At 60.9% G+C, this 115,343-nt stretch carries 101 protein-coding genes and 1 pseudogene (2 of these 102 only partly in view); 56 read left to right on the top strand and 46 right to left on the bottom strand.

Annotation, left to right across the window (positions count from 1 at the left end; all coding sequences use genetic code 11):
* From V9L13_RS04250 to V9L13_RS04240, 3 genes are all read left to right on the top strand, one after another.
* On the top strand, positions 1-340 hold the 3' portion of the coding sequence (locus V9L13_RS04250; protein ID WP_103485036.1) for a hypothetical protein. The gene continues 35 nt to the left of window position 1, outside the view; the window shows 340 of its 375 coding nt (coding positions 36-375); its start codon lies off the left edge, out of view; its stop codon occupies positions 338-340.
* Entirely contained in the window at positions 337-534 is a 198-nt protein-coding gene (locus V9L13_RS04245) for a helix-turn-helix transcriptional regulator (RefSeq protein ID WP_003224191.1), read from the top strand. The genes V9L13_RS04250 and V9L13_RS04245 overlap by 4 nt, the downstream gene beginning before the upstream one ends.
* Positions 535-863: 329 nt before the next feature.
* The gene (locus V9L13_RS04240; protein ID WP_338801591.1) at positions 864-3,074 is read left to right on the top strand and encodes an LTA synthase family protein; all 2,211 of its coding nucleotides are present in this window, start codon (positions 864-866) and stop codon (positions 3,072-3,074) included.
* A 127-nt stretch (positions 3,075-3,201) separates the two neighbouring features.
* Here V9L13_RS04240 and V9L13_RS04235 read toward each other — a convergent pair whose 3' ends face one another.
* Complete coding sequence (locus V9L13_RS04235) at positions 3,202-5,238, bottom strand: TonB-dependent receptor (RefSeq protein WP_338801590.1); 2,037 nt, start codon at positions 5,236-5,238, stop codon at positions 3,202-3,204.
* 336 nt (positions 5,239-5,574) lie between these two features.
* On the opposite strand from V9L13_RS04235, the gene katG reads away from it, so the two are divergent.
* Positions 5,575-7,845 carry a catalase/peroxidase HPI gene (katG, locus tag V9L13_RS04230; RefSeq protein ID WP_338801589.1) on the top strand — a complete coding sequence of 757 codons (2,271 nt, stop codon included), beginning with the start codon at positions 5,575-5,577 and terminating at the stop codon, positions 7,843-7,845.
* Between the two features lie 230 nt (positions 7,846-8,075).
* On the opposite strand, the gene pepN is transcribed toward katG, so the two are convergent.
* Genes pepN through V9L13_RS04200 form a run of 6 tightly spaced genes read right to left on the bottom strand, consistent with a single transcriptional unit; the run spans position 8,076 to position 14,592 of the window.
* A complete protein-coding gene (pepN, locus tag V9L13_RS04225) occupies positions 8,076-10,733 on the bottom strand; it encodes an aminopeptidase N (protein WP_338801588.1) in 2,658 nt (885 codons plus the stop codon).
* Between the two features lie 10 nt (positions 10,734-10,743).
* On the bottom strand, positions 10,744-11,574 hold the full coding sequence (locus tag V9L13_RS04220; RefSeq protein ID WP_338801587.1) for a DUF2797 domain-containing protein: 831 nt from the start codon (positions 11,572-11,574) through the stop codon (positions 10,744-10,746).
* Positions 11,571-11,831 carry a DUF1315 family protein gene (locus V9L13_RS04215; protein ID WP_003224178.1) on the bottom strand — a complete coding sequence of 87 codons (261 nt, stop codon included), beginning with the start codon at positions 11,829-11,831 and terminating at the stop codon, positions 11,571-11,573. The genes V9L13_RS04220 and V9L13_RS04215 overlap by 4 nt, the downstream gene beginning before the upstream one ends.
* A 33-nt stretch (positions 11,832-11,864) precedes the next feature.
* Entirely contained in the window at positions 11,865-12,734 is an 870-nt protein-coding gene (locus V9L13_RS04210; protein WP_338801586.1) for a rhomboid family intramembrane serine protease, read from the bottom strand.
* A complete protein-coding gene (locus tag V9L13_RS04205; protein WP_338801585.1) occupies positions 12,731-13,702 on the bottom strand; it encodes a metallophosphoesterase in 972 nt (323 codons plus the stop codon). The genes V9L13_RS04210 and V9L13_RS04205 overlap by 4 nt, the downstream gene beginning before the upstream one ends.
* Positions 13,702-14,592: an NAD(+) kinase gene (locus tag V9L13_RS04200; RefSeq protein WP_003224174.1), complete on the bottom strand. Its 891-nt coding sequence runs from the start codon at positions 14,590-14,592 to the stop codon at positions 13,702-13,704. Before V9L13_RS04200 ends, V9L13_RS04205 begins: the two co-directional genes overlap by 1 nt.
* 115 nt (positions 14,593-14,707) lie before the next feature.
* Here V9L13_RS04200 and V9L13_RS04195 point away from each other — a divergent pair, with 115 nt between their 5' ends.
* Positions 14,708-15,658 carry a DUF1853 family protein gene (locus tag V9L13_RS04195; RefSeq protein ID WP_338801584.1) on the top strand — a complete coding sequence of 317 codons (951 nt, stop codon included), beginning with the start codon at positions 14,708-14,710 and terminating at the stop codon, positions 15,656-15,658.
* 129 nt (positions 15,659-15,787) lie between these two features.
* On the opposite strand, the gene V9L13_RS04190 is transcribed toward V9L13_RS04195, so the two are convergent.
* Together V9L13_RS04190 and V9L13_RS04185 are read right to left on the bottom strand one after the other, a co-directional pair.
* A complete protein-coding gene (locus tag V9L13_RS04190) occupies positions 15,788-17,071 on the bottom strand; it encodes an arsenic transporter (protein WP_338801583.1) in 1,284 nt (427 codons plus the stop codon).
* Between the two features lie 160 nt (positions 17,072-17,231).
* The gene (locus V9L13_RS04185; RefSeq protein WP_003224170.1) at positions 17,232-17,789 is read right to left on the bottom strand and encodes an NAD(P)H-dependent oxidoreductase; all 558 of its coding nucleotides are present in this window, start codon (positions 17,787-17,789) and stop codon (positions 17,232-17,234) included.
* A gap of 183 nt (positions 17,790-17,972) precedes the next feature.
* On the opposite strand from V9L13_RS04185, the gene V9L13_RS04180 reads away from it, so the two are divergent.
* Together V9L13_RS04180 and V9L13_RS04175 are read left to right on the top strand one after the other, a co-directional pair.
* Positions 17,973-18,209 carry a hypothetical protein gene (locus V9L13_RS04180; RefSeq protein ID WP_003224168.1) on the top strand — a complete coding sequence of 79 codons (237 nt, stop codon included), beginning with the start codon at positions 17,973-17,975 and terminating at the stop codon, positions 18,207-18,209.
* Between the two features lie 85 nt (positions 18,210-18,294).
* Positions 18,295-19,188 (top strand): LysR substrate-binding domain-containing protein, encoded by an 894-nt coding sequence (locus V9L13_RS04175; protein ID WP_338801581.1) that lies wholly within the window; start codon positions 18,295-18,297, stop codon positions 19,186-19,188.
* Here the strand turns inward: V9L13_RS04175 and V9L13_RS04170 are convergent.
* From V9L13_RS04170 to V9L13_RS04150, 5 genes are all read right to left on the bottom strand, one after another.
* Entirely contained in the window at positions 19,154-19,768 is a 615-nt protein-coding gene (locus tag V9L13_RS04170; protein ID WP_338801580.1) for a GNAT family N-acetyltransferase, read from the bottom strand. The two genes, V9L13_RS04175 and V9L13_RS04170, sit on opposite strands and share 35 nt — an antisense overlap.
* A 14-nt stretch (positions 19,769-19,782) precedes the next feature.
* Positions 19,783-22,038: an Orn/Lys/Arg decarboxylase N-terminal domain-containing protein gene (locus tag V9L13_RS04165; protein WP_003224166.1), complete on the bottom strand. Its 2,256-nt coding sequence runs from the start codon at positions 22,036-22,038 to the stop codon at positions 19,783-19,785.
* Positions 22,039-22,234: 196 nt separating this feature from the next.
* Positions 22,235-22,993: a DNA polymerase III subunit epsilon gene (dnaQ, locus tag V9L13_RS04160; RefSeq protein WP_007965849.1), complete on the bottom strand. Its 759-nt coding sequence runs from the start codon at positions 22,991-22,993 to the stop codon at positions 22,235-22,237.
* Between the two features lie 211 nt (positions 22,994-23,204).
* The gene (gene rnhA / locus V9L13_RS04155) at positions 23,205-23,666 is read right to left on the bottom strand and encodes a ribonuclease HI (protein WP_003224162.1); all 462 of its coding nucleotides are present in this window, start codon (positions 23,664-23,666) and stop codon (positions 23,205-23,207) included.
* A gap of 91 nt (positions 23,667-23,757) precedes the next feature.
* Positions 23,758-24,516, bottom strand: coding sequence for a methyltransferase domain-containing protein (locus V9L13_RS04150; protein WP_003224159.1), 759 nt, complete (start codon positions 24,514-24,516; stop codon positions 23,758-23,760).
* Positions 24,517-24,582: 66 nt separating this feature from the next.
* Between V9L13_RS04150 and gloB the strand changes: the two genes are divergently transcribed.
* The 8 genes from gloB to fabI all read left to right on the top strand — a co-directional run bounded on the left by gloB (position 24,583) and on the right by fabI (position 35,354).
* Entirely contained in the window at positions 24,583-25,350 is a 768-nt protein-coding gene (gene gloB, locus V9L13_RS04145; protein ID WP_103485056.1) for a hydroxyacylglutathione hydrolase, read from the top strand.
* Positions 25,351-25,449: 99 nt separating this feature from the next.
* Positions 25,450-26,916: a LysM peptidoglycan-binding domain-containing protein gene (locus tag V9L13_RS04140; protein WP_003224155.1), complete on the top strand. Its 1,467-nt coding sequence runs from the start codon at positions 25,450-25,452 to the stop codon at positions 26,914-26,916.
* Between the two features lie 242 nt (positions 26,917-27,158).
* On the top strand, positions 27,159-28,991 hold the full coding sequence (locus tag V9L13_RS04135; RefSeq protein ID WP_338801579.1) for an extracellular solute-binding protein: 1,833 nt from the start codon (positions 27,159-27,161) through the stop codon (positions 28,989-28,991).
* Complete coding sequence (locus V9L13_RS04130; protein WP_338801578.1) at positions 28,988-30,829, top strand: extracellular solute-binding protein; 1,842 nt, start codon at positions 28,988-28,990, stop codon at positions 30,827-30,829. Before V9L13_RS04135 ends, V9L13_RS04130 begins: the two co-directional genes overlap by 4 nt.
* Positions 30,830-30,833: 4 nt before the next feature.
* Positions 30,834-31,907: a microcin C ABC transporter permease YejB gene (locus tag V9L13_RS04125; protein WP_003224148.1), complete on the top strand. Its 1,074-nt coding sequence runs from the start codon at positions 30,834-30,836 to the stop codon at positions 31,905-31,907.
* A gap of 1 nt (position 31,908) precedes the next feature.
* Positions 31,909-32,928, top strand: a complete 1,020-nt coding sequence (locus V9L13_RS04120; RefSeq protein ID WP_003224146.1) for an ABC transporter permease — start codon at positions 31,909-31,911, stop codon at positions 32,926-32,928.
* A gap of 1 nt (position 32,929) precedes the next feature.
* On the top strand, positions 32,930-34,540 hold the full coding sequence (locus V9L13_RS04115) for an ABC transporter ATP-binding protein (RefSeq protein ID WP_103485053.1): 1,611 nt from the start codon (positions 32,930-32,932) through the stop codon (positions 34,538-34,540).
* A gap of 19 nt (positions 34,541-34,559) precedes the next feature.
* Positions 34,560-35,354: an enoyl-ACP reductase FabI gene (fabI, locus tag V9L13_RS04110; protein WP_003202751.1), complete on the top strand. Its 795-nt coding sequence runs from the start codon at positions 34,560-34,562 to the stop codon at positions 35,352-35,354.
* A 166-nt stretch (positions 35,355-35,520) separates the two neighbouring features.
* On the opposite strand, the gene V9L13_RS04105 is transcribed toward fabI, so the two are convergent.
* Entirely contained in the window at positions 35,521-36,375 is an 855-nt protein-coding gene (locus tag V9L13_RS04105) for a LysR family transcriptional regulator (protein ID WP_338801573.1), read from the bottom strand.
* Positions 36,376-36,484: 109 nt separating this feature from the next.
* Here V9L13_RS04105 and V9L13_RS04100 point away from each other — a divergent pair, with 109 nt between their 5' ends.
* Positions 36,485-36,910 (top strand): VOC family protein, encoded by a 426-nt coding sequence (locus V9L13_RS04100; protein WP_103522343.1) that lies wholly within the window; start codon positions 36,485-36,487, stop codon positions 36,908-36,910.
* A gap of 364 nt (positions 36,911-37,274) precedes the next feature.
* Here the strand turns inward: V9L13_RS04100 and V9L13_RS04095 are convergent, their stop codons facing one another.
* The 4 genes from V9L13_RS04095 to V9L13_RS04080 form a co-directional block, all read right to left on the bottom strand.
* Positions 37,275-38,240 (bottom strand): sensor domain-containing diguanylate cyclase, encoded by a 966-nt coding sequence (locus V9L13_RS04095; protein WP_338801572.1) that lies wholly within the window; start codon positions 38,238-38,240, stop codon positions 37,275-37,277.
* Between the two features lie 62 nt (positions 38,241-38,302).
* Complete coding sequence (locus tag V9L13_RS04090) at positions 38,303-38,881, bottom strand: hypothetical protein (protein ID WP_338801570.1); 579 nt, start codon at positions 38,879-38,881, stop codon at positions 38,303-38,305.
* A gap of 1 nt (position 38,882) precedes the next feature.
* A complete protein-coding gene (locus tag V9L13_RS04085; RefSeq protein WP_338801569.1) occupies positions 38,883-41,045 on the bottom strand; it encodes a xanthine dehydrogenase family protein molybdopterin-binding subunit in 2,163 nt (720 codons plus the stop codon).
* A gap of 20 nt (positions 41,046-41,065) precedes the next feature.
* Entirely contained in the window at positions 41,066-41,521 is a 456-nt protein-coding gene (locus tag V9L13_RS04080; protein WP_003224136.1) for a (2Fe-2S)-binding protein, read from the bottom strand.
* Positions 41,522-41,771: 250 nt separating this feature from the next.
* Here V9L13_RS04080 and V9L13_RS04075 point away from each other — a divergent pair, with 250 nt between their 5' ends.
* Positions 41,772-42,602, top strand: coding sequence for an alpha/beta hydrolase (locus tag V9L13_RS04075; protein WP_338801568.1), 831 nt, complete (start codon positions 41,772-41,774; stop codon positions 42,600-42,602).
* A 284-nt stretch (positions 42,603-42,886) separates the two neighbouring features.
* Here the strand turns inward: V9L13_RS04075 and V9L13_RS04070 are convergent, their stop codons facing one another.
* Positions 42,887-43,279 carry a GFA family protein gene (locus V9L13_RS04070; RefSeq protein WP_338801567.1) on the bottom strand — a complete coding sequence of 131 codons (393 nt, stop codon included), beginning with the start codon at positions 43,277-43,279 and terminating at the stop codon, positions 42,887-42,889.
* A 93-nt stretch (positions 43,280-43,372) separates the two neighbouring features.
* Between V9L13_RS04070 and V9L13_RS04065 the strand changes: the two genes are divergently transcribed.
* From V9L13_RS04065 to V9L13_RS04050, 4 genes are all read left to right on the top strand, one after another.
* Positions 43,373-44,047: a class I SAM-dependent methyltransferase gene (locus V9L13_RS04065; RefSeq protein WP_338801566.1), complete on the top strand. Its 675-nt coding sequence runs from the start codon at positions 43,373-43,375 to the stop codon at positions 44,045-44,047.
* 191 nt (positions 44,048-44,238) lie between these two features.
* The gene (locus V9L13_RS04060) at positions 44,239-44,742 is read left to right on the top strand and encodes a VOC family protein (protein WP_003224132.1); all 504 of its coding nucleotides are present in this window, start codon (positions 44,239-44,241) and stop codon (positions 44,740-44,742) included.
* 35 nt (positions 44,743-44,777) lie between these two features.
* Positions 44,778-45,611: an AraC family transcriptional regulator gene (locus V9L13_RS04055; protein WP_338801565.1), complete on the top strand. Its 834-nt coding sequence runs from the start codon at positions 44,778-44,780 to the stop codon at positions 45,609-45,611.
* Positions 45,612-45,671: 60 nt separating this feature from the next.
* Positions 45,672-46,430 carry a DJ-1/PfpI family protein gene (locus tag V9L13_RS04050; RefSeq protein WP_338801564.1) on the top strand — a complete coding sequence of 253 codons (759 nt, stop codon included), beginning with the start codon at positions 45,672-45,674 and terminating at the stop codon, positions 46,428-46,430.
* 12 nt (positions 46,431-46,442) lie between these two features.
* Here V9L13_RS04050 and V9L13_RS04045 read toward each other — a convergent pair whose 3' ends face one another.
* Complete coding sequence (locus V9L13_RS04045; RefSeq protein ID WP_338801563.1) at positions 46,443-47,030, bottom strand: LysE family translocator; 588 nt, start codon at positions 47,028-47,030, stop codon at positions 46,443-46,445.
* Between the two features lie 222 nt (positions 47,031-47,252).
* Between V9L13_RS04045 and V9L13_RS04040 the strand changes: the two genes are divergently transcribed.
* Together V9L13_RS04040 and V9L13_RS04035 are read left to right on the top strand one after the other, a co-directional pair.
* On the top strand, positions 47,253-47,663 hold the full coding sequence (locus V9L13_RS04040; protein WP_338801562.1) for a hypothetical protein: 411 nt from the start codon (positions 47,253-47,255) through the stop codon (positions 47,661-47,663).
* Positions 47,660-50,935 (top strand): hypothetical protein, encoded by a 3,276-nt coding sequence (locus tag V9L13_RS04035; protein WP_338801561.1) that lies wholly within the window; start codon positions 47,660-47,662, stop codon positions 50,933-50,935. The genes V9L13_RS04040 and V9L13_RS04035 overlap by 4 nt, the downstream gene beginning before the upstream one ends.
* A gap of 42 nt (positions 50,936-50,977) precedes the next feature.
* Here the strand turns inward: V9L13_RS04035 and V9L13_RS04030 are convergent, their stop codons facing one another.
* Positions 50,978-53,224, bottom strand: a complete 2,247-nt coding sequence (locus V9L13_RS04030) for an ATP-binding protein (RefSeq protein ID WP_338801560.1) — start codon at positions 53,222-53,224, stop codon at positions 50,978-50,980.
* On the bottom strand, positions 53,221-53,835 hold the full coding sequence (locus tag V9L13_RS04025; protein ID WP_338801559.1) for a biliverdin-producing heme oxygenase: 615 nt from the start codon (positions 53,833-53,835) through the stop codon (positions 53,221-53,223). Before V9L13_RS04025 ends, V9L13_RS04030 begins: the two co-directional genes overlap by 4 nt.
* Before the next feature lie 276 nt (positions 53,836-54,111).
* Here V9L13_RS04025 and V9L13_RS04020 point away from each other — a divergent pair, with 276 nt between their 5' ends.
* Entirely contained in the window at positions 54,112-54,732 is a 621-nt protein-coding gene (locus tag V9L13_RS04020; RefSeq protein WP_338801558.1) for a LysE family translocator, read from the top strand.
* Here the strand turns inward: V9L13_RS04020 and V9L13_RS04015 are convergent.
* A complete protein-coding gene (locus tag V9L13_RS04015) occupies positions 54,729-55,142 on the bottom strand; it encodes a VOC family protein (RefSeq protein WP_338801557.1) in 414 nt (137 codons plus the stop codon). The genes V9L13_RS04020 and V9L13_RS04015 overlap by 4 nt on opposite strands.
* Positions 55,143-55,250: 108 nt before the next feature.
* Here V9L13_RS04015 and V9L13_RS04010 point away from each other — a divergent pair, with 108 nt between their 5' ends.
* The 3 genes from V9L13_RS04010 to V9L13_RS04000 are packed head-to-tail and all read left to right on the top strand — an operon-like array spanning position 55,251 to position 57,793.
* Positions 55,251-56,333, top strand: a complete 1,083-nt coding sequence (locus V9L13_RS04010) for a trifunctional transcriptional activator/DNA repair protein Ada/methylated-DNA--[protein]-cysteine S-methyltransferase (RefSeq protein WP_338801556.1) — start codon at positions 55,251-55,253, stop codon at positions 56,331-56,333.
* A 31-nt stretch (positions 56,334-56,364) separates the two neighbouring features.
* Positions 56,365-57,162 carry an isocitrate lyase/phosphoenolpyruvate mutase family protein gene (locus tag V9L13_RS04005; RefSeq protein ID WP_003224110.1) on the top strand — a complete coding sequence of 266 codons (798 nt, stop codon included), beginning with the start codon at positions 56,365-56,367 and terminating at the stop codon, positions 57,160-57,162.
* Between the two features lies 1 nt (position 57,163).
* Positions 57,164-57,793: a DNA-3-methyladenine glycosylase gene (locus tag V9L13_RS04000; protein WP_338801555.1), complete on the top strand. Its 630-nt coding sequence runs from the start codon at positions 57,164-57,166 to the stop codon at positions 57,791-57,793.
* A gap of 172 nt (positions 57,794-57,965) precedes the next feature.
* Here the strand turns inward: V9L13_RS04000 and V9L13_RS03995 are convergent, their stop codons facing one another.
* The 3 genes from V9L13_RS03995 to V9L13_RS03985 form a co-directional block, all read right to left on the bottom strand.
* A complete protein-coding gene (locus V9L13_RS03995) occupies positions 57,966-59,063 on the bottom strand; it encodes an extracellular solute-binding protein (RefSeq protein ID WP_338801554.1) in 1,098 nt (365 codons plus the stop codon).
* 2 nt (positions 59,064-59,065) lie between these two features.
* Positions 59,066-60,187, bottom strand: a complete 1,122-nt coding sequence (gene aguA, locus V9L13_RS03990) for an agmatine deiminase (RefSeq protein WP_003224105.1) — start codon at positions 60,185-60,187, stop codon at positions 59,066-59,068.
* Positions 60,188-60,286: 99 nt separating this feature from the next.
* Positions 60,287-61,171, bottom strand: coding sequence for a LysR substrate-binding domain-containing protein (locus V9L13_RS03985; RefSeq protein ID WP_338801553.1), 885 nt, complete (start codon positions 61,169-61,171; stop codon positions 60,287-60,289).
* Positions 61,172-61,402: 231 nt separating this feature from the next.
* Here V9L13_RS03985 and V9L13_RS03980 point away from each other — a divergent pair, with 231 nt between their 5' ends.
* Entirely contained in the window at positions 61,403-61,891 is a 489-nt protein-coding gene (locus tag V9L13_RS03980; RefSeq protein ID WP_338801552.1) for a GFA family protein, read from the top strand.
* 124 nt (positions 61,892-62,015) lie between these two features.
* Here the strand turns inward: V9L13_RS03980 and V9L13_RS03975 are convergent, their stop codons facing one another.
* The 3 genes from V9L13_RS03975 to miaE form a co-directional block, all read right to left on the bottom strand.
* On the bottom strand, positions 62,016-63,302 hold the full coding sequence (locus V9L13_RS03975; RefSeq protein ID WP_338801551.1) for an ATP-binding protein: 1,287 nt from the start codon (positions 63,300-63,302) through the stop codon (positions 62,016-62,018).
* Entirely contained in the window at positions 63,303-64,010 is a 708-nt protein-coding gene (locus tag V9L13_RS03970; RefSeq protein WP_045122404.1) for a response regulator, read from the bottom strand.
* 147 nt (positions 64,011-64,157) lie between these two features.
* A complete protein-coding gene (miaE, locus tag V9L13_RS03965) occupies positions 64,158-64,766 on the bottom strand; it encodes a tRNA isopentenyl-2-thiomethyl-A-37 hydroxylase MiaE (RefSeq protein WP_003224098.1) in 609 nt (202 codons plus the stop codon).
* A gap of 159 nt (positions 64,767-64,925) precedes the next feature.
* Here miaE and V9L13_RS03960 point away from each other — a divergent pair, with 159 nt between their 5' ends.
* Positions 64,926-65,789, top strand: coding sequence for a universal stress protein (locus V9L13_RS03960; protein WP_338801550.1), 864 nt, complete (start codon positions 64,926-64,928; stop codon positions 65,787-65,789).
* A 111-nt stretch (positions 65,790-65,900) separates the two neighbouring features.
* Here the strand turns inward: V9L13_RS03960 and V9L13_RS03955 are convergent, their stop codons facing one another.
* Positions 65,901-66,371 carry a DUF1289 domain-containing protein gene (locus V9L13_RS03955; RefSeq protein WP_003224096.1) on the bottom strand — a complete coding sequence of 157 codons (471 nt, stop codon included), beginning with the start codon at positions 66,369-66,371 and terminating at the stop codon, positions 65,901-65,903.
* 467 nt (positions 66,372-66,838) lie between these two features.
* On the opposite strand from V9L13_RS03955, the gene acnB reads away from it, so the two are divergent.
* A complete protein-coding gene (gene acnB, locus V9L13_RS03950; RefSeq protein WP_225138908.1) occupies positions 66,839-69,448 on the top strand; it encodes a bifunctional aconitate hydratase 2/2-methylisocitrate dehydratase in 2,610 nt (869 codons plus the stop codon).
* 73 nt (positions 69,449-69,521) lie between these two features.
* On the opposite strand, the gene V9L13_RS03945 is transcribed toward acnB, so the two are convergent.
* The 4 genes from V9L13_RS03945 to V9L13_RS03930 form a co-directional block, all read right to left on the bottom strand.
* Positions 69,522-71,168, bottom strand: coding sequence for a SulP family inorganic anion transporter (locus V9L13_RS03945; protein ID WP_338801549.1), 1,647 nt, complete (start codon positions 71,166-71,168; stop codon positions 69,522-69,524).
* A gap of 81 nt (positions 71,169-71,249) precedes the next feature.
* The gene (locus V9L13_RS03940) at positions 71,250-72,530 is read right to left on the bottom strand and encodes an HAAAP family serine/threonine permease (RefSeq protein ID WP_103521732.1); all 1,281 of its coding nucleotides are present in this window, start codon (positions 72,528-72,530) and stop codon (positions 71,250-71,252) included.
* 253 nt (positions 72,531-72,783) lie between these two features.
* Entirely contained in the window at positions 72,784-72,954 is a 171-nt protein-coding gene (locus tag V9L13_RS03935) for a hypothetical protein (protein ID WP_338801548.1), read from the bottom strand.
* Positions 72,955-73,006: 52 nt separating this feature from the next.
* Positions 73,007-73,201: a hypothetical protein gene (locus tag V9L13_RS03930; protein WP_103484404.1), complete on the bottom strand. Its 195-nt coding sequence runs from the start codon at positions 73,199-73,201 to the stop codon at positions 73,007-73,009.
* Between the two features lie 229 nt (positions 73,202-73,430).
* On the opposite strand from V9L13_RS03930, the gene V9L13_RS03925 reads away from it, so the two are divergent.
* The 4 genes and pseudogenes from V9L13_RS03925 (at position 73,431) to V9L13_RS03910 (ending at position 76,050) form a co-directional block, all read left to right on the top strand.
* Positions 73,431-73,814: a tautomerase family protein gene (locus tag V9L13_RS03925; protein ID WP_338801547.1), complete on the top strand. Its 384-nt coding sequence runs from the start codon at positions 73,431-73,433 to the stop codon at positions 73,812-73,814.
* 220 nt (positions 73,815-74,034) lie between these two features.
* Positions 74,035-74,559, top strand: a complete 525-nt coding sequence (locus V9L13_RS03920) for a cysteine hydrolase family protein (protein WP_338801546.1) — start codon at positions 74,035-74,037, stop codon at positions 74,557-74,559.
* 48 nt (positions 74,560-74,607) lie between these two features.
* A pseudogene (locus V9L13_RS03915) lies at positions 74,608-74,910 on the top strand (hypothetical protein); the annotation flags it as partial.
* A 171-nt stretch (positions 74,911-75,081) separates the two neighbouring features.
* Positions 75,082-76,050, top strand: a complete 969-nt coding sequence (locus V9L13_RS03910; RefSeq protein ID WP_338801545.1) for a 2-hydroxyacid dehydrogenase — start codon at positions 75,082-75,084, stop codon at positions 76,048-76,050.
* On the opposite strand, the gene tssA is transcribed toward V9L13_RS03910, so the two are convergent.
* From tssA to V9L13_RS03885, 5 genes are read right to left on the bottom strand one after another with little or no spacing between them, the layout of a single operon-like run.
* The gene (gene tssA, locus V9L13_RS03905) at positions 76,047-77,129 is read right to left on the bottom strand and encodes a type VI secretion system protein TssA (RefSeq protein ID WP_338801543.1); all 1,083 of its coding nucleotides are present in this window, start codon (positions 77,127-77,129) and stop codon (positions 76,047-76,049) included. The genes V9L13_RS03910 and tssA overlap by 4 nt on opposite strands.
* Positions 77,126-80,947 carry a type VI secretion protein IcmF/TssM N-terminal domain-containing protein gene (locus tag V9L13_RS03900; RefSeq protein ID WP_338801542.1) on the bottom strand — a complete coding sequence of 1,274 codons (3,822 nt, stop codon included), beginning with the start codon at positions 80,945-80,947 and terminating at the stop codon, positions 77,126-77,128. Before V9L13_RS03900 ends, tssA begins: the two co-directional genes overlap by 4 nt.
* Complete coding sequence (locus V9L13_RS03895; RefSeq protein ID WP_103521738.1) at positions 80,944-81,720, bottom strand: DotU/TssL family secretion system protein; 777 nt, start codon at positions 81,718-81,720, stop codon at positions 80,944-80,946. Before V9L13_RS03895 ends, V9L13_RS03900 begins: the two co-directional genes overlap by 4 nt.
* An 18-nt stretch (positions 81,721-81,738) precedes the next feature.
* Positions 81,739-83,070: a type VI secretion system baseplate subunit TssK gene (tssK, locus tag V9L13_RS03890; RefSeq protein WP_338801541.1), complete on the bottom strand. Its 1,332-nt coding sequence runs from the start codon at positions 83,068-83,070 to the stop codon at positions 81,739-81,741.
* 46 nt (positions 83,071-83,116) lie between these two features.
* The gene (locus V9L13_RS03885; protein ID WP_003224076.1) at positions 83,117-83,563 is read right to left on the bottom strand and encodes a hypothetical protein; all 447 of its coding nucleotides are present in this window, start codon (positions 83,561-83,563) and stop codon (positions 83,117-83,119) included.
* Between the two features lie 227 nt (positions 83,564-83,790).
* On the opposite strand from V9L13_RS03885, the gene tssB reads away from it, so the two are divergent.
* From tssB to V9L13_RS03825, 12 genes are all read left to right on the top strand, one after another.
* Positions 83,791-84,333: a type VI secretion system contractile sheath small subunit gene (tssB, locus tag V9L13_RS03880; RefSeq protein ID WP_003224075.1), complete on the top strand. Its 543-nt coding sequence runs from the start codon at positions 83,791-83,793 to the stop codon at positions 84,331-84,333.
* 29 nt (positions 84,334-84,362) lie between these two features.
* Positions 84,363-85,847, top strand: a complete 1,485-nt coding sequence (gene tssC, locus V9L13_RS03875) for a type VI secretion system contractile sheath large subunit (RefSeq protein ID WP_003224074.1) — start codon at positions 84,363-84,365, stop codon at positions 85,845-85,847.
* A gap of 92 nt (positions 85,848-85,939) precedes the next feature.
* Positions 85,940-86,437, top strand: a complete 498-nt coding sequence (locus tag V9L13_RS03870) for an Hcp family type VI secretion system effector (protein ID WP_003224073.1) — start codon at positions 85,940-85,942, stop codon at positions 86,435-86,437.
* A gap of 15 nt (positions 86,438-86,452) precedes the next feature.
* The gene (gene tssE / locus V9L13_RS03865; protein ID WP_045122401.1) at positions 86,453-86,896 is read left to right on the top strand and encodes a type VI secretion system baseplate subunit TssE; all 444 of its coding nucleotides are present in this window, start codon (positions 86,453-86,455) and stop codon (positions 86,894-86,896) included.
* Entirely contained in the window at positions 86,880-88,673 is a 1,794-nt protein-coding gene (gene tssF, locus V9L13_RS03860) for a type VI secretion system baseplate subunit TssF (RefSeq protein ID WP_338801540.1), read from the top strand. Before tssE ends, tssF begins: the two co-directional genes overlap by 17 nt.
* Complete coding sequence (gene tssG, locus V9L13_RS03855) at positions 88,637-89,662, top strand: type VI secretion system baseplate subunit TssG (RefSeq protein ID WP_338801539.1); 1,026 nt, start codon at positions 88,637-88,639, stop codon at positions 89,660-89,662. Before tssF ends, tssG begins: the two co-directional genes overlap by 37 nt.
* Position 89,663: 1 nt before the next feature.
* Positions 89,664-92,204: a type VI secretion system ATPase TssH gene (gene tssH / locus V9L13_RS03850; protein WP_338801538.1), complete on the top strand. Its 2,541-nt coding sequence runs from the start codon at positions 89,664-89,666 to the stop codon at positions 92,202-92,204.
* A gap of 58 nt (positions 92,205-92,262) precedes the next feature.
* Complete coding sequence (locus V9L13_RS03845) at positions 92,263-92,835, top strand: hypothetical protein (protein WP_003224062.1); 573 nt, start codon at positions 92,263-92,265, stop codon at positions 92,833-92,835.
* 129 nt (positions 92,836-92,964) lie between these two features.
* Positions 92,965-93,600, top strand: coding sequence for a hypothetical protein (locus V9L13_RS03840; RefSeq protein WP_338801536.1), 636 nt, complete (start codon positions 92,965-92,967; stop codon positions 93,598-93,600).
* Positions 93,601-93,659: 59 nt separating this feature from the next.
* Entirely contained in the window at positions 93,660-94,175 is a 516-nt protein-coding gene (locus tag V9L13_RS03835; RefSeq protein ID WP_003224057.1) for a hypothetical protein, read from the top strand.
* Positions 94,176-94,224: 49 nt separating this feature from the next.
* Entirely contained in the window at positions 94,225-96,234 is a 2,010-nt protein-coding gene (tssI, locus tag V9L13_RS03830) for a type VI secretion system tip protein TssI/VgrG (protein WP_338801535.1), read from the top strand.
* A gap of 12 nt (positions 96,235-96,246) precedes the next feature.
* Positions 96,247-96,789 (top strand): toxin-antitoxin system YwqK family antitoxin, encoded by a 543-nt coding sequence (locus V9L13_RS03825; protein WP_338801533.1) that lies wholly within the window; start codon positions 96,247-96,249, stop codon positions 96,787-96,789.
* A gap of 144 nt (positions 96,790-96,933) precedes the next feature.
* Here the strand turns inward: V9L13_RS03825 and V9L13_RS03820 are convergent, their stop codons facing one another.
* Positions 96,934-97,329: a DUF4280 domain-containing protein gene (locus V9L13_RS03820; protein ID WP_003224052.1), complete on the bottom strand. Its 396-nt coding sequence runs from the start codon at positions 97,327-97,329 to the stop codon at positions 96,934-96,936.
* A 190-nt stretch (positions 97,330-97,519) separates the two neighbouring features.
* On the opposite strand from V9L13_RS03820, the gene V9L13_RS03815 reads away from it, so the two are divergent.
* Positions 97,520-98,587 carry a phosphotransferase family protein gene (locus tag V9L13_RS03815; protein ID WP_338801532.1) on the top strand — a complete coding sequence of 356 codons (1,068 nt, stop codon included), beginning with the start codon at positions 97,520-97,522 and terminating at the stop codon, positions 98,585-98,587.
* Positions 98,588-98,609: 22 nt separating this feature from the next.
* Positions 98,610-99,377, top strand: coding sequence for an SDR family oxidoreductase (locus tag V9L13_RS03810; RefSeq protein WP_338801531.1), 768 nt, complete (start codon positions 98,610-98,612; stop codon positions 99,375-99,377).
* A 1,153-nt stretch (positions 99,378-100,530) separates the two neighbouring features.
* On the opposite strand, the gene V9L13_RS03805 is transcribed toward V9L13_RS03810, so the two are convergent.
* From V9L13_RS03805 to V9L13_RS03785, 5 genes are all read right to left on the bottom strand, one after another.
* The gene (locus tag V9L13_RS03805) at positions 100,531-100,788 is read right to left on the bottom strand and encodes a DUF1652 domain-containing protein (RefSeq protein ID WP_123588182.1); all 258 of its coding nucleotides are present in this window, start codon (positions 100,786-100,788) and stop codon (positions 100,531-100,533) included.
* 134 nt (positions 100,789-100,922) lie between these two features.
* A complete protein-coding gene (locus V9L13_RS03800) occupies positions 100,923-102,419 on the bottom strand; it encodes a helix-turn-helix transcriptional regulator (protein WP_338801530.1) in 1,497 nt (498 codons plus the stop codon).
* Between the two features lie 188 nt (positions 102,420-102,607).
* Entirely contained in the window at positions 102,608-103,501 is an 894-nt protein-coding gene (locus tag V9L13_RS03795; protein WP_338801529.1) for a LysR substrate-binding domain-containing protein, read from the bottom strand.
* A 5-nt stretch (positions 103,502-103,506) separates the two neighbouring features.
* Complete coding sequence (locus V9L13_RS03790) at positions 103,507-105,720, bottom strand: molybdopterin cofactor-binding domain-containing protein (protein WP_338801528.1); 2,214 nt, start codon at positions 105,718-105,720, stop codon at positions 103,507-103,509.
* Positions 105,720-106,184 (bottom strand): (2Fe-2S)-binding protein, encoded by a 465-nt coding sequence (locus V9L13_RS03785; protein ID WP_338801527.1) that lies wholly within the window; start codon positions 106,182-106,184, stop codon positions 105,720-105,722. The genes V9L13_RS03790 and V9L13_RS03785 overlap by 1 nt, the downstream gene beginning before the upstream one ends.
* A gap of 118 nt (positions 106,185-106,302) precedes the next feature.
* Here V9L13_RS03785 and V9L13_RS03780 point away from each other — a divergent pair, with 118 nt between their 5' ends.
* The 8 genes from V9L13_RS03780 to V9L13_RS03745 form a co-directional block, all read left to right on the top strand.
* Positions 106,303-107,193 (top strand): LysR substrate-binding domain-containing protein, encoded by an 891-nt coding sequence (locus tag V9L13_RS03780; RefSeq protein WP_045122397.1) that lies wholly within the window; start codon positions 106,303-106,305, stop codon positions 107,191-107,193.
* Between the two features lie 695 nt (positions 107,194-107,888).
* Positions 107,889-108,818, top strand: coding sequence for an amidohydrolase family protein (locus tag V9L13_RS03775; protein WP_201137938.1), 930 nt, complete (start codon positions 107,889-107,891; stop codon positions 108,816-108,818).
* A gap of 4 nt (positions 108,819-108,822) precedes the next feature.
* Positions 108,823-109,728 carry an amidohydrolase family protein gene (locus tag V9L13_RS03770; RefSeq protein WP_003224037.1) on the top strand — a complete coding sequence of 302 codons (906 nt, stop codon included), beginning with the start codon at positions 108,823-108,825 and terminating at the stop codon, positions 109,726-109,728.
* Positions 109,729-110,006: 278 nt separating this feature from the next.
* The gene (locus V9L13_RS03765; RefSeq protein WP_338801526.1) at positions 110,007-111,392 is read left to right on the top strand and encodes a UbiD family decarboxylase; all 1,386 of its coding nucleotides are present in this window, start codon (positions 110,007-110,009) and stop codon (positions 111,390-111,392) included.
* Complete coding sequence (locus tag V9L13_RS03760) at positions 111,389-112,033, top strand: UbiX family flavin prenyltransferase (RefSeq protein WP_338801525.1); 645 nt, start codon at positions 111,389-111,391, stop codon at positions 112,031-112,033. Before V9L13_RS03765 ends, V9L13_RS03760 begins: the two co-directional genes overlap by 4 nt.
* Positions 112,034-112,135: 102 nt before the next feature.
* Positions 112,136-113,179 carry a GTP-binding protein gene (locus tag V9L13_RS03755; protein WP_338801524.1) on the top strand — a complete coding sequence of 348 codons (1,044 nt, stop codon included), beginning with the start codon at positions 112,136-112,138 and terminating at the stop codon, positions 113,177-113,179.
* A gap of 243 nt (positions 113,180-113,422) precedes the next feature.
* Positions 113,423-114,778: a nucleobase:cation symporter-2 family protein gene (locus V9L13_RS03750; RefSeq protein ID WP_003224032.1), complete on the top strand. Its 1,356-nt coding sequence runs from the start codon at positions 113,423-113,425 to the stop codon at positions 114,776-114,778.
* 13 nt (positions 114,779-114,791) lie between these two features.
* Positions 114,792-115,343 carry the beginning of an amidohydrolase family protein gene (locus V9L13_RS03745; protein WP_338801523.1) on the top strand. The gene runs 837 nt beyond the window's last position, so only the first 552 of its 1,389 coding nucleotides appear in the window; its start codon is at positions 114,792-114,794; the stop codon falls past the right edge of the window.

The raw sequence follows: 115,343 nt of genomic DNA, 5'->3' as shown, positions 1-115,343 counted from the left end.
GATCCTCTATATGCTGGTGTTGATGGCCTCAGTGATCGCTACGCAATACCTGACGGATGCCAACATGATTCTGCGTTCAGCCGTCGCGCTGACACCGATTATCCCGGCAGGATTGATGTGCTGGAGCATCGTGCGCAACATGCGGCGCATGGACGAAATGCATCTGCGTATACAGTTCGAAGCGCTGGGATTTGCCTTCGCCGCCTCGGCGCTGCTGACCTTCAGTTACGGTTTTCTGGAAAACGTCGGCGCCCCACACATACCGTGGACTTGCGTGTGGCCCGTGATGGGCGCCATGTGGATTCTCGGCCTGCAAATCGCGCGACGTCGCTACCAATGAAAAATCGCCTCAAGGCACTCCGCGCCGAGCGCAACTGGTCGCAGGTCGATCTGGCTGAACGCCTCAAGGTGTCGCGCCAGACGATCAACGCCATCGAAAACGAGCGTTATGACCCTAGCCTGCCACTGGCGTTTCAGATTGCCCGGGCGTTCGAGTTACCGATTGAAAGCATCTTCGACGACGGTTTGAACTGAGCGCCGAATTGGCTGACGGTGGGCGATGCCTCAGAGTTGTCAGCTGTCGGCATCGCCATGCGCTTCTTCGATTCCAGCTGCCGTCGTGGTGTGGCTTTCATACAGTGCTAGCGACTTCCTTAAACAGCCTGAAACAATAAATCTGCCGTCGACAGCAGCGCGCCCATTCGCCGCTATCGGGCTGACACGAACGCCGGTCATGGCTTCAGGCCCTTTACCGCGCTTGCGAGAGCAGATCAGCCGCGTGTTTAAAAGGGCGATCAGACAGCCCACCCTTGGTATCATCGCGCACACTTTTATGACGGTTTGATGGCTGGAAGGTCTTTTTTGTGAGCGTTCTTTTGCGTTGGTTGCGGCAACCGCATGCCCGCCTGTTTTCCTTGATTCTGCTGGTGCTGATCGTGCCGGTGTGCCTGCGCGCAGTGTTGGGCTGGTCGTCGCCGCTGGGCTATTTGTCCGACCTGGCCATTGGCAGTTTGTTGGTGGTGTCGCTGCATCGTCGCGCGTGGTGGCTGGCGTTGCCGTTGCTGCTGTTCTGGGGGTTGCTGGCGGTGGCGACGGCCGAATTGGTCAGTGCTGTCGGCCGGCTGCCGAATCCTACCGACCTGCATTACCTGATTGACCCGCAGTTCGTGGAAAACTCCACCGGTGGCGGTTTCGCCCACCCGGCGTTGGGCGTTGCCCTGCTGCTGGCGCTGCTGCTCTGGTTGCTGACGCGTTTCGCCAATCGCGCGCAACCCGCTGCTGCCCTGCCCCGTGCCGTGTGGGTCGCACCGGCGCTGCTGTTCGCCGCGCATTGGGCCATGCAAAACCAGTGGCCGAGCGAAGAAGACCCATGGCGCATGTACAACCTGCCGCATCAATTGCTCGCCGCGCAAGTGGCCGATCTGCAGTTGCAGGCCGAGGAATGGCTGGACGGTGACGTCGAACCCGCCGCGCCACAGATGGCCGGGCTGACCGATCTGGATCTCAATGGCCACAAGCTGCTGGCCGCGCCGGGTCTGGCGCGCAATGTGCTGATCATCGCCCTGGAAGGCATTCCCGGCGCTTACATCCGCGCCAATCGCGAGGCCATCGGCAGTCATTATCAGGAAGACCTGATGCCCAATCTCAGCCGCTGGGCCGAGCGCGGCATGAACACCCCGGATTACGTGCTGCATACGCACCAGACCATTCGCGGCCTGTACGCCATGCTCTGTGGCGATTACGACAAGCTCAACAACGGCACGCCCAAAGGCGTTGAAATGCTCACCCAGCAGGAGCGCAATCAGGCCTGCCTGCCGGCGCAACTGCGGCAGAACGGCTTCAGCACCCACTATCTGCAAGGCGCCGGTCTGCGTTTCATGGCCAAAGACAAGATCATGCCGCACATCGGTTTCGATGCGACCCATGGTCTGGAATGGTTCACCAACGCCAACTATCTGGAATTCCCGTGGGGCAAGGATGACAAGGCGTTCTTCGAAGGCGCGCTGGACTACGTTGGCCAACTGAAGAAGCAGAAGCAACCGTGGATGCTCACCCTGTTGACCGTCGGCACCCACCAGCCCTACTCCGCACCGGAAGAATATCTGGCGCGTTACGAAACGCCGAAGCAGGCCGCTGTCGGTTACCTCGATGATGCACTGGAGCAGTTCCTAAGCGGTCTCGAACGCCAGGGCGTGCTCAAGGACACGCTGGTGGTGATCACCTCGGACGAATCCCACGGCATTGACGGCGTGCGTCTGGCGTCGTCGTGGGGCTTCAACCTGACGCTGGCGCCTGAGCATGAGCAACTGCCGCGACTGAATGCCGGGGTGTACGGTCATGTCGATCTGAGCGCGTCGATCCTCGACTATTTCGATCTGCCGGTGCCGTCGGCGCTGAGCGGCCGTTCGCTGTTTCGCGATTACGACAGCGGGCGCGAAATCATGTCCTACACCAACGGCAAACTGCGCTACCACAACGGCCAGGGAATCTTTTCCGAGTGCGACATGCCGCGCCGTTGTCGCTACTACGAAAGCGCCGGTTTCATTGCCGAGCGCGCCACCTTCAAGGGTACCGAAAGCAGCCAGCAGGCCCGCCAGATAGCCGCGCGGGCCATGGCGCTGGACCTGTCGCTGCTGCGCACCCCGCTCAATCAACGTTACCAGTTCGGCAGCAACAACGTGATCCCGCTGCAGGCGCAGATCAACGATGACTGGGCCGACAACCTGATCGGTGCGCAATACCTGGAAATGCCCAAGGGCTCGCACACCCGCGTGCGCCTGACCGTGCGCTCGGTGGATCCGCAGCAGGCGGCGTATATTCAGCTCAAGGCCAAGGAGTTCGAACAGGACGTGCAACTGGGGCTGCCGACCGAGATGGTTGCCACGGCCGATCAGCCGCTGGAGATGGATTTCAGCTTCGACAACCCGCAACCGCGCAAGGCCTTTTCGTTCCACTTGCTGGGCTATGGACTGGGTGCGGTCGAGGTCACGGACTTCAGCGTGATTACCGAGTTGCCGGGGCAGGAAGATCCGCTGGATGCGCTGCCGGATGATGACACTGCGCAATCGAGCTGATGCCCCCCGTGTAGGAGCTGCCGCAGGCTGCGATCTTTTGATTTTGTTTTTTCAAGATCAAGATCAAGATCAATAGATCGCAGCCTGCGGCAGCTCCTACAGGGGGAAGTGTTAACAGGTCAACTAATCAGAACGTCGTACGCAACCCCACCTGAATGCTGCGCCCTTCTGCCGGTGCAATATCGCGCAGGATCGAACTGGCGTAACGCACGGTCTGGTTGGTCAGGTTCTCGGCGTCGACAAAGGCCAGCCATTTGCTCTGGCCGACATCGAAGTGATACCCCACATTCGCCCCCAGCGTGGTGTAGCCATCGGTGCTGCTTTCGTTGGTCGGCACACGATGCTGCGAGCTGGCATGTTCGATATCGATCCGCGCCTGCCAGCGATCCAGTTCCCACAGCAAACCGCTGTTCAAGCGCAGCGGCGCAATGCGCGGCAGATCCTGACCGTTGTCGAGATTCTTGGCGCGGGTGTAATCGCCCGACAGCTCCAGCGCGAACTTGCCGTAGGCATTTTCGCCAAGCGTCCAGCGATCCTGCGCCTCGATGCCGCTGAAACGTGCACGCACGCCCGAGTAGGTGTATTCGGGAATCCCGCCGGCGTCCTCTTCGCCTTCGTCATTCAGTGTGCGGCCAGTGCCGAGCAAGCCGATGTAGTTGGAGAAGTGGCTGTAGAACACGCCGACACTGCCCTTGTGCGTGCCGTTGTCAAAGCGTAATGCGAGGTCGCTGGACACGGCTTTTTCTTTCGACAGCCCGGCATCGCCGACTTCATAGGTGCCGGTCGCGACATGGGCGCCGTTGGCGTACAGCTCATAGAAGGTCGGTGCACGCTCGGTGTAGCCGAGTGTCGCGGCGACCGACCAGATCGGCGTCAGCGTGTAGACCGCGCCGGACGACAGGCTGCCGGCGGTGAAACGGTTGGAGCGGTCGGCGTTGGCAAAGCGCTCGTTGCCTTTGGCGTCCGGGTCGACCGTGGTGTGTTCGAGTCGGCCGCCGAGGGTGAACAGCAGACGCTCGGTGGCTTGCAACTCTTCCAGAATGAACAGTGCGCCAGCGTCGGTATCGGTGTGCGGCACAAAGGCCTCTTCGCCCAGCGCTGAGAATTCGTTGCGGCTGACCTGGGCGCCGATCACCCCGTTGAACGGTCCCAGCGGCTGATGCCGGGCCTCGACCCGTGCTTCGTAACCCTTGTTCTTGAACGTGGTACCAACCTCGCCGCCCTCGATTTCCCGATGCTGGTAATCGGTGTAGCCGGCGTCGAGCTTGATCGAGCTGAACGGCCCGTCGAGATTGCGCATTTCCGAGGCGAATGCGTAATGCTCCTGCTGCATGCGGATGCGCACGTCGTCTTCGGCGGGCGAGCCGTAGTTCGAATCGTAATTGCTGTAGGACAGACCGGCGTAGCCGTCATCCCAGGTGTAGGAACCGCCGACGGCGCCACCGTCCTGACGGCCGTCGCTGTTGGCCAGCCGATGTTTGCGCGAGTCGCTGTCGTCGTTGGCGCGTGCCGCGCCGGTCTTGGCATAGCCGGGAATCTTCAGGTCATTGAACTCACGGGCGCTGGCGTCCAGGTGCAAGGCGAACTGACCATTACCGGCCTCCAGTTTCCCGGCGCTGCTGCGGGTGGTGTCGGCGCCGCCGTAGCGCAACTCGCCGGCACCGTGAATGCCGTCGATGGCTTCGGTGGGGATGCGGTTATCGAAGGTGTTGACCACCCCGCCAATCGCACTGCCGCCATACAGCAACGCTGCCGGGCCACGGACGATTTCAATGCGCTCGACGTTGACCGGGTCCAGTGGCACCGCGTGGTCGTACGACAGCGACGAGGCGTCCAGCGCGCCGACACCGTTACGCAAGATGCGAATGCGATCACCATCCTGACCGCGAATGATCGGCCGACTCGCGCCGGGGCCGAAGTACGACGAGGACACGCCGGGCTGCTTGTTCAGGGTCTCTCCCAGACTGCCTTTCTGTTGAAACGTAAGGTCGTCGCCGCTGAGGACGGTCGAGGGCGATGCCAGAGTCTGGCTGCCCAAAGGGTTGCCGGTGATGACTTGCGGTTGCAACTCGAGCGGCTCGGCGGCGAACACCGGTGAGGCGATCAGCAGCGCGGCAGCCAGCGGAGTCAGGCGTCGTTGAAGGGGTTGGGAACGGGCAGGCATTTCAGAACTTCCGTGAGCAGAAAAGTGAGAATCGCTGCCGGCGTGTTGCAAACAATACCGGCAGAAACAGAATGAAATCTTTTTTATGTTATACAATAACATTTCTTTCTGTCATCACGATTCTTCCAATTCGTTTTGCAGCAAGCGCTCAAGCACGCGGATTTCAGGCCTGATTCAGGGAATCAGGCCGCCTGGGCAATAGCTCAAAGACGCTGAAAGACTGCGCCTATCAGCCTCCAATAGTCGGCCTATTAGCTGGTTGCCCGAGTCGGGTCTAGCCTTACTACTCCGAAGTCGGCACGAGCCGGCCGTACAAGACCTGATAAGGACTCGAACATGGCAAATGAATCGAAATGCCCGTTCAACCACGCCGCCGGTGGTGGTACGACGAACCGTGACTGGTGGCCGAATCAACTGAATCTGAAGATCCTCAGCCAGCACTCGCCCAAGTCCGATCCGCTGGGCAAGGACTTCGACTACGCCAAAGCCTTCCAGAGCCTGGACTTCCAGGCCCTGAAACAAGACCTGCGCGCGCTGATGACCGACTCCCAGGACTGGTGGCCCGCCGACTTCGGCCACTACGGCCCGCTGTTCATCCGCATGGCCTGGCACAGCGCCGGCACCTATCGCACCGCCGATGGCCGCGGAGGCGCCGGCTCCGGGCAACAGCGTTTCGCCCCGCTCAACAGCTGGCCGGACAACGTCAGCCTCGACAAAGCCCGCCGACTGCTATGGCCGATCAAACAGAAATACGGTCGCAATATTTCCTGGGCTGACCTGATCGTACTCACCGGCAACGTCGCGCTGGAATCCATGGGCTTCAAGACTTTCGGCTTCTCCGGCGGACGTCCCGATGTCTGGGAACCGGACGAAGACGTTTATTGGGGTTCGGAACACGAATGGCTCGGTGGCGACAGCCGCTACGGCAAGGACAAATCCGCCATGCAGGAGCCCGGTGACGGCACGCTGGTGGCCGAGCCGGATTTGCACGGCAAAGAGGAAAGCCGCACCGATCAGGGCGAACGCAATCTGGAGAACCCGCTCGCCGCGGTGCAGATGGGCCTGATTTATGTGAACCCGGAAGGCCCCGAGGGCAACCCGGATCCGGTGGCTTCGGGTCGCGATATCCGCGAAACCTTTGGCCGCATGGCGATGAACGACGAAGAAACCGTGGCGCTGATCGCTGGCGGTCACGCTTTCGGCAAGACCCACGGTGCCGGCCCTGCCGACAATGTCGGGCCTGAGCCGGAAGCGGCCGGTCTGGAAGAACAAGGCCTCGGCTGGCGCAACGCATTCGGCACCGGCAAAGGCGCCGACACCATCACCAGCGGCCTGGAAGTGACCTGGACCACCACCCCGACCCAGTGGAGCAACAACTACCTGGAAAACCTGTTCGGTTTCGAGTGGGAACTGTTCAAAAGCCCGGCCGGTGCGCATCAGTGGAAACCAAAAAACGGCGCGGGGGCCGGCACCGTTCCCCATGCGCACGATCCGAGCAAAAAGCTCTCGCCGACCATGCTCACCTCCGACCTGGCGCTGCGCTTCGACCCGATCTACGAGCCGATCGCCCGACGTTTCCTGGCCAACCCGGATCAACTGGCGGACGCTTTCGCCCGCGCCTGGTACAAGCTGATCCACCGTGACATGGGTCCGCTGTCGCGCTACCTCGGCCCGGAACTGCCCAACGAAGAACTGCTGTGGCAAGACCCGATTCCTGAAGCCACTCACCCGCTGATCGACAGCAACGATGCGGCGGCGCTGAAAAGCAAGGTGCTAGCGTCGGGGCTTTCCGTCTCGGAGCTGGTTTCGACGGCGTGGGCCGCCGCATCGACCTTCCGTGGTTCCGATAAACGTGGCGGCGCCAACGGTGGCCGTCTGCGTCTGGCCCCGCAGAAATTCTGGCAGGCCAACCAGCCGGAGCAACTGGACAAGGTGCTGAAGACCCTTGAGGGCATTCAGAACGAGTTCAACGCCGGCTCATCCGGCAAGAAAGTTTCACTGGCAGACCTGATCGTGCTGGCGGGTAACGCCGGGGTCGAACAAGCGGCGAAAAACGCCGGACACTCGGTTTCTGTGCCGTTCAATCCAGGCCGCACCGATGCGACTCAGGAGCAAACCGACGTCGAGTCGTTTGGTTTCCTCGAACCGATTGCCGATGGTTTCCGTAACTACAGCAAGGGTAAATACACCGTTTCCGCCGAAGCGCTGCTGATCGACAAGGCGCAACTGCTCACTCTCTCCGCGCCGGAAATGACCGTTCTGGTCGGTGGTCTGCGGGTATTGGGGGCGAACGTCGGGCAACGCCAGCATGGCGTGTTCACATCGCGCCCTGAAACGCTTAGCAACGACTTCTTCAACAACCTGCTGGACATGGGCGTGGAGTGGAAACCGACCTCTCCGGCAGCGGACGAGTTCGAAGGGCGCGACCGTAAAACCGGCAGCGTGAAGTGGACGGCGACGCGGGTTGATCTGGTGTTTGGTTCCAACGCGATCCTGCGTGCGCTGGCCGAGGTGTATGCGAGTTCTGACGCGAAGGAACAGTTCGTCAAAGACTTCGTGGCGGCGTGGGCCAAGGTGATGGATCTGGATCGGTTTGATCTGAAGTAACGCAATAACCCTGTAGGAGCTGCGGCACGCTGCGATCTTTTGATCCTGATTCAAACAACCAGAATCAAAAGATCGCAGCCTCGTTGCACTCGACAGCTCCTACAGGGGTTTGTGCACGACGCAAATAACTGTGGGAGCGGGCTTGCTCGCGAATGCGGTGTACCAGTCGACATCTCCGTGTCTGACACACCGCTTTCGCGAGCAAGCCCGCTCCCACATGTCGTTACGCGTTACGCCAGGCTTTTGCTCACCACTTCGTACACATCGCTCGACAACTGCCCCGAAGCCCGAATCCGCTCCAGCTCAGCCTTCATCAACGCCTGACGGCCGCTGTCGTATTTACGCCAGCGAGTCAGTGGCGCCAGTTGGCGCGAGGCGATCTGCGGGTTGAAGCCGTTCAGTTCGATCACCAGATCCGCGAGGAAGCGGTAGCCCGAACCGTCGGCGGCGTGGAAGTTGATCAGGTTCTGCCCGGCAAACGCACCGACCAGCGCACGCACCTTGTTCGGGTTCTTGATGTTGAACGCCGGGTGCTGCATCAAGGCTTTCACGCGTTCCAGACCGCCCGGCAGCGTGCTGCCGGCCTGCACGCTGAACCACTGATCCATGACCAGCGGGTTGTCCTTGAAGTGTTCGGCGAAGGTCGCCAGTGCTTTGGCCTTTTGTTCTTCGAACGGCGAGTTGACCAGCACCGCCAGCGCGGTCAGGCGCTCGGTCATGTTGTCGCTGTTTTCGAACTGTTCTTGCGTAGCGGCCAGCACTTCCGGCTTGCCGCTGAGCATCAGGTACGACAGCGCAATGTTCTGCAGCGCGCGACGGGCAAAGTGCTCGGCCTCGGCCACATACGGTGTTTGCTTCGACAGATCACGGTTGGCCTGGTAACGCAGCCACAGCGCTTCGAACAGGTTGTCCGCCAGTTGCTTGCGGGCAAACTCGCGGGCGGTGTGGATCGCCTCGACATCCGCCACTTCGCTGATTTCGGTCAGATAGGCTTCGCTCGGCAGCGAGAGCATTTCAGCGACCATGGCCTGATCCAGCGACTCGTCGGACAGCACGGTTTTCAGCGCCGAGATCAGACGCGGATCGAGCACCAGGCTCTCGCCCTTCTGCTGCTGGGCGATCAGTTCCTGCAGCACCTGCACCGACAGCTGCTGACCGGCATCCCAGCGATTGAAGCCGTCGCTGTCGTGCTGCATCAGGAACATCAACTGGTCGCGGTTGTACGGGAAGCTCAGTTTCACCGGTGCCGAGAAACCACGCAGCAACGATGGCAGCGGGTGTTCAGCGATGTCGACGAAGGTGAAGGTCTGCTCAGCCTCGGTCACCGAGATCACGCGGCTGGTGCCCTGGGCCGATGCTTCACCGGCCAGACGCAGGGCAATCTCGTTGCCTTTGCTGTCGAGCAGACCGAGTTCGACCGGGATCACGAACGGCAGTTTTTCCACCTTGTCCGGGGTTTCCGGGCAGCTCTGGCGGAAGGTCAGGCTGTAGGTTTTCGCCGCGGCGTCATACGACTCGCTGACCGCCAGACGCGGTGTGCCGGCCTGGCTGTACCAGCGCTTGAACTGGGTCAGGTCGACACCGTTGGCGTCTTCCATGGCCTTGACGAAATCGTCGCAGGTCACAGCCTGGCCGTCATGGCGTTCGAAGTAAAGGTCACTGCCCTTGCGGAAACCCTCGGCGCCCAGCAGGGTGTGGATCATGCCGACCACTTCCGAGCCTTTTTCGTACACGGTCAGGGTGTAGAAGTTGGAAATCTCGATGAAGCTGTCCGGACGCACCGCGTGAGCCATCGGACCTGCATCTTCGGCGAACTGGTGGGTACGCAGGTACGCCACGTCCTGAATGCGCTTGACCGTGGCCGAGTTCATGTCCGAGGAGAAACCGGCATCGCGGAATACGGTAAAGCCTTCCTTGAGCGACAGCTGGAACCAGTCGCGGCAGGTCACGCGGTTGCCCGACCAGTTGTGGAAGTATTCGTGGGCGACGATCGCCTCGACCCGCTGGTGCGCAGCGTCGGTGGCGGTTTCGGCGCGAGCCAGCACGGCGCTGGAGTTGAAGATGTTGAGACCCTTGTTCTCCATCGCGCCCATGTTGAAGTCGTTGACGGCGACGATCATGAAGATGTCCAGATCGTACTCGCGACCGTAGACCTCTTCGTCCCAGCGCATCGACTTCTTCAGGCTGTTCATCGCGTGCTGGCACTTGTCGATGTTTTCCGGCTCGACGTAGATGCGCAGCGCGACATTGCGCTGGGTCATGGTGGTGAAGGTGTCTTCGACGCACCACAAATCACCAGCCACCAGCGCGAACAGGTACGCCGGCTTCATGAACGGGTCTTCCCAGGTCGCCCAGTGCCGGCCATCTTCGCCAGGGCCCGAGGCAATCGGGTTGCCGTTGGACAGCAGCACCGGATAGCTGTGCTGCTCGGCGACCACCGTGGTGGTGAACTTGCTCATCACGTCCGGGCGGTCGAGGTAATAGGTGATCTTGCGGAAGCCCTCGGCCTCGCACTGGGTGCAGAACATTGTGCCGGACTTGTACAGGCCTTCCAGTGCGGTGTTGGTTTCCGGGTGGATCCTGACGCTGGTATCGACCGTGAAGCTGGCGCTGGCCGGCTGCAGGGTCAGGGTGTTTTCGGTCAGCTGATAATCGCCGGCGCTCAGTTCCTGGTCAGCCAGGGTCACCGAAAGTAGCTCCAGTTGCTGGCCGTCGAGCACCAGCGGCGGCAGGCCCGGGCCACGCTCAGGGTTGCGGCGCATCACCAGTTGCGCGTGGACCAGGCTGTGGTCCTCGAACAACTCGAAGGTCAGGTGCGTCTCGTCGATCAGGTACTCGGGGGCCTGATAGTCCTTCAGGTAAATCATCTTCGGTTGTTCGGTGCGCATGCTGGAATCCTTATTGATGCACGGCGAGCTGATAGGCCGTGTATTTGCGAATGTTGATCACGCCGGTGTCAAAAATCAGGTACTGACCCTTGATCCCCAGCAGCGTGCCTTCGGCAATCGGGTTCTTGTCCAGGTTGAAGCTGACGATTTTGGCCGGGTATTGCTCGACCGGATAGCGGATTTCGAGAGGTTCTACATCGGTAATTTTCTGAATAGCTTGTAGGCCGAATCGCTGCTGCAAGCCGTCCAGGCCTTCGGCACAGCTGTCGAACAGCTGGTCGCGCACCTGGGCCAGGTCCACCGCCGTCGCATCGCCCTTGAGCAAGGCGCGCCAGTTGGTCTTGTCGGCCACCTGACTGCGGAACAGGTCTTCGACGAAGCCCGACTGCTGGCGCGTCGATACGCGCATGATCGGCAGCGCCTGACTCGCGCCCTGATCGAGCCAGCGGGTCGGCAGTTGCGTGGCGCGAGTGATGCCGACCTTGATCCCCGACGAGTTGGCCAGATACACCACGTGATCGGTCATGCAGAACTGCTGGCCCCACACCGGGTCGCGGCAGGTGCCGGCCTCGAAGTGGCAGCGCTCCGGGCTCATGATGCAGAGGTCGCACTGCGCCAGTTTGGTCATGCACGGGTAGCAGTAACCCTGGCTGAAACTGGTTTTGGTCTTGCGCCCGCAATGGGTGCAATGAATCGCGCCCAGGTACTCCAGACGCACCGTGGTGCCGATCATGGGATTGACCGGCACCTCGACGTCATCGAGACGAAACGCGTATTGCACATTCGGCCCGTCCAGGCGCGCCGACATTTTGCTGATTGCACCGCGGCCAATCTCGATCAATGGATGGCATCCGACTTGAACAGGATGTTCGGCACTTCGATCGACTTCGACGCACATTCCTGCGGGCCCATATAACCGGTGCGCTGATCTTCAGGCAGATTCTGGATTTCCCAGGCGATCATCGCCTGCAGCGACAGCTCGCGCTGTTCGGCGGTGAGTTTGCCACCGTCGGACCACTTGCCGATTTCCACGGCCAGTTTCAGGCTCTCGTAGATGTCCGGGGTGATGTTTTTGATCATGTCGTTAAAAGAGGACATCTGGGTCTCCGTGCTCTTTATTCACTGAAAATTTTAGGCGGCCAGTTTACGGCGGTTATACAAACCGCCCAACAAACCGGTGAGGCATCCGATGAGTAACCCGCTGACGTGCGCGGCGTTGGCGATCTGGCCGAAACCAATCATCGAGACCAGCCCGGACATGCAAATCACCAGCCACACCAGCATCATCACCAGCACGCCACGCGGCAGGCGATACGCCGGGTTCGGCGCCAGCAACTGGAAAATCCAGCAGTGGCCGAGCAATCCGTAAAGCACGCCGGACAGGCCGCCGAACAGGCTCGGGCCACTCCAGGCAAACTGCGCGTAGTTCGACACCAGGCTGAACAACAACGTCAGACCGAGCAGATTGATGCTGCCCTGACGCGATTCGATGCGCCGCCCCAGCTCCCAGTACCACATGCCGTTCATGGCCAGGTGCAGGATGCCGAAGTGCAGCAGCATCGGGGTGAACAGGCGCCACCACTGCCCCGCTGCCAGACTGTCGGCCAGCGGCGTGAAGTGGATGTACTCGCCGACCACGCGGAAATCGAGGAAGGTCAGCCAGCGCAGGGTCTCCAGGTTGTCGCCCAGATAGGTCAGGCCGCCGACCAGCAGGCTCAGCAGCAGGATCAACCCGGTGGCCTTGGCGTGTTTGAGTTGTTCGGCGAAGCCCGGACGCTTGAAGGCCGGGGCCACCGGAATGTCCAGCTGTTGATCGGGGTCACCGGCCGGGAAGCGCTCGTACAGCGAGCGCACGTCCTCACTGATTTCCGCCGGCGCCCACAGCACCTGCTCGCCCGCCTCTTCACTGACCCGATGCGGCACCTGCATCCGTTGCAGCAGTTTGACGAAACCGCTCAGATCCACCGCCAACGGCAGACGCAATACCGCTACCGCACTCATTGCAGCACCTCCGGCCGCTCGACATCGACCCAGACAAATTTATGCGGATCCAGGCGTGTTTCCTGATCCAGACGATAGGCCACCAGTTTGCCGTAGAGCACCGCGCTGTAATCGAGACACGCGAGGTTCGGGCGGATCGGCGCCGGTTTGCCACTGCGCCAGTAGTGGCCGACGAACAGCAACGGCTCATCGATGCCGTAGCGCAGCAGGTTGTTTTTTTCACTGGAAGTCAGCGGCTTCTGCGCCACCGGCTCCGGCAGCGCATCCGGCTGGAAGACGATGTCACCGTAGGTTTTCGGGTCGTCTTCCCAGAACTTGGTACGGAAGAACGAACGCACCAGACCGTCGCCGCTGGTCATGGTCAAGCCATCTGGCAGGCGCATGTCGGTGCCGCGCAGCAGTCGATCAAACACCGTACAGGCGAAGCTGTCCGGAACCGCCGAGGCCTGCAGAAAATGCTCGTCGATGCAGCCATCGGGAAACAGCGCGCGCAACGGTTCGATCAGTCCGGCATCCCAGCAAGCGTGCACCACGCGGAAACGTGCGGCGTCGACAAACAGCGGCAGTTGGTAGAACCAGCGCTGGAAATCGTGCCAGTCACCGGGGTGGCCTTCGAACTGGGTCAGGGTTTCCTGCAGCAGGCGCGCATGGCGCGGCGTGTGCTCACGGACGAACTGCTTGCCACTGCCCGGAGGCGCCGGCGTGCTCCAGCCCAGGGCGTTGAATTCGTGGTTGCCCATGATGCACCGCGCCTGCCCGGCCACGACCATGTCGTGGACAATGTGCAGCGCCTCGCGAATCCGCGGGCCACGGTCGATGATGTCGCCGACGAACACGGCCATGCGCGATGGATGCCGCCAGACCCCGCCCTGCTTGTGGTAACCGAGACGGTCAAGCAAGTGTTCGAGGGTCAGGGCGCATCCGTGCACGTCACCAATCAAGTCATAACTGCGCGCGGGATCGAGCATCAGTCGCCTCCACCGCCCAACTTGCTGCCCCAGCCGAGCTTGGTCCGGCAGACTTCGTAGTAGTTGTGGTCGAGCGGGTGAATCAGCCGTAGCTTCTGCGCTTTCTTGCTCACGGTGATGGTGTCGCCCGGCGCGCAGGTGAAGTGGTTCTGCCCGTCGCAGGAGACTTGCGGGTAAATCTGCATGTTTTTCGACACGACGATTTTCAGCTCACTGTTGCCATCGACCACAATTGGCCGGCTCGACAACATATGGGGGTACATCGGCACGATCACAATGGCATCGAGCTTGGGATGCATGATCGGGCCACCGGCGGACAGCGCATACGCGGTGGAACCGGTCGGCGTGGCGACGATCAGGCCGTCGGCCTTCTGGCTGCAGACGAACTGGCCGTCGATGTACAGCTCGAACTCGATCATCCGCGTCGATTTGCCCGGGTGCAGCACCACGTCGTTCAGCGCATCGCCCTGGCCAATGGCCTCGGCATGCCGGCGAACTTCGGCTTGCAGCAGGAAACGGTTTTCCACCAAATAGTGGCCGTCGAGCACCTTGGCCACTTCGACTTCCAGTTCATCGGGGCGAATATCCGTCAGAAAACCGAGGCTGCCACGGTTGATCCCCAGCACCGGAATATTGTGCTTGGCCAACGCGCGAGCGGCACCGAGCAGGCTGCCGTCACCGCCAACGACGATGACCATGTCGCAGACTTCGCCGAGCATCTTGCGTGACGAGGTCTGCAGACCGTGGCCCGGCAGGACTTCGGCGATGGTGTCTTCGAGAATCACATGCAGGTGACGATCGAGCAGAAAGCGTTTCAGTCGGCGGACGGTATCCAGCACCTGGGAACTGCCCAGGCGACCGATGATGCCGATATTACGAAATTGCTCCATGGGACCTCTGCGGACAATCGAAAACGCGAAAAGCACGATTATGGGCGAAAGCCCGCCATAGACAAAATCCTTTCAGCCACAAGGGTGCGCTCGTGTTTAAGGCTATGCTCGCAAGATGATCCTGTTTCCCGACTTGCTCCAGTTGCCACACCAATTACGCCATCCGGAAGTGCGTGACCTGGCGTGGGTGATTCTCGCCCCGCCAATGTTGGCCGCGACGCCGTGGCCGCAGCGCCATCCGCTGGCCGGCAGCGATTGGGTGAGCGATCCCGCGCGTCTGGAGCACTGGCTGCGGCAACTGGATCGCGACAGTTATGGCTTGCTGCACTGGCTGGCGCAGGCGCGCACGCGGCGGCTGGGCCTGTATTACGAACGGTTGTGGCAGTTTGCCGTGGAGCATGCGCCGGGCATCGAGCTGATTGCCGCCAACCTGCCAATCCGCCGCGAAGGCCACACCCTCGGCGAGCTGGACATGCTGCTGCGCGACCGCGACGGCGTGCATCACCTGGAACTGGCGATCAAGCTCTACCTCGGCCCGCAGGAAGGCGACGGCCACGACCCGGCGCAGTGGCTGGGGCCGGGCTGTCACGATCGGCTCGACCGCAAACTGGCGCATCTGGCCGAACATCAACTGCCGATCTCGGCGCGCCCGGAAAGCCGCGAGGCGCTGGCCAAGCTGGATATCGAGGTGTTCAGTGCGCAGCTGTGGCTGGGCGGATACCTGCTGTACCCGTGGCCCGGTCAGGCCGAACCGCCCAGAGGCGCGCATCCGCAGCACCTGCGTGGCAGTTGGCTGCATCAGAAGGACTGGCCAGCGTTTGTCGCTCAACGCCCGGCCGGCCGCTGGCAACCCCTGCCCCGCCATGCCTGGCTGGCGCCGGCGCATTACCCGGCGGATCAGACCTGGAGCGCTGAACACCTGCAGATGTGGCTGGATGACCTGGAACCGATGGCCCCGGCGCAACTGCTGGTGCGCCTGACCGAGAACGCACAGGGCGAATGGGAAGAGGCGGAGCGGTTGTTTCTGGTGGCGGATCTTTGGCCGAATGTGCCGGGCCAGGCCTGAAAATTTCAATGCCTGACCCGGCCGCTTCGCGAGCGGGCTCGCTCCCACATTTGGACTGCATTTCAAATGTAGGGAGAGGCGCCACACTCCCTGTGGGAGCGAGCCTGCTCGCGAATGGGCCGACTCGGTCTAAAGGGATAGCCGCAGCGCCAAAGCCGCCAAGGTAACCAACAACACCGGCACCGTCAGCACAATCCCGACCTTGAAGTAATATCCCCAACCAATCCGGATATCCTTGCGCGCCAGCACATGCAGCCACAACAAGGTCGCCAGACTGCCGATCGGGGTGATTTTCGGCCCCAGGTCGCTGCCGATCACGTTGGCATAGATCATCGCTTCCTTGACCACACCGCTGGCCTGACTCGCATCGATCGACAACAAGCCGATCAGCACCGTCGGCAAGTTGTTCATGATCGACGACAGCAACGCCGTCAGCACCCCGGTGCCCAGCGCCGCGCCCCACACGCCGTACCCGGCGAACACATCCAGCCAGCCAGCCAGATACCCGGTGAGTCCGGCATTGCGCAGGCCATACACCACCAGATACATGCCGAGGGAGAAAATCACGATCTGCCACGGTGCTTCTTTCAGTACCTTGCGCGTGGAAATCTTGTGGCCTCGCGCGGCGATCCCCAGCAGCAGCGCCGCGCAGACCGCCGAGATCGCGCTGATCGAGATGCCCAGCTGTTCGAGGAAGAAGCAGCCGATCAACAGAATCACCAGCACCATCCAACCGGCGTAGAACGTGGCTTTGTCGTGGATCGCCGTGTGCGGCAGGTCAAGCTGTTCGGGGTCGTAGGCCTTGGGAATGTCGCTGCGGAAAAACCACATCAGCACGCCCAGCGTTGCGGCCACGCTGACGAAGTTGACCGGCACCATCACTGCCGCATAACGGTTGAAGCCAATGTGAAAGAAGTCCGCCGAAACGATGTTGACCAGGTTCGACACCACCAGCGGCAGGCTCGCGGTGTCGGCGATAAAACCAGCGCCCATGACGAACGCGAGGGTCGCCGCCGGGGAAAAGCGCAGCGCCAGCAGCATCGAAATCACGATAGGCGTGAGGATCAGCGCCGCGCCGTCATTGGCAAACAGCGCCGATACCAGCGCGCCGAGCAGCACCATGTAGGCAAACAGCTTGCGCCCACTGCCCCGCCCCCAGCGCGCCACGTGCAGCGCGGCCCAGGCGAAGAACCCGGCTTCGTCGAGCAACAGGCTGATGATGATCAGCGCGACGAAGGTGCCGGTGGCGTTCCAGATGATCTGCCAAACGAGCGGAATGTCGCTCAGGTGCACGACGCCGAAGATCAGGGCCAGCACCGCGCCGAGCGTCGCGCTCCAGCCGACCCCGAGGCCTTTGGGTTGCCAGATGACAAGGGTAATGGTCAGCAGGAAGATCAGTGACGCAGCAAGCATTCACGACAGCCTTCAATTATTCAATGAGTGGAGATCCAAATGTGGGAGCGGGCTTGCTCGCGAAGGCGGCGTGTCAGATGACAACTTTGTGTCTGACACGCCGCCTTCGCGAGCAAGCCCGCTCCCACAGGATCTCTGGTTTGTCGCAGCTCTGACCAGATTATTTTTTGTGTTGTTCCACAAATTCCCCATACGCATTGATGAAATTCTGCAGGAACGGCTTGACCGACTCGCTCAGCTTGCCCGCCTCGTCAAACGCCGAACCCGCGCCACCCAGATACGCCTCCGGCTGCTGCATGCATGGCACATTGAGAAACACGAAGGACTGGCGCAAATGCTGGTTGGCGCCAAAACCGCCAATCGCCCCCGGCGACACGCTGATCACCGCACCCGGCTTGCCGCCCCAGACGCTTTTGCCATAAGGCCGTGAGCCCACGTCAATCGCATTCTTCAAAGGTGCCGGCACCGAGCGGTTATATTCCGGGGTGACAAACAGCACCGCGTCGGAAGAGCCGACTTCCTGGCGAAAAGTGCTGTAGGCTGCCGGCGGTGAATCGCCGTCGATGTCTTCGTTATAAAGTGGCAGATCGCCTATTTCGACAATCTTCAGTTTGAGGTTCGCCGGTGCCAGCTCGGCCAGCGCCAGTGCGACTTTGCGGTTGATCGATGCTTTGCGCAGGCTGCCGACGACTACAGCGACGTTGTAGACATTGCTCATGGAAGACTCTCGACTGTCGGAGGGAAGAGCCAGTAGTTATAGATGATCCGAAGCCGATTCCACCAGTGAGCGAAGGAAATTCCTCCGCGCTGATTATTTTTTTCCTGTAGGAAAACTTACAGGGCTTGATGACGGTCTACCAAGCCGCAAATCAAGTGTTTTATCTCCAGAGGTTCTAAGCAGATGGCAGCAGTACTCGTCGGTCAGTTCCATGCAAGAGATGCGGAAGGCCGCGTTTATTCCGTGCATGAGTTCCAGGAATCCACCCCGTCGGCAGACGGTCTCACCGGCATGGAGCCAGTCACCACCTACAAACTGGCCATTGGCGATCGCGTCAAAAAGCTCAGTGACAGCGAGTTTTTGCTGGTTCAGTCGGACATCACGCTGATCCGCGAACCTGAGACAACCGCCGCTCAATAACCGCGCGTTATGAGCAGAAGTCATATGCGCAGACTTGGGGTAGGATTCAGCCACTGACCCCACCTGCTGAACATGGACTTCACGCATGCGTTTACGTCATATCGAAGTGATTCAGGCGCTCTTGCAGACCGGTCACCTGGGCACCGCCGCCGAATGGCTGCAACTGCCGGTGGCCGATGTCGAAGAGCGATTGCGCGAAGCCGAGAGTCAGTTGGGGTTCATGCTGTTCGCCAGCGTCCGTGGCCGCCTGCAGTCGACGCCTGAAGCGCGGGCGTTGCAGGTGGAAATCGCTCACGTCTATCAAGCGCTGGAACCGGTGCAACGGCTGGCCAGCAGCCTCAAGCAATACCTCGCCCCACCCCTGCGCATCATCGGCACCCCGCCGCTGGCGCAACAGTTGTTGCCGCAAAGCATCGCGCTGCTGCGCCGGCGTTTGCCCGATGCCCCCTGCCGTTTGCTCAGTTCGCCCACGTGCGACATCGTCCGCAGTCTGCTGCTGCGTGAAAGCGATCTGGGCCTGAGCCTGCACGACCCGGAACATCCCGACATACGTGCGCAGCCGGTGGCCCACGGCAAGCTGCAACTGCTCGCGCCCCACGGCTGGCTGCAACCGAAGCAGAAATACATTTCCCTGCAGGATCTCGCCGGTCAGGCGATGGTCGGCCTCGAAGGCCACGACCCGTTGAGCCCGGCGCTGGAGAACAAACTCCAGGCCCTGCGCCCGGCGCCGAGCATCCAGACTCGAGTGCAAACCCATCAGATGATGCGCAGCATGGTCGAGGCCGGCGAAGGCCTGGCCATTGTCGACCCGTTCACCGCCCTCGGCGCACGGGCGGGCGGACTGGATGTCTGCCCGCTGTCACCGGCGGTGCCGATCAGCCTGTATGCCCTGACCTACCGACACAGCGCCACGCCGTCAGCGATTCAGACGCTGCTGGCGATCGTCACGGAACAAGCCGAGGCGATGCTGGCGAGCTGAGCGGGTTTTCCAACGGGTCATCGAACAGTCGATACCAGAACAGCGCGATTTCCGCAGTGTTCGGGTCTATCCCGCGATAACGCAAATGGTCGATACCGCCAATCTCGTAGCCACAACGCTCATACAAGCGACAGGCGCCGAGGTTGTTGTTCTGCGTCTCGAGCATGATCCCCGGCAGTTTTTTCTTGCGGCTCCAGAACTGCGCGACATCCAGCAGCGCCTTGGCCACACCATGCCGGCGGGCCGGGGCGTGTACCGCCAGCTCATCGATATGGGCGAAGCCGTTCCAGTTGGTGCTGATCACCAGATGGCCGACCGGCTCGTCATCCAGATACGCCATGAAGATCGCGCTGTCGGCGGCATCGCGATAGCTGCTGAACTCTTCGGGATCGATGCCGTAGCACTTGCGGTATGGCACGATCGGCGTCACCGCCCAGCGCTCGACCGGTTGGCCAATAACTGCCGCGCCGTACGCGGCGACTTCGAAACTGAAGTCGCTGCCCCAGATGTACGCCGCGAAACCATCGTCGGCGACACGCACCGACAGCCCTGGGTATTTCGGATTCATGACCGGTTGCATACTCGGAAAAGTCCTCATTCCTTGACGCAATCGACGGTGTACTGCCGCCCATTGCCCTCGTCTTCATGTTGCAGTCCATGCACATCAGCGACAAAACCGGGGAAGCTGCTATCGAACGTGCGGGCAAACTTCAGGTAGTCGATGATCGAGCGGGTCGCCTCGGTAAAGCGTTCGCCCGGCATGATCAACGGAATACCCGGTGGATACGGCACCAGCATCACCGCCGCAATCCGCCCTTCCAGCTCATCGATCGGCACCGCCTCGACTTCGCCGCGCACCAGATGATCGTAGGCGTGGGCCGGTTTCATGGCGATTTCCGGCAGTACCGTGTACATGCGTTTCAGATGCTTGGCGGTGGCGTTGCTGCGGTAACAGGCGTGCAGTTGATCGCACAGGTCACGCAGGCCCATGCCGCGATAGCGCGCGGTGTCTTGCTGCGCCACGCAAGGCAGGCAAGTGGCCAGACTGACGTTGGCGTCGTAACTGCGCTTGAACTCCAGCAACTCGGTGAGCAGCGTGCTCCATTTGCCCTTGGTGATGCCCATCGAGAACAGCACCAGAAACGAGTACAGCCCGGTCTTCTCCACCACCAACCCGCGCTCCCAAAGGAACTTGCTGACCACCGCCGCCGGGATGCCCTTCTCGCTCAGCGCACCGCCGGCGTTCAGGCCGGGCATCACCAGGGTCACTTTGATCGGGTCGAGCAGCACATAGTCGTCGCTGACTTCACCAAAGCCATGCCAGTCGGCATCCGGCTGTAATAGCCAGTCTTCGGTCTGCACCCGGTCGATACCTTCGACGCCCGGCGGCTGCCAGATCGAGAACCACCAGTCATCCGCCGCGATGTGCTGGCGCAGATTGGCCAGCGCCCGGCGAAAACTCAGGGCTTCATCGAAGGTTTCCTGCAACAGCGAGCGCCCGGCCGGGCCCTCCATCATCGCCGAAGCGACATCCAGCGAAGCGATGATGCTGTACTGCGGCGAGGTCGAGATGTGCATCATGAACGCTTCGTTGAAACGGTCACGGTCCAGTTGCCGCGCACCGCCGTCCTGCACATGAATCATCGAGGCCTGGCTGAACGCGGCGAGCAGTTTGTGCGTGGAATGGGTGGTGAACACCAGCGGGCTGTCTTCTGTGCGCGAGGTGGCCATGCCATAACGCCCGGCGAAGAACTCGTGAAACGCCGCGTAGGCGTACCAAGCCTCATCGAAATGCAGGACTTCCACGCTGTTGCCCAGGCTCTGTTTGATCAGCTCGGCGTTGTAGCACAAGCCGTCGTAGGTCGAGTTGGTCACCACCGCCAGTTTGACTTTCGGCGCACGGCCCTTGGTCAACGGGCTGGCGTCGATTTTGGCCTGGATCGATTCGCGGCTGAATTCGCTCAGCGGAATCGGGCCGATGATCCCCAGCTCATTGCGCTCCGGGCACAGGTACAACGGGATCGCGCCGGTCATGATGATCGCGTGCAGCACTGACTTGTGGCAGTTGCGATCCACCAGCACCAGATCATCGCGACCGACCATCGAATGCCAGACGATCTTGTTGGCGGTCGAGGTGCCATTGATCACGAAAAACGTGTGATCGGCACCGAAGTTGCGCGCCGCACGCTCTTCCGCTTCAGCGAGCGGGCCGGTGTGATCGAGCAGCGAACCGAGCTCCGGCACCGATACCGACAAGTCCGAACGCAGGGTGTTTTCACCAAAGAACTGATGAAACGCCTGCCCCACCGGGCTCTTGTGATAGGCCACGCCGCCGCCATGACCGGGGGTGTGCCAGGAATAGTTGGAATCGGCGGTGTGCTGCACCAGTGCCTTGAAGAACGGCGGCAGCAGACCATCCAGATATTTGCGCGCCGCCCGCGCCACTTGCCGGGCGAGAAACGGCACGGTGTCTTCGAACAGATAAAGAATGCCGCGCAGCTGATTGAGCTCGGCCATGGCATCGGCCGGGGCGTTTTCCAGAGTCACCTGTTCGCCCAGAGCAAAGATCGGCAGATCCGGCGCCCGCACCCGGGCCAGACCGATCAGTTCGGCCATGTTTTGTAAGAGATGGGAATGGGTGCTGGCGTCTTCGGCTGCGATCAGCATGCACGCCAGACCATGATGGGTCGACGCCACCAACCGCCCTTCGGTGTAGTCGATGGCCGAAACGATATTGAAACCTTCCTGCTCCAACTCCCGGGCGATGCCACGGATACGGTCACCGGCGACCGTGTCGGCCTTGATGTCGCGGTGGACGATCAACACCGGAAACTTCAAATCTTTGTACATGAGGCTCAGTGTCCCGAGGCGGCAGATCAAAGTCTGCCAATGCACTCAGGGTAGAGGGTTGCAGCGAAAGTGGCGAGGGTGGCCAGTTGGCTTCACTCAGCCAAAAGCAAAAGATCGCAGCCTGCGGCAGCTCCTACAAAGAAATGCGATCCCCTGTAGGAGCTGCCGAAGGCTGCGATCTTTTGATCTTTGATCTTTAGGCCTGAGCATCAGCCTCGGCGATCTGCGTCCACAACGCCGGGCCACCCGCAGATTTGGCGATGATTTCGAGTCGCGCCATATGCGCCGCCAGTTCTTCTTCCGTCGCCCGAATGATCCGCGCAGGCTGACGATCCGCCGGCAGACGACGGATTTCGGTGGCGGAGTTGTCCGCGCCCTCGCCCGTGCCATTGCCGTCGGAAGCGTTGCCGGCCAGCGACAGGCTGGTCTGGCCACCGGTCATGGTCAGGTAGACGTCGGCGAGAATCTCCGAGTCGAGCAAGGCGCCGTGCAGTTCACGGCCGGAGTTGTCGACGCCATAACGCTTGCACAACGCGTCAAGGCTGTTGCGCTGCCCCGGGTGACGTTCCCGGGCCATCATCAGGGTGTCGAGGATGGTGCAATGCTGGGTGATGTCAGCGCGATCGTGCTGCCCCATCAAGGCGAATTCGTTGTTGATGAAGCCAACGTCGAACGCCGCGTTATGGATGATCAGCTGCGCGCCGTTGATGAACTCGAAGAACTCGTCGGCGACTTCGGCGAAACGTGGCTTGCCGACGAGGAATTCGTTGGTGATGCCGTGGACGCCGATCGCGCCCTCGTCACTCTCGCGATCCGGTTGCAGGTAGACGTGAAAGTGCCGGCCCGTCAGGCGCCGACCGATCAGTTCGACACAGCCGATTTCAATGATCCGGTGACCATCGGTCACCGGCATGCCGGTGGTTTCGGTATCGAGTACAACGGATCTGGTGGCCATCAGTGTTCAATTCTCAACGGGGTCAATCGTGCAAAAGCGGCGATATTAACACGCTCGGTGGGGGTGTTTCAGTCAGACCGTGTCGCGCCCATTCGCGAGCAAGCCCGCTCCCACACAGGATCTGCGGTGGTCACAATGTTGATGTAAGCAGGAGATCCAGTGTGGGAGCGGGCTTGCTCGCGAAGGCCACGACTCGGTGCAGCGGAGGGAATCAGCTCTGCTTGTACCCGCGAACTTCATCCACCCCACGGTTGGCCAACTGGTCAGCCCGTTCGTTACCGTGGTGACCAATGTGCCCGCGCACCCACTTCCAGGTGACCTTGTGCCGGTTGACCTGCTCATCCAGCTCTTTCCACAGGTCGGCGTTTTTCACCGGCTCTTTCGCCGCTGTCTTCCAGCCGCGTTTTTTCCAGTTGGCCATCCACTCGTTGATGCCCTTCATCACGTATTGCGAGTCGGTCACCAGCAGCACTTCGCACGGCCGCTTCAAGGCTTCGAGGCCACGGATGGCGCCGAGCAGTTCCATGCGGTTGTTGGTGGTGTTGGCTTCGCCGCCCCACAGTTCCTTTTCGACGCCCTTGCACACCAGCAAGGCGCCCCAGCCGCCCGGGCCGGGGTTGCCCTTGCAGGCACCGTCGGTGAACAGTTCTACGCTATCGACGCTTTCGCTCATGCCACTCTATCCAGAAAAATGCCTGGCCCCGTCAATCGCGGATCGACGATGGCCGCGGCCGGAGCACGTCCGGCCACTATAAAAAGAAGGTTTACGGTTCGATACGACGGCGGTTGACCTTGGCCATCGGCAGCGGAATCAGCTTGCCCATCGGCTCGCGGCGCTCCTGACGCACCGGACGCAGGCCAACCACGATCTTGCGCGCGACCAATAAATAGAAGCCACCGCCCGACAGTTGCCAGTCGCCGGCCTTGCGTTCCCAGCCGGCCAGTCGGGCCTGCCACTTGGGCGACGCGAGCGGCGGACGATAGCACCCGAAGCGGCGTTTCTCCAGCGCAAAGCCCAGCAGATTGAGCCAGTCGGCCACCCGCGATGGCGAGATGCAGCGTGCCTGACGCAACGCATCGTGGGCGAATACATGGCGCAAGCCCCAGGTGCTCCAGGGGTTGATGCCGATGATCAGCAGATGCCCGCCGGGGCGCACGCTGCTTGCCGCTTCGCGCAGCAAACCGTGGGGCGACAGACAGAAATCCAGACCGTGCTGCAACACCACCACGTCGGCAGCGTGCTCACTCAATGGCCAGGCCTGTTCCTCGCAGACGATCTCGACCCCCGGCAATGGCGCGCCGAGCCGCACGTTGCGCTGCACCTGCGGCGCCGACGGCGGAGTCTGGGCCGACGGCCCGTAATGCACCAGGTAGCCGCCGAAGAACCGCCCCAACTCGTCCTCGAGCATGCGCCGTTCTTCATCCAGCAGAAATTGCCCGAGCGGGCCGGCCAGCCATTCTCGGGCCGCGCCGATCAACGCCAGCCAGTCGGGATCGGCCTGAGCGAACGCTTTATCGGTCATGTCATTCTCCAACGCCGCTAGAAGCTCTAAGATGCGCCAATGTTTTCCGCTTGGCGAATTCCGACGATGATACAGATCAGTGCCCTGCCCGCGTTCACCGACAACTACATCTGGTTGTTACAGGATCACCGCACCCAGCGCTGCGCCGTGGTCGACCCGGGCGATGCCGCACCGGTGCAGGCCTGGCTGGCCGCGCACCCGGGCTGGGTGTTGAGCGACATTCTGATCACCCATCACCATCACGATCACGTCGGCGGCGTCGAACGCCTGAAAGCGGCGAGCGGCGCCAAAGTCTACGGCCCGGCCAGCGAAAACATCCCGGGGCGCGACGTGGCGCTCAAGGACAACGACAAGGTCAGCGTCCTCGGCTGGGACTTCGATGTCTATGCGGTGCCCGGTCACACCCTCGGCCACATCGCCTATTACCACCATGGCCTGCTGTTTTGCGGCGACACCCTGTTCGCCGCCGGTTGCGGACGCCTGTTCGAAGGTACGCCAGAACAGATGCACCACTCGCTCAGCCGCCTCGCCAGCTTGCCCGAGGATACGCTGGTGTATTGCACCCATGAATACACCCTGAGCAATCTGAAATTTGCCGCGGCCGTCGAACCGAGTAACCCGGACATTGCCGCCCGTCTGGAAAAAGTCACCCAACAACGGGAAAAAGGCGTGATGACCCTGCCCTCGACCCTGGCCCTGGAAAAGCTCACCAATCCGTTTTTGCGTACCACTGAAACATTAGTTACACAAAAAGTGGACGAACGGGCAGGCGCTCAAAACCGGGCGCCGAGTGAGGTTTTTGCGGCTCTGCGGGCGTGGAAAGATACGTTCTAAGTGACTCACCACTTGGTACAAAAATTCTGAATGGTTGACCGCAGGGGGTGCGCTTTCTAGAATCGCCCGACATTTTTGCCCGGAACTTACTTCCAGCCAATGTCGTCATCCATACGTAAGTCCGTCAATTCAGACACGTTGACCCGCCTGGCTCAAGCCATCGCGGTCGCTGTGTCCGCCACGTTGGCGGGCTGCTCCAGCCATGCTCCGCAGTCCGAGGCGAGCCATACGCCGAACATTGCTGCGCGAGCCAAGCAGAAGCCGATCTGGCTGAGCGAAAAGCCAAGTCCGCAGGTGCCTCAGGACATCTGGGAGCGCATGCGCGGTGGTTTCCAGCTGCAGGACGGCCTGGGCGTCAACCCGCGCATCGAGCAGCAGCGCCTGTGGTTTGCCAGTAACCCGTCCTTTCTGGAAAACGCCGGCGAACGCGGCAGTCTCTACATTCATTACATCGTCGAGCGTCTCGAAGAGCGCAACATGCCGCTGGAACTGGCCCTGCTGCCAGTGATCGAGAGCGCCTACAACCCGATGGCCTACTCCCGGGCCGATGCTTCGGGCCTGTGGCAATTCATTCCGTCCACCGGCCGCTACTACAACCTGCGCCAGACCCGCTTTTATGATGGCCGTCGCGATATCACTGCCTCGACCACGGCAGCGATGGACTACCTGACCCGCCTGCATGACATGTTCAACGGTGACTGGCTGCTGGCCCTGGCCGCCTATAACGCCGGTGAAGGCACCGTCAGCCGCGCCATCGAGCGTAACGAAAAGCTCGGTCTGCCAACCGACTACTGGAACCTGTCGTCGCTGCCGGCAGAAACCCAGGCCTACGTGCCCAAACTGCTGGCCTTGTCGCAAGTGGTACTGGCCCCGGAAGCGTACGGGGTGAATCTCAACCCGATCGCCAACGAACCGTATTTCCAGGTCGTCGAAATCAACCAGCGCATGGACCTGTCCAAGGTCGCCGCGGTGGCCAACATCGACGAAGACGAACTGTTCCAGCTCAACCCGGCATTCAAGCAGCGCACCACCATCGATGGTCCCCAGCACCTGCTGGTGCCGACCTCCAAGGCGCAACTGCTGACCGCCAGCCTGCAGACCATGCGACCTGAAGAACTGATCAGCCCGCGCTCGCTGAAACCGGTGTTCGACGGGGCCGACCCAAGTGAAGTGGCGAAGCTCAAGCGCGCCTATCGGGTCAAGCGCGGTGACAACCTCGGTTCCATTGCCAAGGCCAACAAGGTCGAAGTCAAGGATCTGCAACGCTGGAACAAGTTGTCCGGCAAGAACCTCAAGGTCGGCCAGACCCTGGTGATGCAAGACACCACCAAGCGCGCCCCGGCTCGCAACAGTGGCCGGGTCAATACCGTGATCGCGGCCAACAGCAAGACCAAAGGCAAGGCTGACAGCCAGCAGCAGACCCAATACAAGGTCAAGCGTGGCGACACCTTGTATGTGGTGGCCAAGCGTTTCAACGTCGAGATGCAGCATCTCAAGCGCTGGAACCCGGGTGCCGGCAAGGCCCTCAAGCCTGGGCAGATGCTCACGGTTTACCAGCCGCATTGACAGAAGAGCCCCTGAATTTCAGGGGCTTTTTTGCTTTTGTGGGAGCGAGCTTGCTCGCGAATGCGGCGTATCAGTGACCTTCATATGCGGCTGACAGGCCGCATTCGCGAGCAAGCCCGCTCCCACCAAAAGCAAACGCAATCGAAGGCGATTAAGCCCGCATTAACCCGCATCTTTTTCCTGTCCAGACAAGCTGTTACTGTACGGCCACAAAAGCCCAAGCCGCCTGGATCGGATCTGACTTGAAGCGTCCCCTCCTCCTGCTCCTGATCAGCCTGGCCTTGAGCTCACCCGCAAGCGCGACGATTACCGAGAGTCACGGTTATGCGCAGTTCGGCACGCTCAAGTACCCGGCCAGATTTACCCACTTCGACTGGGTCAACCCGCAAGCGCCCAAGGGCGGTACGTTGCGGGTGATGGCGTTCGGCACCTTCGATACGGTCAATCCGTACACCTTCAAGGGCACCAGCCCGGTGACCACGCCGAATTTCCTGCAGTACGGCATCAATGAGCTGAACGAACCGCTGATGATCGGCACCGGCCAGTATTCGCCGTCCGGTGACGAACCGGCGTCCAGTTATGGCTTGATCGCGCAATCGGTGGAGTACAGCGAAGATCGCAGCTGGGTGGTGTTCAATCTGCGCCCGGAAGCACGTTTTCACGATGGCACACCGATCACCGCGTACGACGTGGCGTTCTCCTATCGCTTGCTGCTCAAGGAAGGTCATCCGCTGTACCGCACCGCTTTGCAGGAAGTCTCACGCGTGGACATCCTCAACCCGCAGCGCATCCGCTTCGTGATGAAGCGCGCCGGCAATCCGCTGCTGATCCTGCGCCTCGGTGAGTTGCCAGTGCTGCCGCAGCATTACTGGAAGGATCGCGACTTCAAGGCCACTACCTTCGAGCCACCACTGGGCAGCGGCCCGTACCGCATCACCTCGGTGACGCCGGGGCGGCAGCTGATTTTCGAGCGGGTCAAGGATTACTGGGGCAAGGATCTGCCGGTCAATCGCGGCAAGTACAACTTCGATCGCGTGGAAGTCGAGTTCTACCGCGACAGCGACGTGGCGTTCGAAGCGTTCAAGGCCGGCGAATTCGACATCTACATCGAGCATCAGGCGAAGAACTGGGCCAACGGCTACAACTTCCCGGCGGTGCGCCGTGGCGAGGTGATCAAGGCGCAGATCCCGCACCAGATCCCGACGCAGAGCCAGGGGCTGTTCATGAACACCCGGCGTCCGACCTTTGCCGACGTCAAAGTCCGCGAAGCCATGGGCCTGATGTTCGACTTCGAGTGGACCAACCGGGCACTCTTCAGCGACGCCTACCAACGCTCCACCAGCTACTACCCCAACAGCGAATTCAGCGCCAGCGGCCTGCCGATCGGCCATGAATGGCTGATGCTCAAGCCGTACAAGGATCAATTGCCGGCGAAGCTGCTCACTGAACCGTTCAGCCTGCCGCAGACCGATGGCCGCGGCATCCCCCGGGAAACCATGCGCAAAGCCCTGGCGCTGCTCGCCGAGGCCGGCTGGAAACTCAATGGCCAGCGTCTGCAAAACGCCAAGGGCCAGCCACTGAGCTTCGAACTGCTGCTGGTCAACCCGAATCTTGAACGGATCCTCCAGCCGTACATCGAGAACCTCAACAGCATCGGTATCGACGCGCGCCTGCGCACAGTGGATCGCGCGCAGTACAAACAGCGTCTGGACCAGTTCGATTTCGACATGATCCTGATGACGCTCAACCAGACTCTCAGCCCGGGCCTGGAGCAATGGCAGTATTTCCATTCCAGTCAGGTCGGGGTCAAGGGCAGCAAGAATTACGCGGGCATCGCCAACCCGGTGGTCGATCACCTGCTCGAACAGTTGCTCGCCGCGCAAACCCGCGACGAACAAGTTGCCGCCGGCAAGGCGCTGGACCGCGTGCTGTTGTGGCAGCACTACAGCATTCCCAACTGGTACCTCAATTATCACCGACTGGCCTACCGCAACCGGTTGGCCTTCGTCACCACGCCGCCCTACACCCTGGGTCTGAACACGTGGTGGCTGAAATCTTCGGAGAAAGCTCAATGAACGCCATCCGCGCCCTGCTTGTGCAGGCCAGCGGTCTGCTGTTCGCCGGGCTGGCCTGCGCCGCCCCGCAACACGCCGTGACCCTGTACAACGAGCCGCCGAAGTACCCGGCCGACTTCAAGAACTTCGACTACGTGAACCCCGACGCGCCCAAGGGCGGGATCTTCCGCCAGGCCGGATTCGGCGGCTTCGACAGCCTCAACCCGTTCATCAGCAAAGGCGTGCCGGCCGATGACGTCGGGCAGATCTACGACACCCTGACCAAGCACAGCCTCGACGAACCGTTCACCGAATACGGCCTGATTGCCGCCAAAATCGAAAAAGCCCCGGACAACAGTTGGGTGCGTTTCTACCTGCGCCCGGAAGCCCGCTTCAACGACGGCCACCCGGTGCGCGCCGAAGACGTGGTGTTCAGCTTCCAGACCCTGACCAAGGACGGCTCGCCGCTGTTTCGTGGCTACTACAGCGATGTCGACGAAGCCATCGCCGAAGACCCGCTCAAGGTGCTGTTCAAGTTCAAGCACAACAACAATCGCGAGTTACCGCTGATCCTCGGTCAGCTCCCGGTGCTGCCGAAACACTGGTGGGCCAATCGCGATTTCACCAAGGGCAACCTGGAGATTCCGCTGGGCAGCGGGCCGTACAAGGTCGCCGAAGTGAAGGCCGGGCGCTCGGTGCGCTATGAACGGGTCAAGGACTACTGGGGCAAGGACCTGCCGGTCAATCGCGGGTTCTACAACTTCGACGTGATGACCACCGATTACTACCGCGACAACACCGTCGCCGTCGAAGCGTTGAAGGCCGGCCAGTTCGATTACTGGCTGGAAATGACCGCGAAAAACTGGGCCAACGCTTACAACATCCCGGCGGTCACCGAAGGTCGCTTGATCAAGGAACAGATCGCCAACAGCAACCCGACCGGCATGCAGGGCTTCGTTTACAACCTGCGCCGTCCGGTGTTTCAGGATGTGCGGGTGCGTCAGGCGCTCGGCCTGCTGTTTGATTTCGAATGGACCAATAAACAGCTGTTCAACGGTGCCTATTTCCGCACCCGCAGTTATTTCGAGAACTCGGAAATGGCCGCCACCGGCCTGCCCGACGCCGAGCAACGGGCGATCCTCGAACCGTTTCGCAGCAAGCTCCCGGCCCAGGTGTTCAGCGAAGCTTTCGAAAACCCCAAGACCGACGCCAGCGGCATGATCCGCGCCCAGCAGCGCGAGGCCTATCAGCTGTTGCAAGAGGCGGGCTGGAAGATCGTCGACGACAAAATGGTCGACGCCACCGGCAAACCGGTGGTCATCGAATTCCTCCTCGCGCAGACCGAATTCGAACGCGTGCTGCTGCCGTTCAAGCGCAACCTGGCCGACCTCGGCATCGATCTGGTGATCCGCCGCGTCGATGTTTCGCAGTACATCAACCGTGTGCGCTCGCGGGACTTCGACATGATCGTCGGCAGCTTCCCGCAGTCCAACTCGCCGGGTAACGAGCAACGCGAATTCTGGATGAGCGCCGCCGCCGACAAACCGAGCAGCCGCAATACCATGGGCCTGAAGGACCCGATCGTCGATCACCTGGTGGAAAACCTGATCAACGCCGACTCGCGCAGCAGCCTCGTGGCTCACGCCCGGGCGCTGGATCGGGTGCTGCAATGGGGCTATTACGTGATCCCCAACTGGCACATCAAGACTTGGCGCGTGGCCTACTGGAATCACATCGGCCACCCGAAAGTCTCGCCCAAATACGACATCGGGATTAACACCTGGTGGGTCAAGCCTGACGCGAAACCCGCCATAGAAGTCGAAACCAAACTGCAAGCCGACCCTGCGGGCACGGAGTAATCAGATGCTGGCGTATATTTTTCGGCGACTGCTGCTGATCATCCCTACCCTGTTCGGCATTCTGCTGATCAACTTCGTGATCATCCAGGCCGCGCCCGGCGGCCCGGTGGAGCAGATGATCGCCAAGCTCGAAGGCTTCGAAGGCGCCACCAGCCGCATCGCCGGTGGCGGTGCCGAAGTGTCGGTGGCCGGCTCCGCCTATCGCGGCGCGCAGGGTCTGGACCCGGCGCTGATCAAGGAAATCGAGCACATGTACGGGTTCGACAAGTCGGCCCCGGAACGCCTGTGGATCATGGTCAAGAACTACGCGAAGCTGGATTTCGGCGACAGTTTTTTCCGCGACGCCAAGGTCATCGACCTGATCAAGGAAAAGATGCCGGTATCGATCTCGCTCGGGCTGTGGAGCACGCTGATCATGTACCTGGTGTCGATCCCGCTGGGGATCGCCAAGGCAACGCGGCACGGCAGCCACTTCGACGTGTGGACCAGTTCGGCGATCATCATCGGCTATGCGATTCCGGCGTTCCTCTTTGCGATTCTGCTGATCGTGGTGTTTGCTGGCGGCAGTTATCTGGACTGGTTCCCGCTACGCGGGCTGACCTCGAACAACTTCGATGAACTGAGCCTGGGCGGCAAGATCCTCGACTACTTCTGGCACCTCGCGCTGCCGGTGACGGCACTGGTGATCGGCAACTTCGCGACCATGACCCTGCTGACCAAAAACAGCTTCCTCGACGAGATCAACAAGCAGTACGTGGTCACCGCCAAGGCCAAGGGCCTGACGCGCAATCGCGTGCTCTACGGCCACGTGTTCCGCAACGCCATGCTGCTGGTGATTGCCGGGTTCCCGTCAGCGTTCATCGGCATCTTCTTCACCGGCTCGTTGCTGGTGGAAGTGATCTTCTCCCTCGACGGCCTCGGCCTGATGAGTTTCGAAGCGGCGATCAACCGCGATTACCCGGTGGTGTTCGGCACCCTGTTCATCTTCACCCTGCTCGGCCTGGTGGTGAAACTGATCGGCGACCTCACCTACACTCTGGTCGATCCGCGCATCGACTTCGCCAGCCGGGAGCATTGAGATGAACCTGTCCCCTCTCAATCGCCGCCGGTTCGAACTGTTCAAGGCCAACAAGCGTGGCTGGTGGTCGCTGTGGCTGTTCCTGATTCTGTTCGGCCTGAGCCTCGGTGCCGAGCTGATCGCCAACGACAAGCCGCTGGTGGTGCATTACGACAACCACTGGTACTTCCCGGCGATCAAGCGCTACCCGGAAACCACCTTCGGCGGCGAATTCCCGCTGGAAGCCAACTACAAGAGCCCGTACATCCGCGAACTGCTCAAGGCCAAGGATGCGTGGGTGTTGTGGGCGCCGATCCCCTACAGCTACCAGAGCATCAACTACGACCTGAAAGTCCCGGCCCCGGCCCCGCCGTCGGCGGACAACCTGCTGGGCACCGACGATCAGGGCCGCGATGTGCTGGCGCGGGTGATCTACGGCTTCCGCATTTCCGTACTGTTTGCCCTGACACTGACCGTGCTCAGCTCGATCATCGGCGTGATTGCCGGCGCGCTGCAGGGTTTCTATGGCGGCTGGGTCGATCTGGCCGGGCAACGCTTTCTGGAGATCTGGTCGGGATTACCGGTGCTGTACCTGCTGATCATCCTTGCCAGTTTCGTCCAGCCGAATTTCTGGTGGCTGCTGGGGATCATGCTGTTGTTCTCGTGGATGAGCCTGGTCGACGTGGTGCGCGCCGAGTTCCTGCGCGGGCGCAACCTCGAATACGTGCGCGCCGCGCGGGCGCTGGGCATGCAGAACGGTGCGATCATGTTCCGCCATATTCTGCCCAACGCCATGGTTTCGACCATGACCTTCATGCCGTTCATCCTCACCGGCGCCATCGGCACCCTGACTGCGCTGGATTTCCTCGGCTTCGGTTTGCCGGCCGGCAGCCCGTCGCTGGGTGAACTGGTGGCCCAGGGCAAATCCAACCTCCAGGCACCGTGGCTGGGCATTAGCGCGTTCGCCGTGCTGGCGCTGATGTTGAGTCTGCTGGTGTTTATCGGCGAGTCCGCTCGCGATGCCTTCGACCCGAGGAAGTGAAATGAATCAGGATAATCTGATCGAAGTGCGCGACCTCGCCGTCGAGTTCGGCTTGAACGAGCGGCGGCACCGAGTAGTCGAGGGCGTGAGTTTCGACATCAAGCGCGGTGAAACCCTGGCGCTGGTCGGCGAGTCCGGCTCGGGCAAATCGGTGACGGCGCACTCGATCCTGCGCCTGCTGCCCTACCCGCTGGCCCGACATCCAGCCGGCAGCATCAACTATGCGGGGCAGAATCTGCTCGGCCTGAGCGAAAAAACCATCCGCCACATCCGCGGTAACCGGATCGCGATGATCTTTCAGGAGCCGATGACCTCTCTCAACCCGCTGCATTCGATCGAGAAGCAGATCAACGAGGTGCTGGGCATCCACAAGGGCCTGACCGGTAAAGTCGCAACCAAGCGCACGCTGGAGCTTTTGGAGATGGTCGGCATCCCCGAGCCGCACAAGCGCCTCAAGGCCCTGCCCCACGAATTGTCCGGTGGCCAGCGCCAGCGAGTGATGATCGCCATGGCCCTGGCCAACGAGCCAGAGTTGCTGATCGCCGACGAACCGACCACCGCACTGGACGTGACCGTTCAGCTGAAAATCCTCGATTTGCTCAAGGAACTTCAAGCTCGATTGGGCATGTCGCTGCTACTGATCAGTCACGATTTGAACCTGGTGCGAAGAATTGCGCATCGCGTATGTGTCATGCAGCGCGGTTGCATCGTCGAACAGGCATCGTGCGCAGAGCTGTTCCGTTCGCCGCAGCATCCGTACACTCGGGAATTGCTCGGCGCGGAGCCCAGCGGAGGCCCGGCGACCAATAAAATCGGGGCGCCGCTGCTCGAAGTCGAGAACCTGAAAGTCTGGTTCCCGATCAAGAAAGGCCTGCTCAAGCGCACGGTGGATTACGTCAAGGCAGTGGACGGCATCAATTTCAGCCTGCCTCAGGGACAGACTCTGGGGATCGTGGGGGAAAGCGGTTCCGGCAAATCCACGCTGGGTCTGGCGATTTTGCGGCTGATCGGCAGCAAAGGCGCCATTCGCTTTGAGGGCAAACAGCTAGACTGCCTGACGCAGAACGAGGTTCGTCCGTTGCGTCGGGAGATGCAGGTGGTGTTTCAGGATCCGTTCGGCAGCCTGAGCCCGCGGATGTGCGTCAGCGACATCGTTGGCGAAGGCCTGCGGATTCACAAGATGGGCACCGCCGCCGAGCAGGAAGCGGCGATCATTGCGGCATTGAAGGAGGTAGGTCTGGATCCGGAAACCCGGCACCGCTACCCCCACGAATTTTCCGGTGGGCAACGGCAACGTATTGCCATTGCCCGAGCGTTAGTGCTCAAACCGGCGCTGATCCTGCTGGACGAGCCGACTTCTGCGCTCGACCGCACGGTGCAGCGGCAAGTGGTGGAGCTGTTGCGTTCACTGCAAGCCAAGTACAACCTGACGTATTTGTTCATCAGCCATGACCTGGCTGTCGTCAAAGCGCTGAGCCACCAGTTGATGGTGGTCAAGCATGGCCAAGTGGTCGAACAGGGAGCTGCGCAAGATATTTTTGCCGCCCCCAAACATCCGTATACACAGCAGTTGCTGGAAGCCGCTTTTTTGGCACCAGCCACTGCGCAATAACCTGAAAGAGGAGCAACACATGGGTTTTCTCGCCGGTAAGCGCGTACTGATCGTCGGTGTCGCCAGCAAGCTGTCCATCGCATCCGGCATCGCTGCCGCCATGCATCGCGAGGGCGCTGAGCTTGCCTTCACTTATCAGAACGACAAACTCAAGGGTCGCGTTGAAGAGTTCGCACAGGGCTGGGGTTCGAGCCCTGAGCTGTGCTTCCCGTGCGACGTGGCCAGCGATGAAGAAATCGCCAAGGTCTTCGAAGAACTGAGCAAGAAGTGGGACGGCCTGGACTGCATCGTGCACTCCGTCGGCTTCGCCCCGGGCGACCAACTGGACGGCGACTTCACCGAAGCCACCACCCGTGAAGGTTTCCGCATCGCTCACGACATCAGCGCCTACAGCTTCGTGGCCCTGGCCAAGGCTGGCCGCGAAATGATGAAAGGCCGCAACGGCAGCCTGCTGACCCTGTCGTACCTGGGCGCCGAGCGCACCATGCCTAACTACAACGTGATGGGCATGGCCAAGGCTTCGCTGGAAGCTGGCGTGCGTTACCTGGCGGGCTCCCTGGGCCCGGACGGCACCCGCGTCAACTGCGTATCGGCTGGCCCGATCCGTACCCTGGCAGCCTCGGGCATCAAGAACTTCCGCAAGATGCTGGCCGCCAACGAAGCGCAAACTCCGCTGCGCCGCAACGTCACCATCGAAGAAGTCGGCAACGCCGGCGCCTTCCTGTGCTCCGACCTGGCGTCGGGCATCAGCGGTGAAATCATGTACGTCGACGGCGGCTTCAACACCACCGCGATGGGCAATATCGAAGAGTAATCTTCGGTCTGCCGATAAAAAACCCGCCAATCGGCGGGTTTTCTGTGCCTGGAACACTATCCCCCTGTGGGAGCGGGCTTGCTCGCGAAGGCATTCCTTCAGGCAATTACTCATGGCCTGACACACCGCTTTCGCGAGCAAGCCCGCTCCCACAGGGGATTGGGGATTACTCGAGGCACTGCGCAAACAGTTTTTGAATCGGCTGATTACGCTGGCTATAGCGCTGCAACAGGACCATCTCGCGGTAGAACGTCAGCTCACCCAGCTCGATCACCCTGACCTTGAGCGGATGCTCCAGCCACAATCCGGCCTTGGGCAACAGCGAAACGCCCAGCCCGGACTCGACCATCTTCACGATCGCTTCCAGCTCATCCAGCTCCAGCGCCACGTCAACCTCGATCCGCTGCTCGCGCAAAAACCGCGTCACCAACCGCCCGCCGAATGAATTGCGGTCATAGCGCACCTGCGGCTGTTCGGCGAGCAGGCGCAGCGGATCGTCGCCCTCGACTTGCAGCGGCACGATCAGCACAAACGGCTCGCGACGAATCACCGTCGCCGACAACTCCTTGGGCAGCTCGAACGGCGGCTTGATCATGATCGCCAGATCCACCTCGCCGGCATCGACCTGACTCAACAGATTCAGCGACACCCCCGGCACCAGTTTCGGCTCAAGCCCCGGAGCCTGCTGACGCAAGCGCAACAGCGCCTGGGGCAACAACCCGGTTTGCGCGGTGGCCACCGCGCCGATTTTCAACTCGCCGCGAAACTCGCTGACATCCTCGCTCTCGCCCATACGGCTGAAGATCGCCAGCATCTCTTGAGCCATCGGCAAGGCGCGCTGCCCGGCCGGATTGAGCGTCGCCTGGCGGCCAGTGCGATCAAACAGTCGAATGCCCAAGGCCTGTTCGAGATTGCGGATCTGCGCGCTGACCGCCGATTGTGTCAGGCCGATGTGCAAACCGGCGGCAGCAAACGTGCCGTGGCGCGCCACCGCGAGAAAGGTCTTGAGTTCACGCAGCATGCACACCTCGACTGATCGAAATAATTTGAGCTCGGCGCAAAAACTATCGTCTTTCAATCACATTTCACAGCACTAAACTCAATCCACTTCCCCTGATCGAGAATCCCCCATGCAGCTCAGCCCTTTTCATCTGGCCATCCCCGTCTATGACCTGGCCGCCGCACGGCACTTTTACCGCGAAGTCTTCGGGCTGGAGGAAGGTCGTTCCAGCGAGCATTGGGTCGACTTCAATTTCTTCGGCCATCAACTGGTGATTCATCTGGCGCCAAAAAACGCTTCCCAGGAAGCCGCACACACCAATGCGGTGGACGGGCATGACGTGCCGGTGCCGCATTTCGGGGTGGTGCTGGGGATGGCGCAGTGGCAGGCGCTGGCCGAACGCCTGACGTCGCTGGGCACGCGGTTCGTGATTGAGCCGGGGATCCGCTTTCAGGGATTGGTGGGCGAACAGGCGACGATGTTTCTGTACGACCCGTGCGGCAATGCGCTGGAATTCAAGGCGTTCAAAGACATCGGGCAGTTGTTTGCCAAATAGAGCATCGCTGGCAAGCCAGCTCCCACAGGTGTCTGCGCAGTACCGGGATTTCGTGAACACCCGAGAAACCTGTGGGAGTGGGCTTGCTCACGAAGAGACCATCACATTCAACATCGATATCGCCTGACCAGACGCCTTCGCGAGCAAGCCCGCTCCCACAGGGGGCCTGCGCAGCACCGGGGTTTCGTGAACACCCGAGAACCTGTGGGAGTGGGCTTGCTCACGAAGAGGCCAGCACATTCAACATCGATATCGCCTGACCAGATGCTTTCGCGAGCAAGCCCGCTCCCACAGGGGATCAGCGACAAACCTGAAATACTCCACCGAAACCTGTGGGAGCTGGCTTGCCAGCGATGAGGCCGAATCAGCGCCGTTTCAACGCCTGCTTGTGCGTATACATGGCCTCGTCGGCATCGGCCAGCAGCCGATCCACCGTGTCATGCCGTCGGGAATCGTATTCGATCTGGCCGACGCTGAAGCGAATGTCGTAGCCGCGCTGCAGCATCGCATTGCGCTCGTCGAGGATTTCCTTGAGCCGCGCCATGATCGCCGTGGTTTCGACGTGACTGGAGCCGGTCAGCAGCGCCACGAACTCATCGCCGCCCAAGCGCCCGATCACATCGCTTTCGCGAAAAGCGATGCGCAGCACGTCGGCGAAGGTCTTCAGCGCACTGTCGCCCTCGGCATGGCCGTAGCGATCGTTGATCTGCTTGAAATCATTGAGATCGAAAAACAGCAGCGTCGCCGGTTTGTCCCGGTGTTTGCAGGCGTCCAGCGCATGCTGGGCCAGAGTCTTGAAGCCACGGCGGTTGGACAGCAGCGTCAGCTCATCCATGCTCGCCATCTGCACCGCCATCAATTCCTGCTCGGCCATGCCGGCGAGGTCGCGCAACAGGGCGCGCTCCTCGTCGTCGAGTTCCCGCGGTCTGGTGTCGATCAGGCACAGCGTGCCCATTTTGTTGCCATTGGGCACCGTCAGCGGGTAGCCGGCATAGAAACGAATCTTCGGCTCGCCGGTGACCAGCGGATTGTCGTGAAAGCGCTCGTCCTCCTTGGCATCAGCCACCAACAGCAGTTCGTTCTGAAGGATCGCATGGCCGCAGAATGACACATCCCTCGGCGTTTCACTGACGCCCAGCCCCACGCAAGACTTGAACCACTGACGATCGCTACCCACCAACGTCACCAAGGCAATCGGCACGTTGAACAGGCGCTTGGCCAGCCGCGTAAGCCGGTCGAAACGCTCCTCCGGCGCGGAGTCGAGGACATTCAAGCCGTGCAGCGCTTGAATTCGGGTGGCTTCATTGGCGGGTTTGATCGGGGCCAGCATCACGCACTCCATCAGGGTCAATGACCGTTAGAGTAGCCTGATTCGCCAGCGACTCACACACATCAACCGCCCGCCACCGGACACGGGCCGCCCGCGTCGGCCCAAAGCTTGAACTGAGCCACAAAAATGTCATGCGGCACCGGCACCGGCGCGCGCCCTGCTCCGGGGTTCCAGCCCCACAGCACCAACTTGTCATCGCTGACATGTTTTATCAGCGCGGCGAAATCCCGGTCGCCGTTGCTCGAACGATCCTTGATCATTGCGCACAACTTGTCCGGTGGCAGGCCGATCCACGCCATTTTGTGCGCCGCCGGTGGCAGGCTCCAGTGCGGCGCACCCGGTGGCGCATGCGGGCCATAACTGTCGGGCGGGTTGCTCTCGGCGTGACAGGTGGCGCAGGGCAAACCGGCGGCGCCCTTGCCGTCCATGCCGCGCACCACGTTCATCGCGTGCGGTTTGCCCGCATCGAACTGCAGCGGCGAGTCGCCGGGAATGTGACAGTTCTGGCAGCGCGGGCTCTGGAACACCTTCTGCACCGTACCGAACGCCTTGAGCGCCTCCTGATCATCGGCAAACAGGTCCGATGCGTAGCCGCCCAGCCCCAGCAAGATCATGGTGCCCAACAGCAGATGTCGTTTCATCTCACACCCCCGCCAGTTGCAGCGGCAGTTCACGCAACCGTTGCCCGGTCAGCGCATACACCGCGTTGGCCACCGCCGGCGCGGTGGGCGGCACCCCGGCCTCGCCGATGCCGCCGGGTTTGTCGCTGCTGGGCACGATATGCACCTCGACCAGCGGCATCTCGTTGAGCCGCAGCACCTGATAGTCGTGATAGTTGGATTGCACCACCGCGCCGTCCTTGACCGTCAGTTTGCTGTGTAGCGCCATGCCCAGGCCAAAGGTGATGCACGATTCCATCTGCGCCGCGATGCTCTGCGGATTGACCGCGATCCCGCAATCCACCGCACACACCACGCGGTGCACGCGGATCGCCAGATTGTCCTGCGAGACCTCGGCCACCTGCGCCACATAACTGCCGAACGACTCATGCACCGCCACGCCCAACGCATGCCCGTCCGGCAATGGCGCTTGCCAGTTGGCCTTCTCCACCGCCAGATTCAGCACCCCGAGATGGCGCGCATGATCCTTGAGCAAAGTGCGTCGGTATTCGACCGGATCCTTGTTCGCGGCGGCGGCCATTTCATCGATCAGCGACTCCATGACGAACGCGGTGTGGCTGTGCCCCACCGAACGCAGCCACAGCACATTGATCCCGGTCTGCGGCGAATGCAGCTCGACCTGTTGATGGGCCAGGCCTTTGATATACGGGCTGTCGGCCACGCCTTCGACCGACGTCGGGTCGATGCCGTTCTTGACCATGGTCGCTTCCAGCAGAGTGCCGGTCATGATCGACTGGCCGACCAGCACATGCTGCCAGCTCAGCGGCATGCCCTGCCCGTCCAGGCCGATGCGCGCCTGATGCAGGAACATCGAGCGGTAATACCCGCCACGAATGTCATCCTCGCGCGACCACACGGTTTTCACCGGCATCCCGGCAGCCTTCGCCACTTGCACCGCTTCGGCGACGAAGTCCGAGGTCGGATTGGCCCGGCGCCCGAAACCGCCGCCAAGAAACTCGGTGTGAATCTCCACTTGCTCGGGTTTGAGTCCGGTGATCTTGCCGGCGACCATTTGATCGAGGGTCTGGAATTGCGTGCCGGTCCAGATCTCGCATTTTTCGGCGCTGATCTTCACCGTACAGTTCAGCGGTTCCATCGGTGCATGCGCCAGATACGGCACGCTGTACTCGACGTCGATTTTCTTCGCCGCCTTGTCGAAGTTGCCTTTCGGATCCCCAGCCTGGCTGGCGGAAGTCCCCGGTGTCGCTGCCAGTTTGCGGAAGCTGTCGAGCAAGCCCTGGCTGCTCAGATCCGTATGCGGCCCCAGATCCCAATCGACTTTTAATGCATCACGACCGAGTTTCGCCGCCCAGTAATGATCGGCAATCACCGCCACGCCCGTCGGTACTTGCACCACTTTGTGCACGCCGGGGACCGCCAGCGCCTCGGCGCCTTCGAAGGATTTGACCGTCGCGCCGAACACCGGTGCACGGGCGACCATCGCGGTCATCAAACCGTCGAACTGCACGTCCATGCCGAACTTGGCGCGGCCGGTGATTTTCTCCGGGGTATCGAGGCGTTTGGTCGGCTTGCCGATGACCTTCCAGTCTTTGGCCTCCTTGAAGGTGATCGACTTGGGATCCGGCACAGGCAGTTGCCCGGCGGCGTCCGCCAGTTCGCCGTAAGTCGCGCGTTTATCGCCGGCGATCACCACGCCCGATTCAGTACGAATGGCTGAAGGCGCGACATCGAAACGCTTGGCCGCCGCCTCCACCAGCATCTGTCGCGCCGTGGCCCCGGCGAGTCGGTAACGGTCGAACTCCATCCAGGTCGAGGTCGAACCGCCGGTAATCTGCATCCCGCCAAACGCCGGCATGCCGTAATCGGCCGCCGAGGCCGGCGAGTGTTCGACGCGGATCGTTGACCAGTCGGCGTCCAGCTCTTCGGCGATCAGCATGGTCAGGCCGGTCCAGATGCCCTGGCCCATTTCCGAATGCCCGAGCAACACCGTCACGCTGTTGTCGGCGGCGATGCGTAAAAACGCATTCGGCGCGAAGACCTTGCCTTCATTCTCCGCCGCCATGGCAAACCGATGGGCACCGGGGACCACGAACGCCACCACCAGACCGCCACCCAGCACGGCACTGCCCTTGAGAAATCCGCGACGCGATACAGGACTGTTCATCACCCTTCTCCCAACATGCATCAACCGATTTCGGACGCGCGCTTAACCGCCGCACGGATCCGTGGATAGGTGCCGCAGCGGCAAATGTTGCCGGAGAGCGCCTGATCGATATCGCTGTCGGTCGGTTTGGGGATTTTCGCCAGCAGCGCGGCGGCAGACATGATCTGCCCCGACTGGCAGTAACCGCACTGCACCACATCGAGTTCGGCCCAGGCCTGCTGCACCGGGTGCGAGCCATCGGTCGAAAGGCCTTCGATGGTGAGAATTTTCTGGCCGTGGGCCACGGCGGTGGCGGGCGTGATACAGGCACGCAACGGTGCGCCATCGACGTGTACGGTGCAGGCGCCACACTGGGCCATGCCACAGCCGAATTTGGTACCGGTCAGGTGCGCAACGTCACGCAGGACCCAGAGCAACGGCATGTCGGCCGGCACATCGAGCTCCTGATCCTTGCCATTGATATTCAAGGTCAGCATCGGGGATTTTCCTCAGACTCACGGTGTTCTGAAGGGGCGTCGCTACGGCCATCGAAGCCTGTGCGCGCCTCGGCTTATCCCTTTCAGCAAAGTCTAATTTGCGCGCGACGCCAGACGTTGCGACCACCGGTCATGCCTCAACGCAAAAATGTCGACTTTAATCTTCTGGCTGATAACGGCGCTCATCCGAACCATCACGACCGGTCTGCGACGAGCGCGGTAACCCTCACCTTGGTCAGGAGTCGCGAACATGGGATTTGTCAACACCAAAGACGGCGTCGAAATTTTCTACAAGGACTGGGGCCCGAAGGACGCCCCGGTGATCCACTTCCACCACGGCTGGCCGCTCAGCTCGGATGACTGGGACGCGCAGATGCTGTTCTTCCTGGGCCAGGGCTTTCGGGTGATTGCCCACGACCGTCGTGGGCACGGACGCTCGAGCCAGGTCTGGGACGGCCATGACATGGACCATTACGCCGACGATGCGCTGGCAGTGGTCACACATCTGGGGGTGAAGAACGTGGTGCATGTCGGCCACTCCACCGGCGGCGGCGAGGTCATCCACTACATCGCCCGGCATGGACAGCACAACGTCGCCAAAGGCGTGCTGATCAGCGCGGTGCCGCCACTGATGGTCAAGACCGAGAGCAATCCGGGCGGATTGCCGAAATCGGTGTTCGACGATTTTCAGGCGCAACTGGCGGCCAATCGCGCGCAGTTCTACCGGGATATCCCCAGCGGCCCGTTCTACGGCTACAACCGCCCCGGTGCCAAGCCTTCCGAGGGGATCATCGGCAACTGGTGGCGTCAGGGCATGATCGGCGGCGCCAAGGCACATTACGACGGGATCGTCGCGTTCTCGCAGACCGATTTCACCGAAGATTTGAAGAAGGTCACCGTGCCGGTGCTGGTGATGCATGGCGAGGATGATCAGATTGTGCCGTATGCGAACTCGGGGCCTTTGTCGGCGAAGTTGCTGCCAAATGGCACGTTGAAGTCGTATCCGGGGTTTCCGCACGGGATGCCGACGACTGAGGCAGCGACGATCAATGCCGATTTGCTGGCCTTTATTCGCGGCTGAAATTCGAGCGTTTCATGCTCCCGCGGAGGTGATCAGAGATCTGCAGGAACCACACATCATTGTGGGAGCTGACTTGCCAGCGATGGCGGTGGGTCAGGCAACATCAACTGTGGATGTGCCGGCCCCATCGCTGGCAAGCCAGCTCCCACAGGCTTTCAGGTGGTTGCTGAATACTCGGACACAACAGGACCGTGTGGGAGCCAGCCTGCTGGCGAAGGCAATCGGTCAATCAATGATGGGGTGGCTGACCCACCGCATTCGCGAGCAGGCTCGCTCCTACAAGGTTATGCCTCGGAACGCCCCGTCCCTTCGCGATCACGTTCGTAGTGGTGCGCCAGCGGCAGCGCCGGCAACCAGGCCTCACGACGGATAGTCCACAACTCATAAGTCGGCTTGAACTGGTTCGGCGCGTCCAGCGAGCCGACATTCACTTCAATTTCATCTCCCGAACGTGCAAGTACCGGTGAACCACAGCGCGGACAGAACACTCGCCCTTGATACTCGCCGGTTTTGCCGCTGACGGTCACCGCATTCTCGGGAAATATCGCCGAGGCATGGAACAACGCACCGTGGTGCTTTCGGCAATCGAGACAGTGGCAGATGCCGACGCGGTAAGGTTGGCCCGATGCTTCGAAACGCACATCGCCGCACAGGCAACCGCCAGTTAATGGGGTCATGGTGTCTATCCTCTGCCAGACTCTGTTCAGCTTTTGAACATAGCAGGCGCATCAGCGAACGCTCACAATCTGCCTTTTACCGGAGACAGCGCCATGCCTTCACCCGAATCCACCCTTCTGCAGAGCTGGCACGACAACGCCGATGCCTGGATCGAAGTGATCCGCAGCGGTGCCATCGAAAGCCGTCAGCAGGTCACCGATCAGGCGATCCTGCTGGCGATCATGAGCCGTCAACCCGCGCGCGTGCTGGATCTGGGTTGCGGTGAAGGCTGGTTGTTGCGGGCGCTGGCGGATCGCGGTATCGATGCGGCGGGTGTCGATGGCGATGCAACGCTGATCGAGGCAGCACGTGAGGCCGGTTCGGCCAAGGTGCATGTCGCCAGTTATGAGGCGCTGGTCGACGCCCGGGTCGATGTCGGCAGTGATTACGATTTGGTCTGCGCTAATTTCTCGCTGCTGCATCAGGACATCATTGCGCTGCTCGCCGCGATGAATGCGTTGCTGGTTCCGGGCGGCACCATGATCATTCAGACCCTGCATCCGTGGGCCGTGGCGGCTGGCGATTATCAGGATGGCTGGCGTGAAGAATCCTTCGCCGGGTTCAAGGGCCAGTGGCAGCCGATGCCGTGGTATTTCCGCACGCTGTCGAGTTGGCTGAATGCCTTGGACATGGCGGGGTTCAGACTGGTCGGCCTGCACGAACCGCAGCATCCGCAAAGTGCGGCGCCGCAGTCCCTGTTGATGATTGCCGAGCAGCGCCCCTTGTAGGAGTGAGCCTGCTCGCGATGGCGTAGGCTCAGGCAACACCAACGCCTGTACCAACGTCATCGCGAGCAGGCTCACTCCTACAGGGGTTTGTGTTCGACCGCGAAGCACTTGTCGATCTACGGCACCGCCACTCGACCAAGGACTGACTACGCTGATTATCCTGCGTGTCTAACCTGCCGAGGATGACTGCCATGCAACGCTTTCAAAAACTCACACCGTGCCTGTGGTTCGATGATCAGGCCGAAGCTGCTGCGAAGTTCTATTGCTCGGTTTTCGATCATTCGAAAATCACCGGCCTGACCCACTACAGCAAGGTCGGCCAGGAATTTCACGGCAAGCCGGAAGGTGCGGTGATGACTGTCAGTTTCGAACTCGACGGCCAGACCTTCACCGGCCTCAACGGCGGGCCGATGTTCAAGTTCAGTGAAGCCATATCGTTTCAGGTCAATTGCCAGAATCAGGAAGAAGTCGACCACTTCTGGGGCAACCTGTCGGCCGGCGGCCCGGTTGAGGCCCAGCAATGCGGTTGGCTCAAGGACAAGTTCGGGGTGTCGTGGCAGATTGTACCGGTGGCCTTCATGCACATGATGCAAGACCCCGACACCACTAAGTCGCAAAGGGCGATGCAGGCCATGTTCAAGATGAAAAAACTCGACATCGCCGAACTTGAGCGGGCCTTTGCCGGCCAGAGCTAATACACTCCGGTTCTGGCCTGCCGGGAACAATAACGATGAAACACGCCGCCGCCAAAAGCCCTGAAAAAGCGCCACACTTCTGGCGTGACGACGCCCTGCCCTTCATCGAAGCGCGGGCTATCGCCGATGGCCGTGAGGTCTGCTACGCGCGCCATTCCCATGCGCATTTTTCCATCGGTGCGATCACCGCCGGGCGCAGCATTTATGTGCATGAGCAATCGACGTTCGACGTCGCCGCCGGCACCGTGGTGCTGATGAATCCGGGCGATGTGCACGCCTGCAATCCGATCGATAATCAGCCGTGGTCGTATCTGATGTTGTATGTGGAAACGCCGTGGCTGACGGACTTGCAGCATCAGTTGGGGTTCAGTAACGAGCTTGAGTTCCGCCGATTTTCCAGCACGCACTTGAATGACGCTCGGCTGTTCCGGGCGCTGCAAGGGTTGTACGCCACACTGGTCGATGAGCAGCAGGATGTACTGCGTAAACAGAGCGCAGCGGTAGAGTTTTTCAGCGACCTGCAGCTGCGCCTGAACCCGGCGGAACAACCGTTGCGCGAGCCGAATTTCAAGCTCGAACGCGCCGCCGATTTCATTCGTGAACACTGCACCGATCTGCTCAGCCTGGAGGACATCTGCACGGCGGCGCAGCTGTCGCCCTCGTACCTGATCCGCGCCTTCAAGCAGCTTTACGGCATGACCCCGCACGCGTTCGTGGTCAACCAGCGCATCCAGTTCGCCCGCGAACGCCTGCGCAGCGGCCAGTTGATTGCCGATGTCGCCCTTGAAGCAGGGTTTGCCGATCAAGCGCACTTCCAGCGCGCGTTCAAACAGCATCTGGCCGCGACACCCGGCCAATATCGCGGCTGACAGTCAAAATCGACTACGCTCCAGATCAGCGGCCAATCCCGGCCCGGGAGTTTGCTCTGGATGATTCTGATTCTGTTGCCGTCCGCCGATTACGACCCGACTGAAAGCAGCGTGCCGTGGCAGGCGCTGCACAACGCGGGCATCGACGCCCGTTTTGCCACGCCGCAAGGCCTGCCTGCCTACGCCGATTCACGGTTGGTGAGCGTTGGATTCGGGCCGCTGAACCCGATGCTGATGACGCGCAAGGCCGACCTGGACAGTTACGCCCGGATGATCGACAGCGCGGCATTTCTTCAACCGCTGGCGTATGCCGATGTCGACCCGTCTCAGTTCGACGGTCTGCTGATTCCCGGCGGTCATGCCAAAGGTATGCGCAGCCTGCTGGAGTCCGGACAGGCACGGCAAATCGCCCTGCAGTTTTTCAAGGCACAAAAACCCGTGGCGGCGGTGTGTCATGGCGTGCTGTTACTGGCCCGCACCCTTGACCCTGACACCGGACGTTCGGTGTTGTTCGGGCGCAAGGTCACAGCGTTGCTGGCGGCCACCATGGAGTTACCGGCCTGGCTGATGACCTGCGCCTGGTTGGGGCGTTACTTCCGCACTTACCCGCAGACCGTCGAGGCAGAGGTGACTGCCGCACTGTCGCGCCAATCCGACTTTGTACGCGGTCCCCTCATCGCCAGACGGGATAGCGCAAAAGCGCCGCAAACAGGGTTCGTGGTGCGCGACGGCAATCTGCTGACGGCGCGCTGGCCCGGTGATTGCCATCGCTTCGCCAAAGAATGGGTCGCCATGCTGCAAGCACGATCGGCTGGGTGAATGACACGAGACTTATGGCAACAACAGATAAATCGCACTCGCCGCCAGTAACAAAGCCATGAACCGATTGAACAGGCGCATCCCCGCCGAATTGCCCAAATACCCACGTAAAAACGTCCCGGCATACACCCAGCAGCCCACTGACAGATAGCAGATCACCAGATACACCGCCGCAAACTGCCAGACCAGCCGCGCCTCGCCATCGGCGACAAACGCACCCATCCCTGCCACGCAAGCCAGCCAGGCTTTCGGGTTGAGCCATTGCATCACCGCGCCGTACAACATCGACGGCGCACGACCCGCCTCGCCGGCATGCAACTGGCCGTCATCGGCAGCCAGTTTCCAGGCCATGAACAACAGAAACGTCACCCCGGCCAGTTGCACCAACCGGGTCAGGAATGGCCACAATTTCAGGACTTCATGCAGTCCCAGGCCCATCAGCACCAGCAACAACACAAACCCCAGCGTCGCCCCCGCCACGTGGCGCTGACTGGCTCGAAAGCCGAACTGCGCACCGGAACTCAGCGCGACGATATTCACCGGTCCCGGGGTTATGGACGCCACCAGCGCAAACGCCGCCATCGACACAATCAGACTCATTACACACCTGCCGCAGATTGGGGAGAAAGAGACTCAGGCTAACTAAGGCATGGCCTCCTGTATTGAACAAAATTGCCCTCAAAATGACCGGCATGAAACATACATTGAAACCAATACTGCAAAACAAGCCCTGACTGCGCCGATATAGTCGCCACGCGAAAGCAGACTTCCGCTGCACTCGTTATTTGCCCCGCCTATAAACCATGGATGGACTGACACCCAATGACAATTTCAACCAATCTTTTTACCCCAGCCCCCTTATCAAGCGAGCAACTTGAGCGTCGCGCCATTGCACAGACAATCAGAGAAACACTCGAAAAGCTGGAAAAAGACAAGGACAACCGCAACTACTATTACCACACCAACCTGGTTGATAGTGAGCAACTGTCCATATCGATTCTTGAGGGCAGTCAATTCAACCAAACGCATTTCTCGGCACATATCGTCCTGCGCCAACTGGTACGGCAACCGCAATTCGTTGCAATCGTCGACGCGTTGAAAATCAATGATGCCAACTGGACACTGGTCAATAAAGAGGGCGAAATCTTTCAGGTCCATGAAGTCGAAAAAAAGACGGGACGTTTATCGAGCGCATCGATATCACCCAGCAGGTCAACGCGATTGATTCGTTGAAACCCGACCTGCAACTGCTGGCCAGCAGTGCAGTCATGACGGGTGACATCGTGTCTTCAAGCGACCGTCTGCCGTTGCTCAACTGGCTGCAGTTCCAGCAACTGAACCTGCCCAAGACCGTGGAACAGTTTGAAAACCTGATCGCCTGGCTGGAACTGACGTTGCCGCCGGCGCCCGCGCATGGCAACTACTGGGGGACATCCAACGAAACCGGCGCAACAGAGCTGTGCATCGATGAGGATCAGCAATCAACTATCTATCAGGTCATCCATAAGCTGATGGACAAGGGCGAGCCGCGCCCGGAACCGCTGATCAATTATCTGGCCGGTGCCCTGCTCAAGAAAGAGACGCCGACAGCCCTGATTGAATACCCGCGTCGCGCCTGGGCTCTGTTGCTCGAGACCGAAGAAGCCAAGGCTTTCGTCCAGTCCTGCTTCGAAGCGTTGAACGGACCGTCCATGGCCAATGCAACTGTGCTGAGCATCGAGCAGCGCAGTCGCCTGCTGGTTGCAGCAATCATGCTGGATTTGTCATTGGGTCGCGAGGACAAGAACCAGAACTTCATCGAGCAGAATATCTATAACCCGGGTTACGTGCAGGCTACCTCCGCCGAGGTCAACCTGGCACTGGAACAGGCACTCGGTCGTCGACGCATCAAGGAGTATGCGGTGCCCCTGACGCTGGAACTGATCCTCGCCGGACTGGCGCCGGAGTTTCTGGTCAGGACACCCGCGACTGTGCAGATCGGCACATCAGCCTGGATAATTCTGCGCAAAGCGGTACGCCTGGCCGAGAGCATCGCACCAGGCCTGTCCCGTCAGATGTCCTACGACAAGCTACTTGAATTGGGCGCGATTCTGCCCACCAGTGCGCAACAGCAGACGCTGCATGACTGGGCTAACCTGCAAGGCATCATCGACTGGTCGATGCTGAATGGCCTGGAGCCGGAAAATGCCAATGACCTGCCAACCCAGGAGCTCTTCAAGCAGGCCGCCACGCACTACAACGCCCACATCGAAGCGGTCAGTACAGCGCTGACAACAATCGCCACCCCACCGGTCAGCCGCCGCAAACTGGCTAAAGACGAGCTGTACGACATTGGTTGCGACCCAATGACGCAAATAGCGTTGCCGGTCGAACACGGAGCCAAACGCCACTATCATTCCGTGCTTGATGTCTATATGACCCGCGACCTGCTGTTCAAAAAGGGCTATGACAAGCAATCTGGCACAAGCATTTATAAAGAGTTTCCTGAACTCCTGGAATTCGAACCGATCAACTCTCTTTACAAGGCAAAGATAAAGGAGCACTTCGAGCAATACAAATCGGCAATCAATACAACTGTGCGCCTGGCACTTTGCCGATTGCCAATGGAAGAACGGATGGCACTTGAATTTGGAAAAACCGCCATCTTCAGCGTGCGCGATTTTTCGATACAGATCCCGATAACCAGCAGCTATGTGCCCTTTGATCCACGTGAAACGGCGCGTTTCGGCAGCGTGGTGTTTTGCAAGTATGGATTGCAGTTTTACTGCTTTGAAATATTCCCCCTGCAAGGCATTTGCCGCAACAATCCGGCTCTTGCTGAAGCTTACATCCGCGGCCAGACACTCGATGAGATCGGATGGTTTACCGTATCGCCAAATGGCAACAACGACTTCAAGTCGCTGACATATCTTTATACGCAAATCGAGAAAAGCGCCTACTTCGAAGGCGAGTCCCCCTTGGGCGAGGAGTCGCGCGGCAAACCGGGCATCATCCTCGAACGATTTGCAGAATTCGATGAACCTGACGACGCGCCACCCTTTATGCGTAGCCCTATTCAAAGTTTCAACTCGGAGCGTTTCAACAAGATCGGCGAAATCATTGCCGAACATAATCCCCCGACCCATTACGATCAGTTTTATGCAACCGGTTACGACAAACCCGCTCTGGAGAAGAAACATGATGACCACGACAACGCCATCGAAGCCGTTCTCGACGTCGTCATCCCGTTCCGCCAGTGCATCAGAGGCCTGTCCTCCAGTGACCCGGATCTTCGCAGCGGCGCCATCTTCAGTTGTGTCATGGACCTTACCGCGATCCTCTTCATCTTTGCCGGAGCCATCGGGCCGTTCAGCAAAGCGCTGGGCAGCACTTCAAAACTATTAAGCCTGAGCAAGGTCGGTGCAAGCGTTGCGCTGTCAGTGTTCAATCCGCTCGATGGCGTTCCGAAGCTGGCCTACGGTGGTGCCAGGCTGGTCGGCAGAGGCGCGATGAAGCTCAGCCATTTCGGCCATACCGTCATCCGGGCAGGAGCCGGACAACTTCGAGCGCTGAGCAGTACCAGCAGCGGCTCGTACGATCTGGTCAAGGCATTGAGCAAGACCGGGGTTGCAGCGGAGATTCGCATGACACTGCCGACGCTGGCGCATGCACGGGCATTGTTCAAGGATGATGCACTCGAAACAGTCGAACAGCTCGTCACACGACTGAGCCAGGACGTTATTTCCATACCCAAGGGCGGCAATGCAACAGAACTGCAGCATCTGTTCAACGCTGCAACGAGGGAAGCGACTCAGTCCTCAAAGGGATTCCAGCAACTGGAATCGTTAATAGGTCATGCCGCGGCGAACGACGTGCTGATTAGCTTCACCAAAAGCAAAGGCCCCCGGTTCAACGGCACGAAGTTCACTACAAACGCTGGTGACTATTCGGAAATACTCGGATCCATGGCCGAGCTTGAATCCAGAAAAGTCATCTATCTGAAGAATCACCAGCAAAGCGTCTTGAAGCTGGATCTGGGCAAGCCACCCTACAGCGACGTGATGCCCGAAACGGCGTTCAACCCGCAGGGTTTCACCGACAATGCGCAGAGAGCCGGAGCCTGGATGGTCAAGGGTTCGACCTCCGACAACAAACTGGAGCACATTGTTACGATCCTGCGGGAGTACTCGAGCAACAATAAATCGCTCACCGATGCGACCGTGGTCAAAGAGATCCATGATCGACTGGTTCCTCAACTGGCGGGGTCCGTGCGCGAGGTAGGACAGCCAACAAAATATGGTGGCAGCGCCAGCGGTTTTGCTGCGCTGGAACAACATCTGAAAACGCTCGACACCGCCCATGAGCACTTCGACAAACACTTGCTGGCGGCCATCGCCGGTTTTCAAGGCTTCGGGGACGGCAATGGCCGTACCGCCAGCGCGGTGTACGCGATCAACCAGCTACGCAACAATCGATTTGTACCGATGCCGAAACACGTGTTCATGTCGTTGACCGATCTGGGCTAACCACTCGAAATCCGTGCCCCGTTCAGCGAGGCACGGATTTTTTCATTCCCCGGACAGCATCGCCGGCACGGTAAACCGAAACTCCGTACCCTCACCCGGCTCACTGCTGGCCTCGATCCGCCCGCCATGGGCTTCAACAATCCCCTGCGTGATGTACAAGCCCAGTCCGGTGCCGGTCGGGTTGCCCTCCTTCACCGTCCAGTAGCGATCAAACACCCGCGCCAGGTTTTCCTTGGGAATACCTTCGCCGGTATCGCGCACGGTAAACACGATTTCCTTGCCGTCAGATTTGGCCAACACGCCCACCGAACCTTTGCGCGGGGTGAACTTGATCGCGTTGCCGATCAGGTTCGACAGCACCTGAAACAGGCGCTCCGGGTCGGCGTGAATTTTCAGGTCGGGATCGGCTTCGAACGAGATATTGATGTCCTTGTCCAGCGCCAGTGGCCCGAGCAACGACTGGGTTTCCTCGAACATCTGCCCGACATCCAGGGTCTGCGGGGCGATGGTGTAGCGCCCGGCGTCGATCTTCGAGGTGTCGAGCAAGTCTTCGAGCAGCGTGTTCATCCGCCCGGCCGCCTGCTGCATGGTGTCGATCGCGGTGGAGATGCGCCGCGAGGTGTGCGGGCCGTCGGAACTGAAGGTCTTCTGCATCATGCCGCAGAGCATCGAAATAACCGTCATCGGGTTGCGCAGGTCGTGGGAGACCACCGCCACCAGTTCATCACGGGCGCGCACTGCTTCCTGCTCACGGCGCACCTGACGGGCCAAGTCGTTTTCCAGTGCCGAACGGCGCAGGTCATTGGCCGCGAACAGATCGCCATGACTCCACTTGGTGGAGATTCCGGCCATCTCGACTTTCCAGATTTCGAACGAGGTGCGCGGACGCAGACGCAGGCCGGCGTCGGAATTTTCCAGGTCCAGCGGCTTGCGCGGGTCGCCGCTCCAGTTGATGTTTTCCTTGACCTCGGGACGGAACCACATCACCCCATTGTCCACCGGTTTGGGCAGGCTCATGGCAAGCACGCCGCTGGCCACTTGCTGAAACTGCGCGGCTGGCGGATAGACGCTCGCCAGATGATGGCTGGCGAACACCGACTCGCCGGTTTCCTGCAACCACTTGTGCAGCGCGCGAATCTCTTCCGGCTCCGGGCAGTTGCCGTAACGGTGCAGCTGTTTGTCTTCGATAATCGCAATGCCCCCGGCCCCGGCCAGCGCCATCAGCACTTGCGGCTGCTGCGCCAGACCATCGAAGACATTTTCCGGCGAGTCGATCATTGCTTGATTGAGCAGCGCCAACGCCTCGACTTTTTCGTCGCGCTGGCGGCTGATTTCCAGCGACTCCATCGCACTGATCTGCAGCGACAGCACCTGGCCGATGGTCTGGCACGCGCTGCGCAGCTCGTGCGGCACATGCAGCGGCTGACGGTTGCCGCAACTGATCAGGCCCCAAAGCTTGTCGCCCTTGAGCAGGGAAATACTCATCGACGACAGCACGCCCATGTTCTTCATGTACTGGCAGTGAATCGGCGACACGCTGCGCAGGGTGGCGAAACTCAGGTCCAGCGGGGTCTGGGTGTCCGGGCGCAGCTTGGGCACCAGCGGCACTGGCTGGTAATCGGCATTCGGGATGATCCTCAGCCAGTTGGTGCGGTACAGCTCGCGCGCCTGCTCGGGAATGTCCGAGGCCGGGAAGAACAGGCCGTTGAACACTTCCATCGACGGATCGGACGCCTCGGCGATGACCTGACCGTGACCCTCCTCCTCGAAGCGATAGATCAGCACCCGGTCGTAACCGGTCATCGCCTGGATTTCCTTGACGCTGATTTCATACAGCGCCTGCAACGTGGTGGCCGCTTGCAGACGCTGGAGCATACGTCCCAGATTGGTTGGATTGCTGGCGACGTTACGCGGCTGGAAATTCTCGACGTGGATTTCCAGTTCCAGAATCAATACGCCCTGATGACGGTGCAGCAGCCCTTCGAACGCGGTGCCGTTGAGGCGAAAATGCAGCGGTCCGGCATCGGCGAACACCGGATGCAGCAACGCGTCGCTAACAGCCGCCGCATGTGCCTCACCCAGCAACTTGTGCAGCGGCTGGCCGATCAGTTCCTGCGCCGGACGTGCCAGCAGGGTCTCGACGTTGGCACTGATCTGAATGATTTCCAGCGCCGGCTCGCTCAGAGTCAGCAGCAAACCGTGGGGCTGGATCGCCCCGGGAAAGCGGATCGGTTCGTCGGCACAGTTGGCCAGCAGTTCTTCAAAGGCTTCTTTGTCTTGCGGAGTCATGCCAGTACCTCCCGGCTTTCGAGCCAACGCTCGAAACAGCTGAATGTGGTTTGGGCCGCCGCAACCACGGCCTCACGTTCGCCCGCATCCAGCGACCGACTGCCCAGGTATTCAATGAAATCGCGCCAGCGGCGACCGGTGGCGGCGCCATAAATGTCGAGGAATGCCGCGCCATTGTCGGCGTCAAGACTCAACCGCGAAGCGATTTCGCGACGCAGGATCTGCCCGCCGAGGGTTGCCCCTTCCAGCACGTACAACACACCCAGGCATGCCGCGCCGGAGTCGATCACCGGCAACGACTGACACAGTGGCAAGCGAGCGATGGCCTCGGCCGTCAGGCCCAGCGCCTGCAGATCGTTGAGCAGGGTTTGCGCCTTGAGACGTGGCGCAAGATCGAAATCGAAAGGGATCACGCCACTGTCGAGCAGTGCACTTTCCAGCGGCTGATAAAAGCCGTAGTAAGCCTGCATCAACCGTCCGAAAGCGTTGGAATCGAGGGTATCGGAGAAAAAAGGAAGACGTTTTTCCAGTGCGATGTGCAGTTCGGCAGTGCCGGCTCGCAGATCTTGCAGCACCGGTGGCACATAAACTTCACGGGCCTTTGCTTGCATGTAGATCGCTCTTGGTGGGGCCGCTTCGGGGCCGGCAGGGTGTTTGCAGCTTTGGACGGATATTACACGGCAAACGCCTTTTTCTGACTTGACGCACAGTTTTTTCTGACGAAACCAGCGCCTTCAGACCTTTGAGAGTTCCGGCCAACCGGAAAAGTTCGACGCATTTACAAGGCTAATCTCGAGGCTGTACCGCGACAGCACTACGTGACTGTACGGGTCAGTGCGCCCGCAGCCTGTGATAAAAAAGCGTCATCGTTTCTGGAGCCCAAGCCCATGGACCTCGCCACGCTGTCGCTGTTTCTCCCGGCCTGTTTCGCCCTGAACATGGCCCCTGGCCCGAACAACCTGCTATCGGTGAGCAATGCCACTCGCTACGGCTATCGTCGGGCGTGCGCCGCCGGTGTCGGACGGATTATCGCGTTCGCCGCAATGATCGCCCTCGCGGGCGCGGGACTGTCGGTGGTGCTGCAGACCTCGGAATGGCTGTTCCATGCGATCAAGATCATCGGCGCGGCGTATCTGCTTTACCTGGCCTGGCAACTCTGGCGCGCCAACCCTGAGGCCGAACAGCAGGTGGCGGGAGCGTCGGTGGGGTTCTGGCGGTTGGCGCGTCAGGAGTTCCTGGTGGCGGCGGGCAATCCGAAAGCAATCCTCCTGTTCACCGCGTTTCTGCCGCAATTCGTTGACCCGAGCCGCCCGGTGCCGGCGCAATTCGCCGTGCTCGGCGCGTTGTTCCTGCTGCTGGAATGGATCGCCATCGGCGCCTACGCCTGGATGGGCCTGCACATGCGCCGCTGGTTCGCCGAGCCGCGCGGCAAACGGATCTTCAACCGTTGCTGCGCAGGGCTGTTGTCGGCCGCGGCTTCGGTGTTGTTGCTGGCGAAACGCGCTTAAGCCTCGGACGGTCCTTTGAGTTCGACCTGATTGCCGTCCGGGTCGAAACAGTAAAGCGACAGACCGTAGCCCTCGGCGCCGAAGCGTCTGGCGGCTTTTTCCACGCTCAGGCCGTGTGCCTGCAAGTGTTGGGTCAGCGCCGGTTCGTCGAAGGGTTCGATACGCAGGCAGAAGTGATCGACGTTGCGTCGTTCGGTACCCGCCGCCGCACCGCCCTTCTTGCCCAGCTCGCCCTGCAAGTCGACAAGGTCGATCATCGAGGTCCCGGCGCGCAGATGCACCAGCCCCAATGGCTCGTTGTGCTTGACCACCTCGGCACCGAATACCTGACCGTAGAAATCGATACTGCGTCGCAGATCGGCGACCCGCAGGACGATGTGATCGAGGTGTTGAATGATAAACGGCTGCATGGGTTGGCTCCATCGAATCGGCGACTCGCTGATTGTGGTGCAGAATCGAAAAAATTCATTGTCGATTTTTCGGTGGAGCGATCGAAATCCTGGATTTAAGCTCAGGCCATGAACATACAAACCGCACTGCTGCCGCCCCACGCCGAGATGGTTCGCGCCATGCTCGAACGCGACACCGCTTACGAAGGGGTGTTCTTCACGGCCGTGAAAACCACCGGGATCTTCTGCCGCCCCAGTTGCACGGCGCGCAAGCCGAAACCGGAGAACGTCGAGTTCTTCGCCCACGCCGATGAGTGCCTGTCGGCCGGTTATCGCGCCTGCCTGCGCTGCAAACCGCTGGACGCCGCCGCCATCGCCCCCGACTGGGTGCAGCGCCTGCTCAAAGCCGTCGATGCCGACCCGGAGGTGCGCTGGAGTGATGCACAGTTGCTGGCCGAAGGTATTGAACCGTTGAAATTGCGGCGCTGGTTCAAGCAGCATTTCGGCATGACCTTCCATGCGTGGCTGCGTACCCGCCGGCTCGGCATGGCGCTGGGCGGGATTCGCCAAGGCACCTCGATTGACCATGCAGCGTTCGACTCAGGCTACGAATCGCTCAGCGGTTTTCGCGATGCGTTCCAAAAGTCGTTCCACATCACCCCGGGGCGCGCGGCCAACAGTGAGCCGCTGCTGTTCACCCGTCTGACCACGCCGCTGGGGCCGATGATCGCCATGGCCGAACGTCGCGGACTGGTGTTGCTGGAGTTTCTCGATCGCCCGGCGCTGACCCGCGAAGTCGAAGCGTTACAGACCCGCCATGGCTACGTGGTCGCGCCTGGGCACAACGCGCATTTGCAGCTGATCGAAGAGCAGCTCAACGAATATTTTGCCGGGACGCGCACTCTGTTCAGCGTGCCGCTGCACCTGCCCGGCAGCGTGTTCGACCGGCAAGTCTGGGAGCAACTGCTGCACATTCCTTATGGACACACCAGCACCTACGGTACCCTCGCCGCACGCCTGGGCAAACCCGGCGCCAGTCGCGCGGTGGGACTGGCCAACGGGCAAAATCGGTTGGCGATCGTGGTGCCGTGCCATCGAGTGATCGGTGCGGACGGTTCGCTGACCGGCTATGGTGGTGGGCAGCCGCGCAAGGCGTTTCTGCTGCGGCTGGAAAACGCTGCGGTGCAGCTCACGCAACCACTGGCTTTCTGAAGATTTGCACCACTCACTAGAAGGGATTTCGATGAACGCGCTCGACACTCGGTTTCACCAGTTACACCAGGATGGCCTGCTGATCCTGACCAACGTCGCTGACGCCACCGGTGCGCGGCTGGTCGAGCAAGCGGGCGGCAAGGCTGTCGCTACCAGCAGCGCGGCGGTCGCGTGGGCGCACGGCTATGCGGATGGCAACACCCTGCCCCTCGAACGGCTGATTTCAACCGTGGAATCCATCGCCCGGGTGATCAAGGTGCCGTTGAGCGTGGACATCGAGGCCGGTTATTCCGATGACCTCGGGCGCGTGGCCGAAGTCATCGACGCGGTGCTCGCTGCCGGTGCGGTCGGGATCAATATCGAGGACGGCAGCGGCGCCCCGGAACTGTTGGTGCGCAAGATCGAAGTGGCACGCGAAGTCGCCCGCAAGCGCGATGTGAAGCTGTTCATCAACGCGCGCACCGACGTCTACCTCAAGAGTCTGGTACCGGCCGAGGATCGCGTCGCCGAAACCCTGCGCCGTTCGGCGTTGTACCAGGCGGCCGGGGCCGATGGCTTGTTTGCTGCCGGCGTGACTGCCGCGTATGAAATCGAGGCGATCTGCAAGGGCACGTCACTGCCGGTGAACGTGCTCGGCTTCGCCTGCCTGCCCTCGCCGACTGAGCTGCAAGCCCTGGGCGTGCGCCGCTTGAGTGCCGGTTCCGGCATCGCCGAATTTCTTTATGGCGCGATGGGTTCGCTGGTGAAGAGCTTCCTCGCCAGCGGCAAGCTCGACACCCACGACCTGAAGGCGCTGACCTACGGCGAAGTCAACGGACTGCTGAAATAGCATGCTGGATCGTTATCAGGCGGCCAGCGAGTTTCTGGCCGCGCTCGACGGGGACTGGCAGCGACACGTTGCAGCGGTCGGCCCTTGTCTGCATCAACCGTATCCGACGCGTGATCCTTACGAATCGCTGGTGCGGGCGATAGCCTATCAGCAACTGCACGCCAAGGCTGGGGATGCGATTGTCGGGCGCCTGGTGGCGTTGTTTCCTGGGCAGACGTTTCCCCGGCCTGAGCAGATTCTCGCGACCGACTTCGATCAGTTGCGCGGCTGCGGCTTTTCGGCGGGCAAGATTGCGACTATTCAGGGCATCGCCCAGGCGACGCTGGACGGCGTGGTGCCGGATTACCCCTCCGCGCTGGTGATGGACGATGAGGCGTTGATCGAACGCCTCGTCAGCCTGCGCGGGGTTGGCCGCTGGACGGTGGAGATGCTGCTGATTTACAGCCTCGAGCGCATGGATGTTTTGCCGGCGGATGACTTTGGCGTGCGCGAGGGCTATCGGCGCTTGAAGGGGCTGGAGGTGCAGCCGACGCGCAAGCAGATGATCGAGATCGGCTCGGCGTGGAGTCCGTATCGGACAGTGGCGGCTTGGTACCTGTGGCGCATGCCAAAACCGCTGCCCTCACCCTAGCCCTCTCCCGGAGGGAGAGGGAACTGACTGGGGGAGATTTGAGATATCCGCCGACCTGAAATAGCGGCTGTGAATCCATAGTCGCCCCGGATTTTCAGGTCGATGTATTACGCAAGACTCCTCGGTCGGCTCCCTCTCCCTCCGGGAGAGGGCTGGGGTGAGGGTTGGCTTTTCAGAGGCCAGACTTCAACTTGCTGAACGCCCGAATCAAAGCCCGGTTGAACGCCTTGCCATTGTCATTCTTGCTGTACAGCGAAGCCCGCACCGCCTCCGACGGATACGTCCCCGGATCATTTCGGATCGAGGCATCGACCAAAGCATCCGCCGCCGGGATCGCATTGGCGTAATGGATGGTGTCCGTGATCGGCGCGATCACCTCGGGAGTCATCAGGTAATCCATCAACGCCAGCCCGGCCTGCGGATGCGGCGCGTCCTTGGGAATGACCATGGCGTCGAACCAGATCAGCGTGCCCTCCTTCGGGATGCGGTAACTAAGCTGGAACGGCTTGCTCGCCGCTTGCGCCTGCCCCGCTGCAATCGCCACGTTGCCGTTCCACGACATCGCCACGCAGGTGTTGCCGTTGGCCAGGTCGCTGATGTTCAGGTCGTTGTCGAAGTAGCGAATGTACGGACGGATCTTCGCCAGTTGCTGCTCGGCGAGTTTCAGGTCATCAAGGTTCTGCCGGTTGATGTCCAGGCCCAGGTACTTCATGACCGCGGCGAACACTTCGTTTGGATCGTTGAGCAGACTCACCCCGCAATCGGCAAATTTAGAGACCACGGCCGGATCGAACAGCATCGCCCAACTGTCCGTCGGCGCCTCCGGCAGACGCTGCTTGATCGCCTGCTCCTGATAACCGACGCCGGTCGTGCCCCAAGCGTAGATTCCAGCAAAGCGGTTGCCCGGATCGAACACCGCCATGTGCTGACGGAACTCTTCACCGACGCCGGAAAAATGCGGCACCCGCGCCTTGTCCAGCGGCTGGATCGCACCGCTCTCGATGGCCCGCGACAAGTGCTGGCCGGCGGTCAGCACCAGGTCATAACCGCTGCGCCCGGTGAGCAGTTTGGTCTCCACGGTTTCCAGCGAATCAAAGTGATCGGCGACCACATGAATGCCGGTCTGCGCCTCGAAATTCTTCAGCGTATCCGGGGCCAGATACTCGCCCCAGATGTACAGGTTGACCACCGGTCTGGCGGTGTCGGCGGCCTGCACACACAGAGGTGCAAGCACCAGCAGTAACGCTTGAGTCAGTTTGTGCAGGCCCATCATCACACCCCCTTCTTGTGAGGCGCGCCGGCGTATTGCGGCATGGTGATGCACGCAACGTTACCGCCACCGAGGAGGATTTCCCGGGAGTTTTCGATGCCGACGATCTTGTGCTGCGGGAACAGCTCGGCCAGCGTCGCCAGTGCCACTTGATCGTTGCGATCGCCAAACAGCGGCACCACGATCGAGCTGTTGCCAGCGTAGTAGTTGATGTACGACGCGCAGATTTGGGTGCCGGCCTGACGGGTGTGGGTGCTGTCCTGCTGATCGAGGCCTTCGGCTTCTTCGGCAGTCCACTCCAGCACGTCCGGTTGCGGCAGTTTATGCACGATCAACTCGCGACCACGGCTGTCGCGGGTGCTGCGCAGGATGTCGTAGGCCTCCTGATAGATTTCCCACTGCGGATCATCGCGGTTGTCGGTCCATTGCAGCACCACTTCGCCCGGGCGTACGAAGCACGCCAGATCATCGACATGGCCGTCGGTCTCGTCGAACTTGCAGCCCCGTGGCAGCCAGATCACCTGCTCGGCGCCGAGGTAATCGGTCAGGCGCCGAGTGACTTCGTCTTTGCCCAGATGCTGGTTGCGATTGCGGTTGAGCAGGCATTGTTCGGTGGTGAGGATGCTGCCCTGGCCGTCACTCTGGATGCCGCCGAGTTCGGCAATCAGCGGTGCACGGTAACGGTCGAAACGTTCGATTTCGAGGATCTTGCTGGCGATCTGGTCGTCCTTGTCCCACGGGTAGTACAGCCCGCCGTCGAGGCCGCCGTAAGCGTTGAATTCGAAGTCGACGCCACGCACTTCGCCGCTCTGGTCGTTGACCACGAAACACGGGCCGCTGTCGCGAAACCAGGTGTCGTTGCAGGTCATCTCGACCACGCGCACCTGCGGTGGCAACTGGCGGCGCGCAGTGGCGAATTGCGCAGCGGAGGCGCACACGGTGACCGGTTCGCTCTGCGCGATGGCGCTGACAATCTGTACCCAGACTTTCTGCGCCGGTTTCGCACCGTTGCGCCACACGTCGGTGCGCTCCGGCCAGCCGAGCCAGCAACCGGATTTGGCTTCGAATTCGCCGGGCAGACGAAAGCCGTCGTGTTTGGGGGTGGAGTCGAGCAAACGTGCCATGGTCAAACCTCGTCTTGGGGTTGGGAATGACCACAGGCTACGGTCGCTGACGCCTGGCCCGCCAACGATGATTATTGCGGAACAGTTGAATTCAACTCATCAATCGGCCAGTTGTTCGTTGAACCATTCGAGCATCTGCGCCACCGCCGGACGTTCCAGGCGCAGCCGCTCGCAGACCAGCGCATATTGGCCCAGCGCGGTCATGCTTGACGCAAACGGCCGCACCAGGCGTCCGCTCAGCAAGTCCTCCTGCGCGGTGAGGTTGTCGCCCATCGCCACGCCCTGCCCCTGCGCCGCCGCTTCCAGCGCCAGACCGGCGTGGGCGAAATACAACTGGCGCTGCGGACGCAGATCGCCGGCATGACTGGTGAGCCAGGCGGTCCAGGTCTTGCCGTCCTGATCGTCGTGCAGCAAGCAATGACGGGCCAGGTCCTTCGGGGCTTTCAGAGAGCCCTGGTTGAACAGTCCGGGGCTGCACACCGGAAAGAATTGCAGCGCCGGCAACGGCCGCACGAAGTAGGCGCTGCTGTCCACCGGGCCGGTGCCGTAGGTGATTGCCAGATCGATGTCTTCGCCGGGGGCACTGGCGTCAATCGGCTGCTCGTAGAGATGCAGGGTGATGTGCGGATAGCGTGCGTAAAAATCGGTGAGGCGATTCATCAGCCACTTCTGCGCCAGTTCGGCGGTGACCGCCAGGCGCAACACCGCCAACGAGGACGGATCGCGGAGCTCATCGCAGGCCTCGCCGATCAGTTCGAAGGCCTGCTGCAGGCTTTGCATCAGGCGTCCGGCGGCGATGGTCGGGCGGATCTGCCGGCCTTCGCGGATGAACAGCGAGACGCCGAGTTGTTCTTCGAGTTGACGGATCTGGTGACTGACCGCGCTGTCGGTGACGCACAACTCGGCGGCGGCCCGACCGAAATGCGCGTGGCGGGCGGCGCATTCGAAGGTTCGCAGGGCGGCCAGTGAGGGGAGTCTTCGCATGGATTGGGGTGCCTTTTTTGGGGACATGCTGACCGGGCCTTGAGCAGGCGTCCAGTCGCACCGCGTTATCGTTCATCGCTGGCAAGCCAGCTCCCACAGGTTTTGTGTCGAATGGCAAAGCCGCGCACACCAAAAATCACTGTGGGAGCTGGCTTGCCAGCGATGGCGTCGGCACATTCACACAATTCTTCTAGGCTCATTCAAACTCTTCCAGCCAACCGGAGGCCCCCCATGCACCTCGAAGGCTCCTGCCATTGCGGCGCCGTCACCTTCAGTCTGACCAGCGCTAACCCCTACCCTTATCAACGCTGCTACTGCTCGATCTGCCGCAAGACCCAGGGCGGTGGCGGTTACGCGATCAACCTCGGCGGCGATGCGGCCAGTCTGAAAGTCCAGGGTCGCAAGCACATCAGCATCTACCACGCGAAGATGAAGGAAGAAGGCGAAAAGCGTGCCCATCGCAGCACAGCCGAGCGGCATTTCTGCTCTCAGTGCGGCAGTGGCCTGTGGCTGTTCAGCCCGGAATGGCCAGAACTGATTCACCCATTCGCTTCGGCCATCGATACGCCGCTGCCGGTGCCGCCGGAGCACACGCATTTGATGCTCGGGTCGAAGGCGTCCTGGGTCGAGGTGGATGCGAAACCCAAGGACAAGCAGTTTGCGGTGTACCCCGAGGAGTCGATTGCGCAGTGGCATGAGCGGTTGGGATTGGTCAAATGAGCAGGGGTTTATGGTGTGATTGATGGCCCTATCGCTGGCAAGCCAGCTCCCACAGGTTCCTGGGCGTACACAAAACCTGTGGGAGCTGGCTTGCCAGCGATAGGGCCGGAACTGACAGCACAAATCAGTCCAGATGCGCCCAGGTCATCCGAAACGACGCCCCACCCCAAGCCGATTCCCCGACCTCGACCTGCCCACCATGGGACTGCGACACCCGCCGCACCAGCGCCAGCCCCAGGCCGAAACCGCCGGTACGACGGTCGCGACTGGCATCCAGCCGCGAGAACGGCTCGAAGATTTTCTCCCGCCCCTCCACCGGCACACCCGGGCCGTCGTCGTTGACCCGCACTTCGTAGTAATCGCCGCTGCGTACCAGCGTCACTTCGACACGCTGCTCGGCATAACGAATGGCGTTGCGCAGCAGATTGATCACCGCCCGCGCCATAAAGCGCGGCTCGATGCGTACGGTGTCGAGCAGGCAGTCACCAATCAGCAACTGCACCCCCGCCGCTTCCGCCTCCAGCGCCACGCTGCCGACCACGCTGTCGAGCCAGTTGGCCGCTTGAATGTTTTCACGTTTGATTACCGTCGCGCCGCGTTCGAGGCTGGCGTAGGTCAACAGCTCAGAGACCATTTCTTCCAGCTCGCCGAGGTCGGCGTACATGTCGGCGATCAGCTCGCGGTTCTGACTGGCGTCGGGCTGTTGCTTGAGTTGGTCGAGTTCGAACGACAATCGCGCAATCGGCGTACGCAGTTCGTGGGACACCGCGTTGGTCAGCTCGCGCTGATTGGCGATCAGGCTGTCGATCCGTGCCGCCATCAGGTTGAAGTGTTCGGCCAGGTCGCGAATGTTCGAGCGTTTCGACAGTTGAATACGCACCGACAGGTCGTTGTCGCCAAAGCGTTCGGCGGCCAGACGCAGTTTTTCCAGATCACGCCAGTGCGGGCGCACCCAGAAGAACAGGACGATGCCGATCAGCACTGCGAGCATCGCGTAAGCCACCGCGATGTAGAACGGCATCAGGCTCGGCTCGGGCGGCAGCTTGATGCTGAGCAGTTGCGAGCCACCGTCGATGTTGCTGATGAACTGGGTGTAGTTGTCGCGAATCACCAACAGGTTCTGCGCCAGTTCTTCCTTTTCCTCGGGGCTGAGATCCAGTTGATCGGCCTCGATCAGCTTCAGCGACAAGCCGTAATGCGGGCGCAACACCTCCAGTTGCTGCTCGCGCGCCGCGCCCTGCTGATCACGCATGTGTTCGACCAGCGACCACGCCTGCCCGCGTACCGCCTCACGGTTGTAGGCCTGCATCTGATTGTCGAGCAAGGCGTTGAAGGTGTGCTCGACGGTTTGCAGGGCCAGAACCAGCCCCACCGTCATGACCAGAAACAGCCCGAGGAATAACCGCAGCATTTACAGCTCCCACGCGAACGGATTGAACAGGTAACCCTTGCCCCACACGGTCTTGATGCACACCGGTTCGCGGGGATTGTCTTTGAGTTTGTTGCGCAATTTGCTGATATACACGTCGACGCTGCGGTTGAGCCCGTCAAAAGCGATACCGCGCATGCGATTGAGGATGTCATCGCGGGACAGGGTTTTGCCGGCGGCGCTGGCCAGCAGCCACAGCAGCTCGAATTCCATGGTGGTCATTTCGATGATCTCGCCGGCCAGACGCACTTCGCGGCAGCTGCGATCGATGCTCAACCGTCCGAATTCCAGCGAGCTGACCACGCCGCTGTCCGGCACCTGGCGCCGCTGCAAGGCGCGCAGCCGAGCGAGCAATACCGGCGGTTTGATCGGCTTGATCACGTAGTCATCGGCGCCGGATTCCAGACCGAGAATGTGGTCGAGATCGTCTTCCTTGGCGGTAAGGATGACAATCGGCGTGTCCGCCACACTGCGAATTTCCCGGCACACGTGCAAGCCGCTCTGCCCCGGCAGCATCAGGTCGAGCACCACCACTTTGGGCTGGAACTCGAGAAACGCGGCCACCGCCAGATCGCCGCGGTGCACCGCGCGCACTTCGTAGCCATGCTGTTCGAGAAAGTGCGCAATCAGCGTGGCCAGACGCTCGTCGTCTTCGACCAGCAGGACTTTGCCAAAACCCAGGTTATCCATAACGACCGTCTGCCAACCCATGTGTGAAGTGGGCGACAGTATGGCGGCAATCGCCGCCGAGGCGTTGTTTCGGGCAGCAAAAACCGGCCGCAGGGGCCGGTTTTCGGTGATATTTCATACTCTTAAGAGTTTTTAACAGTTTGTGTCTCAGGCCGCAGCCGGCACACCACTGTGAAAGCGGAACTCTTCATCCGGCGACTCGATCAGTTCCTGCTCGGCAGCACGGACCTTGTCGATCACCTGAGCGATGTCCTTCGCGTCGCCGTACTGGTAGGCCAGTTTCAGATAACCCTGAAAATGCCGCGCCTCGCTTTTCAACAGACCGAAATAGAACTTGCCGAGTTCTTCGTCGAGATGCGGCACCAGCGCTTCGAAACGCTCGCAACTGCGCGCTTCGATAAATGCGCCGACCACCAGCGTATCCACCAGTTTCACCGGTTCGTGGCTGCGCACCACTTTGCGCAGACTCGACGCGTAACGCCCGGCGTGCAGTTGGCGCAGCTCGATCTTGCGGCGCTTCATGATGCGCATGACTTGTTCGTGGTGCACCAGTTCTTCCCGGGCCAGACGCGACATCATGTTGATCAGGTCGACGTGGGAATGGTACTTGGCAATCAGGCTCAGCGCGGTACTGGCGGCCTTGAACTCGCAGTTCTTGTGGTCGATCAGCAGGGTTTCCTGATCGGCCAGTGCCGCCTGGACCCAGGCGTCAGGCGTGCGGCAGCCAAGGAATTCGTGGATTTCGGGAAGGATCATGGGGCTCACGGTAAAAGGTGTACGAGCAAAGGCCGCCGATTATACCGGCCTGCCCGCAGACCACCAGTCGCAGGCGTTGATATGCATCAAGTCGCAGGCACATGAACAGCAACTATAGTTGTGCTACGCCGTGCCTTTTCTTTGCTGGAGACTCCGCTCATGCAAGCCATTCGCAGCATTCTGGTGGTCATCGACCCCGAACATTCGGAAAGCCTGGCGCTCAAGCGCGCCAAGTTGATCGCCGGTGTGACGCAGGCCCATCTGCACCTGCTGGTGTGTGACCGCAAGCACGACCACGCTGCCATGCTCGGTGTACTCAAAGCCGCGCTGATCGCCGATGGCTACAGCGTGACCACCGAACAGGCGTGGAACGAGAGCCTGCACGAAACCATCATCGATGTGCAGCAGGCCGAAGGCTGCGGGCTGGTGGTCAAACAGCACTTCCCCGACAGCGCCCTGAAAAAAGCCCTGCTGACCCCGGCCGACTGGAAACTGCTGCGGCACTGCCCGACCCCGGTACTGCTGGTGAAAACCAGCACACCGTGGAAAGACCGGGTGATTCTGGCGGCCGTCGATGTCGGCAATGCCGATGGCGAACACCGGCATTTGCACACCACGATCATCGATCACGGCTACGACATCGCGAGCCTCGCCAAGGGGCATCTGCATGTCATCACGGCCCATCCGTCGCCGATGCTGTCCTCGGCGGATCCGGTGTTCCAGCTCAAGTCGACGATCGAGGCGAAGTACCGCGAGCAATGCAAGGCGTTTCAGGCTGAATTCGATGTGGATGACGAGCATCTGCACATCGAGGAAGGCCCGGCGGACGTGCTGATTCCGTTCATGGCGCACAAGCTGCAGGCGGCGGTGACGGTGATCGGCACCGTGGCGCGAACCGGGTTGTCGGGCGCATTGATCGGCAATACCGCCGAAGTGGTGCTGGATGCGCTGGAAAGCGATGTGCTGGTACTCAAGCCGCTGGAGGTTGAGGATCATCTGGTGGAGTTGGCGGTGAAGCATTAAGCGTTGCGGTGCCTGAAACGGCCCCTTCGCGAGCAAGCCCGCTCCCACAGTGGATTGATGTCGAACACAAAATCCCCGTGGGAGCGGGCTTGCTCGCGAAGCTTTTGATCTTCAGGCGCCGAAGGCGTCCTTGAGGAAACCGGGAGCGATGTAGCGCTGATAATGCGCTTCCGACAGCAGGAAGAATTCCCGATCAATGGCGTCACGCAATTCCGGCAGGTTCCAGTCGCGGAACTCCGGCAGCAACACCATCCCGTAGGCTTCCAGATTAATGATCACCCGCGCCCCGCGAGCAATCAGCTGATAGGCCCAGCAATACTCCGACTGATGCGGCACGAAGCGGATCTTGCGCTGTTCCAGTTGCAGGCGCAGGCGCGCCGGATCGAAGATCTCGACCTTGCTGGCCATCACTTGTGACAGCAATTGCTCCAGCCGCAACCACACCGCACGCTTTTCCTCCTCGCCGTAACCATTCCAGTGGATCACTTCGTGGTGGAAACGCTTGCAGCCACGGCACACCAGATCTCCGTAAACAGTGGAGCAGAGGCCGACGCAGGGGGTCTTGATGGTCTGATTGGGCATAAATTGGCAAAACACTGAAACGCGGAACAGGCCGGCATGTTAGCCCTTTGTCGGGCATTGATCACCCCTCAAACGTCAGGGGCAAGCGCTGGCTCGCGGTTTGCCTCGCCCGCGCACAACGCCACCAAAGTCCAATAGAGCGCGACTTACCTTTAAATTTTTTTTGCCGTAGAATCAGCCAGCCTTTTAAGGCGCCAATGTCCGTTAGAAGCTGTTTTCAAAGCGTCACGAGCACAGTCGTTCCTTCAGAGCGGTGTTGGCGAAGGGTTTTTCCAGCGGGGAAAAGCCCAACGCCAACCCTCATCAGCTCCCCGTTCTGCAGGCGTAAAACTTTGAAAGCAGCTTCTGTAAGGAATGGTCGGTAATTCTGGCTAAGCGGCCCACAACGCCGCGCAGCGCATGAGTACGAGCATTTCGCGACGAGCGTCCCGGACACCCATTTGGGACCACTGATGAGGGTAATAACTGTGCTTGAAGCCTACCGCAAACATATCGAAGAGCGTGCAGCCCTGGGTATCGTTCCCCAGCCGCTTAACGCCGAACAAACTGCAGGCCTGGTCGAGCTGCTGAAGAATCCTCCGGCTGGCGAAGAAGCTTTCCTCGTTGACCTGATCACCAATCGCGTACCACCAGGCGTGGACGAAGCCGCTTACGTCAAAGCCGGTTTCCTGTCGGCCCTGGCCAAAGGCGAAGTCACCTCCCCTCTGCTGGACAAGAAGCGCGCTGTAGAACTGCTCGGCACCATGCAGGGTGGCTACAACATCGTGACCCTGGTTGAACTGCTGGACAACGCCGAACTGGCGCCAGTGGCTGCCGAAGAACTCAAGCACACCCTGCTGATGTTCGATGCCTTCCACGACGTGGCTGAAAAAGCCAAGAACGGCAACGTTCACGCCAAAGCCGTGCTGCAATCCTGGGCTGACGGCGAGTGGTTCAAGAAGCGCCCGGTACTGGCCGACAAGATCAGCCTGCGCGTGTTCAAGGTCACCGGCGAAACCAACACCGACGACCTGTCCCCTGCGCCAGACGCCTGGTCGCGTCCTGACATCCCGCTGCACGCCCTGGCCATGCTGAAAATGGCTCGTGACGGCATCGTTCCGGACGAGCAAGGCAAGACCGGCCCGATGAAGCAGATCGAAGAGATGCGCGGCCAAGGCTTCCCGATCGCCTACGTCGGTGACGTGGTCGGTACCGGTTCCTCGCGTAAATCGGCGACCAACTCGGTCCTGTGGTTCTTCGGCGACGACATCCCTTACGTGCCGAACAAGCGCGCTGGCGGTTTCTGCTTCGGCAGCAAAATCGCTCCGATCTTCTACAACACCATGGAAGATGCCGGCGCACTGCCAATCGAGTTCGACGTGTCGAACATGAACATGGGCGACGTGATCGACCTGTACCCGCACGCAGGCAAAGTCTGCAAGCACGGTACCGACGAAGTCATCACCACCTTCGAAATGAAGACCCCTGTGCTGCTGGACGAAGTCCGTGCCGGCGGTCGTATTCCGCTGATCATCGGCCGTGGCCTGACCGAAAAGGCTCGCGCCGAACTGGGTCTGCCAGCATTCGATCTGTTCAAGAAGCCTGAAGCACCGGCTGAAAGCACCAAGGGCTTCACCCTGGCGCAGAAAATGGTCGGCAAGGCTTGCGGTCTGGCAGAAGGCCAAGGCGTTCGTCCTGGCACCTACTGCGAACCGAAGATGACCACCGTGGGTTCTCAGGACACCACCGGTCCAATGACCCGTGACGAACTGAAAGACCTGGCGTGCCTGGGCTTCTCCGCTGACCTGGTGATGCAGTCTTTCTGCCACACCGCGGCGTATCCGAAGCCGATCGACGTGACCACCCACCACACCCTGCCTGACTTCATCATGACCCGCGGCGGCGTTTCCCTGCGTCCGGGCGACGGCATCATCCACTCGTGGCTGAACCGCATGCTGCTGCCGGACACCGTGGGTACCGGTGGTGACTCGCACACCCGTTTCCCGATGGGCATCTCGTTCCCGGCCGGTTCCGGCCTGGTCGCGTTCGCCGCTGCCACCGGCGTCATGCCGCTGGACATGCCGGAATCGATCCTGGTGCGCTTCAAAGGCAAAATGAAACCTGGCATCACCCTGCGTGACCTGGTTCATGCCATTCCTTACTTCGCCATCCAGAACGGTCTGCTGACCGTCGAGAAGAAAGGCAAGAAAAACGCCTTCTCCGGCCGCATCCTGGAAATCGAAGGCCTGGAAGGTCTGACCCTGGAGCAGGCGTTCGAACTGTCCGACGCCTCGGCCGAACGTTCGGCTGCCGGTTGCACCATCAAGCTGTCGAAAGAGTCGATCACCGAGTACCTGCAGTCCAACATCACCCTGCTGCGCTGGATGATCGGCGAAGGCTACGGCGATGCACGTACCCTGGAACGTCGCGCGCAAGCGATGGAAGCCTGGATCGCCAACCCTGAGCTGATGGAAGCCGATGCCGACGCCGAATACGCCGAAGTCATCGAAATCGATCTGGCCGACATCAACGAGCCGGTACTGTGCGCACCGAACGATCCGGACGACGCCCGTCTGCTGTCCAGCGTTGCTGGCGAGAAGATCGACGAAGTGTTCATCGGTTCGTGCATGACCAACATCGGTCACTTCCGCGCTGCCGGTAAACTGCTGGATCAGGTCAAGGGTCAGCTGCCTACCCGTCTGTGGCTGTCGCCGCCGACCAAGATGGACGCTCACCAACTGACCGAAGAAGGCTACTACGGCATCTACGGCAAGGCCGGCGCGCGCATGGAAATGCCAGGCTGCTCGCTGTGCATGGGTAACCAGGCACGCGTTGAGCCGAACAGCACCGTGGTCTCGACTTCGACCCGTAACTTCCCGAACCGCCTGGGCGACGGCGCGAATGTCTACCTGGCTTCGGCCGAGCTGGCGTCCGTGGCTTCGATCCTGGGTCGCCTGCCGACCGTCGAGGAGTACATGGAATACGCTGGCAAGATCGACAGCATGGCGGCCGATGTCTACCGCTACCTGTCCTTCGACCAGATCGCCGAGTTCCGTGAAGCAGCTGCGAACGCCAAGATTCCGGTCGTTCAAGCCTAACGTTACAAAGCAATAGAAAACGCCGCCCATCGTGAGATGCGCGGCGTTTTTTTATGCCTTGGAATACCGGGGGTTAAGTGTTGAGTTTGAGGGCTTGCCGGACCGCGCCATCAACGCTCAGCCCGCTAAGCGTCACGCCATTTGCTTGCACTTCAGGCAACGCCTCCAGCACCGCCAGTGCCTCATGCTTGAGCCGCGCCAGAATCAACCGCTTGCCTTCCTGATGCACCCGCAGGAAAAACTCCTGCATCGCCTCGATGCTGGTGCCGTCCAGGTCCGGAGTTTCCTCCAGACTCAGGATCACCGTGTGCACCGGCGCCTCCGAATGGCGAATCAGGCGCAACGCTGCACCGAGAATCCGCTCGACGTTGGCAAAGAACAACGCCTCACTGGGCCGCACAATCAACACTCCCGGCTCGATTGTCGCCGTTGGATGGCGTTGCAGATCGACAAAATCATGCCCGCCGTCGATCCGTCCGAGCACCTGAATGTCCGCCGCCGACATCTGTTTGAGCATCAGCAGCACGCTGATGGCCACCGACACCAGCAACCCGTCGAGAATGCCCAGTACCAGCACCGCCCCCACCGCGCACAACACCAGCACCCGATCCCGGCGCCAGACGAAATAGCGCCCCAGCGGCTGCAGACTCAAGCCCCGCGCCAGCGCATGAATCACGATGGCGGCCAGAATCGGCTCCGGCGTCAGAGCGATCCACGGCAGTACCGTCAGCACGATCACCAGTACCACCAGCGCCGCCACCCCACCGGCCCAGCGGGAAGTCGCCCCGGCAGCCTCGTTCGCCGACGTCGCCGAATACCCGGCCCCCGCCGGCATGCCATGGAACAATCCCGACAACAGATTCGAGGCACCCAGCGCCAGCAGATCACGGTTGGAGGTCACACGGTCACCGTGCTTAAGCGCGTAAGAGCTGATCGAACCGTAAGACTCGGCATACAGAATCATTACCAGCGCGAACCCGACCTCACCCAGCCGCAGCCAGTCGGCAAACGGCAACACCGGCAGGCTCGGCACTTCAAGGCTCAGGTCGATTAAACCGATCATGCTCACGCCATGAGCCGGCAGGTTCAGCCATTGCCCGGCGACAATGCCGATCACCACCACCAGCAAACCACCGGGGACCCGTGGAAAGCGCGAAAACAGTCCCAACAGCAGCAACGCCACCGCTGCGACAGCCGCCGCCGGCCAGTTCCATTGCGGCAGTTGTTCGAGTAATTGCGGGGCGAAGCGCACCAGATTGGCGTCGGTCAGATGCACGCCGACCACGCTGGCGACCTGCTTGAGGATGATGGTCAGGGCCAGGCCGAAGGCAAACCCACGCAGCACCGGCTTGGCGATAAACGACGTGACAGTGCCCAAGCGGAATACTCCGGCCAGCAAGAACAACCCACCGCTGACCAGTACCAGCCCGATGGCCAGCGTAGAACGCAGCTGCGGATCGCCATTGGCCAGGGTTGCAGTCGCCGCCGCCAACACCGCCGCCGAGGAAGAAGTGGCCGAAACAATCGCAAAACGACTGGTGCCAAACAGCCCATAACAGAGTAACCCGGCAAACAAGGCGATCACCCCGGCCTGGGGCGCCAGCGCGGCGATGGTGGAATAAGCGACTGCTTCGGGCAACAACAGACCGGCAATCGACAGACCGGCGAGGATGTCCTGCCAGCGATTGGGTGGTTCTACAGGTTGGGGCGCGCTCGACAATCCACTGTCTCCAGACGAAAAAAAAGCCGCTGTGCGCATCACGCACAGCGGCCACTGTAGCTGAGTATCTGGAGCTTTGGCTTACGCCGTCAGCGAATAAATCAACGCCGAAATCGCCACCAGACCTACGGCGGTGACAAACACGTTCGACGCCTGACCGCGATAGCGTGCCATCGCCGGCACTTTACGGATCGCGTACATCGGCATCAGGAACAGAATCGCGGCGATCACCGGGCCACCGATGGTCTCGATCATGCCGAGGATGCTCGGGTTCAGGGTCGCGACGATCCAGCACACCACCAGCATGAACGCCGCCACGATGCGATCCAGCGCCTTGGCGCCCGGACGCTTGCCGCTCTTGACGATCAGGCCCTTGAGGCCTTCGCTGGCACCGATGTAGTGGCCGAGGAACGACTTGGAAATCGCCACGAACGCAATCAACGGCGCCGCGAAAGCGATGGTCGGGTTGCTGAAGTGGTTAGCCAGGTACGACAGGATCGACAGGTTCTGCGCCTTGGCTTCGGCCAGTTGTTCCGGCGACAGGGTCAGCACGCAACTGAAGACGAAGAACAGCACCATCACCACCATCAGCAGGTGGGCGCGGCAGAGGATCTGCGAGCTGCGCTGGTCAGCGTTGACCCCGTAACGACGCTTCTGGTCCACCGCAAACGCCGAGATGATCGGCGAGTGGTTGAACGAGAACACCATCACCGGAATCGCCAGCCACAGCGTGTGCAGCAGCGCCGACGGCGCCGGTACTTGCGAAGCGGTGGTGAGAATGCCGCCATTCCAGTGCGGAATCAGGTACACCGCGAGGAACAGCAACGCAACGATGAACGGGTACACCATCAGGCTCATCGCCTTGACGATCACCTGCTCGCCGCAACGCACCACGGCCAGCAGGCCGAGGATCAGCACGAACGACAGCAGCGCGCGCGGTGGCGGCGTGATGTGCAGTTGATGTTCGAGGAAACTGGCGACCGTGTTGGTCAGACCGACGCTATAGATCAGCAGGATCGGGAAAATGGCGAAGAAGTACAGCAGGGTGATCAGCGCGCCGGCCTTGATGCCGAAATGCTGCTCGACCACGTCGGTGATGTCCGCGCCTTCGCGACCGGAGAGTACGAAGCGGGTCAGGCCTCGGTGGGCGAAGAACGTCATCGGGAAGGCCAGCAGCGCGAGGATCACCAGCGGCCAGAAGCCACCCAGACCGGCGTTGATCGGCAAAAACAGGGTACCGGCGCCAATGGCCGTCCCGAACAGTCCCAACATCCACGTGGTGTCATGGCGATTCCAGCTCGACAGTTCAGCTGGTGCTGCCGCTTCATAGCGTTCGTCGACGCTATTGGCCTGATCATTCATCCGGTCGGATCTCCGCATTCCGGTCACTTGCCACTCGGTCAGGACGCGTCGGAAAAAACCGACAGACATGCTCCGGCCGAAACAGGGGCGCGATTCTCCGCGATAAATGAGCAGAAGCAAAGACTTAGCTGAGGAATGGTTGTACGGAGCAGATCAGCGGGTTGTCGTTTTCGAGAAAAATCCTGTCGGCTACGGATACGCGAGATGTCGTTTTCCGGCAAGTTTCAGCGCCAATTCGAACGACAGGACTTGATCAGATCGATCGGGCCAGGAGAAATCCGAGTGACATGCAAAACAGGCCGAACGCCAACATTCCCAAGATTGGGTAAATATCGCCCTTGTTTTTAATACGCATTCTTTCTTCCCACTCATCGTGCTCACGTTCCAGTTCTTCCATTCTGGCTTTGAGGTCATAGGTGCTCATGTTCGTTTTTCCTTTTTGGCTTATGGGTCTGACGGTGGTGAAACAAAAACACTCAAAACTTGAAAAAAACACTTGCTACCGCAGTGATTGCAGTCACCAGGGCACCTAATACGGCGAGCGGATATAAATACGTTTCCCTGCTTAGCTTCTTTTCTTCCGCCAGAAGTTTTTTTCTTTCGGCGATGAGTTTGCGTGTTTCATTTCGGAGCCTTTCGAGTTCCAGGTGTTCTCGATTGTTTTGAAGCATTTGCCTTCCTTGGCTATTGGCAGTCATTGCCCGGGCTGCTTTGTGCCTCATGATTTCGCGTTCATCACCATTCCGATAGCAGATGCATCTGCCAAATTCGTAGGCAAAATCCGCGAAAATTGTAGGCAGCCTCATACAAAAACAGCGGCGAATTCATCACTCCACACTTTCAATTTGGCCGGCATGCTCTAGCGTGAGAGGAGTCCCCTGCCCCACGGAGTCTCTACCCATGCCCCTCGTCCGCGTCGAAATCAAAAAACACGCCGATCCCACCTTCGCCAAACGCATCGGCGAACAGATCTACGCCGCCATGCGCAGCGCCATCAACGTCCCGGAGCACGATAACTTCCAGATCCTCAACGAACACGACGGCGAGCATTTCATCTTCGACCCGCAATACCTGGGCATCCAGCGCACCGATCAGCTGGTGATCATCCAGATCACCCTCAACGAAGGCCGGAACCTGGAGCAGAAAAAAGCCCTGTACCAGACCATCGCCCAGAACCTGAACACCCATCTGGGCATTCGCCTGGAAGACGTGTTCATCAATCTGGTTGAGGTCAAAAAAGAGAACTGGTCGTTCGGCAACGGCATCGCCCAGTACGCCAGTTGACAGCCCGCCAAGGGCCCCCGCATCATCGGCCACATGAACGTTTGCGCGCTGCACCTCACCCGTACCACCACGACCGCCACCGGCGGGTCGTGGTGTTTGTGCGTGAGGTAAAACCAGCGCAGCAAACCCAAGGCCCCGCCAGCAATGGACGGGGCCTTGTTGTTTCTCCCGTCCGTGCGGCTGCTGTTGCAAACCAGTGAGTCACTCAAGGAGAAACACCATGTCCGCAGCACTGTTGATCATCGATATGCAGGTCGGTCTGTTCCATGGCCCGGAAAAACCCCATGACGGTGAGCGCCTCCTCGCCAATATCCAACACCTGATTGCTCTGGCTCGCCAACAATACGTGCCAATCTTCGCCGTGCGCCACACCGGGCCGGAAGGTTCGCCGGTTGCTGCGGGCAGCCCATTCTGGCAATTGCTGCCGGCACTGGAGCTGGATGCAGAAGTCGATACCCTCTTCAACAAATCCCGCCCCAATGCTTTCCACGGCACGGACCTGGCGCGCCGGCTCGAATCGGCGCAGATCGATGACCTGTATATCGTCGGAATGAAAAGCCAGTTCTGCATCGACAGCACCTGCCGCGCCGCTGCCGACCTCGGTTTCAAACCCGTGCTCGTGGCCGACGCTCACACGTGCATGGACACCCCCGCGCTCGCCGCGCAGGCGATCATCGATCACCACAACGCAACCCTCGGCGCTGCCTTCGCCCGGTTGATCAACAGTGCCGACGTGACGTTCTGACCCGCCGCCCTGCGAATTGACGTCGCTGCACTGTAGTGCGGTTACGTCAATGCAGTATTTGTACCTGCATCGGTGTTTCAGTCGCAACCGCTGAGCGAACTCAAGGCCCAGCCCGCGCAACAGGGGTTCTATAAAACCTTTCCCCCGGCCGGGGTGGAAGTGGTGAGCTGGAAAATCATGATGGGCATCGGCCAAGTGGTCACCGTGCGCTTCCCGGCATCGCGCCTGGCCGAAGTCAACCTCGCACTGGAAAACACCGCGTGGGGCAGTTACCGAACCGAGTTCTATCCCACCTACGATTTCAAACCGATTGCCCTGGCCGAACAAATCAAAGCCCAACCAGCGCAATGATCCCGTCTGCACACTGGATAGCCGGTGTGCTGCCGCCCTTGCTTCTTGCGCGAAGCCGTCCAGAATCAGAACACCACAACGCGAATCAGCATGATTGCCAAGCCGCTCCGCATTCAGCACTCTGAACCGAATTTCACAACCTGCCCCGCCGACGATCACAGGAGCCGCGCAATGCCCGCAACCGTTCTGGTACTGGTTGAAACCATCAATGACTATTTGCCGATTCTCGAGCATCAGGGCTTTCACCTGATCCTCGCCCCCACGCCTGCCGAACGTGCGCAAGCCATCGCCAGCCACGGTAGCCGCATCGATGCGGTATTGACCCGTGGCCCGCTGGGCCTGACCTCCGACGAAATCGCGGACCTGCCCGCGCTGAAAATCATCACCGTGATCGGTGCCGGTTACGAGCATGTCGACCTGCAGGCTGCCAGTGATCGCGGCATCACCGTGACCAACGGTGCCGGGGTCAACGCCTCGTCGGTGGCCGACCACGCGATGGCGATGCTGCTGGCGCTGGTGCGCGACATTCCGCGCTGCGACGCCGCCGTGCGTCGCGGTGAATGGCCGAAGATCATGCGCCCGTCGCTGGCCGGCAAACGCCTGGGGATTCTCGGGCTCGGCGCGGTGGGCATGGCGATCGCCAAGCGCGCGCACCTCGGTTTTGACATGCAGATCAGCTACCACAACCGCCAGGTGCGCAGCGATGTGCTCTACACCTTCTGCTCGACGCCGACCGAACTGGCGCGGGCCTCGGACTTTCTGATCGTCGCCACGCCGGGCGGGATTGGCACTCAGCATCTGGTGACGCGTCCGGTGCTCGACGCGCTCGGGCCTGCGGGATTCATTGTCAATATTGCTCGCGCCAGTGTGATCGCCACCGCCGAGCTGATCACGGCACTGGAACAACGGCGAATCGCCGGCGCCGCGCTGGATGTATTCGACCACGAACCACAAGTACCGGACGCATTGAAAACGCTCGGCAACGTGATACTGACCCCGCATGTCGCCGGTCTGTCGCCGGAGGCCACGCAAGGCACAGTCGAATTGGTGGGGAAAAACCTTACGGCATTCTTCTCGGGTCAACCCGTGCTGACGCCGATTCAGTTGCCGCCGAAAACAGGCCATCAACGCTTGCGCTAAAGCACCCCGAGCAACGTCCACAAACGCCGCGATTCAGCGTCGGCGCTGATCAGCTCGCCGAGCAATTCGCTCAGTGGTTTATTACCCCACTCGACTCCGCGTCGAATCAGGTACGGCACCGGGCTGTGAGGCTCGGTGCGCGCCAGGTATTCGGCGATCAGCAGCAATTGGCGGTAAGCCTCTTCACGACTGGCCGGCTCGCGTAACACCTGAGCCACCGGCGCCTCTTCGACAAACTGCGCCACGGCGACAGGCGTCTCGAGTGGTGCAGGCGCGGGCGTCGGTTGTTGTGGGTGCATGGCGATGAACTCCTGAACCAGCGTCAGTAACGCCTCGATGGTTTGCTGCAATGGCCCGAAGCCCGGCCCTTGACCGCCCAGATAAGCATCGCTCCACGCATCGAGACGTTGCAGGTGTTGCAGACTCAACAGCAGACTGCCCTGCGTGCGCAGCCAGAATGCCAGCGGCGTCGCGCGGATCTGCTCACTGAGCCGTTTCTGTTCGTTGCGCGCATTTTCCGCCGAAGTCTTTGCGCCTTTACTGTCATTGACCTGAACCTGCTGCACTTTCAGGCGACGCCAGACTTCAAGGGTGTAAACCTCGAAATCACTGTTGTTCGCGCCGAACAACGGCACCCGGGTCAGCAAAATTTCACAGTAACGGCGCACCAGCCATTCCAGCGGAATCACCCGCCACGACTGATCGCCGTCCTCGGCCTGCGGGTGCAGGTGCTCGGGAAAACGTTCACACAATCCGGCGATCAGCGCCAGACTGCCGGGCAACCCGTCCAGCGCTTGCAGGTGCAGCCACGCTTCACCGAGCCAGGCGCTGAGCATCAAATCCTTGCTGCGCTCCAGCAGCAAGCAAGTGGTCAGTTTCTCCACTTCCGGCCAGTTCGCGCGCTTGAGCGTCGATTGCCAGACCCCGGTCGGCAGGCTCGCATCGTCTTCGCGGCGCAGATCGCGCAACTGGTCGAACTCGCGTTCATAACGCAGATCGACACCACACGGCGCCTCGGCGCTGATCGGCGCGAGCAACTGGTCGATCAGCTCTGGCAAGGTTGTCAAAGGCAGGCTCACAGATTCTCCTTGGAGGCTTCGAGGGCAGCGGTCGTGTTGGTCATCTGAAAGGGTGAACGCGGTGCGCGGGTAGGCAATGGCGAGATCGACAGCGGCAATTTCGAGCCCTGGCTCATCAGCGACAGGCGCACGAACATCCGCGTGAATTCGCTGGTGACGCTGTCGGTCGCCGCCGTAACCGGCAGGCGCAACGCCAGCGGAAAATCGGTGTAATCCATATTCGGCTGACGCTGCACCGAGAAGTGCGCACGCATCAAGCGCAGCAGCGACCACGGCCCGCCGTACTCCCAACCGGCCTCCATGTCGCGCACCACCAGGTTCGGTTGCAGCGGATCGTTGACCGGGCGCTCCTTGCCGTTGCGTGCCCAGCGCAGGGTCAGGCGGATCGGTTGGCCGACCATCCAGCGCAGGTTCGGCTGTTCGGCGCCGGGGTAGTTGATCTGCTGATTACCCGCCAGCAAGCCCCAGGCAATCACCTGATCGGCGCCTCTCTCTTCCTCGCGGTCGGTGCGCCAGCGCACGTCGAGTTCCACCCCGAGGATGCCGCTTTTGTCGCGCACGAACAGCGGAGTCAGCCACACGCTGGCCTGCTTCAGGCGGTTGAGAAAGTCTTCGGCGGCCAGGCGCTCCGGGGTCTGGCTCAAGACAAGTCCGGCCTGCGCCACCGGCAGGCGCTTGTCGATGATTTCCAGAAAATGCTGGACCCGTGACGGATCGGCGTCCTGCGCCTGCACCCCGTTGGCAAACGGGAAACGATCGGCCAGGAATTGATTGAAATAGTTGGCCAGTTCATTCCAGGCCGTGGCCGCTTCTTGCTGTTGCAGGAACTGGCAACGCTGCATCGCCGATTGTTGCAACTCCACCGCACGCATCGCCAGCGTGCCACGCCCACCCGCCAGGTTGGCCGTTTGCAGAACCTGCAGGCAGGAACCGGTGTCCATCTCGATGAAATCACGACTGACCAGTTGCTCGATCTGCGCCGGGGAACTCGCCGGGTTGGCGTCCTTGTACTTGAGCAATTCATCGTTGAGCGCGCTGAACTGGGTCACTCGCTCGTAATCCAGCGCCGACAGGTTGCCCTGCTGGGTCATCAGCCACTGCAGGGCCGGCGCGCGACGTTCGGTGATGCCAAGCATGGTGTTGAACTGCTGTTTGAGACTCAGTTTCAGATCCTGCACATCACTGGCACCGTACAGCTGCAGGCCGAGGTTTTTCGAACCGTCCCACTGACTGATTTCGGTACGACCACCGAACAACGGTTGCGCGGTGATTTCTTCAAGACCGCTGACGATCTGCGCCAGCGCCCGCCGATTCAATGCGCCTTGCAGACGCGCGGCGAGGTCGCTGCGGTGCACCTCGACAAAGGCTTTTTGCAGGGCCATCGCCTGTTCGGCCTGAACGTTGAATACCGCGTACGGATGAGTCTGGTCGTTGTGATCCTTGAGGCTCAGCCACATCGCCTGGGCGGCGGCAGTTTCGGCCGCTTGCAGCAAGGCATCGCGATACACCGGCGGGATGCGCGGCAGCTCTTCGGCGACATAACTTTTGTAGCTGGCGAAGTAGCTCAACGAGGTATTAAGGTCATCGCCGTCGACGGTCTGACCCTGCATATTGACGTTGTCCTGCGTGGCGCGCATCGCGATCGAAACGAAGTCGCGCCTGAACAGCGCCTGCACGGCGTTGTTGAGTTTCACCACCTGATCCTGCAACGCCAGTTGCCCGCTGCCCTGCTGCACCAGCAGATTGCCGCGAGAACCGACCTGGGCGATCCACTGATCGCGAAAACTCTGCTGCAACTTGCTCGCCTGGGCGTCGAGTTGTTGTTCAACGGCAGGCCCGAGCAATGTGCTCTTGCGTACCTTGTCGAGAAAGTCGCGGTAGCCCGGTACCAGTTCCTGGCCCTTGCCGCGACTCCAGGTCGAGTTGGTCAGGGCGATCGCCGCTTGCAGATCATCAATCAGTGCCCGCAGATCTTCCAGCTCGCTCAAGCTGTTGCCGCTGCCCGCCTCCAGTTGCTCCAGATGCAGCTTGAGGTAACCGGCCTTGCTGACAAAGTTGTCAGCGAGGAAATACTGATCGAGCCAGCGCTCCATCAGCCCGGTGAAGTTGCTGACAATCAGCGGCCGCTCGACGCTCAGGTCCAGCGCCTGCAAATCACCGCCATCCCCTGCCGCCAGCAGTCGATTGTAATAAGCGGCATGGGGCAAGGTGGCGGCGTTGAGGTTCAGTGACAGCGCGCTGTTGCTCAGTTGCACCAGGTCATCGAGTGGCACTCGCTGGTTGTTCTGCACTTCACCGAACAACTGATTCTGTTGCTCCAGACGCAATGCGCGATCCACCAGATCCGTGGCCTTCTGGTAGTTCTGCCATTGCGCCGGGTCTTCGCTTTCGACGCTGGTGCGCCGATCAGTGCTGCGAATCGCCTTGATTTTCGCCAGCTCCGCCACCAGCAGATCGTGCAGCGGCACCAGCATATGGCGCTGGGTCGAGCGGAACAGTTCCTGTTCGATCCGGGTATCGAAAGAGGAGAACCACGAGGTCGGAAACACCAACGACACGTAGTGCCAGTGCGGCGCTTTTTCCAGCACGCGCCAGAAGCTCTGCACATTGCGCCGGGTCGGCTCGATGCGATGCGCTTCGTCGGTGACGGCGACATAGCTCTTCTGCGCACCCTGCATCAGCCGCGCCAGTTCGTGGGCATCGCGAACCGAGTCGCGCCAGACCCAGATCATCGCCACCGCCCACAGCACTCCGACCACCAGCGCGACGCCGGCAGTGATCCGTTGCCAGCGCTGACGCAAGCGCAACAGGCGCGGCACACCCTGGGCCAGGCCTCGTTCGCCGACCAGGCGCTGGCGCCACAACTGGCGCACGAACGCACTGCGCTGCAAGCCGCTGTCATCGGCGGAAAATCCGTCGAGCGCATCATCGGCCGGCTGATTCGCGCTGAAATACACGCCGCGAAAACACGGCGCCTCACCCTGCGCGTTGCCCTGAAATACCGGCTCCAATACGTTCTGCAAGCCACGGCGCAGGCTTTCCAGACGTTCCGGCAACGCGTACAGGTCCGCGCTCAGGTGCCCGGACAAAGTACCGATTTCGATCACCGCTTCGGCCAGAGCCCGGTGCAAGCTGTCCAGCGCCTGGTCGCTCCATTGCCCCTGCCAGACCGCATCGCGCGCGTAGGGCGATGACCAGCCCAGAGTGCGATCACGGGCTTCATCCGGCAGTGCACTGATCAGTTCCTGAAACCCGGGCAGTTCTTCAAGACCCGTGACGATCACATACACCGGCACACTCAAACCGAACCGTTGCAGCAGATCGATGAAGCGCCGACGCGCCGCCAGACCGAGTTGGGTGGCCTGCTCCAGGTTGTCCAGACGACTGACCGGCACCGTCCAGATCACCCCGTCCAGCGGACGTTTGCTGCGCAGGCGTAAAATCAGCCCGAGCAGACGCCACCAGCCGCCGCGTTGCAGGTGCATGCCGTCCTCGGGCAAGAACAATGCTTGCGGCACCACCAGCACCGCGCCCTCGGGGTCCGACCACCAGCGGCCGAACCACGCCGGTTTGTCGGTGGGTTGCAGGTGCCATTCGTTGACCAGTTGCGTGCCCTGGATTTCGTCCCCGAGCATCAACAACCACGGCATTTGATAACGATCATGGGTGCCCTGCTCTTGCTCCATGTGCCGCACCGAAGCGTAGAAACTGCGGATCGCCGCGCCGCTCTGAGTGCGCAGCCACCACACCGCAACCGCGATGATCACCAGCAGCAACAACAGCGCGACCACCCACGCGACAATCGTCAAAGTGCTCATGAGTCTTGCTCCGGGGCCGCCACTGAATCGCTCATCTGCAGCACCGGCTCCAGTTCCGAACGAATGTCACGCCACAGAAACTGGCCGATCCCGGTCAGCAACAGAACCATCGCCACAATCCCCAGCGCCAGGCGAAAGCCGTCCGGCAACGCCGTGCGTACCGGTAGCTGCAACGGCGGTACCTGCGAGGGTTGTACCAGGCGCTGACTGACATCGGCATAGTCGGCCTCGTCTTGCCAGGCGAAGTTGAACAACGCCAACCGCCACTTCTCCAACTGCGCCTGGCTGTGTTCGCCACGCAGTCGCCCATGAAAACCGAGGATCAGGCACTGCAGGTAGACGTTGGCCAGATCGCGGGCGGTCGGTTGTTGTTCATCGAGCACTGTTTGAATCGCCGCCGGCAGTTGCTCGCCGGCCTGGCGCGTCGAATACAGACGCGACTCCAGAGGTTTGCTCTGCCAGGCCGATTGCCCCGGCCACGGGCTGAACAACAGGGTTTCATCAACCAGCGCGACAAAGGCATAGACCAGCGCCTTGACTTGCTCAGTGGCCGAATCCCCCACCCGTGAGTACGCCGTGCGCCACAATCGTTGCGAGGCCTGAGTCGAGAGCTCGACCACGGTTTCGACCAGAGCCGCCTCGTCCTCGCGGTCCTTGGGCAACTGGCTCCAGTCCAGCGACCATTGCTGCCACGTCTGCCGAAATGCGCTGCTGAGCGGCGCGTCCTGCAAACTCAGATTTCTCGTTCCGGCCCCGGCAGTCCCTTCCGACATGCTGCGTTCCTTGTGTGATCAGGCACTTTCACTCGTCTGCGCAACAAACAGCACCACCTGCCACGGACTGCTGGTCAACTTCGCTGCTGGCGCGGCGATCATCAGCGGCAGTTGTGCGTCAAACCACGCGCCTTCGGCCGTGACCACAAACAGCCGCGTGTCATCGCCGACGCTGTAGGCCACCTGTTCACTGCGGCTCATGGCCTGGTGGCTCAATCCGCTCATGCGCTGGCGGCTGAGCAAGGCAACGTGCGGCGCCGAGGCGATGATTGCACTGCGCAGCCATTCACTGGCCGCCTGCTCGCTGGCCCCGTTGGGCATGCGCAGGCCGATGACCAGCCGCTGGCTCGGTTGCTCATCGGGCAACTGAATTGAAAAGCTCTGCTCGCCGCGCTCGAACGGCAGGCTGCGATAGCCGGCGCGGATCAGTTCGAGGGTGATTTCCAGCCATTGCAGCACCGCGTCGTAACCGCGCTGCAACTCCAGAAAATCCAGCGGCGCGAACGCCGGCACCCCGGCCAGCGGATCGAGTGCCGACCAGGCGCCGGCCAGTCCGAGTAGCTGCACATACAAACTCTGCGGATGGGCGATGCGACTGTTGAGTGTGCCTTCGACTTCCGGCAGCCGTGCCCACAACGCGGTCAATTGCCGGCGAATCTCCAGCGCATCGTCCTGATTGCCGGCCTGTTGCGCCTGACGCAATCGACCGCCGAGGAACATGCACTTTTCCCGCGCCCGTGCACACAATCCGGCGACGCGCCGGCCCAGCGGCGAATCGGGCAACAGGATCGGAGTCGGCGGCGTATAGGCCAGCGGCAGAAAACCTCCGCCTTCCTTGCGGATTCTCAGCAGCGGCAGGCAGATCGAATCGGCCTTGTTCAATTGCGTGCACAGGCGTGGGTTGGGTCGCCACACGGTGATCGATTCCGGAAACTCGCCACTGGTCAGATCCGGCAGCGCTTCACCGACCACAGATTGCAGGCGTCCCTTCAGCGGCAGCAGTTGCCCGGCGCGCCACAACGGACTGATCGCCAGGTAAACGGTGACGGTGGCATCGTCGGTGGCGTTGATGGCCGGGCCAATATCGAGTTCCAGAATCGGGCCGATACCGGCTTGCAGATCCACCGGCAGACCATCAGGCATGGTGCCTTGCAACGCCAGCACGCGAACCACCCCGGCGCTCAACGCCGAGGGATCGAACTCCATGCGACTGACGCCCCAGAACCACGGGTTGCACGCTTGCGCCATATGCGCACCGAGGGCTTCGGCACGCAGGCCCTGCAACTGAAAATGCTGCGGCAGCAATTGCATGCCTTCATGCCAGCAGACCGCGTCAGGTAGCAGACTCATACGACTCCCTTCGACCATGCCGCAACCCGGCGGCGAGCGGTGTGTTTCAGTTTTCCTTGCTGACCAGGCTCATCTCGCGGCTGTCGAACTTGAGCCACGCTTCGCGCTGATCGTCGAGCCGCAAGCGGTGCGCTCCGGGTGTGTTATAGCTGGCGAAGACCAAAAGTCCAGCCGCCTTCTTGCCCCCCAGCGGGAAGGTCTGGCGGTCGATGAATTGCCCCGGCACCAGCTCCAGCCCCCACACGCTCATCAGCTGACGATAGTCGCGTTGGTACTGGTCGCGCCCGGCAAACCACTGGCTGGCACTGATGCCCGACAGCTGCTTGAGCAGATCCGGATCGTTGACTGCAACGAAATCCACGGCAATGGGCGTGTCGTCATTGGCCTTGGGCGCGACGTCGAGGGTCAGGCTGTCCAGATCGACTTTCGGCCCGAAAAAAGAACAACCGGCGAGCAGCGCAAACAAAACAACACTCAAAAATCGTCTGCACAAAATGAATTTTCCTTTTCCCGAGACAGTCCAAAAAAGCTTTTCGCTTGCATTTTTATAGACCTGTTCTAGCGTCTTGGGTAGTTCGGTTCCCAGAGCCGAATGAGGAAGGTTTGTCAAAGGAACGACAGGTCATCTGCCACCCTTTCTAACCTACGGTCCAGTAAGGGAAAGCGATGAACGGGCCTCCCCGATGCATTGCGCCCGCCTTCGCATCGGAGTCAGCCACCATGGCAGAAAGTACTCAGCACAAGCTCGACCGGGTCCGCCCGCCCCGAGTGCAAATTACCTACGACGTCGAAATCGGCAACGCCATCGAAAAAAAGGAATTGCCTCTGGTGGTCGGAATTCTGGCTGACCTCTCCGGCAAGCCACTTAAACCATTGGCAAAACTGACTGAACGGCGTTTTACCGAAATCGACCGCGACAACTTCAACGAAGTGCTCGCCTCGATCGCTCCCCGCGCCACCCTGCAGGTCAACAACACCATCACCGGCGACGACAGCAAGCTCAATATCGAGCTGAACTTCAAACACATCGACGACTTCGATCCGGTCAAGGTGGTGGAACAAATCACTCCCCTGCGCCGCCTGTTCGAGGCTCGCCAGCGTCTGCGCGACCTGCTGACCAAACTCGATGGCAATGATGATCTGGACAAGCTGTTGCGCGACGTCATCGCCAACACCGAAGGCTTGCAAGAGATCAAATCGGCCCGCCCAGACACCGCTACCCCGGCCGCTGACGCCGAGGCCCCGGCCGAACCGCAAGCCTGATCATCCATTTAACCGAGGGAGCATCCGTCATGCCCGCCGCCGCCCAGAATCAAGCCAGCGAGAATGCTGCAGCCGAAACCTTATCCCTGCTCGACCGGATCATCGCCGAGGGCCGCATGGCTCACGATGACAGTCAGCAGGATTACGCCCGCGACATGCTCGCGGAGTTCGCCACCCAGGTGCTTGACGAAGGCATGGCCATCGACAAGGACACTGTGGCGATGATCAATGACCGCATCAGCCAGATCGACCAACTGATCAGTGCCCAGCTCAACGAGGTGCTGCACCACACCGACTTTCAGAAACTCGAAGCCTCGTGGCGCGGCCTGCACATGCTGGTGCAGAACACTGAAACCAGCACCCGGCTGAAATTGCGCCTGCTCAACGTCACACAGAAAGAACTGCAGAACGACCTGGAAAAAGCCGTCGAATTCGACCAGAGCGCGCTGTTCAAAAAGATCTACGAAGAGGAATACGGCACCTTCGGTGGCCATCCGTTCAGCCTGCTGGTGGGCGACTACACCTTCGGTCGACACCCGCAGGACATTGGCCTGCTGGAAAAACTGTCGAACGTCGCCGCTGCCGCGCACGCGCCGTTCATTGCCGCCGCCAGCCCTCGCCTGTTCGACATGAACAGCTTCACCGAACTGGCGGTGCCACGTGACCTGTCGAAAGTCTTCGAGAGCCAGGAGCTGATCAAGTGGCGCTCGTTCCGCGAAAGTGAAGACTCGCGCTACGTGTCGCTGGTGCTGCCGCACTTCCTGCTGCGCCTGCCTTACGGCCCGGACACCTCCCCCGTGGAAGGCATCACCTACGTTGAAGACGTCAACGGCACCGACCACAGCAAATACCTGTGGGGTAATGCGGCGTGGGCGCTGTCGCAACGCATCACCGAAGCCTTTGCCAAGTACGGCTGGTGCGCGGCGATCCGTGGCGCTGAAGGCGGCGGCGCGGTCGAGGGCCTGCCGGCGCACACTTTCCGCACCAGTTCCGGCGACCTGTCACTGAAGTGCCCGACCGAAGTGGCAATCACCGACCGCCGCGAAAAAGAGCTCAACGACCTCGGTTTCATCGCGCTGTGCCACAAGAAGAACAGCGATGTCGCCGTGTTCTTCGGCGGTCAGACCACCAACAAATCCAAGGTCTACAACACCAACGAGGCCAACGCCAACGCGCGGATCTCGGCAATGTTGCCGTACGTGCTGGCGGCCTCGCGTTTCGCTCACTACCTGAAGGTCATCATGCGCGACAAGGTCGGCAGCTTCATGACCCGCGACAACGTGCAGACCTACCTCAACAACTGGATCGCCGACTACGTGCTGATCAACGACAACGCGCCGCAGGAAATCAAGGCGCAGTACCCGTTGCGTGAAGCGCGGGTGGACGTTACCGAAGTGGCCGGCAAGCCGGGCGCCTACCGGGCGACGGTGTTCCTGCGGCCGCACTTCCAGCTGGAGGAGTTGACTGCATCGATCCGTCTGGTGGCGACCCTGCCGCCACCGGTAGCGGCTTGAAGTTGATGAAACCTCTGTGGCGAGGGAGCTTGCTCCCTCGCCACAGGTTCTGAGCTCAGTCTATTTGTGAATTTCTTCAGGAGTTTCAAGCGATGGATGCAATCATTCTCGACCTTGGCGGCGACATCAAAGGTGACAGCCTGCTCGAAGGTTACACGGACAAAATCGAAGTCATGTCCTACAGCCACAACGTGGCCATGCAAGTGACCAACGACGTCAGCAACTCGGAGCGAACCTCGGGCAAACCCCACGTCGGTGAGTTCACCCTGACCAAATTCGTCGATACCTCGACGCCGTCCCTCAACGAATACTGCTGTGCCGGCAAACCGATTCCGGAAGCCAAGATCACCATCGGCCGCAACGCCGCCGAAGGCAGCGGGCAACTGTTGCCGTTCATCATCTACACCCTGACCAACGTAGTGATTTCCAACGTCAGTGTCAGCGGCGGTACCGGGGGCAAACCGGTAGAAACCCTGTCGCTGAACTTCACCAAAATCAAATGGGAACTCACCGCACAGAAAGACGATGGCACCAAGGAAGGCACTGCCGCGTCGACGTGGGACATGGCCGCCAACAAGCTCGTCAGCTAACCCGGCGCCTTGGTCATGGCAGGCACCGGCATGCTCCCGCCGCTGTTCGAACGCCTCGCATCCGGCGAGGCCGACAGCGTGCAGGCGTTCGATCGCCAGGGTTTGCTCGACTCGGTGCATGCCGAGTTGGCGCGCCTGTTCAACACACGTCGTGGCCCGCGCGCCCTCACCCAGCCACCGAGCGTTATCGACTACGGCATTGCGGATTGGAGCGCCCTGCAACAACAGCGCAGTGATGACCGTCGTCGACTGGCGCGGGAGATCCGCGAAGCCATCAACCATTTCGAGCCGCGCCTGAAACTGGGCGAGGTCCAGGTCAATCCCCTGCCCGACCAGCCGCAACGTTTAAGCATCCGTCTGCTCGGCGAGCTGCGCAGCGGTCTGCAATATTGGCCGGTGGCGTTTGTCATCGAACCTGGCAGCCAAGGGTTGGAGGTGCGCCATGAGCGACTCGATTGACCCGCAACTGCTCGACTATTACCAGCGCGAACTGACCTGGCTGCGCCATGCCGGCAGCCAGTTTGCCGAGCGTTATCCGAAAGTCGCGCGGCGCCTTGAGCTGTCACCGGGCGAGTGTCCCGACCCGCATGTCGAACGCTTGCTCGAAGGCTTTGCCCTGCTCGCCGCACGTCTGCAACGCAGACTCGACGACGACTATGCAGAGTTCAGTGATGCCTTGCTTGAACAGCTTTATCCATTGGCTGTGCGGCCATTGCCCTCCTGCGCCATCGTGCAGTTCGAGCCGGACCCGAGCAAGGGCAACCTCGACGAGGGCTATCCCCTGCCCCGTGACACCCCATTGTTCGTCACCACCAGCAAGGGTGAGAGCATCCACTTTCGCACCTCGGCCGCCGTGCATTTGTGGCCGATAGAGGTCAGCGAAGCGTTATTGCTCGGCGGCGATGAAGCCCAGGCGCTGACCGGTGTCGTGCAGGCGCGTTCGGCATTGCGCCTGAGCTTGCGTTGCCTGGGCGAGAGTCAATGGACGGAACTGGGCATCGGCCAACTGCGCATTCATCTCACCGCTTCGCCGGTGATCAATGCCTGTCTGTATGACCTGCTCGGCGCTCACGCGGTACAGGTGCTGGCCGGTTCGCCAGGAAGTATTCCGACCCCGGTGAACGGTTTGCCGACGATCGTCGGTTTCAGCGATGAGGAAGTCCTGCTGCCGGATGAGGACGGTGTGCACCCGGGCATGCGCCTGCTGGCGGAATACTTTGCTTTCCCGGACAAATTTCAGTTCTTCGATCTGCCGTTGAGCGGCGCCAGCAGCGACAGCCAGACGCTGTACCTGTACATCGTTTTCGACTGCGCTCCGGCCAGCCGCCTGCATTTACAGGCCAGTGATATCGCCCTGGGCTGCGCTCCGGCGATCAACCTGTTCCCGCGGACCTCCGAGCCACTGCGCCCGGACGGCACCCGCAGCGAGTACCGTTTGATTGCTGACAGTCACCGCGAGAACAGCGTCGAGATCCATAGCATTCGCAGCCTGCGCGCCAGCTTCGGCAACGGCGTGCAACGGCTGCCAGCGTATTACGGCAGCCAGCATAGCGGTGGCGATCAGCAACGCTACTGGCATGCGCGACGGGTCAGCAGCATGACCCCGAACCGGCTCGGCAGCGACCTGTTGGTGAGCGTGGTTGACACCCGTTTCGACCCGTTGAGCGAACTGCCGGATTACAGCCTCACCGCCGAACTGCTGTGTACCAACCGGCATCTGGCGCAGAGCCTGCCCGCCGGCACACCGCTGGGTTTCGAACGTCCCGGGCCAATCGCCTGGGCACGCCTGCGCAACCCGCCGAGCCCGCAAAGCCTGCCGCGTCTGGACGGTGATTCACGCTGGCGACTGGTGTCGCAACTGACCCTCAATCACTTGTCTCTGGTCGAAGGCCCGCAGGCACTCGACGCCTTGAAAGAAATTCTGCACCTGCACAACCTGCGCGATGAAGCCAGTGCGCTGCGCCAGATCGAGGGCCTGCTGAGCCTGCGTTGCGAACGGGTGATCGGCCATGTCGGCGTCGATGCCTGGCGCGGCTGGCGCAATGGGCTGGAGGTGCAGTTGCAGCTCGATCCGCAGCACTTCGTCGGTAGCAGCGCAGTGTTGTTTTCTGCCGTGCTGGCGCAGTTCTTTTCGGTGTACGCCACAGCCAATCGCTTCGTGCGCACGGTGTTGATGCAGTCCGACAAGGAGATCAAGGCATGGCAACCCCAAGCCGGCATGCCCCTGTCGCTCTGACCCTGAGCCAACGACTGCGCCGCGATCCGCAGGCGTTCGAACTGTTGCAGGCATTGTTACTGCTCGAGCGCGAACAACCGCAAGCCGAATCCCTGGGCAGCGGCACCTCGCCCCAGGCCGAAGCGTTGAAATTGCGCGGACCGCTGACACCGCTGTTTCCCACCAGCCAGATCGAAAACCTGCGCGAAGAACCGGGCCAGCCGTTAATCCTCGACACCCCGATGTTCGGCCTCGGCGGCCCCGACGGCCCGTTGCCCTACGCCTATCAGGAGTGGCTGCAACAACGGGCGCGGGCCAAGGATCACGCCCCGGCCGAGTTCCTTGATCTGTTCCAGCATCGCCTGCTCAGCCTGCTCTACAAGGTGATGCGCAAGCACCGCATCGCGCTTGGCTTTGTCACACCGGGCGCCTCGCCGGTACAGGCGCAATTGCGCGCCCTTACCGGTCTGTTGCCCAAGGCCTTGCAGGAGCGTCAGGCGGTTCCCGATTGTGCAGTGCTGGCCTGCACCGCGTTGTTCGCCGATGGCCGGCGCTCGCTGGCCGGGTTCGCAGCGATTGTCCGCGAGCAGTTCGCCATGCCGGTGGAACTCAGTGCCTATGAAGGCGCCTGGCGCGAAATTCCGCCTGCCAGCCGCAGCGTCATCAAGCCTGGTGGGCGCAATCTGCAACTCGGACGCACGGCCGTTGCCGGCAAACGAGTCTGGGATGAGCACGCCGGTATTCGCCTGACCCTCGGGCCACTGCCCTCAACGCAGGCGAGCCGATTTCTGCCGGACGGCGAAGCGCACCCGGCATTGGCCAGCCTTGCGGCGTTGTACTTCGGCCCGGATCTGGACGTGACCCTGGTGCTGCTGGTGCGCGGTGCCGGGCCGCTGAAGCTCGGGCGCCAGGCACCACCCCTGCTCAGCTGGAACGGTGGTTTGCAGCGTCAGGCCAGCCTTGCCGTGCAGCGCATCGAAACCCGTCTTCGTCAGTTGGAGATCACCTGACATGGAACTCGCCAGCCTGATCGGACGCCTCAACCCGGAAAACCGCCGCGCCCTCGAACGCGCCGCCCAGCGCTGTTTGCAGCGCGGGCATCACTTTGTCGAGATCGAGCATCTGTTGCTGGAACTGCTCGACATCGAGAGCGGCGATTTTGCGTTTCTGCTGCCACGCTTCGGCCTGGAGCGGGATGCGCTGACCGCGGAAATCAACAGGGCGCTGGATCTGTTCAAGGCGGGTAGCACGCGTACGCCGGCGTTGTCGTCGCACACCTTGGGCTTGCTGGAAGACGCGGTGGTGCAGGCCAGCCTGCTGGGCCTCGACAGTATTCGATCCGGGCTGTTGTTGCTGGCGTTGATTGATCGCGACGAGCGCCGCAGTCTGTTGCTCAACAGTGCCTCATCGTTGCTGCGGATTCCCAAGGAAGCGCTGCGGACCAATTTATTAGAGTGGACGGAGAACTCTCGTGAGCATGTCGGTCCACGAACCACTTCAACGGGAAGTGCCGCGCCACGGCAGGACTCGGTGCTCGATCAATACACCCAGGATCTGACCGCCGATGCACATGCCGGACGCATCGACCCGATCGTTGGCCGAGACGGCGAGATCCGTCAGTGCATCGACATTCTGCTGCGGCGCCGGCAGAACAATCCGATTCTGGTTGGCGCCCCAGGCGTGGGCAAAACCGCCGTGGTCGAAGGTCTGGCTCTGCGCATCGCTGCCGGCGACGTGCCGCCGTCATTGCAGGAAGTCAGTTTGCGCGTGCTCGACCTCGGTTTGCTGCAGGCCGGCGCCGGGGTCAAAGGCGAATTCGAACAGCGGCTCAAAGGCGTGATCGACGCGGTGCGCAGTGCCGACAAACCGATCATCCTGTTCATCGACGAAGCCCACACCCTGATCGGTGCCGGCGGTGCCGAGGGCGGCAGCGATGCGGCCAATCTTTTGAAACCGGCACTGGCCCGCGGCGAGTTGCGCACGCTCGCCGCCACCACGTGGATGGAATATAAAAAATACTTCGAAAAAGACCCCGCCCTCGCCCGCCGCTTTCAACTGGTGCAGGTTGAGGAGCCAGACGAAATTACCGCCGTGGAAATGCTCCGTGGCGTCGCCGCCAAACTCGAACAGCACCACGGCGTGCAGGTGCTCGACGCGGCGATCCATGAAGCGGTGAAACTCTCGCACCGCTACATCTCTGGCCGCCAATTGCCGGACAAAGCCATCAGCGTCCTCGACACCGCCTGCGCCCGGGTCGCCCTCGGCCAGCACGACGTGCCACCGCCGCTGGAAAGCCTGCGCCACCGGCAGAACAGCCTCAAGGACGAAGTCGAACGTTTGCGGCGTGAGCAAGCCACGGGGCTGGATCACCGTGAGCGCATCACTCTGCTGGAAAGCGAATCTGGCGGCAACGTGCAAGCCATCCGCGAACTGGAAACCCGTTGGAGCGAAGAACGCGTAGCGGTGCGCGAGCTGCTCGACACCCGCCGCGAACTGCTCGACCTCAGCGAACGCGCCGACAGTGACAAACCCGATGAAGCCACCGACAGTCGCATCGATCATCTGGCTGCCGAACTGCTGCGCCTGGAAGCCGGACTGGATGCGATCCGCCAGGACGATCCGCTGGTGCCCGAACAGGTCGACGCGAAAACCGTCGCTGCCGTCATAGCCGGATGGACCGGCATCCCCGTCGGCAAAATGCTCGCCGACGAAGCCCATGCCGTACGCACCCTCGGCACCCGCATGGGCCAGCGCGTCATGGGCCAGAGCACTGCGCTCAACACCATCGCCCAACGTTTGCAGGCCTATCGCGCCGGGCTCACTGATCCGCAAAAACCGGTGGGTGTGTTCCTGTTGGTCGGCCCCACCGGCGTGGGCAAAACCGAAACCGCGTATGCGCTGGCCGATGCGTTGTACGGCGGCGAACGCAACCTGATCAGCATCAACCTTTCCGAATATCAGGAAGCCCATACCGTCAGCCAGCTCAAAGGCGCGCCGCCCGGTTATGTCGGTTATGGCAGTGGCGGCGTGCTTACCGAAGCGGTCAGGCGCAAACCGTATTCCGTGGTGTTGCTGGATGAAATCGAGAAGGCGCATCCGGATGTGCTGGAAGCGTTTTACAACGTGTTCGACAAAGGCTTGATGGAGGACGGCACCGGTTTGGTGGTGGACTTCAAAAACACCGTGATGCTCGCCACCAGCAATGTCGGCGCTGAACTGTTGCTCGACACTCCCGCGTCACAGATCGGCTCTGAAGCTTTCAACGAAGCGCTGCACAAAGTCCTTTTGCAAGCCTTCCGCCCGGCGTTTCTGGCGCGCATGACGGTGGTTGCGTATCGGCCGCTGGATGAGGCGACGCTGGAAGGTATTGTGCTGGCGAAGCTGGAAAAACTGCGTGGCCGCTACAAGGCGGCGACGGGCAAACAGTTCGAGTTTGATTCGGGAATTGTGAAAGCGGTGCTCGCCAAGTGCAGCGCGGCGGGTGCGCGGGATGTCGAGAATGTGTTGATGACGCAGGTGACGGGGAAGTTGGCGGAGTGGGTGTTGGAATGACCGCCGCCAACGAGAATTGACGAAACACAAAAATGGCACCCGCGCAGGAGACGGAGTAATGACAGAAGCGGATTTTTTGAATGCGGTGCTGCAGGCAGCAGGTGTACACCCAAAGCTGCAAGATACCGATGAACCAAGTCAATTTACGAAGAGCTGGGTTTCTGAAGGTCCTTGGGAGAGCGCTGCGCAAGTTGAGATAGCTCACCATCTACGACGTGGTTACGGCATCACAACGAAAATTCGCGAAATCAGTTACCCAGAGCCTTACTCCAGCGAAAAGGTCGATTTCTATTTCGAACTGCAAGATGAGACCTACGCCATTGAAATAAAAGTAGAAAGCACGAACGGCTTATTCGGCGGCGCAAACTTACAGGAATCGATCACCCGTGACGTTTACAAATTAGGCGGGTTTGTTGCTGATCACAGATGGGTCGTGGTCATAGCCACCAGCCAAAAAAATTGCGAACTGCTTGATCTCACCTTGAATCGCGGGGACTCATGGTCTCGAGATGTGGAGGGTCAATTCAAGGCTTACCTGTGCAACATTGACACGTACCCACACGGACTGCCCATCGATCGCTCAAAACAACTTTCTGCACCTTTCAACTTTATAACCAACTACCACAAATAATCTCACCCGCATTTTCCAACAGAGGGCACATCAATGAATCAAAGGGAACGAAATCAAAGGGGACAGATTTATTTATGAAAAAAATAGATTCGTGCCCTTTTTCGCCCCCCTTTTCGAGGATTGAAGACCATGGAACAGTTTAATTCCGTTCAAGAAGGTATTGCAGAGCTGCACAAACGCAACACTGGAAATAAAAAAGTCCACGCGCTCCTGACGTTCCAGCACAACAACCACAAAATGTGCAAAACGTGTTTTCTGTTTGAGTCAAAGGAGGACGCTGGCGCGCAACTGATAAAGGCTTACGTCCAACTTCAAATCAGCAATGTGCCCCGAAACGAAATGCAGGCAGCCATTGATGCTCGGCAAGTCGCTATCAACGCGGAACTCGCAGAGGGAGACCCCGCAGAACTTGGCGTTGTGCCCGAAGGACACGCGGAAGAGTTTCTTATCGATTATTTTGATACAGCCGTCGCCATCGCCGAAGACGTCAAGTATGTAACCGTTTACCTCACACACAGCCCATGTACGACGACTGACAGAAAGCCAAGTCATTCGCTACATGGCTGGCCTTTGAGTTGCACTGCCAAATTCGCAACGCTGGCAGCCAACCATCCGGAGTACTTTTTCTCCATCGTTTTTCTTAAAAAATTCGGAACACTGGATGGCAATGACACCCCACAGAGAACATTGAAAACACTCTCGGGTGACCGAGCCAATCTGGCTTTTATCGAACTAAAAAAAGAACCACCGTATGAGCGACCATAAAAACGCCATCTATTAAAACAGCATGGCAGCCCGCGATTAAACTCAATGAGCCAGCAAACATGAAAGACACACTACTGACTTACATCGATGAGGACGGAAAGAAAGCAGCAAAAAAGCTGTGGGCAAAATACTCTGGCATTTGCGATCTGATTGCCCCGACGAGTCTCGGCTGGAGAGATGCCTTTGGAGGAATGCTAATTATTATTGGCCACGGCAGCACCATGGTAAAAATGGACAGACATACCGGCTTGCACAACATGATCGGCAATTGCGGTAGTTGCTTTATTGTGCTCGCAGCCTGCGAAGTTGGAGAAACACATATTAGTATTGGTGAACTTCAACCTATTGCTCAAGGCTTGGCGAACCTAAGGCCCAACGCCATTGTATGGGGCACGACTCGGGATCTGCCGCAACAAGCCGTCAGTGACGGTACCTGCTTTTATAAAAGCCCTCTGTTTAATTGGCTACAGCCTGCCAACGACCATTTCCCTGGGTTATGGAAGCAGTTCCGAAAACAAAGTGACATGGAGGCAGTGATGTCGATGATGCCCAATTTGAACTTTAATTCTCTTTAGAACCGAATCCGCTTCATGAACGCTGCAACCACCTCATCAAGGCCGCCCAATGCCTCGTGCCACCGACAGTAACGCAACGCTTTCGTTGACCGCCGCCGCACTGTCGGCGCTTTACCCTGAGTGGTTGTCCGGTGAAGAAGCCCTCAACTCGCTCTGTTCGCAAACCCTCAACGGCCTCAACGACGGCCCCCCCCTCACCCTGACCAGCGCCGTCGCCACTCACGTCACCACCACATTGCACAACGACGCTAAGTTGCGCCCGTTCGATGCCTTGGTCGCCGAAATCCGCCAACTCCCTGCTGACGCCACCGCCGAGCGCTATCAACTCGTATTGCGTCCGTGGCTCTGGTGGCTGACCCTGGCCAGCAACAACCGGGTATTCCAGAACCTCACCACCTCGGACATCGTCACCACGATCTTCAAGGCCCACGGCTTCACCGATTTCAAACTCTCTCTGACCGGCAGCTACACCCCCCGCGAATACTGCGTGCAGTACGGCGAAACCGATTTCGCCTTCGTCTCTCGCCTGCTGGAAGAGGAAGGCATCTTCTGGTTTTTCACCCACGACGAGGGCAAGCACACGCTGGTGCTGGGCGACAGCAATGACGCCTTCGTACAGATCCCCAACGGCCCGAAAGTCAAGTATCTGGGCCAGCAAATGGGTGAGCGTGAGTTGCATGGCATCCGCTCAGGCCAGGTCTGCCTACAAGCCGTGGCGGGCGTTTACAAGGCAACGGATTACGAATTCACCACGCCGACCACTTCGCTCTTCGGCCAGGCCGAAGCCGTGGCCGGGCCGCTGTCGATCTATGAGCATCCCGGTGGTTACAACGCCAAGGCTCGGGGTGATGCGCTGACCAAACAACGGGTCGACGGGCTTCGCAGTGAGGAGAAACGCTTCGTCGGTGAAAGCGACTGCCACTGGCTGATCCCGGGCCATTGGTTCACCCTCGATGGACACGATGATGCGAGCCTGAACATCGATTGGGTGGTAACGCGGGTCACCCATGACGCCAGCCACGAAAGCTATTGCAATCGCTTCGAGGCAATCCCCAAAACCACGCCGTTTCGTCCACAACGCAGCACACCGAAACCGCGCATGCACCCGCAGACCGCGATGGTGGTGGGCAAGTCCGGCGAGGAGATCTGGACGGACGAATACGGCCGGATCAAGTTGCAGTTTCCGTGGGACCGCGACGGCAAGAATGACGAAACCAGTTCCTGCTGGGTGCGCGTGGTGTTGCCGTGGAGCGGCAAGGGCTTCGGCATGCAGTTCGTGCCGCGCATCGGCCAGGAAGTCATCGTGACCTTTATCGACGGCGACCCGGATCGGCCACTGGTCACCGGTTGCGTGTACAACGGCGACAACGCCCTACCCTATGCGTTGCCGGCCAATCAGACGCAGTCGGGGATCAAGACTCAATCGTCCAAGGGTGGTGGCGGTTTCAACGAGCTGCGCTTCGAGGACAAGAAGGATGCCGAAGAAGTGTTTCTGCAGGCGCAGAAAGACTTGAAGATCAATGTGCTCAACGACACCACCGCCACCGTCGGCCATGACGAAACCCTCACCGTACAAAACGCCCGCACCCGCACGGTCAAGGACGGCGACGAAACCGTGACCCTGGAAAAAGGCAAGCGCAGCGTCACGATTCAGACCGGCAGCGACAGCCTCGATGTGAAGGACAGCCGCACGGTGAAGGTCGGTGCCGATCAAAACCACAGCACCGGCGGCAACTACACCGACAAGGTCACCGGCGACTACAGCCTGACGGTGGACGGCAACCTGACGATCAAAGTCAGCGGCACCCTCACCCTGCAAAGCGGTGGCAGTTTCACCATCAAGAGCGGCGCTGACCTGGCGACCTCGGCCAGCACCTCGATCACGCAAAAGGCCGGCACGGCCATGACCAATCAGGCCGGTACGTCGCTGGACAACAAGGCCGGAACCACGCTGACCAACGACGCCGGGATCAGCCTGACCAACAAGGGCGCCGCTTCACAGACCGTGGACGGTGGCGGCATGCTGACCATCAAGGGCGGGCTGGTGCAGGTCAACTGACAAGGAGCCGTCATGGCGATCACACCGCTGGATTTGCAGGAGGATGACAAACAGCTCAAGGGCCGCTTGCAGGACGGTCAGCTCGACGGCGCGCTGCAGCTCAAGGATGACGGACGTAAGCAGGCCGATCTGAATTACCACCAGGGAGAGCTGCAGGGCATGTCACTGCTCTATCACCCCAACGGCAAGGTCTCGGCGCAGATGCCGTTCGTACAGGACAAGCTGCAAGGGGTCGCGAATTTCTATTCGGCCGAGGGTTGGTTGCAGCGCAAGGCGACGTATCGGCGCGGGTTGTTGCATGGCGAGGCGTTCAACTACTTTTCCGATGGGCAGGTGGCCGAGGCCGAGTTTTACCGCGATGGCGTGCGAGAGGGGCGTTATCAGCGCTTTCACCCGAACGGCAAACCGGCGGCTGAGGCGCGGTATCTGAATGGTCAACTGATGGAGCCAGAAACCGGGTTCGCCGAGGATGGCCGGCCGCTGGGGGCGGATGGCAAGCCGATTTCGCGGGTGCGCTGGTGGTATCAGCGGTGGATGGATCCGCAGCAGGCTTGAAGGTGTTCTTTTGCCAGGACTGGCCTCTTCGCGAGCAAGCCCGCTCCCACAGGGTTTTGTGTTGTGATTAGAATCGTGTGAACACCACCGGCCACTGTGGGAGCGGGCTTGCTCGCGAAGAGGCCGGCACATCCAGCACAAAACTCAAGGAATGAGCATCTGCATCTGCCCCGGCATCGCAATCTTGATCACCCCCGCCCAGTTGCACATCAGGGTGCTGTTGGCATCGATCGCCGGCATCCCGCCGAGCAACAGGGTCGGTGCACCGCCGGGAATCCACGGTGTGGCCGTTGCCGGAATACACGGCATCGGCGTCAAAACGCCCAGTGCGGCGGCGGTCGCGGCCGCCACCATCGGATTGGCCATGCTCATGCACACACCGAACGGCATGATATTGACCAGCGGGATGTGATCCATGATGTTTGCCGCCGGCATCCCGCCGGTCAGCGTGCGGTTGACCGGCAGCACGTTAAGCACCGCCGGCGCGGCGCCGAAACTGCATTGCAGGGTGGCACTGGCACAGACTTGCGGGCAGCCCATTTCAAAGCTCCTTGCTGGACACGGCATACCCGCTCAACCTTAGTCGCCCACAGCCCGCCGCGCACATTCCCAAAGGTGATTATCCTGCAACACGCTAACCTATAAGACCGACCCGCGCTTGTGAGCACCCGAGCGCACCATTAGATTAGCCAATGATGTCTGGCCTCCAAAATAAGCAGAAGGGATAAGCATGGCGCTTACTGACCAGTCCACCCGGATCCGCGATGGCGAAGAACTCGATGCCAGCCTGATCGATCCGTACCTCAAGGCGCACATTCCGGGCCTGACCGGCACACCGCAGATCAGCCAGTTTCCTGGCGGTGCGTCGAACCTGACCTACCTTCTGGAATACCCGCTGCAGGAATTCGTCCTGCGCCGGCCGCCGTTCGGGCACAAGGCCAAATCCGCCCACGACATGGGCCGCGAATTCCGCATCCTCAATCAACTGCGCGACGGTTTTCCGTACTGCCCGAAAGCCTACGTGCACTGCACCGACGAGTCGGTGATCGGTGCCGAGTTCTATGTGATGGAGCGGGTAAAGGGCATCATCCTGCGCTCCGACCTGCCGCCGGAACTGGGCCTCGATGCGGCGAAAACCGAAGCACTGTGCAAGAGCTTCATCGACCGTTTCGTTGAGCTGCATCGAGTTGACTACAACGCCTGCGGCCTCGGCGATCTGGGCAAGCCGGAAGGCTACGTCGCCCGCCAGATCAAGGGCTGGAGCGAGCGCTACGAAAAAGCCCTGACCCCGGACGCGCCGCACTGGGAGAATGTCAAAGCCTGGCTCAACGACAAGATGCCGGCCGACCATCCGACGTCGAGCATCGTCCACAACGACTATCGCTTCGACAACGTGATCCTCGACCCAAACAACCCGATGCAGATCATCGGCGTGCTCGACTGGGAACTGACCACCCTCGGCGATCCGCTGATGGACCTGGGCAACACCCTCGCCTACTGGATTCAGGCAGATGATCCGGCGCCCGTGCAACTGATGCGCCGCCAGCCGAGCCACGCCCCGGGCATGCTGACCCGCCGCGAGTTCGTCGATTACTACGCCGAACGCTCGGGCATCCAGATCGACAACTTCGATTTCTACTACACCTACGGCCTGTTCCGTCTGGCCGGCATCGTGCAGCAGATCTACTACCGCTTCTACCACGGCCAGACTCAGGACAAACGCTTCGCGCAGTTCATTCACATGAACAAACTGCTGGAGCACATGAGCCTGCAGGTCATTGCGAAATCGAGCCTCTGACGGCCCACACCAAGGAACCCTTATGTCCAAGACTCAGTTGTTCGACCTCGACGGCAAAATCGCATTCGTCTCCGGCGCCAGCCGTGGCATCGGTGAAGCCATCGCCAAACTGCTGGCCCAGCAAGGCGCCCACGTGATCGTCTCGAGCCGCAAGCTCGAAGGCTGCCAGCACGTCGCCGACGCCATCATCGCCGCCGGCGGCAAAGCCACCGCCGTGGCTTGCCATATCGGTGAAATGGAACAGATCAGCCAGGTGTTCGCCGGGATCAAGGAACAGTTCGGCCGCCTCGATATTCTGGTCAACAACGCTGCGACCAACCCGCAGTTCTGCAACGTGCTGGACACCGATCTGAGCGCATTCCAGAAGACCGTCGATGTGAACATTCGTGGCTACTTCTTCATGTCGGTGGAAGCCGGCAAGCTGATGCGCGAAAACGGTGGCGGCAGCATCATCAACGTCGCCTCGATCAACGGGATTTCACCGGGCGTGTTCCAGGGCATCTATTCGGTGACCAAAGCAGCGGTGATCAACATGACCAAGGTCTTCGCCAAGGAATGCGCGCAATTCGGCATCCGCTGCAACGCCCTGCTGCCGGGCCTGACCGACACCAAGTTCGCTTCGGCACTGGTGAAGAACGACGCAATCCTCAAGCAGGCGCTGACGCAGATCCCGCTCAAGCGCGTGGCCGACCCGAGTGAAATGGCTGGTGCGGTGCTGTACCTGGCGAGCGACGCATCAAGCTACACCACCGGGGTTTCGCTGAATGTGGACGGTGGGTTCCTGTCCTGATCTCTCTGACAAATGATTAACCCTGTGGGAGCGGGCTTGCTCGCGAAGGCGGAGTGTCAGGCAGCATTGCCTTGAATGACACACCGCCTTCGCGAGCAAGCCCGCTCCCACAGGGGTTATCTGTAAGACAGTGACCTTGGGTAATTGCCTGACAAAGTGCACCGGCAAGCACCCCCACAGCACTACTGCGTGACACACCGGGTGGTGGTGATATGGCGAGTAACCTGCTCGTCAACGTACATATCGCCAGACACCTGAGTGTTTTCCAGAGTCTGACAAGTACGCACCGGCGGTGGCGGCGGTGCAGCAGGAGGCGGTGGCGGAGGACTGGCACAGCCGCTTAACAGCGCGACAGAGAAAGCCAGCGACAACGGCAGATACACGCGTTTCCCAGGATTATTCATAGGACGACCCGCGATGAATGGAAGAGCCACTTCCGCAATCGCGCACGAATACCGCGCATGACGGAAGACCTGACCACTCATTCTTTATAGCCGACCACCCTGTAAGCGCCAGTGAAATGGAGGGGGATAAGGGAATTGGCTGTCGATTTTGCGGGGAGGAAAATCTGTGTGGGAGGGGTACATCAACAAGAATTTTTTTGACTGGAAGGCCGCCATCGCTGGCAAGCCAGCTCCCACAGGGGTTGAGTATTCCTGACTGAAATGGGTCAGCTGTCAGGCCGCCTTCGCGAGCAAGCCCGCTCCCACATTTGGATTGAGTGCATTCAGTTTGAGATTGGCCGGCTGTCAGGCCGCCATCGCCAGCAGGCTGGCCCCTACAATCTAGATTGCGTGCAGCCCCATGCGGCGAAGCCGCCCCACTCAACACAATGAGCGTTAGCTCGAGTACCGCTTTTGATCTGAGGGCCCGTCGGCAGGCTGAGTGGAGGGATTTATCCGGGGGTGGGAGCGCAGCGACCGTTTGGCGCAGCCAAACACAGCGAGAGGAGGTGCAGCGAAGCAAACCGTAGGCGCTGCCCCCCGGATGAATCCCGCAGCGAAGGAACCCGAGCCCAGGCGAGGGCCGAACGTCAGGGTAAAGCCTTTTTGGTTACTTTTTCGGCGTCTGGAAAAAGTGACCCGCCGTAAGGGCGGAACCCTAAGTGGCCGTTACCGCAGCACCGGATATACACCCAAAACAACCCCAACCCCTAAGCCATATCCGGATCCCGAGCAGCCCGCAAAGAGTTACTCTCCAACTCATACCGCAACTCATCCACCAGCGCCGCCACCGACTCAGGCGTACGCAACGCATCGAGCTTCAACCCGCTGATCACCAGATCCACCTGCCCCGAATCCGGGTGATACAACTTCACCGTCAGCGAATGATCCCCATCCACTGAACACTCGCACGCCAATGGCGAAAAACTCTGTTCGAGGCTGGCGCGCAACTGCGCAAGATTCATCATGGAGCCTGTTCCTTTAGCTGTTTCGAAGGGAGACGATCCCAAGCCGACAGGCTCGTATCGCACCCCAACAGACTAAGAACTGCCCCACCGCACCAGAACCTGCATTTGCACCGTATCGGATAGTGCATTTGCACCTACCGCTGCCCCTTCGTGCCCCGCTCGCCAGAAAACAGACCACGCTCCCGCGCCCAGACAATCGCCTCGCTGCGGCTGTGCACATCGAGCTTGGAATACACCGTCGCCACATGATTGCGCACGGTATTCGGCGCCAGTTTCAGGCGTGCGGCAATCTCCTTGTCGGCCAACCCTTCGCAGATCAACCCCAGCACATCGCGCTCGCGCGCCGTCAGGTCAGTGAACGACACGCTCGGCAGTTGCGGCGAGTTGACCTTCTTCACATTGGCCAGTTTTTCGATCAGCGTCCGGCTGAACCAGGAAGCGTCTTTCATCACCTCTTCAATCGCCGCCACCAACTCCAATTCAGTGCGCTTGCGCTCGGTGATGTCCATCAGCACCAGCAGATAGCACGGCGTGTCCTGAATATTCACGGTGTCGGCGGACACCGCGCACTCCAGCAGCTCTGCATCCTTCTTGCGCACCCGGACGTCGACCCGATCGATCCGACCGCTTTTCGCCAAGGCGGTCAGCAGCCGGGCCCGCGCGCCATCGTCGTCGATGAAATGCAGTTGGGTCACGGTTTTGCCCACCACCTCATCGCTGTCATAGGCGAGGGTGTCGAGGAACGCCTGATTGACATCGATCACCTGCTGCTCCTCGGCCGTGCAGATCAGAATCGGCACAGGGGTCAGGCGGAACGCCTTGGCGAAGCGTTCCTCACTCTGACGCAGCGCGACTTCCGCCTTGTGGCGCAGCTCCATGTCGACGAAGGAAAACAGCATGCAATCCTCATCATTGAGCACCAACGGCTGCCCGGCAACGATCACTTGCTTGCTGCCGCCATCGGGCAGACGCAGTTGCGCCTGCATTTGCGGAATGGTCGCCACATCGCGCAGGCGCTGAATCGCCAGATCCCTTTGCTCGGCCTGTTCGAAAATATCGATCTCATAGGCCGAGGTGCCGATCACCTGGTCGCGGGTATAACCGGTCATCTCCAGGAACCCCGGATTGACCTTGATGTAGCGCAAATCGCTGAGGCGGCAGATCACCGCCGGCGCCGGGTTGGCATTGAAAGTTTTTTCAAAGCGCTGCTCGGCATTGGCCCAATCGGTGACGTCGCTCATGATCAGCACCAGCGACTCCGGCTGACCCTCACGGTCGGTGAGCACCATGCTGCGCACGCTGTGCACCCAGACATGCTCGGGGTCATCCACGGCACTCAGCTCGATCAACAGATCACTAAAGACCTCACAGCGGGCAACGCGGCTGATCGGATAGCTCTCCGGCGGCAACAGATGATTATTGCGATACCGCAGAGTGAAACGCTTGGCATATTCATCGGCATTAGTGCCCAGCTCACCGATCCGGCTGACACCGTGCATGGCCAGCGCCGCCTCGTTGGCCCAGAGGATGCTCTGATCGAGCTCCAACAGAATCACCCCGTCGGACAGCCCGGCAATGATCTGCTGCAACTGGCGACGATTGGTTTCGCGGGTCAGGACTTCCTGGCTCATTGGATCTCCACAGGGAATGCGCGTGTGAAGATTACGACCGCAGGCGTTCGTGATCGTGCCGAACATAAATTCCCGCACCACCACAATCCCCCTGTGGGAGCGGGCTTGCTCGCGAAGGCGGTGTGTCATTCAACTGATTTTTAACTGACACTCCGCCTTCGCGAGCAAGCCCGCTCCCACAGGGGGGATTAGCGTTGGCCGGAGGTTTCCACCAACTCCCGCAACGTATCGAGAAACAGCCTGAGCACCGGCGAAGCATCATCCGCACGGTAAGTCGCATACAAAGGCACCTCCGGCAGCGCCGGCGTCAGCTTGCGGAACACCAGCCCCGCCGGGGCCAACTGCTCGATCGAGGCCGGTAGCAGCGCCACCCCGAAACCCGCGCGCACCAGGCTGAGCAAGGTCTGCACCTCAATCACCTGCTGGCGGATCTGCGGGGTGAACCCGGCCTGAATGCAGCACTGATAAAGGAAATTGGCGAACCGCGACTGCTTCAGTTCCAGCGCGACAAACGGTTCCAACGCCAGATCCGCCGGGGCCAGCACCTCGCGGCTGGCCAACGGATGATCGGCCGGCATCACCACATGGATCGGCTCGTAGATCAGCAACTCATTGCGCAGCAACGGATCGTCATAACCGACGCGAAACACGCAGGCGTCGATACGCTTCTCCTTCAACGCCTTGACCTGTGCCGCCGGAGTCATTTCATGCAGCCGCCAGTTCACCTGCGGATAGCGCTCACGAAACAGGTGCAAGGCCTTGGGCAGCACGCCCACCATCACCGAGCTGATCATGCCGATTTCCAGCTCACCGAGCTGCCCGCGCCCGGTCTGGCGCGTCAGGTCCAGCGCCCGTTCCAGTTGTTCGAACACCAGCGGCGCCTGCTCCTTGAGCATCTGCCCCGCCGCTGTCAGCTCGACCCGGTGATGGCTGCGCTCGAACAACGGCGTGCCCAGCTCCTCCTCCAGCAGGCGAATCTGCTGGCTCAGCGGCGGCTGGCAGATGTGCAAACGCTCCGCCGCCCGACCGAAATGCAGCTCATCGGCCAAGGCCATGAAATACCGCAGCAGGCGCAGGTCCATGGCGCCTACCCCAGACTCAGCGGTGTCGAACGCTGGCGCACGCCGGTCAGCGCAAACAAGGCGTTGGCAATCGCTGGCGCCACCGACGGACTGCCCAACTCACCGACGCCACCGGGTTTGCCGGGTTCGCCATCGAGCACCACGATGTCGGTGGCCGGCATGTCCGACATCCGGGTCACGCGGTAGTCGTGGAAATTGCTCTGCACCACCCTGCCCTGTTGGATATCGAGCCGGTCAAACAGTGCATGACCCAAGCCCCACATCAGTCCGCCGTAGATCTGCTCCTCGACCCCGCTCGGCGACACCGCCAGACCGCAATCGACCACACAGGTCAGCTTCTCGACTTTCGGTTTGCCATCGACCGTAGCGACCCGCGCCACCACCGCGATAAAACTGGTGTAACCCTGATGGGTCGCAATGCCCAACGCAGTGCCGGGCGGTAACGGCTGGCCCCATCCGGCGCGTTCGGCAGCCTGTTTGAGCACCGCCACATGCCGTGGCCGCTCCTGCATGTTGGCCAGACGGAACGCCAGCGGATCCGCGCCTGCCGCATGCGCCAACTCGTCCATGAAGCTCTCGACGGCGAATACGTTGGGGATGAAGCTCACCGAGCGATACCAGCCGCTGGGCACATGGCTTTCGTGCTTGACCCAGTTCAACTCCAGGTGCGGCGGACGGTAGGCGAAGTCCCACGCGGTGATCGCTTCGGTGGTGCTGTAATCCATGTGATCCGGGCGCTCGAAATAGCCCGGCTCCCACTGCTCCGGCGAGGCGGGTGATACCGCGTGCAGTTGCAGCGCAGCGAGGTTGCCCTGGGCATCCAACGCGCCTTTGACCCGGTGCAGTGTGGCCGGGTGATTGAACAGTGCGTGCATCTCGTCTTCACGACTGTTGAGCAACTTCACCGGTACCCCGGTTTGCTGCGCCAGATACGCCACCTCGAACAACCAGTATTTGGCCTCCCGTGCACCGAAACTGCCGCCGGATACCAGTTCGTTGATGGTGACTTTGTCCTTGGCGATGCCACACACGGTTTGCGCGGCTTCCAGCGCTGACGACGGCACCTGCACGCCGCCCCAATAGGTGATTGCGCTGTCCTGCACGTGCGCGGTGATGCAGATCGGTTCCAGCGGGTTCTGCACCTTGTACGGCATGCGGTAATCGGCTTCGATCAGCTTCGCCGCGTGCGGCCATTGCGCGCCGACATCGCCATGCGTCATGGCCTTGATGGTTTGGCTTTTCGGATCGGTAATAGCAGCCGTTTGAGCCTTGGCCAGTTCCTCGCTGTCGAACCCGGCCAGTGGCGAGTCGCTCCATTTGATCTCCAACACTTTACGGCCCTGCTGCGCCGCCCAGAACGTGTCGGCCAGCACCGCGACGCCTTCCAGATTGCCGCCGAGCACGTCCGGGCGCCCGGGGACTGCAATCACCTTGCGCACGCCCGGCACCTGCAATGCCGCCGCCGAATCCACGCTGACGACTTTCGCCCCGACCACCGGCGCCCGCTGAATCACCGCCACCAGCATCCCCGGCAACTGCACGTCGATGCTGTACTTGAAGCGCCCGCAGACCTTGGCCGCGGCATCCCGCTTGTGGCGCAGTTTGCCGATGTATTTGAAGTGCGCCGGATCCTTCAGCGTGACGTGGGCCGGTGCCGGCAGACGCGCTGCCACCCCGACCAGGTCGCCGTAGCCGAGGCTGCGTTTGCTGGACAGATGAACCACCCGACCTTCTTCGGTGCTGCAGCTGTCGGGGCTGACTGTCCAGTGCTTCGCCGCAGCGGCGATCAACAACGCCCGCGCTGTGGCCCCGGCCATGCGCAAGCGCTCGTATTCCAGCGAAACACTGGTGCTGCCGCCGGTAGAGAAGACTTTCCAGATCGGGTGAATGTAGGCCTCGAAGAACGGATCTTCCGGGGTGATCACCTGCACCGTCATCGGGTTCACATCCAGTTCTTCGGCCACACACGCAGCCAGTGCGGTTTGCGTGCCGGTGCCGGAATCGTGCTTGTGCACCACCAGTTTTACCGTGCCGTCGGGGAAGATCCGCACCCAGGCGTTGGGCTCGAATTCGCTGGCCGGCGCCGGGGCTTTCGGATCGCTGGCGGCGCTGCCGGAGGGCAGGTACAAGGCAATCGCCAGGCCCGAAGCGACCGTCGCTGCCTGCTTGAGAAACACCCGGCGTGACGGTTCGATCAAGGTGTCGTCGCGCAGGCTCATTACGCCTCCTTCGGCGCGTTCGCCGCACGTTTGATCGCTTTGTTGATCCGCCCGTAAGTGCCGCAACGGCAGATATTCCCCGACATCGCATTGCGGATCGAATCGTCGGTCACCGCCGCTCCCGTGTTGAGCAAGGCTGCCGCCGACATGATCTGCCCGGATTGACAGTAGCCGCATTGCGGCACATCTTCGGCGACCCAGGCCAGTTGCAACGGATGGCTTTGCGTCGGCGACAAGCCTTCGATGGTGGTGATGCTGTGGCCCGCAACGGCGGCCAGCGGCAACTGGCAGGAACGCACCGCGACGCCGTCCAGGTGCACGGTGCAGGCACCGCACAGGCCCATGCCGCAGCCGAATTTGGTGCCGGTGAGTTTCAGTTGATCACGCAGTACCCATAACAAGGGCATGGAGGGGGACGCTTCATCCAGCTCGCGTCGTTCGCCGTTTACCGTGAATGCGATCATTGTCAGGCTCCAAAAGAGCGGCCCGTCTTTGTGCGGGCCTGGTGACCGATTATTGGAAGCCCACGCAACACGCGGCCAGCGACGATTTCTGCCAACCGGTGTAAGCAGGACTAACAACATGTACAAGCGATACCCGTCGGTGCAGTCCATGAGTGCATTTATCCACGCAGCGCGCAGTGGCAGTTTCTCCAGCGCGGCGCGCAAGCTCGACTTGACGCACAGCGCGATCAGCCAGCAAATCCGCGCGCTCGAAGAATTCATCGGCCAGCCGCTGTTCGTGCGTGAAGGCGGCGGGAGCAACCTGACCGATGCCGGGCAGTTGTTTGCCAGCGTGCTGGCGGATGGTCTGGCGCAGATCGACCGGGCATTGTCCTCGGTGAAAAACCGCAGCGTGGCGCAGCGCCTGACGTTGGACGTCGACAGCGAACTGGCGCAGAGCTGGCTCAATCCGCGCCTGCCGGAATTGCTCGACGGACTGCCGGATTACGAGGTGACGCTGCTATCGATGCCGCGCAGTGATCGCGGCAGCTTCGAGCGGGTCGATCTGGCGTTGCGTTACGGCTATGGCGATTGGGATGACTGCGAGATGACGCAGATCTGCGGCGATCGGGTGTTGGCCGTGGCTTCGCCGGCGCTGCTTGAGCGCTATGGTCTGCAGTTACCGCTGAGCCCGGAGCAGATTCTGCAGTTGCCGCTGTTGGGGTATACGCGAAGGTCGTGGATTCCGTGGCTGGATGCGGCCGGGATGCCGCCGGTAGAGCCAGCGGCGCGGGTGATCTTCGATAATGCGGCGAACCTGATTGCGGCTGCCGAAGCCGGGGTGGGCGCCGGACTGGTACGCGGCTTACTCGCCGCCGATGCGTTGCGCAGTGGGCGGCTGGTGGCGTTGAACGAGGCGCAGATTGCTGCGCATTACAACCTCTACGCGGTGTGGCCGCATGGGCAGGCCGAGCGCGTGGCGCCGGTGGTTGAGGTGATCAGGCAGTTGGCTGCGCGTACACAGTCCTGACGCCTTCGCGAGCAAGCCCGCTCCCACATTTCGAGCGCATTCCTCCCGCTGAAACGCATTCCCCCTGTGGGAGCGGGCTTGCTCGCGAAGAGGCCCCATCAGTCACATCACTGTTGAATGACACTCCGCCATCGCGAGCAGGCTCACTCCCACATTTCGAGCGCATTCCTCCGCTGAAATGCATTCCCCCTGTGGGAGCGGGCTTGCTCGCGAAGAGGCCCCATCAGTCACATCACTGTTGAATGACACTCCGCCTTCGCGAGCAGGCTCACTCCCACATTTCGAGCGCATTCCTCCGCTGAAATGCATTCCCCCTGTGGGAGCGGGCTTGCTCGCGAAGAGGCTCCATCAGTCACATCACTGTTGAATGAAACTCCGCCATCGCGAGCAGGCTCGCTCCTGCAATTGGAATGTGCCCCCCCTGTAGGAGTGAGCCTGCTCGCGATAGCGCCGGTACAGTTTCCACAGAAGTAAAAACCAAAACCATATCGCCCAAGTATCACCAGCGCGCCCAATTAATATTGTACGAACCCCTCCGCCCTTTCCAATACTCGCCCTCAGCAACCACCCACCCGGGCCGGATGCGAACAGGCGAGGGAATGCGCGAGTGCTGCGCATAGAAATGGCCGATAGCCCGGGGCGCGGTTGCCGAGAGCCGCAAGGCTCCCTTCCCCGCTATCAGGAGATCGACTTCAATGATCATCGATATCAGTTGCTATCCCACGGATCTCGTGGACCTCGCCTGGAGGCATGACGGTGACCCGTTCACCGGCGAGCGTCTGCTGGAGATGATGGATGGCCCGTACATGGTCAACGGCAAACCTCGCCGTATCGACAAAGCCTTCATCCAGCCGCCGCAGGGCAACACCATTTACACCTGGACCGACGGCGAACTCTCGGGCCGTGAATCCATCGACGCCTACATGGCCTACACCCTGAAAATGGTGCAGACCTACCCCGATCGTTTCATCGGCTGCTTCGTCTACAACCCGCGCTGCGGCGTGGAAAACGGCGTCGAGGCGATCGAGCGCTACGTCAAGGAACACGGCTTCAAGATGGTGCAGATGCAGGCCAACATGCACGCCTACCGGCCTGATCGTGCACTGGACTGGGTGCGCCCGTGCTTCGAGAAATGCGCCGAACTGGGCATCCCGGTCAAGCTGCACACCGGTGACGGGCCGTACAGCATCCCGTCGGAATGGGTGCCGATGATCAAGGAATTCCCCAACGTGAATTTCATCATGGCCCACTTCGGCGTGCAGACCGGCGGGGTCTACGTGTTCGAACCGATGCAATGGGCGATGGAACTGCCCAACGTCTACTGCGAATCCGGCTGGTGCCTGCAATCGCGGATCGTCGAGTTCGCCAAGGTCCTGCCGACGCACAAGATCCTCTTCGGCACCGACACCCCGCCGAACGAACCGGGCATGTGGCTGCGCCTGCTCGAAGTGTTGTGCCACGAGCCGCCGCAGGGCCTCAACCTCGACGAAGACACCCTCGAGGAGTACCTGGGCAACAACACCGCGCGGATGATCGGCCTCGAACCAACCGCACCGCCGCGTTCCGTTTCCGAAGCAGAGGCGCAACTCAAGCGCCCCGTCACCACGCAACTGGCCAGGAGCTGAACCGATGATCATCGACACCCATCTGCACCCCACCAACCTGGTCGACGAGGCCTGGCGCCACACCGGCGAACCGTTCACCGGCGAGCGCATGCTCAAACTGATGGACGGCCCGTACATGATCAACGGCAAACCGCGCCGCATCGACATGGGTTTCATCCAGCCGCCACCGGGCAACACCGGTTATCGCGACGGTAACCGCCGTGGCCGCGAGGGCGTGCGTGACTACATGTCGTACGTCGCCGAACTCTGTGTGAAGTACCCGGATCGCTTCATCGGCAACTTCAACTTCAACCCGCGCTGGGGACCGGAAAACGGTGCGGCGGAGCTGGAATTCCACATCAAGGAATACGGCTTCAAGATGCTCAAGCTGCACGCCAACATGCACGGCTATCGCCCGGACCGGGCGCTGGACTGGTTGCGTCCGGCGATGAAAGTCTGCGCCAAGTACAACATCGTGGTGCTGATCCATACGGGCGATGGCCCGTACACCATTCCGACGATGTTTTACCCGATCATCCGCGAGTTCCCGATGGTCAATTTCATCATCGGCCACTTCGGTATCCAGACCGGCGGCAACTACTCGTTCGAGGCGTTCTGGATGGCGATGGACACGCCGAACGTGTACTGCGAATCCGGCTGGTGCTTCCAGTCGCGGATCGTCGAATTCGCCAAGGAACTGCCGCGCAACAAGATCGTATTCGGCACCGACTCGCCGCCGAACGAACCGGGCATGTGGCTAAGGGAGCTTGAGGTGCTGTGCTCACCGGCACCGCAAGGGCTGGGCATCGATGAGGATCATCTGGAGGACTACCTGGGCAACAACATCGCCCGGTTGTGCGGGATCGAGCCGACGCCACCGCCCAAAGACCTGGTTGAGGCCGACATACGCCTGACCACCACGTACCTCTGACACCGCAGTTCGCTGAAGCCATGCTGAACCCTTGTGGCGAGGGAGCTTGCTCCCGCTGGGTGGCGAAGCCGCCCCAAAGACGAAGGCCTGCTGCGCAGTCCAGCGGGAGCAAGCTCCCTCGCCACAGGGATCTCCTCAGCACCTAAGTGAACAGTAGAGGCAACACAGCGACTTTACAGGCACGAAGATGACCCGGCGTTCCCTCGACCGGCAGGCCAACGGCTGCTCGATCGAACGCCCTCTCACCCCTGCGTGCCTGCTTTTTACGAGGTGAAACCATGACCCGTTCGACGCTCGGCGACACGCAGGATTTTCACGTTTTCATCGACGCCTATCGCCGTGAGTACCCGGACGATGTGCTGACCATCACCCAAGCGCTTTCTGCCGATCAGGACGTCACTGCCCTGGTCGATGCCCTCGCCGCACAGGGCCGCGATCCGTTACTGATCTGCGAAAACGTCGGCGGCCTCAAGGTGCCGGTGGCGACCAATCTGTTCGCCTCCCGCACCCGTATTGCCCGGTTGTTCGGTGTCACCCCGGCGCAATTGCACGAAACCTTCCAGAGCCGCGCCAACCAGCCCATCGCCCCGCGCTACGTGGCAACCGGCCCGGTGCTTGATGAAGTGTTCGAAGGCGAAGCCGTGGATCTGGCGCTGCTGCCGATGCTCAAGCACTTCGACAGCGACCGCGGCCCGTACATCACCAACGCGATCATCATCGCCGAGGACCCGCTGACCGGCATCGCCAACATGAGTTACCACCGCTCGATGCGCCACGCCCGCCAGTCCTTGGCGACCAGCCTGCACTCGCGCGGACACCTGTGGCGGATGCTGCAGACCGCCCGTGAACGCGGCGAAGAATTGCGCGTGGCAATGGTGGTCGGCGCGCACCCGCTGTTCATGCTCGCGGCGGCGGCGCGTTTGCCCTACGGCAGCGATGAACGCGCCGTCGCCGGCGGCTTGTTCGGTGCACCGCTGGAACTGGTCAAGACCCCGCGCTACGGCATCGGTGTACCGGCATACGCGGAGTTCGTCCTCGAAGGCGCCATCGACCCGGCGGCCTACGCCGAAGAAGGCCCGTTCGGCGAGTTCAGCGGTTATTCCTCGGATCGTTCGACCAACAACGTGTTGCGCGTCGATACCCTGTTGCGGCGCAAGGACGCCTGGCTGGTAGACGTGATGGGCGGCCGTTACGCCGAACACCTGACCCTCGCCCGGCTACCGCGCGAAGCGGAGATGAGCGAAAAACTCAAGGCGCGCTTCCCCGCCGTCACCGCCGTGCATTACCCGAATTCCGGCACGCACTTTCATTGCTACGTGGCGCTGGATCAGAGCCGCGACGGCGAAGCGCGGCAGATCATGCTGGCCCTGCTCGGCTGGGACCCGTATCTGAAAAGCGTGATCGCGGTGGACAGCGATATCGACATCACTGACGACAGCCAGGTGTTGTGGGCGCTGGCCACGCATTTCCAGCCGCATCTGGATATTTTCGTGATCGACGGCTTGCCCGGCAGCCCGCTGGATCCGTCGTCCTCGGTCAACGGCACCACTTCGCGCATGGGCCTGGACGCCACCCGTGGCTCGGGCTTCGACGGGATCAAGGCGCAGCTCGATCAGGACGTGCTCGAACGTGCCAGGCAACTGCTCAAAGGGCTGGCATCGTGAACCGCCAGCGGCTGGTGGTGGGCATCAGCGGCGCATCCGGCTTTATCTACGGCGTGCGCCTGCTGCAATTGCTCGCCGAACTGGACATCGAAAGCCACCTGATCATAAGCCGCGCCGCGCTGCTGACCATGGCCCATGAAACCGACTACAAACTGGCCGAGGTCACCGCACTCGCCAGCCAGTACCACCGCGCCGATGATGTCGCCGCCGGGATCGCCAGTGGCTCGTTTCGCTGCCTGGGCATGGTGGTCGCGCCGTGTTCGATGCGCACGCTGGCGGAGATCGCCACCGGCACTTCGTCCGGGCTGATCGGCCGCGCCGCCGACGTCACCCTCAAGGAACGCCGCACCCTGGTGCTGATGGCCCGCGAAACGCCGCTGACCCTCGCCCACCTGCGCAACATGACCGCCGTCACCGAGATGGGCGGGATCATCGCCCCGCCGGTGCCGGCGTTTTATGCCCGGCCCGAGAGCCTTGCGCAGATGGTCGATCACAGCCTCGGCAGAGTGCTCGACCTGTTCGGCCTGGATGCCGGGGTTGCCACCCGCTGGAAAGAACACCAAGAACCCAATGTGGAAATGAATACCTGTGGTGAGGGGATTTATCCCCGACCGACTGCGCAGCAGTCGCAAAACCTGTGAATGAGGTTTTCCTGACATAGCGCAATTGCAGATTTTGGGGCCGCTTCGCGACCCATCGGGGATAAATCCCCTCGCCACAAACGCCAATCAAAGGAGCTCCAGATGAACACCCCCTTCAACGCCCCAACCCCCAATACCAAAATCCCCGTGACCATCCTCACCGGCTTCCTCGGTGCCGGCAAAACCACCCTGCTCAACTACATCCTCAAGGAAAACCACGGGCGCAAGATTGCCGTGATCGAAAACGAGTTCGGCGAGGTCGGGATCGATGGCGATCTGGTGCTCAGCTCCGAGACCGAAGAAATCTACGAGATGGTCAACGGCTGCGTGTGCTGCACCGCCGAGGTTCGTGAGGATCTGGTGCGCATCGTCCGCGAGCTGGTGGCGCGCCCGGTGCGTCTCGATCACATCCTGATCGAGACCAGCGGTCTGGCCGATCCGTACCCGGTGGCGCAGAGCTTTTTCATCAATGACCCGATTGCCGAGGAAGTCGAACTCGATGCGATCGTGACCATGGTCGACGCCAAGCACATCGCCCAGCACCTGGAGGATCTGCAACTGGACGGCGTTGATAATCAGGCGGTGGATCAGATCGTCTGCGCCGATCGCATCGTCATCAACAAGGTTGATCTGGTCAGCAGCGACGAGGTGGAAATCCTGCGCGGCAAGATCCGGGGTTTGAACGCCACCGCAGATCTGGTGACCTCCACTCATGCGCAGATCGACCTGACGAAAATCCTCGGCATCGGCGCGTTCGAGTGCACGCAGAAGCTCATGGAAATCGGCGCCGAGCCCGAGCATCACGACCACGCACACCACGATCATGCAGAACCCGACCACGAACACGACCCGAGCGTGTCATCGGTGGGCATCGCCGTGGACGGCGCGGTCGACTTGATGGCGTTCCATCGCTGGATCAGCGAGCTGCGCTCGTCCCAGGCCGACAACCTCTATCGCATGAAAGGCGTGCTCGCCGTGGCCAACGAGGACCAGCGCTACGTGCTGCAAGGCGTGCACAGCCTGGTGGAGTTCCGCGCCTCCACCGCATGGGGCACGGAGCCACGTTCGAGCAAGATCGTGTTCATCGGCCGCGACCTGGACCGCGCGGCGCTGAATCAGGGCTTTGCCGCCTGCCTGGCAGGCTGAACAAGGCATCGGAGCCGGTGGATGGCGGCTTCGGGCACGAATGACTGATGCCAGATTTTTTGCACAACACAAAACCTGTGGGAGCGGGCTTGCTCGCGAAAGCGGTGGGTCATTGAACAATGATGTCAACTGACACTCCGCTTTCGCGAGCAAGCCCGCTCCCACAAGGATTGCGGTGCCTCTAAGACAGCATCAGACGAATACCCCTCTGTACCGAATAACAACAGCTAGAGGTGATTCCCCATGTCGTCAGCCACTCCTTCCTCCACCGTGCACCCCGTCGACCGCGTTCTGCCGGTGCGACAGATGCTCACCCTCGGCCTGCAACACATGGCCGTCTCGTACATCGGCGCCATCGCCGTGCCGTTGATTGTCGCCAGTGCCCTGAAAATGTCCCACGCCGATACCGTGGTGCTGATCAGCACCACGCTGTTCTGCTCCGGCATCGCCACCCTTTTGCAAACCGTTGGCTTCTGGAAATTCGGCGTGCGTCTGCCGATTCTGCAAGGCGTGGCGTTCAGCAGCGTCGGCCCGGTGATTGCCATCGGCAGCAACCCCGACGTGGGGTTTGCCGGGGTCTGTGGGGCGGTGATCGGTGCCGGGATCTTCACCATGCTGATGGCGCCGTTCGTGGGCCGATTGCGGCGGTTTTTCCCGCCGGTGGTCACCGGCTGCATCGTCACGGTGATTGGTTTGCAGCTGTTCCCGATCGCCTATGAATGGGTCGGTGGCGGACGCAACGCGAGCAACTTCGGCGCCCCGGCATTTCTCGCGGTGGCGGTGGTGGTGCTGCTGACCATTCTGCTGGTCAATCGCTATGGCAGTCCGCTGCTGCGCAACATGGCGGTGCTGGTGGGGATGCTGGTCGGCGCCGGTCTGGCTTACGGTCTGGGCATGGGCAATTTCCACAGCGTCGAAGAGGCGCCGTGGCTGACCGTGCCCTACCCGTTCTACTTCGGTTTGCCGACTTTCAGCCTGATCCCCATCGCGACCATGGTGGTGGTGATGATCGTGCAGATGGTCGAGTCGATGGGGCTGTTCGTGGCCATCGGCGACATCGTCGACAAACCGGTGGAAGACAAGCAGGTAATCAACGGCCTGCGCGCCAATGGCCTGGCCAGCACCATCGCCGGGATGTTCGCCGCATTCCCGTTCATCGCCTTCATGGAAAACGTCGGCCTGGTGATCCTGACCGGTGTGCGCAGCCGCTGGGTGGTCGCCGTCAGTGGCCTGCTGATGTGTTCGATTGCGCTGGTGCCCAAGGCCGGGGCGATCATCGCTTCGATGCCGACCGCGGCGTTGGGCGGCGCCGGCATTGCGATGTTCGGCGTGGTCGCGGCGGCGGGCATCCAGACCCTGGCCAAGGTCGATTACGAGCGCAATCGCTTCAACGTGCTGATCGTCGGTTTCACCATCGCCGCCGCGCTGGTACCGGTGCTCGCGCCCACCCTGTTCAAACAAATGCCCGAGTGGTCACAGCCGTTCCTGCACAGCAGCGTGGTCATCGCCTGCCTGGTGTCGGTGCTGCTCAACGCGGCGCTCAACGGCGTCAGCGTGCCAGAAACCACACCCGGCAAATCCGCCTCGCACATTCTCTGACTGGAGCCTGCCCATGACTCGACTTCAAAACATCCTGATCAAAAACCCGGTCGCGGTGATGACCGGCCTGCGCGGCCCGCGTGCCCGGGCCGGCGCAGTGGACATTCGTGTGGTCAACGGACGCATCGCCGAAATGGCCGCCGACCTCGAGCCACAACCCGGTGAGCGGGTGATCGACGCGCGCAATTCGGTGGTCTATCCAGGCTGGATCAACACCCACCATCACCTGTTCCAGAACCTGCTCAAAGCCGTGCCCGAAGGCTTGAATCAGGATCTGCAAGGCTGGCTGGCGAGCGTGCCCTATCCACGATTGAACCGCTTTACCCCGCAACTGGCGCGGATCGCCGCCCGTCTGGGCATGGTCGAGTTGCTCCTGTCTGGGGTGACGACGTGCGCCGATCACCACTACCTCTACCACGCCCATGGCAGCACCGAGACCGGGGATTTGCTGTTCGATCTGGCGGACGAATTCGGCCTGCGCTTTGTGTTGTGTCGCGGTGGCGCACTGGAGTCCGCCAGCGCCCACCCGGGCTTCTCGAAAACCGCGCTGCAACCGGAAAGCCTC

The organism is Pseudomonas sp. RSB 5.4 (genome assembly GCF_037126175.1).
Lineage (GTDB): Bacteria > Pseudomonadota > Gammaproteobacteria > Pseudomonadales > Pseudomonadaceae > Aquipseudomonas > Aquipseudomonas fluorescens_H.
This window is presented reverse-complemented; position numbering and strand designations above follow the sequence as displayed.

What these genes read in the sequence shown, in the direction of transcription:
- V9L13_RS04245 (WP_003224191.1), top strand. Translation starts at nt 337, where the DNA reads ATGAAAAATCGCCTCAAGGCACTCCGCGCCGAGCGCAACTGGTCGCAG.
- V9L13_RS04235 (WP_338801590.1), bottom strand. Translation starts at nt 5,238, where the DNA reads ATGCCTGCCCGTTCCCAACCCCTTCAACGACGCCTGACTCCGCTGGCT.
- katG (WP_338801589.1), top strand. Translation starts at nt 5,575, where the DNA reads ATGGCAAATGAATCGAAATGCCCGTTCAACCACGCCGCCGGTGGTGGT.
- pepN (WP_338801588.1), bottom strand. Translation starts at nt 10,733, where the DNA reads ATGCGCACCGAACAACCGAAGATGATTTACCTGAAGGACTATCAGGCC.
- V9L13_RS04215 (WP_003224178.1), bottom strand. Translation starts at nt 11,831, where the DNA reads ATGTCCTCTTTTAACGACATGATCAAAAACATCACCCCGGACATCTAC.
- V9L13_RS04210 (WP_338801586.1), bottom strand. Translation starts at nt 12,734, where the DNA reads ATGAGTGCGGTAGCGGTATTGCGTCTGCCGTTGGCGGTGGATCTGAGC.
- V9L13_RS04205 (WP_338801585.1), bottom strand. Translation starts at nt 13,702, where the DNA reads ATGCTCGATCCCGCGCGCAGTTATGACTTGATTGGTGACGTGCACGGA.
- V9L13_RS04200 (WP_003224174.1), bottom strand. Translation starts at nt 14,592, where the DNA reads ATGGAGCAATTTCGTAATATCGGCATCATCGGTCGCCTGGGCAGTTCC.
- V9L13_RS04195 (WP_338801584.1), top strand. Translation starts at nt 14,708, where the DNA reads ATGATCCTGTTTCCCGACTTGCTCCAGTTGCCACACCAATTACGCCAT.
- V9L13_RS04190 (WP_338801583.1), bottom strand. Translation starts at nt 17,071, where the DNA reads ATGCTTGCTGCGTCACTGATCTTCCTGCTGACCATTACCCTTGTCATC.
- V9L13_RS04185 (WP_003224170.1), bottom strand. Translation starts at nt 17,789, where the DNA reads ATGAGCAATGTCTACAACGTCGCTGTAGTCGTCGGCAGCCTGCGCAAA.
- V9L13_RS04180 (WP_003224168.1), top strand. Translation starts at nt 17,973, where the DNA reads ATGGCAGCAGTACTCGTCGGTCAGTTCCATGCAAGAGATGCGGAAGGC.
- V9L13_RS04175 (WP_338801581.1), top strand. Translation starts at nt 18,295, where the DNA reads ATGCGTTTACGTCATATCGAAGTGATTCAGGCGCTCTTGCAGACCGGT.
- V9L13_RS04170 (WP_338801580.1), bottom strand. Translation starts at nt 19,768, where the DNA reads ATGCAACCGGTCATGAATCCGAAATACCCAGGGCTGTCGGTGCGTGTC.
- V9L13_RS04165 (WP_003224166.1), bottom strand. Translation starts at nt 22,038, where the DNA reads ATGTACAAAGATTTGAAGTTTCCGGTGTTGATCGTCCACCGCGACATC.
- dnaQ (WP_007965849.1), bottom strand. Translation starts at nt 22,993, where the DNA reads ATGGCCACCAGATCCGTTGTACTCGATACCGAAACCACCGGCATGCCG.
- rnhA (WP_003224162.1), bottom strand. Translation starts at nt 23,666, where the DNA reads ATGAGCGAAAGCGTCGATAGCGTAGAACTGTTCACCGACGGTGCCTGC.
- V9L13_RS04150 (WP_003224159.1), bottom strand. Translation starts at nt 24,516, where the DNA reads ATGACCGATAAAGCGTTCGCTCAGGCCGATCCCGACTGGCTGGCGTTG.
- gloB (WP_103485056.1), top strand. Translation starts at nt 24,583, where the DNA reads ATGATACAGATCAGTGCCCTGCCCGCGTTCACCGACAACTACATCTGG.
- V9L13_RS04140 (WP_003224155.1), top strand. Translation starts at nt 25,450, where the DNA reads ATGTCGTCATCCATACGTAAGTCCGTCAATTCAGACACGTTGACCCGC.
- V9L13_RS04130 (WP_338801578.1), top strand. Translation starts at nt 28,988, where the DNA reads ATGAACGCCATCCGCGCCCTGCTTGTGCAGGCCAGCGGTCTGCTGTTC.
- V9L13_RS04125 (WP_003224148.1), top strand. Translation starts at nt 30,834, where the DNA reads ATGCTGGCGTATATTTTTCGGCGACTGCTGCTGATCATCCCTACCCTG.
- V9L13_RS04120 (WP_003224146.1), top strand. Translation starts at nt 31,909, where the DNA reads ATGAACCTGTCCCCTCTCAATCGCCGCCGGTTCGAACTGTTCAAGGCC.
- V9L13_RS04115 (WP_103485053.1), top strand. Translation starts at nt 32,930, where the DNA reads ATGAATCAGGATAATCTGATCGAAGTGCGCGACCTCGCCGTCGAGTTC.
- fabI (WP_003202751.1), top strand. Translation starts at nt 34,560, where the DNA reads ATGGGTTTTCTCGCCGGTAAGCGCGTACTGATCGTCGGTGTCGCCAGC.
- V9L13_RS04105 (WP_338801573.1), bottom strand. Translation starts at nt 36,375, where the DNA reads ATGCTGCGTGAACTCAAGACCTTTCTCGCGGTGGCGCGCCACGGCACG.
- V9L13_RS04100 (WP_103522343.1), top strand. Translation starts at nt 36,485, where the DNA reads ATGCAGCTCAGCCCTTTTCATCTGGCCATCCCCGTCTATGACCTGGCC.
- V9L13_RS04095 (WP_338801572.1), bottom strand. Translation starts at nt 38,240, where the DNA reads ATGCTGGCCCCGATCAAACCCGCCAATGAAGCCACCCGAATTCAAGCG.
- V9L13_RS04090 (WP_338801570.1), bottom strand. Translation starts at nt 38,881, where the DNA reads ATGAAACGACATCTGCTGTTGGGCACCATGATCTTGCTGGGGCTGGGC.
- V9L13_RS04085 (WP_338801569.1), bottom strand. Translation starts at nt 41,045, where the DNA reads ATGAACAGTCCTGTATCGCGTCGCGGATTTCTCAAGGGCAGTGCCGTG.
- V9L13_RS04080 (WP_003224136.1), bottom strand. Translation starts at nt 41,521, where the DNA reads ATGCTGACCTTGAATATCAATGGCAAGGATCAGGAGCTCGATGTGCCG.
- V9L13_RS04075 (WP_338801568.1), top strand. Translation starts at nt 41,772, where the DNA reads ATGGGATTTGTCAACACCAAAGACGGCGTCGAAATTTTCTACAAGGAC.
- V9L13_RS04070 (WP_338801567.1), bottom strand. Translation starts at nt 43,279, where the DNA reads ATGACCCCATTAACTGGCGGTTGCCTGTGCGGCGATGTGCGTTTCGAA.
- V9L13_RS04065 (WP_338801566.1), top strand. Translation starts at nt 43,373, where the DNA reads ATGCCTTCACCCGAATCCACCCTTCTGCAGAGCTGGCACGACAACGCC.
- V9L13_RS04060 (WP_003224132.1), top strand. Translation starts at nt 44,239, where the DNA reads ATGCAACGCTTTCAAAAACTCACACCGTGCCTGTGGTTCGATGATCAG.
- V9L13_RS04055 (WP_338801565.1), top strand. Translation starts at nt 44,778, where the DNA reads ATGAAACACGCCGCCGCCAAAAGCCCTGAAAAAGCGCCACACTTCTGG.
- V9L13_RS04050 (WP_338801564.1), top strand. Translation starts at nt 45,672, where the DNA reads ATGATTCTGATTCTGTTGCCGTCCGCCGATTACGACCCGACTGAAAGC.
- V9L13_RS04045 (WP_338801563.1), bottom strand. Translation starts at nt 47,030, where the DNA reads ATGAGTCTGATTGTGTCGATGGCGGCGTTTGCGCTGGTGGCGTCCATA.
- V9L13_RS04040 (WP_338801562.1), top strand. Translation starts at nt 47,253, where the DNA reads ATGACAATTTCAACCAATCTTTTTACCCCAGCCCCCTTATCAAGCGAG.
- V9L13_RS04030 (WP_338801560.1), bottom strand. Translation starts at nt 53,224, where the DNA reads ATGACTCCGCAAGACAAAGAAGCCTTTGAAGAACTGCTGGCCAACTGT.
- V9L13_RS04025 (WP_338801559.1), bottom strand. Translation starts at nt 53,835, where the DNA reads ATGCAAGCAAAGGCCCGTGAAGTTTATGTGCCACCGGTGCTGCAAGAT.
- V9L13_RS04020 (WP_338801558.1), top strand. Translation starts at nt 54,112, where the DNA reads ATGGACCTCGCCACGCTGTCGCTGTTTCTCCCGGCCTGTTTCGCCCTG.
- V9L13_RS04015 (WP_338801557.1), bottom strand. Translation starts at nt 55,142, where the DNA reads ATGCAGCCGTTTATCATTCAACACCTCGATCACATCGTCCTGCGGGTC.
- V9L13_RS04010 (WP_338801556.1), top strand. Translation starts at nt 55,251, where the DNA reads ATGAACATACAAACCGCACTGCTGCCGCCCCACGCCGAGATGGTTCGC.
- V9L13_RS04005 (WP_003224110.1), top strand. Translation starts at nt 56,365, where the DNA reads ATGAACGCGCTCGACACTCGGTTTCACCAGTTACACCAGGATGGCCTG.
- V9L13_RS04000 (WP_338801555.1), top strand. Translation starts at nt 57,164, where the DNA reads ATGCTGGATCGTTATCAGGCGGCCAGCGAGTTTCTGGCCGCGCTCGAC.
- V9L13_RS03995 (WP_338801554.1), bottom strand. Translation starts at nt 59,063, where the DNA reads ATGGGCCTGCACAAACTGACTCAAGCGTTACTGCTGGTGCTTGCACCT.
- aguA (WP_003224105.1), bottom strand. Translation starts at nt 60,187, where the DNA reads ATGGCACGTTTGCTCGACTCCACCCCCAAACACGACGGCTTTCGTCTG.
- V9L13_RS03985 (WP_338801553.1), bottom strand. Translation starts at nt 61,171, where the DNA reads ATGCGAAGACTCCCCTCACTGGCCGCCCTGCGAACCTTCGAATGCGCC.
- V9L13_RS03980 (WP_338801552.1), top strand. Translation starts at nt 61,403, where the DNA reads ATGCACCTCGAAGGCTCCTGCCATTGCGGCGCCGTCACCTTCAGTCTG.
- V9L13_RS03975 (WP_338801551.1), bottom strand. Translation starts at nt 63,302, where the DNA reads ATGCTGCGGTTATTCCTCGGGCTGTTTCTGGTCATGACGGTGGGGCTG.
- V9L13_RS03970 (WP_045122404.1), bottom strand. Translation starts at nt 64,010, where the DNA reads ATGGATAACCTGGGTTTTGGCAAAGTCCTGCTGGTCGAAGACGACGAG.
- miaE (WP_003224098.1), bottom strand. Translation starts at nt 64,766, where the DNA reads ATGATCCTTCCCGAAATCCACGAATTCCTTGGCTGCCGCACGCCTGAC.
- V9L13_RS03960 (WP_338801550.1), top strand. Translation starts at nt 64,926, where the DNA reads ATGCAAGCCATTCGCAGCATTCTGGTGGTCATCGACCCCGAACATTCG.
- V9L13_RS03955 (WP_003224096.1), bottom strand. Translation starts at nt 66,371, where the DNA reads ATGCCCAATCAGACCATCAAGACCCCCTGCGTCGGCCTCTGCTCCACT.
- V9L13_RS03940 (WP_103521732.1), bottom strand. Translation starts at nt 72,530, where the DNA reads ATGAATGATCAGGCCAATAGCGTCGACGAACGCTATGAAGCGGCAGCA.
- V9L13_RS03935 (WP_338801548.1), bottom strand. Translation starts at nt 72,954, where the DNA reads ATGAGCACCTATGACCTCAAAGCCAGAATGGAAGAACTGGAACGTGAG.
- V9L13_RS03930 (WP_103484404.1), bottom strand. Translation starts at nt 73,201, where the DNA reads ATGCTTCAAAACAATCGAGAACACCTGGAACTCGAAAGGCTCCGAAAT.
- V9L13_RS03925 (WP_338801547.1), top strand. Translation starts at nt 73,431, where the DNA reads ATGCCCCTCGTCCGCGTCGAAATCAAAAAACACGCCGATCCCACCTTC.
- V9L13_RS03920 (WP_338801546.1), top strand. Translation starts at nt 74,035, where the DNA reads ATGTCCGCAGCACTGTTGATCATCGATATGCAGGTCGGTCTGTTCCAT.
- V9L13_RS03910 (WP_338801545.1), top strand. Translation starts at nt 75,082, where the DNA reads ATGCCCGCAACCGTTCTGGTACTGGTTGAAACCATCAATGACTATTTG.
- V9L13_RS03900 (WP_338801542.1), bottom strand. Translation starts at nt 80,947, where the DNA reads ATGAGCACTTTGACGATTGTCGCGTGGGTGGTCGCGCTGTTGTTGCTG.
- V9L13_RS03895 (WP_103521738.1), bottom strand. Translation starts at nt 81,720, where the DNA reads ATGTCGGAAGGGACTGCCGGGGCCGGAACGAGAAATCTGAGTTTGCAG.
- tssK (WP_338801541.1), bottom strand. Translation starts at nt 83,070, where the DNA reads ATGAGTCTGCTACCTGACGCGGTCTGCTGGCATGAAGGCATGCAATTG.
- tssB (WP_003224075.1), top strand. Translation starts at nt 83,791, where the DNA reads ATGGCAGAAAGTACTCAGCACAAGCTCGACCGGGTCCGCCCGCCCCGA.
- tssC (WP_003224074.1), top strand. Translation starts at nt 84,363, where the DNA reads ATGCCCGCCGCCGCCCAGAATCAAGCCAGCGAGAATGCTGCAGCCGAA.
- V9L13_RS03870 (WP_003224073.1), top strand. Translation starts at nt 85,940, where the DNA reads ATGGATGCAATCATTCTCGACCTTGGCGGCGACATCAAAGGTGACAGC.
- tssE (WP_045122401.1), top strand. Translation starts at nt 86,453, where the DNA reads ATGGCAGGCACCGGCATGCTCCCGCCGCTGTTCGAACGCCTCGCATCC.
- tssF (WP_338801540.1), top strand. Translation starts at nt 86,880, where the DNA reads ATGAGCGACTCGATTGACCCGCAACTGCTCGACTATTACCAGCGCGAA.
- tssG (WP_338801539.1), top strand. Translation starts at nt 88,637, where the DNA reads ATGGCAACCCCAAGCCGGCATGCCCCTGTCGCTCTGACCCTGAGCCAA.
- tssH (WP_338801538.1), top strand. Translation starts at nt 89,664, where the DNA reads ATGGAACTCGCCAGCCTGATCGGACGCCTCAACCCGGAAAACCGCCGC.
- V9L13_RS03845 (WP_003224062.1), top strand. Translation starts at nt 92,263, where the DNA reads ATGACAGAAGCGGATTTTTTGAATGCGGTGCTGCAGGCAGCAGGTGTA.
- V9L13_RS03840 (WP_338801536.1), top strand. Translation starts at nt 92,965, where the DNA reads ATGGAACAGTTTAATTCCGTTCAAGAAGGTATTGCAGAGCTGCACAAA.
- V9L13_RS03835 (WP_003224057.1), top strand. Translation starts at nt 93,660, where the DNA reads ATGAAAGACACACTACTGACTTACATCGATGAGGACGGAAAGAAAGCA.
- tssI (WP_338801535.1), top strand. Translation starts at nt 94,225, where the DNA reads ATGCCTCGTGCCACCGACAGTAACGCAACGCTTTCGTTGACCGCCGCC.
- V9L13_RS03825 (WP_338801533.1), top strand. Translation starts at nt 96,247, where the DNA reads ATGGCGATCACACCGCTGGATTTGCAGGAGGATGACAAACAGCTCAAG.
- V9L13_RS03820 (WP_003224052.1), bottom strand. Translation starts at nt 97,329, where the DNA reads ATGGGCTGCCCGCAAGTCTGTGCCAGTGCCACCCTGCAATGCAGTTTC.
- V9L13_RS03815 (WP_338801532.1), top strand. Translation starts at nt 97,520, where the DNA reads ATGGCGCTTACTGACCAGTCCACCCGGATCCGCGATGGCGAAGAACTC.
- V9L13_RS03810 (WP_338801531.1), top strand. Translation starts at nt 98,610, where the DNA reads ATGTCCAAGACTCAGTTGTTCGACCTCGACGGCAAAATCGCATTCGTC.
- V9L13_RS03805 (WP_123588182.1), bottom strand. Translation starts at nt 100,788, where the DNA reads ATGATGAATCTTGCGCAGTTGCGCGCCAGCCTCGAACAGAGTTTTTCG.
- V9L13_RS03800 (WP_338801530.1), bottom strand. Translation starts at nt 102,419, where the DNA reads ATGAGCCAGGAAGTCCTGACCCGCGAAACCAATCGTCGCCAGTTGCAG.
- V9L13_RS03795 (WP_338801529.1), bottom strand. Translation starts at nt 103,501, where the DNA reads ATGGACCTGCGCCTGCTGCGGTATTTCATGGCCTTGGCCGATGAGCTG.
- V9L13_RS03790 (WP_338801528.1), bottom strand. Translation starts at nt 105,720, where the DNA reads ATGAGCCTGCGCGACGACACCTTGATCGAACCGTCACGCCGGGTGTTT.
- V9L13_RS03785 (WP_338801527.1), bottom strand. Translation starts at nt 106,184, where the DNA reads ATGATCGCATTCACGGTAAACGGCGAACGACGCGAGCTGGATGAAGCG.
- V9L13_RS03780 (WP_045122397.1), top strand. Translation starts at nt 106,303, where the DNA reads ATGTACAAGCGATACCCGTCGGTGCAGTCCATGAGTGCATTTATCCAC.
- V9L13_RS03775 (WP_201137938.1), top strand. Translation starts at nt 107,889, where the DNA reads ATGATCATCGATATCAGTTGCTATCCCACGGATCTCGTGGACCTCGCC.
- V9L13_RS03770 (WP_003224037.1), top strand. Translation starts at nt 108,823, where the DNA reads ATGATCATCGACACCCATCTGCACCCCACCAACCTGGTCGACGAGGCC.
- V9L13_RS03765 (WP_338801526.1), top strand. Translation starts at nt 110,007, where the DNA reads ATGACCCGTTCGACGCTCGGCGACACGCAGGATTTTCACGTTTTCATC.
- V9L13_RS03755 (WP_338801524.1), top strand. Translation starts at nt 112,136, where the DNA reads ATGAACACCCCCTTCAACGCCCCAACCCCCAATACCAAAATCCCCGTG.
- V9L13_RS03750 (WP_003224032.1), top strand. Translation starts at nt 113,423, where the DNA reads ATGTCGTCAGCCACTCCTTCCTCCACCGTGCACCCCGTCGACCGCGTT.